Raw genomic sequence first — 115,343 nt, forward strand, 5'->3', positions numbered from 1 at the left:
GATTACGCCGGCCTCTGCGGAGACCCGCAAAATACCGTTCTCGTCAAGCGTGTAGGCGTCGGCATGCCCGACCGGTGCGACGTTGTTGGAGTTCGGCGCTGTCCCGAACGCGGCCTTGTAGGCAGCGGCTTCGGCGGCATTCTGGGGATTGGAGCCGTCGCTGATCTTGCTCGGCATCTCGTTGTTGTCGTCCCAGTAGCTCTGGTAGAGCACGTTGTGGCTCTGGAACCACTCGGCGGCCTTGGTGATGTAGGGGGCGGCATTGTCGGCCTTGATGCCCCATTCGGCGTAGGCCGTAGGCTTGCCGTGCTGAGCCGCAAAGCTCTCCAGCCACTGCAGCCCGTAGTCCCGCTTGACCATGTAGTCCCAGGCCGCGAGCGGGTCCTTCGGGTCCCAGGCTGTGTTGAGGTAGAAGTCCATGCCGATGACGTCGACATAGGCGTCACCAGGGTAGGCCTTGGCCGGGTCCATGCCCTGGTGGCCGACATTCACGTTCCACTCGAAGACGAACTTGTCCGAGACGGAGCGGAAGGCATCGACCATGTTGCGGTAGGTCTGGATGAAGTCGCCTTCCTTGCCCTTGGCAGCCCAGGGCATCCAGCCGCCGTTGAACTCCTCGCCGAAGCGAACAAAGATCTTTTCGTCGACGCTGCGGGTCTTCAGGATGCTCTGGGCGGCCTTAACGTAGTGGTCGTCATAGGCGCCGCTTGCAGCTTCGGCGAGGTTGCCGCCGAAGGCGAACATCGGAATGGTCCAGTTGATGGGCTTGTTCAGGGCCTGTAGCTGAGAGCCGACCCAGCCGATGCTCGAGTCATAGTCCCACCAGCTGCCGCGTCCGGTGTGCGCACGAACAAAGTCAACCGGCCGATCAAGCCAGCTCTCAAACTTCAAAACGTCCTTGGCGGAATTGCCGACGTAGGCTCCCAGCAGCGTCATCACACATGCCCCAAACAGATGGCGATGTTTCGCCAGTGCGTGGATCGTAGGCTGAGCAGTTCTAAACCCGATTTTATAAAATCGGTAAAATGCACCGATAGTATGTACGTGAATATCAAGAATGACTAAATAACAAGTAACACACTAAATAGTTTTTACTGATACATTTATTGTAACTGCAATAAACATTATCTTAATGGCATCTCTAATGTAATATGAAAAAAATTCCATAGGACTGAGTCTGTATCCCACTCTATGCAGTAGTGTAAGTGTATTTACGCTCTAAGATCTCGTTTTATAATGCTTGGGTTCTTCTATCTGGTAAACATCATGGCTCTAGCGAGAACCAAGAAGGCGGATCCAGAAGACAGGCGGCCTCGTGGTCATGCGTGATCCAGCCGAAGATCTGATCGATGACCCAACCCGGGCTGTACCGCGGAGCCGTTCTGGCTCTTCCTGGGTTCGACGAACTTGACGGTGATGGTAGTGGCTGTTGAGGAGACCCTGATCCCGACCTTGAAGCAGGGTGACATGGTCGTGCTGGACAAGCTGCCGGCCCACAAAGTCAGCGGCATCCGAGAGCGCATCGAGGCAGCCGAAGCCCGGCTGCTCTACCTGCCCGCCTACTCACCCGACTTCAACCTCTGTATGGATGGCTCCTGCGGGTCAAGGATGTCGGATCGGTATGGGTGAACTGGCCGGTTGCGGCCATGTATACGGCGTCTCATTTGCAGCGGGATCGCTGCGTTCCCTGATGAAGTCCACTTGGGGAATAAATCTCACTCAATCGAGCGCGCTCGAAGCGCTTCGGATTGATCGGGGCGTCCTGGTTCTTCCTCTCCGTTTGTTCGCCATCACCTCACGTCGCCCTGACCGTTCGTCTAGCCCTTCAGCGGTGGTCGCCTGCGGCTGGTAGCGTGATCCGTCCTCGAGGACAGCAAAGATCGTTCTTGCCATGCGATGTGCCAACGCGATGGCGGCAACTTTTGTCTTCTTTCGGGTCAGCATGTCGGACAGCCAGTCCTGTCTCAGGCCGCACCTGGCTCTCACCATGATCTGCGACATGGCGCCCAGATAGCGCAGCCGCCGAATATACCGGCTGCCCATCTTCGAGATTCGCCCGGCTTTCTGTTTGCCGCCCGTGGAATGGGGTTTGGGAGTCAGGCCGAGCCAGGCAGCGTAGTCTCTCGCGCACTCGAAGTTGCCGACGTCCGGCGTCGTCGCTGCGAAGGTCGTCGCCGAGAGCTTGCCGACGCCCGGGATCGTCACCAGACGCTGGCTCGTCTCACTTTGAGCGTGAGTCGCTTCGATCTTACGCGTCAACTGCTCGATCCGCGTGTCGGTGTCGGCCAACTGCTCGAAGAGGAGGCTGACAGGCAATCGAGCCGCTTCCGGCAACTGATGCATTTGCGTTCGCAGCCGGTCGACGTACTGCGCCCGTCGCTGCGATGACGCCGAACTCCGTCATGTGGGCGCGGATCGCGTTGCAGAGCTGCGTGCGCTGGCGGACCAGAAGATCCCGCGTGCGGTGGAGAACCAAGACCGAAGAGCAAGCTTCGCTCGTCACGGCAACGAACCGCATGGAGGGACGCGTGACCGCTTCACAGATGGCGGCCGCGTTGGCTGCGTCCGTCTTCCCGCGCTTCACATAGGGTTTCACGTAAGACGGCGGCATCAGCCGGACTGGGATTGCCCCATACCCTGAAGTCTGCGCCCCCAGTCATGAGCGCCTCCACAAGCCTCCATGCCGATTAGACAGCGCGGCTGCTTCCCGAAAAACGCGAGCAGCTGGCTTCGACGGAGTTGGCGACGAACGAGAACCCGACCGCTTACATCGACACTGTGCATTTAAAAAAACGCTCTTCGCGAGGTCGATACCGACCGTAACAAGCTCGGACATGGGTGTCTCCTCTGCTTGAGGCGACAACATCTCAACTATGCCCCTGGGATTGCCCCGGTTTGGTGGACACCGAGAACGCTTTCGAGTGAGGTGTTTGTCCGATGCCCAAGACCCGTCCGGCATACCCCGCCGAGTTCCGCCGGCAGATGGTCGATCTGGTCCGCGCCGGCCGTGATCCCACCGATCTGGCTCGCGAGTTCGAACCCTCGGGCCAGACTATTCGGAACTGGGTCGCCGAGGTCGACCGTAGCGAGGAACGCCGGGAGGAGAAGCTCCCAGGTGCCGATCCCGGCCTGACGACGGCCGAGCGCGACGAACTCATCCGGCTACGGCGTGAGAATCGTCAGTTGAAGCTGGAGCGCGATATCCTCTCTCCCGCGACAGCCTGGTTTGCGCGGGAGACCGGAGTTCTGCCGTCGGGGTCTTCCGGTTCATGAGCGCCAACCAGGCCGACTTCCCGATCACGGTGATGGCGCGCACCCTCGGCGTGTCGAAGGCCGGGTACTATGCCTGGGCCGGCCGGCAGCCCTCGGCGCGACGCGTGGCGGACGCTGCCCTGCTGAAGCGGATCCGCACCGTCCATCTCGGCTCGCGCGAGACCTATGGCGCGCCGCGCGTCCACGCCGACCTGCGCGAGCAGGGCGAGCGGCATTCCCGCAAACGCATTGCCCGGCTGATGCGCGAGGCCGGCCTCGTCGGGGCCAGCCATCGGCGCGGTGGCCCTGTTACGACGCGGCGGGACCGGGAGGCGCGTCCGGCTCCCGACCTCGTCGACCGTAACTTCGCCGCCGCCGCCCCGAACCAGCTCTGGGTGGCGGATATCACCTACGTGCCGACTGCTGCCGGCTTCCTCTACCTCGCCGTCGTGCTCGACGCCTTCAGCCGCCGGATCGTCGGTTGGGCGATGGCCAACCACCTCCGGTCGGAGCTCGTCTTGGACGCCCTGGAGATGGCCGTCACCCAGCGCAGGCCCCGCAACGTGATCCATCATTTGGACCAGGGGTCACAATACACGTCGCTAGCCTTCTGCAGCCGCTGTCAGGAGGCGGGCGTGCGACCCTCAATGGGCTCGGTCGGCGATGCCTACGACAACGCCATGGATGAAAGCTTCTTCTCGACCCTAGAATGCGAACTGCTCGCCCGCCGTCGCTTCCGCTCACAGGCCGAGGCACGGATGGCCTGATTCAGCTACATCGAGGGCTTCTACAATCCGCTGCGCCGGCACTCGGCGCTCGGATACCGCTCGCCCGTCGTCTACGAGCAGGAAACCCAGCCGGACCCGTTACCCAATGACCGACGAGATGATGACCCTGCGCGGCCTCATGGAGAAGAGCGCCGATGCGGATTTGCTGCGCGAGATGATCGGCTTTGCGGCCGAGCGCCTGATGGAGCTGGAGGTGGGCGGCCTGACCGGGGCGGCCCAGGGCGAGAAGAGCGCCGAACGTCTGGTCCAGCGCAACGGCTATCGCGACCGGACTGGCAGACGCGCGCCGGCACGGTCGAGTTGCGCATCCCGAAGCTCAGGAAGGGCTCGTACTTCCCCGGCTTCCTGGAGCCACGACGCATGGCCGAGAAGGCGCTCACGGCGGTGATCCAGGAAGCCTACATCCAGGGCATCTCGACCCGCTCGGTGGATGATCTGGTCCAGACAGGGCACCCATCGCGGCAAACCGCGATAGGGACCCTCCATGGGCGGCACGGGCGTGTCGAAGAGCCAGGTCTCGCGCCTGTGCCAGGAGATCGACGAACGGGTTGGCGCATTCCTCGACCGCCCCATCGAGGGCGAGTGGCCGTATCTCTGGATCGACGCCACCTACGTGAAGGTTCGCCAGGACGGGCGCATCGTCTCGGTCGCCGTCATCGTGGCGGTCGGCGTGAACACCGACGGCCGCCGCGAAGTCCTCGGCATGGACGTCGGCCCATCGGAAGCCGAGACGTTCTGGACGGACTTCCTGCGCAAGCTCGCCCGGCGCGGCCTGCGCGGCGTCAAGCTCGTCATCTCAGACGCGCACGAGGGCATCAAGGCCTCGGTGGCCAAGGTGATGAACGCCACCTGGCAACGCTGCCGCGTCCACTTCATGAGGAACGTGCTCGCCCATGCCGGCCGCAGCGGGCGGCGCGTCGTCTCCGCCTTCATCGCCACCGCCTTCGCCCAGGACGATGCGGAGGCAGCCTGCCTGCAGTGGCGCAAGATCGCCGATCAGCTCCGGCCCAAGGTGCCCAAGCTCGCGACCCTGATGGACACGGCCGAGCCTGACGTGCTGGCCTACATGGGCTTCCCGGCCGCCCATCGGGTCAAGCTCCACTCCACGAACCCTCTCGAACGCCTGAACGGCGAGATCAAACGCCGGACCGAGGTCGTGGGCATCTTCCCCAACGAGGCTGCCATCACACGTCTCGTCGGCGCGATCCTGCTCGAACAAAACGACGAATGGGCCGTGCAGCGGTCCCGTTACATGACGCTGGAAAGCATCGCCCTGATCGGCGATGATCCTCTCGTCAGCCTGCCGACCCTGGAAGCCTGATCCCCCCGGCCCAAGCCGGTGATCGTGGTGGCACTCACCGAGCTACACCACGCCCAGGGACACGACCTGTGATCGGAGCTCGACGGGGTTTGCTGCCGTTGCCAAAGATGGGCCCCACCGCCCAGAGCCGGTTCGCCTCACATGAGGTATCTTGGTGAGGAACACCTTGTTCCGCCGGATACGAGTGGATCAGTTAGCCCAGAGCTCGCGCGACAAACCCGGCCCCCCGCTCGTTCGAAACAGCGATTGCCGCCCATCTTGCGGAAGCGCCCCATACGAGTCGAGCTCAGGCTACTCACACGTTCGCAGTCCCCTGCGAAACGCTCAAGCAAGCCTTCGAGCGCTTCACACCAAATGAGTGCCGCAACTACCTTGTGGCCGCAGGCTACGATACTTTCGACCCACCCTGATCGGATGCGGCTCTAGCATTGTGTCAAGCCTATAAGCCTCGGAACTACTGACTCTTATTCGTAAATACTCGAAGCATCAAGCTTGAGACAACGTTTATAATTTGTTGTTCAGGACCCTCCCGCTTGCCCATTGCAAGCCATAACAAAGATGTTATTGCGCAGTAAGCAGCAGAACCGCAAGCAACCTGAATAAAGATTTTAACAAATAGCTCTAGGGTCCCACTACAATTCGACAGATATTTACCAGTTATACTCACAATAAAAGCCATGATCAAAGCACTAGCTAAAGGCCGAAAGTTGGATTTCAGTTGGTCAAAAATTGACAAATCTATAATCCTACGAACAATAAGCATATTCAATAAAATTGACGCGGTGCCAAAAAGAGCGCGGGCATAGACGACTCCCGGTAGCCCCCCAAGATACATCCCGATTACAATAGTTGGTATTCTGCCGATAAATGATTGCAGATCACGTACGAACAGGAGCCTTGTTTGACCAGAAGCCATAGCAAGTGGCTGAGCTAAACTCCCCATAGTCTGTATGGCAAAAACGGATGAGAGCACTTGAATCAGCAACACTGACGGCAACCACTTTTCACCCATAGTCAGGATGACTAAAGGCTCAGCTATCAGTGCCACGCCGACACCAACAGGAAGAGCAACTGCCATTACCATACCTTGGGCTTTTTGGTAGGCAATAGCTAGGCGCTTAGGTTCATCAATGAGGTTCGAAAAGGCCGGATATAGCGTAGACGTAAGCGGCGCTACTGCCTCACGTGACGGAATAATAGCTAAATTGTTGCCCACTGTGTAATAACCAAGCGCCCCTTTACCAAGGAAGGTTCCAACAAGAAGATTGTCAAAATTCCAATTTAGGACATTAATTGCTTGGCTAAGATTTAGCCAACCTGCGAACATGAGTACTTCGGCAAAATGTTTTAAACTTAATTTTGGAATATAGGGTGCTATAATGTACGAAACGAATATTCCACAAATCTGACCCGAAATCGTTCCTATGATAAGGGCCCAATAGCTTTCATAATAATATGCAATCGAAGCCGACAACAGGAAAGAGACGATGCGCTGCGATATCTGAATCGCAACCTGCTGCCAGAAGACGAGCTCTTTGGTCATTCTCACAACTTTGGGATTTTCCAAGCCCATTATGATTGTGCCGATACTCAAAGCTGCTATTGTGTACATCAGCCGAATGTCTTGATAGTAGCGCGCTAAGGGCCAAGATATAGCAATAGAAACAAACGCAACGAATAATGCTTTTAGTGCATTTAATGTCCAAATGGTGTGATAGTGTTCGTTATCAGGCGCCTTATAATAAACAATGGCATCTGAAAAACTTCCGCCAGACAACGCAGTTATGATTGCAAGCATCGTACCTGCGAGTGCCACAAGCCCAAAATCCGCTGGCAACAGGAGACGCGCTAAGATTAGAGTGCTGATAAGAGACACAATATTACTGAATATACGAGCTCCAGATAACAGGATGGTGCCTAAAAAGATTCGCTTCTGTATCGTACTCATCTGTTATCCTGATGTAATATTGCTAGAAGATCGAGTGTTTATCAAAAGGCTAAGCGTTCCAAATACACTGTTTCTGACAGGAATAGGTTCAATTTGACCCATAGTCGTGAGGATTAGACGAGCGTTTAGGGTCAATCTCGCATTGTCCGATCTCGCTGGTCCGATGATGCTCTAAATTAAAATATCGTACTCCTCTCGTCTTCTCAGCCTGGTCCCAAGGCCGCCCTGCCTCCCAAAACTCCGATGCACCTATCGGAATTATGTTCGTGTTGCACTCTGGACTTTCTTGGAAAATGAGGCGCCAACCGGGCATGTTTTGAGGGCGGTGGATGAGTGATCGGGAAAAGGTTGGCATCCGGTCTTACCTGTTTCAGGTGCTGCTGAGGAGGCTTCAAGCTGCCGGTCAGATTGATTGGATCCAGCCCAGTAGAGACAGAGCGTTGATCTAGGCTAAAATTCACATTTCTCCCGACCAAATCCAATAAGTTGCAGCAACTCCGGCACCAAGCGCCACCCTGTTGTCAATGCCCGCGGGACGACCCCCATGGGCGCTAACTTCTTCGACAGCAAGGTCATCAGTTAGCTCAACTTTGGCCAATGGGATGGGTCGTCGAGGGTGTGGGTTGACAAAAGGGCATGACAGGTAAGCTGGGCGCATCGCCGCTCAGACCCCGTTTCATAATGGGCAGAACAGCTTAGCTGTTGGGTGAGCGGCGGGCATTGTGGGTGTTGGGAGAGTGTCTGACGCTCACCCAGGATCCCCGATGTGGACGCCCGCCGCCCGCGCCGAGCTTGCGCGCGAGAGCCTGCCCTACGCAACCAGCCTCAGAGCCCGTCCGATAATGTCCGGCCGGGGTTGAGTGGCCGGGATGGCGGTGATTCCAGAAGGGTGCTGAAGCCTGATCTGGACGTGCCATGTGGACCCCGACCACTCGCCGGCAGCATAACCGTGCGCGCTTGCGATACGAAACCGACCTGACGGATACGGAATGGGCGGTGATCGCGCCCTTGATGCCAGAGCCCGCCTCGCGTGGTCGCCCGCCCGTCTGGACAATGCGGGAGGTCCTGAACGCAATCTTCTACGTGCTGCGCGGCGGCATCGCATGGCGGTTGATCCCAAAGGATCTCCCTCCGCGCAGCACGACGTTCGGCTACTTCAGCCGTTGGCGGGACGAGGAATTGTTCGGGCGGATCAACCACACCCTGGTCATGGCTGACCGGGAGCGGGCCGGTCGCGAGGCCTCGCCGACGGCGGCCGTGCTCGACTGCCAGAGCGTGAAGACTACCGAGAGCGGCGGCCCGCGCGGCTACGACGCTGGAAAGAAGGTCAAAGGCCGCAAGCGTCAGGCCATGGTCGACACAGACGGGCGGGCCCTCGTGCTCGATCCGCAGGCCGCCGACATTCAGGATCGCGATGGGGCCGGACCGGTGCTGCGCCTGTCGCGGCGGACCTTCCCGTTCATCGTCAGAGCGTTCGCCGATGCCGGCTATGCCGGCGACAGACCCGCGACCGCCGCGGTCATCACCATCGACATCGTGCGCAAACCGAAAGATCAGGTCGGCTTCGCCGTGCATCCACGACGATGGGTGGTGGAACGCTTCTTCGGAGGGATCAGCCGCAACCGACGCCTCTGGAAGGACCCGGAGGCGACCCTCGCCTCGGCCCAGGCCTTCCTCTACGCCGCCGCCGTCATGATCCTTGTCCGAAGGCTCGGGCGAGCATCATGACTTATCGGACAGGACCCGGAGGCGACCCTCGCCTCGGCCCAGGCCTTCCTCTACGCCGCCGCCGTCATGATCCTTGTCCGAAGGCTCGGGCGAGCATCATGACTTATCGGACAGATGGGGTGATTGGGGTCCTGCCGCGGATCCTCTGAAGGCGGCTGCTCCTATCGAGATGTGAGATCGTGGTCGACGTCGGATCGCCACAGCATCAGGAAAGGAGCAGCCATGACCTACTTTGCCGGACTCGACGTGTCCCTGGAAGAGACCGCGATCTGGGTGGTCGATGAGACGGGTCGGATCATCAAGGAGCTGCGGGCAGCAAGCGAGCCTTCCGATCTCATCGCTGCCCTGACGGGGCTCGGCCTGCCCCTGGAGCGTGTCGGCCTGGAAGCGTGTTCGCTGACGGCCTGGCTGCACGACGAACTGCGCGCTGCGGGTCTACCGGCGATCTGCATCGAGACACGGTCTGCCAACGCGGCCATGAAGACGATGCCCAACAAGACCGACCGCAACGATGCCCGTGCGCTCGCCCAGATCATGCGGACAGGCTGGTTCCGGCAGGTTCACGTCAAGTCGCGTCAGTCCCGGCTCTGGCGTTCGCTGCTGGTGGCGCGGCGCACCGTGCTCAACGAGATGCGCGCCATCGAGAACGTGGTGCGGGCGATCCTGCGCGAGGGCGGGATCAAGCTCGGCACCCCGGCCCGCGCCGCCTTTGCCGGGCGCGTGCGAGAGTTGGCCGGCGACGATCCCCTGATCCTGCCGCTCGTCACGCCCCTGCTGGCGATCCTAGCCACGATGCTGGAGCAGCTCGACCGGCTGACCCGGCAGGTTCTCGTCATCGTGCGCGGCGAAGCGGTCTGCCGGCGGCTGATGAGTGTGCCGGGCGTCGGCCCGATCACTGCACTCGCTTTCCGAGCCACCATCGACCGGCCGGAGCAGTTCCGGCACTCTCGGGACGTCTGCGCTCATCTCGGCCTGACGCCGTCTCGTTACCAGTCGGGCGAGACCGACATCCAGGGCAAGGTCAGCCGCTGCGGCGACGAACTGGCCCGCACCGCGCTCTACGAGGCCGCGCACTCTCTGCTGACGCGCTCGCGCAAATGGTCGAGCCTGCGCGCCTGGGGGATGCAGGTTGCCAAGCATCGTGGCATGGCGCGGGCTCGCGTGGCCGTCGCACGCAAGCTCGCCGTCGTTCTGCACCGGATGTGGAGCGACGGGACCGAGTTCCGCTTTGGCAAGGCGCCGGCACCGGCGATCGCGGCCGCCGCTTGACCCAGACACACCTGCCCCGTCGAACGGAACGACGGCAGGCCAAACTTCACCCGCAAGGGTGACCCGGATCGTTCCCGTGGGGACGATGGGCGAGGCGATCTCGTTGAGAGTCTCGAACCGGCCTGCGCCAGCAGTCCAGGTCGTGAAACAGATTGAGACGCCTCGCTCTCCTGACCCCATCATGCGGCGGCCTCGCGCCGACCGCGAAGAGAAGCGCGTGACCCGCGGGAGCGACACACCGGGACCAGGAAACATCGATGGGCAGATCGCTTGCCTCACGAACCCCAATCAGAGAGGACTCTCAGCTCGACTTTGGCCATTTCGACATGTCGCGGAACGCGCTGGGTGACGAAGCGGGCGTGATGGATAGGCTGATGGTGTCCCTCGCCAGAGACGCCTCATGCCGCACCTGCCTGCCTGCTTCGCCGGGATCATCCTGTCCTTCGCTCCGCTGTTCGTCCACCGTTCGTGGCGACACGCTCAGGAGCTGCTGATCGGTGCGATCCTCTGTCCGGGCCGGCGCACGGTAGCGAGCGTGCTGCGGATCACGGGCCGGGCACGCGACCGCCATTTCGTGAACACCCACCGGGTGCTCAGCCGCGCCGCATGGTCTCCCCATGCTGGAGCCCACATGCTGCTTCGGCTGCTCGTCGAGGCCTTCGTCCCACACGGCCCCGTAGTGCTGGCGCTCGACGACACGATCGAGCGGCGCTGCGACCGCCGCATCCAAGCCCGCGGGATCTACCGTGATCCGGTGCGCTCGTCCGGTGCCCATTTCGTCAAGACGATCGGCCTGCGCTGGATGAGCCTGATGCTGCTCGCACCCATCCCCTGGGCCGGTCGGGTCTGGGCGTTGCCGTTCCTGACTGCCCTCGTTCCGTCCGAGCGCGCCTGCCGGGAACAAGGCCGTCGGCACAAGACCCTGCTCGATGTCGGACGGCAGATGGCCTTGCAGGTAAGGCGCTGGCTGCCGGGGCGCGATCTCGTGCTGGTCGGCGATAGCGCCTTCTCGGCCTTGCTGTTTCTCGATGCTCTGCGCCGCGGCGGTATCACCGCCATCACCCGCCTGCGCCTGGATGCGGCTCTCTACGATCCAGCGCCTCCAAGGCTTCCTGGTACAATCGGGCGCCCGCGCAAGAAGGGTGTGCGGCGGCCAACCCTGTCCAAGATCCTGACCGACTCGGGTACCATCTGGCAGCAGGTGAGCGTGCCGGGCTGGTACGGCACAGGTGAACGCAGGATCGAGATCGCCTCGGCCACCGCCGTCTGGCATCATTCCGGTCTACCAGCAGTGCCGATCCGCTGGGTTCTGATCCGCGATCCCGAGAACCGCTTCGAGCCGCAAGGGCTGCTCTGCACCGACACCGCACGAGACCCGACCCAGATCGTGACGTGGTTCGTGCGCCGCTGGCAGGTCGAGGTTACCTTCCAAGAGGCACGGACCCATCTCGGCGTCGAGACGAGAGCGCCAGTGGTCCGACAAGGCCATTGCCCGCACGACGCCCTGCCTGCTCGCCCTGTTCTCCATCGTCACCCTGCTCGCCACCCGGCTGACAGCACGTGAGAGGCGGCAGGTCGCGGCGACAGCGTGGTACCCCAAACCGCAGCCGACCTTCTCCGATGCTCTCGCTGCCGTCCGTCGCACGATCTGGCGCGAGGAAGCTTCTTCGATGTCAGGCTGCAGGCGCGACCGTAGGAAACTTCGGTTCCGTCTTCCACCAGCCTGGGCCTACGCCCTGTGCCAGGCGGCCTGAATGGCCAAAGTCGAGCTGAGAGTTCGTCCGATAAGTCGTAAAGCGCGTCCCAGCCGTCGAACGAGGATCATGACGGCCGCGGCGTAGAGGAAGGCTTGAGCCAACGCGAGGGTCGCCTCCGGGTCCTTCAAGAGGCGGCGGTTGCGGCTGATCCAGCCGAAGAAGCGCTCGAGGACCCACCGGCGCGGATGTACGGCGAAGCCGACCTGCTCCGGAGGCTTGCGCACGATGTGAACAGTGATGATCGAGGCGGTCTCGGGCCTGTCGCCCGCATAGCCTGCGTCGGCGAAGGTTTTGACGATGAATGGAAATTCCGACGCGACAGACGCAACACTGGCCCGGCTCCATCCCGTTCCTGGACGTTGGCCGGCTGCGGGTCGAGTACGAGGGCACGTCCGTCCGTATCGACGAGCGCCTGACGCTTGCTGCCCTTGACTTTCTTGCCAGCGTCGTAGCCGCGCGGCCCGCCGCTCTCTTTGGTCCAGTTCGCCCACGTGGCGGTGGACGGCACCAAGGTGAAGGCCAACGCCTCCTGCCACAAGGCGATGAGCTACGGACGCATGAAGACAAGCGAACGATCGCTGGCCCCATCCTTGACACCGCGCGCGATCAAAGCCTGCTCAAGGCGCGGGGCTGTCAGCGCACCGCCAGCACGCACGTGCTGGCGGTCGTGCGCGACCTTAACCGGGTCGAGCTCCTGGCCGAGACATCACGTGCGGCCCTTAATGCCATCGCGACAGCCGCCCCGGCTTGGCTGCGTGCTCTCGCCCCGCCCGAGTGGCAAAAGCCCGAGACCAAGGTCTCTGAGCTCTGCGCTGAGCTCGGCGTCACCCGGCAGACCCTCTACCGCCACGTCGATCCAAAAGGCGAGTTCAGGCCCGATGCCCTGAAGATCCTCGGGATCGCGCCGAAATAAGAGATTATTGGAACATCCATCGCATCTGGAGCATCAGGCGACATGGTGCGTTCAAAGCAGTCTCGTACGCGACCGCTCCGGTTTCGACGTAGCGTCATACGGAATCTGCGCAATCATATCCGGTTTGCTCTGGTCGAATTGCTGATCCTGATAGGATCGCACATGGTCTCGATCTTTTTTGAGAAATATTGATTTGATAAAGCGATCAGATTGACATCAATTAACATCACGACTAAAGGTTACGGCGAATGCTCCGCCAAAACCATCGCCGGTCGCGCCGCCACGCTCACGCCGATCTACCTGTTGGGTGTTTTCCTAATGCTTTGAAGATTATAGATTATTAACATCGTTAAAGTAAATCGATTATTTGTGTATATCCACCTGGGCTTGGGAGATTATTTGACGTGTGTGAAGTGATTGCTTCAATCCATCCCGTCATTTTATGCGGTGGATCGGGCACCCGGCTGTGGCCGGCCTCGCGCGAGAGCATGCCCAAGCAGTTCACCCGGCTCGTCAGCCTCGAATCCTCGACCTTCCAGGACACCGCACGGCGCCTCGCGGATGCCGACGTGTTCGAGCGGCCCTGCGTGCTCACGAGCAGCGATGCCCGCTTCATCGTCGCCGAGCAACTCGCGGAGATCGGCATCGACGCCGACATCATCCTGGAGCCGGAGCGGCGCGACTCGGCGGCCGCCGTGGCCGTGGCGACCCTCCACGCGGCGCGACGCGACCCGCGGGCGGTGGTGCTGATCCTCGCCGCCGACCACGTCATCGGGGACACGCCCGCCTTCGTGGAGGCCGCGCGCCATGCCGCCGCCGGCGCGCGGGCCGGACAGATCATGACGCTCGGCATCACCCCGACCGCGCCGGCCACCGGCTACGGCTACATCCGCGTGGGTACTGCCCTCGAAGGCGCCTCGGGCAATCACCGGGTCGAGCGCTTCGTGGAGAAGCCGGACCGGGCCGGGGCCGAGCGCCTGATCGCCGAGGGCGCCCTGTGGAATTCCGGCTACTTCCTGTTCCGCGCCGACGTGATGCTGGCCGAACTGGAAGCCCACGTTCCCGAGATCCTCGCCGCGACGCGGGCGGCGCTCGACGGCGCGGTGCGCGACCTCGACTTCGTTCGCCTCGATGCCGCCGCCTTCGGGCGGGCGCCGAAGACCTCCATCGACTACGCGGTGATAGAGCGCACCGAGCGGGCGGGGGTGCGTCCCGTCGCGTTCCCCTGGTCCGATGTCGGCACCTGGGACGCGGTCTGGGCCGTGCTGCCCCACGACGCGGAGGGCAACGCCCTGCGCGGCCGGGTGGAAGCGCTCGATACGCGGGGCAGCCTGATCCACAGCGAGGGCGAGCACCTGACCACCGTGGTCGGCCTCGACGACGTCGTGGTGGTGACCACCGCCGACGCGGTGCTGGTGACCTCGAAGGCGCGGGCGACCCAGGTCAAGGACCTCGTCACGCGCCTGCGCGAGAAGGCCCATCCGGAGGCGGACGCGCATCGGCGCATGTACCGCCCCTGGGGCTGGTACCAGCGCATCGACATCGGCGAACGCTTCCAGGTGAAGCGCATCCTGGTGACGCCGGGCGGACGGCTCTCGCTTCAGAAGCACTACCACCGCGCCGAGCACTGGGTGGTGGTCAAGGGCACGGCGGAGGTCACGCTCAACGACGCGGTGGTGCTGGTCCACGAGAACGAGGCGATCTACCTGCCCATCGGCTCGATGCACCGCCTCACCAACCCGGGCAAGATTCCCCTCGAACTCATCGAGGTGCAGGTGGGCTCCTATACCGGCGAGGACGACATCATCCGCGTCGAGGACATCTACGGGCGCTAGAAGATAGGCAAGATGATCCGATCCTAATATGTCTGGTATTTTGGACTAGGGTGTGAACCGAACCAAGACGTTGCGAGAGTTCTGGTTTTGTGATTCAGAGCCGCCGTTTGCAGCACGGAGGCGGCGATGGCGGACCTGTTCTGGCCCTCGGATGAGCAGTGGGCGGTGATGGAACCGTTCATGCCCAAGAACCAGCCTGGGCCGGAACGGAACGACGATCGGCAGGTCATTTCCGGCATCCTGCACGTGCTGACCTCGGGCTGCCGCTGGCGCGACTGCCCGGCAGCGTATGGTCCGCGCACGACCGTCTACAACCGCTTCAATCGCTGGTCCCGCCGTGACTTTTGGCGGGCGATGCTGACCGCGCTGGCCAAGGGCGGATGGGGTGGCGAGGCGGCCGCCATCGACAGTACCTACGTCAAGTCGCACCGCTCGGCGCATGGCGGTAACGTATGGCCCGCCCCGTCCGCAAGTGGCTGATGATCCGCTGGTCTGAGCAGTCTGCATAAACGTATCCGGCCTTTCGGCGATGCCGTTGGCCAAGATGGAGATCCGCGCGTCCTGGTCCTCATAAAGGGGGCGGCGTCGAGCGCCATTTTACGCCAGAGGCTTCCAGAACACCGATCGACTGTCAGGCCATCTTCCTCTCGCCGCTCGCAGACATGGTGAGGCCGACGAAGGCTTCGCCGACCAAGCTCGGTTCAGGCAGCCACCGCCGCCGGCTCATAGACGCGTTTGTGGCGCAGCAGCGCCCAGACGGTCCGAGCCATCTTGGCTGCTAGCGCAACGACGGCGGTGTTGGCGTGCGCCCGCGCCAGCAGGCCCCGGAGCCATTGGCCGATCCGCGTATCGCTTTTGCGAAGGGTCGGCATCGCCGCCCGTGCACCCTGGATCAGCATCTTGCGCAGGTACTTGCTGCCGCGCTTGGTGATGCCGACGAGTTTGGGTCGTCCGCCAGTCGTGACTTGCCGCGGCACGAGGCCGAGCCAGGCCGCCAGATCACGCCCGCGGGCGAAGGTGGCCACGTCACCGATCGCCGCAATCAGCGCTGTGGCGTTGAGTGCACCGATGCCCGGGATGGTGGTGAGCCGGCGAGCACTCTCGTCGGTCCGGGCCTGTTCGGCGAACTCGCCATCGAGCGTTGCGATGCGTTCGTCGAGGGACTGCCAACGTTCCCGCACGTCGGCCACGAGGCTGCGCATTCGTGGCGTGATGTCCGCGGCGGTGTCGGGATCGAGCAGGGTGTTCAGCCTGGCGGCAAGCTTGGCACGTTCTTGCGGGACGATGTGGCCACGCTCCAGCAGGATGGCCCGGATCTGGTTCATCAAGGCCGTGCGTTCGCCCACGAGCTGGTCGCGCACCCGGTGCAGAGTCTGCATGTCGAGCTGCGCTTCCGACTTCAGCGCGACGAACCGCATAGTCGGACGCGTCGCAGCCTCTGCGATCGCCTCGGCGTCACGGTCGTCGTTCTTCTGGGCCTTGACGTAGGGGCGCACGTATTCCGGCGACATCAGCCGGATGGTGTGGCCTTGAGCGGCGAGCGCCCGGCCCATGTGATGCGCGCCACAGCACGCCTCCATGGCGATGATGCAAGGTGGAAGCGTCGCGCCAAAGGTCATCACCGTCTCGCGTCGCATCCGGCGTCGCAGGACGACCCGACCGGTCGCATCCTGCCCGACCACACTGCAGCTGTTCTTGCCCAGATCGATCCCGAGTATCGCAATGGCCATCGGTCCGCTCCATCCCTCGTGTGAGCCACACTGCAAACCTAGGAGCCCGTCCGAGTGATCCTCTCGACGGTGAGGCGGGAGGGTGATTCACTTGGCTCATGGCCAAGGTGTTTCGCGCGTGGGATGTTGATCAGGGTTGGCTTTTGCCGCCCTCGCTGCACGAGTTCGTGCCGCCCGGGCACATGGCACACTTCGTACGCGACACAGTGCGGGAAGCGCTCGACCTCTCGGCCATCCTCGGCACCTATAGTGAGGAGCGCGGCTACCCGCCCTACCATCCGGGTATGATGGTGGCGCTCCTTCTCTACGGCTACAGCCGCGGCCTGTACTCGTCGCGTCAACTCGCCAGGGCCTGCGAGGAGCGGGTCGACGTCATGGCGGTGACGGGCCTGAACCGGCCGGACTTCCGCACCATCGCCGACTTCCGCAAGCGCCACCTCGTGGCCTTGTCCGACCTGTTCGTGCAGGTTCTGCGCCTGTGTCGGGCCGCCGGTCTGGTGCAGTTCGCCCATGTGGCGGTGGACGGCACCAAGGTGAAGGCCAACGCCTCCCGTCATAAGGCGATGAGCTACGGACGCATGAAGACGGCCGAGCCCGCGCTGGCTGCCGAGGTCGACGCGTGGTTGGAGCGGGCGCGTGAGGCCGATGCGGCCGAGGATGAGGCTCAGGGCCCGGACCGGCGCGGGGACGAGACGCCGGACTGGATGGCCGACAAGCAGCGACGCCTGGAGACGATCCGCGCCGCTAAAGCCGCCCTGGAAGTGGAAGCGATCGACCCGCCCGACCCCGAGGACGAGAGCGGGCCGGGTGCATCCTCGGGCATGCGCTGGCAGGGGCGGCCCTTGCGCGGGGAGGACGGCGGTCCGCCCGACCGGGCGCAGCGCAACTTCACCGACCCAGACAGCCGCATCCTGCCGACCCGCGACGGGTTCGTGCAGGGCTACAACGGTCAGATCGCCGTCGATGCCGCGCATCAGATCATTGTGGCCCATCGCCTCGTGACGAACGCCTCCGATGCCCGCGCCCTCGTGCCCCTCATCGACGACGCCCGCGCTCATCTCGGGCGCAAGCCGTACGAGGTCTCGGGGGATTCCGGTTTTGCCAACGAGGCGAACCTGACCGCCCTGAAGCAGCGCCGGATCGCCGCTTATCTTGCTCCCGGTCGGGCCCGCCATAGCCAAGCGGATGCGGCCGGTCGTCGGACGCTGACGAAGACGCCCCTGATGCAGGCGATGGCCGCGCGCCTGAAACGGGCTGGCCGCCGCAGCCGCTATCGCCTCAGGAAGCAGGTCGTCGAGCCGGTGTTCGGGCAGATCAAGCAGGCCCGAGGCTTCCGCCAGTTCTTACTCCGGGGCCTCGATCAGGTCCGGGGCGAATGGGCGATGGTCTGCACCGCCCACAACCTTCTCAAGCTGGCAAAGGCAGGGCGATGAGCTCAAAGCCGACACACACCTCTGACCAGATCTCGACGCTCAAACCATCCCATAAACTCGTTACTCGGACGGGCTCCTAGCAGTGAAGCCCAGTGAGGGGCGGGCCATCCATAAAGGGGGGCCTGGAGCCAGGCCATCGGCCGCTCGCGCGGCGGCCAGACGACCAAGATCCACGCGCTCACCGATGTCCTCGGCCGCCCCGGCGTCCTTCTGCTGACGCCTGGCAACGCCAGCGACGTCACCACCGCCCCAGCCGTAGTCGCCGAGGCTCCCGGTCGGGTCCGTCGCCTAGCTGCCGACAAGGGCTACGACGCCGACTGGCTCCGGACCGACCTGCGGGAAAAAGGCATCACGCCGATCAACCCAGGCAAGCGCGGCCGCAAGCGGAAGATCCGCCACGACAAGCGCCGCTACCGCGAACGCTGGCGCATCGAGGCGACCCTAATCGCTCCAGGGACTTCCGTCGCATCGCCACCCGCTACGACAAGCTGGCCCGCAACTACGCCTCCGCCGTTGCGCTCGCCGCCGTCATCGCCTTCCGGTGCTGATCGAGTCCAGACCCTTGGGCGGACGACGGTCTCGTTCGCCGTGGGTGCAGCCGAAAACTCTTCTATCGCCGCGATCACCGGCTTGACTGGGGACGAGCTTCTATCGTGCATCGCGTTAAACGATGGTCGGGTAGCTTTGTCCATGGATCGAAGGTCGCTTCTCGTCAGGCTAACTGCTTCAGCGGTTGGGACCGTGGCCTACACCTTGACGACGAGCACCAACCGCACGTTCTCGATTGCAGTGCCCGCGAACAATGGAGGGATCGGCGGCGTCGCGATCAACGCAGCCGGCGCGGCTGGGACCGCATACGAGGGGTACAGCCTCTCGGACGGCATGACCTTCGCCTCGATGCCGTCGTTCGTCTCGTCTGCGGCCCCCAAGGGCGACCTGTTCGATACGCGTGGTTACCTGCTTCCGGCCGCTGTACAGACGCCGCGCTCGGCTGGCGCCGGCGGTCTCACGCTCAAGGGCTACGACGTCGGCCCGACCCATCAAGGCTATCTCGATGCCAACCGGGGCCAGCCGGTCGCCTCTTGGCAGGACCTCATCGCCACCGAAGGTAGCGCTCTCGTCCTCAAGTCTCGCGCGGCTTCGGTCCAGGAGAAGGCGCTGACGGATGGCAAGGACATCTTGTCGGCCATGATCCATACGGGCGGGCGCCTCGTCTGCCGGCCCCCGTGCATCCTCGAGGCACGCATCCGCCTTGAAGCCGGTGCCGTGATGAACAAAGCATGGCACCCGACGCTGTGGCTGCAGCTCATGGGCGCGGCCAACTCGCAGTCCAACATCGAAATCGATTGGGAGGCCAACGACGCCTTCCCGCAGACGCTTGCTCCCAACGGCCAGAATTGGACGGGCGGTCTGTCGACCTCGATCGGGTCCAACGGCGCCAATGACAAGCCCGGCCTCATGGATGGCGGCTGGTACAACGTCGGCTTCCGCCTGCGCGAAGACGGGTTCGACTACCTCATCGACGGGGCAATCATCACGTCGAAGGTGTTCAACATGCGGTCCAAGGGCGACCGCGCCGCCTACCTCATGCTGACGAACCACGTCGCCGACTTCGTTGGGCAGTATTCGCTTCCAGCTTGGACTGCCGCCGGCGCGACGGGCGCCCGCTCCTCGATCGAGTGGCTGCGCATGTGGCGTCAGGCCGGCACCACCCACCGCAAGCCGCTCGTCGAGACCGCTGACCTCAAGATGGCGTTCGGCACCACCGCCTCGCGCACTATGCCGTCCCTCGCGGATCAGTTCGGCGACGCCACCGTCGCGGAGACCTTCGAGGCCCTGGTGCACGACGTTCTCGCCCCCGGCGGCAACACGGATGGCGGTTGGACCGGCCTGCCTTCGTTCGTCACCCGCGTCGGCGACACTGTCACCATCGCCAATCCCGACAAGCCGGGCCGGCTCTACTTTGCCCGCGTCGGTGCCAAGGCTGGCGAGACCTGCCGACCGGCGCGCTGGGTATGCGACGTCGGCCCGAACCTGCGCGGTGGGCCCGAGCTGAACTTCACGACCGGGGTCACACAGATCGACCTCTACCCGATGGCAGACGTCGGCGACCTCCTGCCGAAGCGCGTTGCGGTATCCAACCTCCCGGCCGGCGTGACCTACAACCCGGCGACCTTCCTCCTCACGTGGAACGGAGTCACGGCCATCACGCCGACTGCGGCCTTGATCACGGTGACCAACGCGGTGAGCCAAGTGGTCTCAGGCACCAAAACGCTCAAGCTTGTCTCCAACATCGCACTGCCTGTGGTGGACGGTCTGGTTTACTCGATTGACCCCGGGGACGCCGCCAAGCGCTAGTGCACTGACTCAGACGGATGGTTCAGGGGATCGGCTGACTGCGGCGAGGATGTGGGTGGCTGGCTTGGTCCAGACGAAGGGTTTGGCGTTCCGGTTGTGCTCGGCGATGTAGCGTTTGATCGCTGCCTACAGGTCGACGACGCCGGTGAAGGAGCCGCGTCGCAGCCGACGACGGGTCAGCGCTGAGAAGAAGCCCTCGACGGCGTTGAGCCACGAGGCCGAGGTCGGAGTGAAGTGGAAGGTGAAGCCGCGGGTGCCGGGCGAGCCAGGCGCGTACCTTCGGATGCTCGTGGGTGGCGACGTTGTCGAGGATCGCGTGGATCGCCTTGCCGGGCGGGACGGCACCCTCGACGGCGTCCCGGCAACCGGATGAACTCACCGTTCCGGTGGCGCTGCATGCAGCGGCCGAGCACGGTGCCCGCCAGGACGTCGAGGGCGGCAAACAGCGTCGTGGTGCCGTGACGGGTATAGTCGTGGGTCTGGGCGGCGGGATGGCCTGTGGCGAGCGGACGGTCAGGGCGGGTCCGCTCCAGTGCCTGGATCTGGCTCTTCTCATCGAGGGACAGCACCACCGCGTGGGCGGGTGGAGCCATGTAGAGGCCGACGACATCCTCGACCTTGGCGGCGAAGGCCGGGTCGCGCGAGCGCTTGAACGTGCGCAGTCGATGCGGCTGGAGGCGGTGAGCGTCCCAGATCCGTTGCACGGCGCGCAACGAGTTCCCGACAGCGCGGGCCACGGCACGGCCGGTCCAGTGCGTGACCTCGCCCGGCGGCTCCGAGCAGGTCAGCGCCAGCACCTCGGCCACCGTCTCGGTCGAATGGGGTGGTGTCCCGGGCGGACGCGTCTTGTCGCGCAGCAGACCTTCGACGCCCGCCTCGGCGTAGCGCCGCTGCCAGCGCCATACGGCCGGGCGGCTGACGCCCGCCCGCCGAGCGACGTCTTGGACACTCAAGCGCTCGGCCGAGCGCAGGACGATGCGGGCGCGCTGGGTGTGTTTGAGCGGGCGGGAGCGGTCGCTGGCAATCGCAGCCAGCCGTACCGCGCCGGTCGCATCGAGGAGCACGCATACCGTCTGAGCCATTGCCCAGACTCACACGTCTCATCGTCCGCGTGAATCCTCCGTCCGCGTCACTGCACTAGGTGGCGGGCTCCGATGTGGACACCATGGGCGGCTCTGATGGATCTTCGGCGGTGGCTCTTGCTACGGCTCTGAACCGGCCTACGCTGGTGGCTTGGAATGACCGTCAGACGCTCCGCTTCACCTCCGCGAACTCCCAGCGGATGGACATGCCGGGCAACCCCGCATTTGACACCTCGTTCACCCGTGTGCTCATCGTGGAGCTTGCCACCACCACGGCGACGCAGTGCCTCATGAGTACCGCAGACCCCGCCAGCTCGACCACCATGAACCGCGCGGAGCAGCTCTTCGTCTTGGCCGATACGACGCTACGAGCCCGTCGCTCTGCGGCTGGCAGTCCGGAGGACGCCAGCGTCCTCCATGTCGCCGGTCGGCACATCATCATCGAGGACGTGATCGCCGGAACCAGCCGCGCCACGGTTTGGGTGGATAGGGCCAACGCCGTTACCTCGGGGACGACATCGCCCCCCCCTGTGGGCACGACTAAACAACCCTCGGTGCTCGACGCGCTGCCGGAGCCTACGATGCCCACGCGGATGCCTATCTCTCCCGAGGTCTCGTCTACAACCGTCTGCTCACGCTGACCGAAAAGCGGGAACTCGCTGCCTGGGCTTGCACCTACTATGGGACACTGTGATCATGACGGAAGCTGAACTCCTCGACGGCCTCGAAGCCCTGAACCAGACTCGTCGTCAGGCCCTTGGGACCCTCGCTGGCGCCGCCGTCGCGGTAACCTCGCCTGTCGCAGCGGCCCCCACACTGCCGGCCCGACTGAGAGGTCTCGGCGTATTCTCACCCATGTACGCGGGCGCAGAGAAGCTCTCCGACTATCTACATTGGCTTGGTCGCCAGACGCTGCCGTTTGTGTCCGACAACGCCGAGGAGACAAAAGGTTGGTCGGAGGCCGTTAGCTCTACCAAATGGCTCTGCGGGGTTTATGCCAAGTTGCCCACAACGTTGATCCTCGGTGTGCCGATCCTGCCTCGATATGATGCCGGCAAGTTCGCGGACGGCAATGCCGGTAAATTCGACGCCAGCATTTGGGCGATGGCGAGCTCTGCTAAGCCACTCCTCGACCGTAGCGTGAGCGGTAAGCCGTTCACCATCATCATCCGGCCGGGCTGGGAGGGTAACGGCAACTGGATGCCATGGTTCGCTGGCACCGACCCTGTGGCGTCAGGCTACGTTGCTTACGTTCGCCGCTGCATCGGCATCTTCCGGCAGGTCGATCCCCGCTTCACTTTCTCCTGGTGCAACACGCTCGGTTGGATGCACGTCGATGCGTTCAAGACCTATTGGGGCGACGACGTCACGGACTTCATCGATACCGACGTCTACGATGAGGCCTGGGAGCCACGCTGGCGCACGGACTTGGCCCTGCGCTGGAAGGAGCGGTTTTGGTACGGCGACAACGGCCTCGACGCCTACGCCAAATTCGCTGCCAAGAAGGGCAAGAAGCGAAGCTTCTCCGAGTGGGGGTGTCGCAATTTCTTCCCCCCGAACAACGCCGCGTCGGGCGGAGACAACCCCTATTTCATTGAGCAGATGGCCGCACACTTCGACGCGCTCGGAGACAAGCTTGCATTTCATTGCTACTTTGAGCGGGCCGATCAGCTCTCCTCTCTGTCTGCCGGCAAAGGCGTGAAGGACGCGGCCGGGATCTGGCAGCCCACGCCGACGCTCTTTCCTAAAGCTGCCGCGCGCTACAAGGTACTCTTCGGCGCCTGAGCTCCCCTGGCACAACGGAGCCGACGATCTTGACCCAGCGACGCTTATTTTAAGGCCTTACTCACCGCACGGCAATATCAGTGCGCTGCACTCGCGCGGCTTAGTTGTCTCGCAGTTGCAGCAACGATTTGAGTTGCATTGTACGTAGTACTACGCAACCCTGCGGTTAAGGGGAATGAGGAAGGGTATCGGGATGAGCTTCACGTTTAGCGCGGCTGTTGTCGCTGCTACCATCTGCCTTGCCGGCGTCGTCGAGTTCGCGGTCTGGTGCCAGCAAGCGCCCGTAGCGCCCGACGTCGTCTCCTCAGACGATTAGCCCGATCAGCTTCGCCATGCTCCACCATGCCGCATATCCCCAAATGGCAACGGTTACGATGAAGAAGACCATCAATGCTGCGAACGTGAGCCAGCTTGATATGCGGTTTCGGATACTTTGGATCGGAGTAGCCTGATCCGCTTGTGGGAGTTCGCCGTTACCGGGCTCCATCGGCTTCCTTATCCTTGGCTTGCTAGCAGTTGCAGAGTCAGCCCGACCTGCGGATTGCAACGAACTCATGGATGAAAAGGCCGCAAATTTTTTACCAGTGAAATCACGCCCGTCCGCGCACGGCCATGCGACGCACACCGGTTGGAGGGTCCTGCGCCGTCATGCCTTAGTGTCGCGAAATGCGAGCGTGACGCCCGTTCGTACGACGCGAAAAAGCGTCACGAAGCCTGCGTAAGTAAAATCGTATACGACGAAGACAGCCAGCAGCATAAGGGCAAAGAGCCCAAGAGGCTCTTCGGGCTCCTCGCGGTCATACCAGAGCGGATCATCACCAGCAGCCATTGGTCTTAACCTCCGCCGGCTCGGATGCCCGCGCCCGCCATCAAGCATCTAACCGCTCGATTGTCACCATCTTGGTTAGCGCATCCTTAACGACGGCGATCGTCAGGACGGTAGGAGGTCCATGGCTAGGAGCCCGTCCGAGTAACGAGTTTATGGGATGGTTTGAGCGTCGAGATCTGGTCAGAGGTGTGTGTCGGCTTTGAGCTCATCGCCCTGCCTTTGCCAGCTTGAGAAGGTTGTGGGCGGTGCAGACCATCGCCCATTCGCCCCGGACCTGATCGAGGCCCCGGAGTAAGAACTGGCGGAAGCCTCGGGCCTGCTTGATCTGCCCGAACACCGGCTCGACGACCTGCTTCCTGAGGCGATAGCGGCTGCGGCGGCCAGCCCGTTTCAGGCGCGCGGCCATCGCCTGCATCAGGGGCGTCTTCGTCAGCGTCCGACGACCGGCCGCATCCGCTTGGCTATGGCGGGCCCGACCGGGAGCAAGATAAGCGGCGATCCGGCGCTGCTTCAGGGCGGTCAGGTTCGCCTCGTTGGCAAAACCGGAATCCCCCGAGACCTCGTACGGCTTGCGCCCGAGATGAGCGCGGGCGTCGTCGATGAGGGGCACGAGGGCGCGGGCATCGGAGGCGTTCGTCACGAGGCGATGGGCCACAATGATCTGATGCGCGGCATCGACGGCGATCTGACCGTTGTAGCCCTGCACGAACCCGTCGCGGGTCGGCAGGATGCGGCTGTCTGGGTCGGTGAAGTTGCGCTGCGCCCGGTCGGGCGGACCGCCGTCCTCCCCGCGCAAGGGCCGCCCCTGCCAGCGCATGCCCGAGGATGCACCCGGCCCGCTCTCGTCCTCGGGGTCGGGCGGGTCGATCGCTTCCACTTCCAGGGCGGCTTTAGCGGCGCGGATCGTCTCCAGGCGTCGCTGCTTGTCGGCCATCCAGTCCGGCGTCTCGTCCCCGCGCCGGTCCGGGCCCTGAGCCTCATCCTCGGCCGCATCGGCCTCACGCGCCCGCTCCAACCACGCGTCGACCTCGGCAGCCAGCGCGGGCTCGGCCGTCTTCATGCGTCCGTAGCTCATCGCCTTATGACGGGAGGCGTTGGCCTTCACCTTGGTGCCGTCCACCGCCACATGGGCGAACTGCACCAGACCGGCGGCCCGACACAGGCGCAGAACCTGCACGAACAGGTCGGACAAGGCCACGAGGTGGCGCTTGCGGAAGTCGGCGATGGTGCGGAAGTCCGGCCGGTTCAGGCCCGTCACCGCCATGACGTCGACCCGCTCCTCGCAGGCCCTGGCGAGTTGACGCGACGAGTACAGGCCGCGGCTGTAGCCGTAGAGAAGGAGCGCCACCATCATACCCGGATGGTAGGGCGGGTAGCCGCGCTCCTCACTATAGGTGCCGAGGATGGCCGAGAGGTCGAGCGCTTCCCGCACTGTGTCGCGTACGAAGTGTGCCATGTGCCCGGGCGGCACGAACTCGTGCAGCGAGGGCGGCAAAAGCCAACCCTGATCAACATCCCACGCGCGAAACACCTTGGCCATGAGCCAAGTGAATCACCCTCCCGCCTCGCCGTCGAGAGAATTACTCGGACGGGCTCCTAGTACTACTGTGTCATAAAGTTTGGGTGTAGAGTTGGTGACTCGATCTCGTGATGGAGCGAGGCATGGATCGCTTGAACTCCCCGCTGGCTGCTGACCAGCTTCGTTTTGCAAGATATCTGGAGGCTTTGTCAGGCGTCCTCGGCCATGCCGATCGGATTGCGCCGCTGAAGGCCTACTGCACGGGCCTCCTCCTGCCGGGTGCTCGCAAGAGCATCGAGCCGATGGCGGCCCGGATCGCGCCGGCGCGTGTCCAAGCCACCCATCAGGCGCTGCATCACTTCGTGGCCAAGGGCGAATGGTCGGACAGCGCTTTGCTGGCCCGAGTCCGCAGCGAGGTTCTTCCTACGATCGAAAGCCAGGGCCCGATCCAGGCCTGGATCGTCGATGATACGGGCTTTCCCAAGAAGGGCCGCCATTCAGTTGGAGTGGGACGGCAATACTGCGGCCAGATCGGCAAACAGGACAACTGCCAGATCGCCGTGACGCTCTCTGTGGCCAACGCCCAGGCCAGCCTGCCGGTGGCCTATCGCCTCTACCTGCCGGAAGCCTGGGCCTTGGATGCCGAGCGGCGCGGCAAGGCCGCCGTGCCCGAGGAGATCGGCTTCCGGACCAAGCCAGAGATTGCGCTGGATCAGATCCGGGCGGCCTTGGCCGATGGGGTGCCGGCCGGCCTGGTTCTGGCTGATGCCGGATACGGGATCGACACGGCCTTCCGTACGGCGCTGACGGCTTTGGGCTTGCGCTACAGTCTGGGCGTTCAGTCCTCGACGAGCCTGTGGGCCCCAGGATCCGCACCGCTGCCGCCTAAACCCTGGAGCGGACGCGGGCGCCCACCCACCCGGGTACGACGGAGCCTCGAGCACAAGCCACTCTCGGCGGAGACGCTGGCCCGGTCTCTGCCGGAGACTGCCTGGCAGCGGATCACGTGGCGCGTTGGCACGAACGGTCTACTGACCTCGCGCTTTGCGGCCGTGCGGGCGCGCCCGGCACATCGGGATGAACTGCGACACGAGCCGCGTCCCGAGGAGTGGTTCCTGATCGAGTGGCCGGAGGGCGAGGATGCGCCGACCAAGTACTGGCTCTCGACCCTGCCGCCAGAGACGCCCCTGGCCGAGTTGGTCAGCCGGACGAAACTGCGCTGGCGCATCGAGCGGGACTACCAGGAACTCAAACAGGAAATCGGGCTCGGCCACTACGAGGGGCGAAGCTGGCGCGGCTTCCATCATCACGCCAGCTTGTGCATCGCGGACTACGGGTTCCCGGTCTCCGAGCGAGGCCGTTTTCCCCCCTCAGGACCAGAGATCATCGAGCGGCAAGCGCTTGCCATACCCGCCGGTTACAAACCCCGTGGTGCTCCCGATCCGGCCCGAGCGACACGTGCCTGACTCCATCGCGACCCTGCGCCTACGGCTGGCACGGGCACTCACGCAAACCCTGCAACGATGTCCTTGCTGCCAACAAAATTTGTGACACAGTAGTACTAGGAGCCCGTCCGAGTGATCCTCTCGACGGCGAGGCGGGAGGGTGATTCACTTGGCTCATGGCCAAGGTGTTTCGCGCGTGGGATGTTGATCAGGGTTGGCTTTTGCCGCCCTCGCTGCACGAGTTCGTGCCGCCCGGGCACATGGCACACTTCGTACGCGACACAGTGCGGGAAGCGCTCGACCTCTCGGCCATCCTCGGCACCTATAGTGAGGAGCGCGGCTACCCGCCCTACCATCCGGGTATGATGGTGGCGCTCCTTCTCTACGGCTACAGCCGCGGCCTGTACTCGTCGCGTCAACTCGCCAGGGCCTGCGAGGAGCGGGTCGACGTCATGGCGGTGACGGGCCTGAACCGGCCGGACTTCCGCACCATCGCCGACTTCCGCAAGCGCCACCTCGTGGCCTTGTCCGACCTGTTCGTGCAGGTTCTGCGCCTGTGTCGGGCCGCCGGTCTGGTGCAGTTCGCCCATGTGGCGGTGGACGGCACCAAGGTGAAGGCCAACGCCTCCCGTCATAAGGCGATGAGCTACGGACGCATGAAGACGGCCGAGCCCGCGCTGGCTGCCGAGGTCGACGCGTGGTTGGAGCGGGCGCGTGAGGCCGATGCGGCCGAGGATGAGGCTCAGGGCCCGGACCGGCGCGGGGACGAGACGCCGGACTGGATGGCCGACAAGCAGCGACGCCTGGAGACGATCCGCGCCGCTAAAGCCGCCCTGGAAGTGGAAGCGATCGACCCGCCCGACCCCGAGGACGAGAGCGGGCCGGGTGCATCCTCGGGCATGCGCTGGCAGGGGCGGCCCTTGCGCGGGGAGGACGGCGGTCCGCCCGACCGGGCGCAGCGCAACTTCACCGACCCAGACAGCCGCATCCTGCCGACCCGCGACGGGTTCGTGCAGGGCTACAACGGTCAGATCGCCGTCGATGCCGCGCATCAGATCATTGTGGCCCATCGCCTCGTGACGAACGCCTCCGATGCCCGCGCCCTCGTGCCCCTCATCGACGACGCCCGCGCTCATCTCGGGCGCAAGCCGTACGAGGTCTCGGGGGATTCCGGTTTTGCCAACGAGGCGAACCTGACCGCCCTGAAGCAGCGCCGGATCGCCGCTTATCTTGCTCCCGGTCGGGCCCGCCATAGCCAAGCGGATGCGGCCGGTCGTCGGACGCTGACGAAGACGCCCCTGATGCAGGCGATGGCCGCGCGCCTGAAACGGGCTGGCCGCCGCAGCCGCTATCGCCTCAGGAAGCAGGTCGTCGAGCCGGTGTTCGGGCAGATCAAGCAGGCCCGAGGCTTCCGCCAGTTCTTACTCCGGGGCCTCGATCAGGTCCGGGGCGAATGGGCGATGGTCTGCACCGCCCACAACCTTCTCAAGCTGGCAAAGGCAGGGCGATGAGCTCAAAGCCGACACACACCTCTGACCAGATCTCGACGCTCAAACCATCCCATAAACTCGTTACTCGGACGGGCTCCTAGCGATCTCGGCGCGCACGGCTGGGGTGGTATGGGCGTTCGGGTGGATGGCGAGCATCAGCGGCTCCTCCCGACGGTCGCAGCGCGGCGCGATCCCTCAAAACGCCAAGCGTGTTCCTCGATTGCCCAACGAGCAGCATCCCAACAACGTTCCGCAACCAAACAGCTACAGCTCTGGTTCATATTCGTGCATTCACTGTCTGACGTGTCATTCATTCGGCTATCTCAGCCTGCGGCACCAAACACTAGAACTTGAACCAACACATGCAGCTATCCTGTAAGGCCGGCTCCCCACAATCTAACCTGAGACCTGCATGCCCAACTCGACAGCGCCCGCTAACAGCACCTTGTAATCCTCATTCATCGACCTTGCACAAAATTACAATTAATAACTGCAAGGGCGCGTTGTGCCAGACTGTAAAAGAGATAAGCGTCGATAGACTGAGCGGATCGATGTGGCTGGACCGTCACCGGTTTCATAAAGTGTCAACTCCCTCGAGACTTACCTGATCGCACTGTTGCATGGCCAAACCAGCTCCGCTACAGCAGCATCTCTGCTTGGCATGCGGACGAAACAGTAGGGATGCTGTTTGTACTATTCTCTATCAAGCCACACTTGTTCTTGACTTTTGGATAGGAATCGTGCAAGTGGTCACATAGAAACTGCCAATCGTAGGTCCGCATTCAACGCTCTCAATCAGGCTCTTAAGACATGAATAACATTGTTACTCGCATGCGTCAAAGCATCGATAAAGAGTTATCCTCGCTTATTCCGACGTCGAATAAATTTAGCCTGCTTGACTTTCCTGATCATGACAACATTGGTGATAGCGCGATATACTTAGGAGAGACAGCTTATTTTGCGCGGTCCGCTCTACGGCCGTCTTTTACATCAACGTGCCATGTTGTTGACTGGAAGGAAATTACCGAACGAGTTGCCGATGGTCCAATCTTTCTTCACGGCGGCGGAAACTTTGGAGATTTATGGCCGGCATTTCAAGAATTTCGTGAAAATGTCTTGCTCAGATTCCAAGATAGACAAGTAATCCAACTTCCGCAAACTATTCACTTTAGGAATACTAAGAACATTGAGAGAACGGCTCGGGCCATCGAGAGGCATCCTGCATTTACTTTATTTGTCAGAGATAATTCGAGTCTTGAATTGGCGACTCGGAATTTTGAATGCGATGTTCGTTTATGCCCGGACATGGCGTTCTTTCTCAACATTAAAAAGGAGGGAAATCCGAAACACGAACTCCTGCTTCATTTGCGCAATGACAAGGAATCGGCACAAATGCACGACTCCTCTAAATATGCCAACTGCATGATGGTAGTTCGAGCAGACTGGCCTTCTGAAAAAAGGAATTTTGCCTTCAACTCGAAGTTGGAAACAGTACTCCAGTCCTTAACAAATCTAGAAATAACAAATAAGCCTTTGATGCGAGAGAAATATTACCGTCTGCTTGCGGGAAGGAGGTTAAAAAGAGGTTTATCACTGCTTTCCTCGGCGCGTCTTGTGATCACTGATAGGCTTCACGGGCACATACTTTGTGTCCTTCTTGGCATTCCTCACTGTGTAATCGATAATAGCTATGGAAAGCTTGGCTCATTCATGAATACCTGGGGCACAATGGGTGATCAGGTTTACACGGCGACATCTTTGGACGATGCAGTGAATGTACTCACGCGAGCCGAAGGACTGAAACTCAAAGATTGACTTAGTTTGTTGACTAGTATATCTATTAGATTCTGTTTCATATCGTTCGAGCCAGCCGTCTGACGAGGATCATGGCGGCGACCAGGACGAAGAAAGCAGTGCGGAGGATGGCGTTGCTTCGTGATCGTGGGCCCGCCTACGGCAGCGGCTCATCCAACCGAAGGTGCGTTCGATGAGCCAGCGCCGGGGCGGAACGGCGAACCCTTTCCGCCTCCACTCGAGCACAATGATCTCGATGGTGATGGCGAACGCCGTACCGACGCGCTCGCCTCGATAGGGGCATTTCGCGACAGTTAGGCACGATGGCACAGGCCCCTCAACTCGGGTGCTTCGCATGGCCATGGGCGGACTTGCGTAATAGCTCTGCAGGTAGCCGCTGCTCAGCTCGACTTTGGCCATTCAGGCCGCCTGGCACAGGGCGTAGGCCCAGGCTGGTGGAAGACGGAACCGAAGTTTCCTACGGTCGCGCCTGCAGCCTGACATCGAAGAAGCTTCCTCGCGCCAGATCGTGCGACGGACGGCAGCGAGAGCATCGGAGAAGGTCGGCTGCGGTTTGGGGTACCACGCTGTCGCCGCGACCTGCCGCCTCTCACGTGCTGTCAGCCGGGTGGCGAGCAGGGTGACGATGGAGAACAGGGCGAGCAGGCAGGGCGTCGTGCGGGCAATGGCCTTGTCGGACCACTGGCGCTCTCGTCTCGACGCCGAGATGGGTCCGTGCCTCTTGGAAGGTAACCTCGACCTGCCAGCGGCGCACGAACCACGTCACGATCTGGGTCGGGTCTCGTGCGGTGTCGGTGCAGAGCAGCCCTTGCGGCTCGAAGCGGTTCTCGGGATCGCGGATCAGAACCCAGCGGATCGGCACTGCTGGTAGACCGGAATGATGCCAGACGGCGGTGGCCGAGGCGATCTCGATCCTGCGTTCACCTGTGCCGTACCAGCCCGGCACGCTCACCTGCTGCCAGATGGTACCCGAGTCGGTCAGGATCTTGGACAGGGTTGGCCGCCGCACACCCTTCTTGCGCGGGCGCCCGATTGTACCAGGAAGCCTTGGAGGCGCTGGATCGTAGAGAGCCGCATCCAGGCGCAGGCGGGTGATGGCGGTGATACCGCCGCGGCGCAGAGCATCGAGAAACAGCAAGGCCGAGAAGGCGCTATCGCCGACCAGCACGAGATCGCGCCCCGGCAGCCAGCGCCTTACCTGCAAGGCCATCTGCCGTCCGACATCGAGCAGGGTCTTGTGCCGACGGCCTTGTTCCCGGCAGGCGCGCTCGGACGGAACGAGGGCAGTCAGGAACGGCAACGCCCAGACCCGACCGGCCCAGGGGATGGGTGCGAGCAGCATCAGGCTCATCCAGCGCAGGCCGATCGTCTTGACGAAATGGGCACCGGACGAGCGCACCGGATCACGGTAGATCCCGCGGGCTTGGATGCGGCGGTCGCAGCGCCGCTCGATCGTGTCGTCGAGCGCCAGCACTACGGGGCCGTGTGGGACGAAGGCCTCGACGAGCAGCCGAAGCAGCATGTGGGCTCCAGCATGGGGAGACCATGCGGCGCGGCTGAGCACCCGGTGGGTGTTCACGAAATGGCGGTCGCGTGCCCGGCCCGTGATCCGCAGCACGCTCGCTACCGTGCGCCGGCCCGGACAGAGGATCGCACCGATCAGCAGCTCCTGAGCGTGTCGCCACGAACGGTGGACGAACAGCGGAGCGAAGGACAGGATGATCCCGGCGAAGCAGGCAGGCAGGTGCGGCATGAGGCGTCTCTGGCGAGGGACACCATCAGCCTATCCATCACGCCCGCTTCGTCACCCAGCGCGTTCCGCGACATGTCGAAATGGCCAAAGTCGAGCTAATACCAATCGGCGCTGATCATAACCGATATGCCCAGTCGCGCAGTCCGAGGGACATGATCTTCCAAGGCTGGGCAGTCAGCCTGTTCCAGGCGTCGCAGCATCGGTCGACGATGTCCTCGTAGGACGTGAAGATCCGATCGCCGAGCCAGTTGTCGCGTAGGAACTGCCAGACATTCTCGACAGGGTTGAGTTCGGGCGCGCAGGGCGGCAGTGGCAGCAGCGTGATGTTGCCGGGCACGGCGAGATCGTGAGCGCTGTGCCAGCCGGCTCCGTCGAGGATGAGCACGGCGTGGGCGGCGGGATCGACGCTGCGGCTGATCTCGGCCAGATGTGCGTTCATCGCCGAGGCGTCGCAGCGGGGCATGACGAGACCAGCCCCCTTGCCCTTCTCCGGGCAGATCGCCCCGAAGATGTAGGCGTAGCCCGTGCGCTGGTCCTTAGGGGCGGAGGGCCGGCTGCCCCGGCGGGCCCAGCGTCGCGGGAGCGTGTTCTTCTGACCGACCCGCGCCTCGTCCTGCCACCATAGCTCGATGGCCGTGCCGGGCGGCAAGCCGGCCCGGATCACAGTCACGGCGGCGGGCAGGTTTTTTTGAATGCCACCAGCGCGGCTGGGTCCTGCTCGTGGTGGCGCGGGCGCACCGACAGCTTGCGGAAGCCGAGGGTCTTGATCGTGCGGCCGAGCGTGCTCTCGTCCAGGCTGATCCCGAAGCTCGTGTAGATCCAGGCCGCCAAGTCCTTCAGCCGCCAGCGCACCACACCGTGCCGATCCAGGTCGGGGCCTTCCTCGATCACCCGCGCCAGCGCCTGCCGCTGCGCTGCATCCAGCTTGGGTGGATTGCCGGGAGCTTTGCGGTCGATCAGTCCGGCAGGTCCGTCCACGTTGAAGGCCAACACCCAATCGCGCACCGTCTGCAGGCTCACGGCCCCGATCCGGGCCGCAGCCGTGCGGCTGCCGCCATCGTAGATCACCGCCAGCGCAAGCAGCCGACGGCTCTGGCCCGCGTCGCGGCTCGTCCGGGCCAACCGGCGCAGATCATCCGCATCGAAGTCCTCCCGCAGTGGCACGGCAACGGACATGGCAAACCCTCCCGGTTCGCCTCATCGAATCACAACCGACAAGGCAACGTAACCCCGTGAGTCTCCATCACAACCGGTTGGTATAAGACCCGATCCTACACGCCAAAGACCAATGGTATGGTCGAGCGCTTTAACGGTCTGAACCGCGCCGGGTTTCCCGGAGGCCATTTGGTTTGATTCAGGCTGCCAAGGTTTGCACCTCGGCCTGGGCATAGTAGCGCGCTTCAGCCTCGGCGGGAGGGATATTCCCGATCGGTTCGAGCAGACGACGGGTGTTGAACCAGTCGACCCATTCGAGGGTGGCGAACTCGACGGCCTCGAACGACCGCCATGGTCCACGCCGATGGATCAGTTCGGCTTTGAACAGCCCGTTGATCGTCTCGGCGAGGGCATTGTCGTAGCTGTCGCCGACGCTGCCGACGGAAGGCTCGACACCGGCCTGGGCGAGCCGCTCGGTGTAGCGGATCGACAGGTATTGCGAGCCCCTATCGCTATGGTGCACGAGCCCACCACCCTGGTGGGGACGGCGCTCGTGCAGGGCCTGCTCCAAAGCGTCGAGCACGAAGGCGGCATGGGCGGTTCGGGAGACCCGCCAGCCGACGATGCGGCGGGCGAAGACGTCGATGACGAAGGCCACATAGACGAAGCCAGACCAGGTCGCGACGTAGGTGAAATCGCTGACCCACAGGGCGTTGGGCCGCGGTGCCTTGAACTGTCGGTTGACCCGGTCGAGCGGGTACACCGCGGCCGGATCGGGGATCGTCGTCCGGACTGTCTTGCCCCGCACGACACCCTTCAGTCCCATCGCCCGCATCAGCCGCGCCACGGTGCACCGAGCCACCACGATCCCGTCCCGGCCGAGCTGCCGCCAGACCTTGCGCACGCCGTAGACGCGGAAGTTCGCCTCGAACACGCGCCGGATCTCGACCATCAGCGCCGCATCGCTCCTGGCCCGTGCAGGCAGCTTGCCGGGATCGGCACGCCGCGCGGCATGGGCATGGTACGTCGACGGGGCGATCGGCAGCACCCTGCAGATCGGCTCGACCCCATAGACGGCCCGATGGTCGTCGATGAACGCGATCATGTCCGCGACCGGCGGTCGAGCTCCGCCATGGCAAAATACGCCGACGCCTTCCTCAGGATCTCGTTGGCTTGGCGCAGTTCACGGTTCTCGCGCTCCAGCGCTTTGATCCGCTCGCGCTCGTCCGTGCTCGGGCCGCCCCGCTGTCCCGTGTCCCGCTCGGACTGCCGGATCCAGTTCCGGAGCGTCTCGCCCGAACAGCCGATCTTGGCCGCGATCGAATTGATCGCCGCCCATTGCGAGGCATGCTCGCCCTGATGATCAAGGACCATCCGCACCGCGCGGGCACGGACCTCGGGGGAATAGGGTGGGGTTCGCTTCGTCATGGCTCCATCCTCTCAAGAGTTGGAGCCTCCGGGAAACCCGGCGCGGTTCAGTCGGGTGCAGCGGGAGGTGTTGGGCATTACGATCTACAGCCACGGCGACCTGGAGACCGTCCTGCGCGGCTTCAACGCGGCCTACAATGGTCGCCGCCAGCGCGTGCTGAAGGGGCTGTCACCCGAGATGGTCCTGCGCCAGCGCATTGAAGCCGATCCCGCGCTGGCCACTCCATCTTACAGACCGCTCAAGCCCGGCATCCTCCGGAAAGCCCTTCGCATCGTCGTGGACGCCAAGGAGGTTTCACAACCAGACAGCTAGCCTGTGGGTCCTGAGCGTTATGGCGTGGCTGGGCGGAGAGCTTGGCGATGCCCATGCTCCGAGGACTCGGCTCAACGTTTGCGCAGAGACCGACACGCCGTAATCCTACGGCAACATTCGTGCCAGATTGATTAGCTGCCAGTGCACAACCCCGTGGACTGCAAGCAGCGGACCCTTCTTGACCAACCTACTCAGCGTCTCGCAGTGCCGGACGTTCGGGCGCAGAGGGACAACAGGAGCCTTGCCGTCAATCAGCCGGTCGGGACCCTGCGCGTTGAACGCGAGCACCCAGTCGCGGACCGTCTACAGACCGACTCCGTCGAGCGCGGCGGCCTTGAAGCGTAAGCTATCCGCATAGGTCGCCGACAGCGCCAGTAGGCGGCGGGTTTAGTTCGGATCTTGCGAACTCTCCGCCAGAGCGCGCCGGCCCTCGGCGTCGAAGTCCGGCTGGAGCGGCAAGGCAGCAGCCATCTCACCCTCCTCAGGCGCCAAACCCGCGGACTGATTCACCCTAAAGCTTTTTATACTACCCGCGTTAGTCTACCTCAACGAGGGGTCGCATGAGATCTTCGGGTCGGTAGGCTTCGAACCCCTGCACAGCAATTGGATCACGCGGGCTGTCCTTCGGGGCAGCCTATCTGAGCTGGAGGCCCCCTCCCGTCGTGTCGCTCGAGCTCGATCAGGCGCAATGGGGCTTCCGCCTTCAGCAGCCGATGCAGATGCCCGGGTTCCATGGCTTGTCCATCGCTGAGGCACGCGAGATGCGGCGCAATGCGGGTGCTGCGACTGCGATCTCTGGTAGGGTGGCCACGGCCCTTAGATTAGCGGGTCCACTTGGGTGCGTATATACAAACTCGCGCGAGGATGAGGCCGGCAAACTCCCGGTTTCATCAACCTCGGCAGCGAGCGACAGTCCACAAGACAAGCTGACTAAAAGGCAGATTTCTAGGAAACGCAGAATCACTACCCGATGAACCTCCAGCCGCCCTTCAGCAATGGGTATAGTAGAAGGGTGACCCTTTCCGGACAGTTACAGCGCGTCACCGTTCGCGTGATCCGGGCTTAACCCGACGACCCTTACCCGAGGGCCTTACCAACAGCGCGGTAACTGAACGGGAAAGTTCGACGCGACAGGCACAGCACCGGTTCCGGCTCCATCGCGATCCTGCACATCGGCGGGTTGCAGGTCGAGGACGAGGACGTGCCCGTTTGTGTCGACCAGGACTTGCCGCTGGCGGACCTTGATCTTCTTGCCCGCATCGTAACCGCGCGGGCCGCCACTCTCGATGGTCTTAACGCTCTGGCTATCAAGCACTGCAGCGGTAGGTGAAGCGCTTCGATTATCCCGTTGCGGTTGGCCATGGCGAGAGTGTGGCCGATCCGGCCGAACAGACCGTCGTCGCGCTCCGCGCGAAGTAGCCGAACGTCAAGCTGCGTGGAGGCAAGTCCTTAGGGATTATCCGCCATGCGATGCCACGGCGCAGCACGTAGAAGATCGCGTTCCAGGTCTCGCGCATCGTCTAGGAGCCCGTCCGAGTAATTCTCTCGACGGCGAGGCGGGAGGGTGATTCACTTGGCTCATGGCCAAGGTGTTTCGCGCGTGGGATGTTGATCAGGGTTGGCTTTTGCCGCCCTCGCTGCACGAGTTCGTGCCGCCCGGGCACATGGCACACTTCGTACGCGACACAGTGCGGGAAGCGCTCGACCTCTCGGCCATCCTCGGCACCTATAGTGAGGAGCGCGGCTACCCGCCCTACCATCCGGGTATGATGGTGGCGCTCCTTCTCTACGGCTACAGCCGCGGCCTGTACTCGTCGCGTCAACTCGCCAGGGCCTGCGAGGAGCGGGTCGACGTCATGGCGGTGACGGGCCTGAACCGGCCGGACTTCCGCACCATCGCCGACTTCCGCAAGCGCCACCTCGTGGCCTTGTCCGACCTGTTCGTGCAGGTTCTGCGCCTGTGTCGGGCCGCCGGTCTGGTGCAGTTCGCCCATGTGGCGGTGGACGGCACCAAGGTGAAGGCCAACGCCTCCCGTCATAAGGCGATGAGCTACGGACGCATGAAGACGGCCGAGCCCGCGCTGGCTGCCGAGGTCGACGCGTGGTTGGAGCGGGCGCGTGAGGCCGATGCGGCCGAGGATGAGGCTCAGGGCCCGGACCGGCGCGGGGACGAGACGCCGGACTGGATGGCCGACAAGCAGCGACGCCTGGAGACGATCCGCGCCGCTAAAGCCGCCCTGGAAGTGGAAGCGATCGACCCGCCCGACCCCGAGGACGAGAGCGGGCCGGGTGCATCCTCGGGCATGCGCTGGCAGGGGCGGCCCTTGCGCGGGGAGGACGGCGGTCCGCCCGACCGGGCGCAGCGCAACTTCACCGACCCAGACAGCCGCATCCTGCCGACCCGCGACGGGTTCGTGCAGGGCTACAACGGTCAGATCGCCGTCGATGCCGCGCATCAGATCATTGTGGCCCATCGCCTCGTGACGAACGCCTCCGATGCCCGCGCCCTCGTGCCCCTCATCGACGACGCCCGCGCTCATCTCGGGCGCAAGCCGTACGAGGTCTCGGGGGATTCCGGTTTTGCCAACGAGGCGAACCTGACCGCCCTGAAGCAGCGCCGGATCGCCGCTTATCTTGCTCCCGGTCGGGCCCGCCATAGCCAAGCGGATGCGGCCGGTCGTCGGACGCTGACGAAGACGCCCCTGATGCAGGCGATGGCCGCGCGCCTGAAACGGGCTGGCCGCCGCAGCCGCTATCGCCTCAGGAAGCAGGTCGTCGAGCCGGTGTTCGGGCAGATCAAGCAGGCCCGAGGCTTCCGCCAGTTCTTACTCCGGGGCCTCGATCAGGTCCGGGGCGAATGGGCGATGGTCTGCACCGCCCACAACCTTCTCAAGCTGGCAAAGGCAGGGCGATGAGCTCAAAGCCGACACACACCTCTGACCAGATCTCGACGCTCAAACCATCCCATAAACTCGTTACTCGGACGGGCTCCTAGTGCACTGACTCAGACGGATGGTTCAGGGGTTCGGTTGAGAGCGTCGAAGATGGCAGCGGCGGGTTTGGTCCAGACGAAGGGTCTGGGCCTTTGGTTGTGCTCGACGATGTAGCGTTTGATGGCCGCCTGCAGGTCGACGAGTCCGGTGAAGGTCCCGCGTCGCAACCGGCGGCGTGTGAGGGCGGAGAAGAAGCCCTCGACGGCGTTGAGCCATGAGGCCGATGTCGGGGTGAAGTGGAAAGTCCATCGCGGATGGCGGGCGAGCCAGGCGCGGACCTTCGGGTGCTTGTGGCTGCCGTAGTTGTCGAGCACCGCGTGGATCACCTTGCCCGCCGGCACGGCGGCCTCGACCGCGTTCAGGAAGCGGATGAACTCGCCATGGCGATGGCGCTGCATGCAGCGGCCGAGCACGGTGCCCTCCAAGACGTTCAAGGCGGCGAACAGGGTTGTGGTGCCGTGACGGCTGTAGTCATGGGTCTGGGCGGCGGGATGCTCTGGTCCGAGCGGCTGGTCGGGACGGGTGCGCTCCAGGGCCTGGATCTGGCTCTTCTCGTCGATGGAGAGCACGACCGCATGGGCGGGCGGATCCATGTAGAGGCCGACCACATCCTCGACCTTCTCGGCAAAGGCCGGATCGTGGGATCGTTTGAAGGTGCGAACCCGATGCGGTTGCAGGCGATGCGCCTGCCAGATCCGCTGCACGGAGCGCAACGAGATCCCGGTCTGCTGGGCGACGGCGCGCCCGGTCCAGTGGGTCACCTCGCCGGGGGGCTCCGAGCAGGTCAGCGCCAGCACCTTGGCCACCGTTCGGGTCGGATGGGGTGGGATGCCTGGCGGGCGGGTCCTGTCGCGCAGCAAGCCTTCGACGCCCTCCTCAGCAAAGCGCTGCTGCCAGCGCCAGACGGCGGGCCGACTGACACCGGCCTGCCGGGCCACGTCCTGTACGTTGAGACGCTCGGCCGAGAGCAGAACGATACGGGCCCGCAGGATGTGTTTGAGGGGCCGTGATCGATCCCCGGCGATCTCGGTCAGCTGTGACTGGGCGGTGTCATTGAGGAGCACGCAAACGGTCTGAGCCATCGCACAGACTCGCACACGTCACCCACCACGTGAATCCTCTGATCGCGTCAGTGCACTAGGTAACCGGTTTGAAGCGAGTGCCCAGGTCCGCAATAAGGAATACGGTCTTGCGAATCGCTTTCGGCAATTCGAATTCAGCTGTAAAAAGACACTCCAACGTCAGGTGTATCTAGGTGATCTACCACGTTCAGCCGCCATGCTATCCGTGATAACCCCCGAGCGCATGAGGCATAAACAATGTGATACATTCCTGATATAATTCCCAAGTAAGAGAAGGGCCGTCGAGTTTTTTTCGGCTCGCGCACACTATCATGGCAGAGGATACGAGATGGCGGTTTTGGTCACCGGCGGTGCAGGATATATCGGCAGCCACATGGTGCTCGCGCTCATTGATAGCGGGCATGATGATGTGGTGGTAATTGACAACCTATCGACCGGGTTTGACTGGGTACTACCGCCCGAGGTCACTCTCGTAGTCGGCGATATCAGCGACCAGACATTAGTCGCGGATGTAATCCGCCGCCACAAGGTCGACGCCCTGGCACATTTCGCCGCCCGCATCGTGGTTCCCGATTCAATGGCCGATCCGCTCGGTTACTACCTTGCCAACACGGTCAAGACCCGCGCCCTTATCGAGACGGCGATTAAGGAGGGCGTGAAACACTTCATCTTTTCCTCAACGGCGGCGGTCTACGGCGAGCCCGCGGTGGCGCCGGTACCAGAGGATCTCGTTACCGCACCGATAAACCCATACGGCCGCTCGAAGCTTATGAGCGAGTGGATGATCGTTGACGCCGCCAAGTCTCACGGCTTCAGCTACGTCATCCTGCGTTATTTCAATGTCGCCGGTGCCGATCCGCGGGGCAGGAGCGGGCAATCGACGCCGAACGCCACCCACCTCATCAAGGTCGCGACCCAGGCGGCGCTCGGACAACGCCAGCTACTCGAGGTCTTCGGCACCGACTACCCGACGCCGGACGGCTCATGCCTGCGCGACTACATCCAGGTTACGGACCTCGCCGATGCTCACCGACTCGCTCTCGACCACCTGCGGGCTGGCGGAGAGAATTTAATCCTAAACTGCGGCTACGGTCAAGGTTACTCGGTCCTGGAAGTGATCGAGGTCGTCAAACGCGTCTCAGGTGTTGACTTCCCGGTCAGACTCTCGCCCCGCCGTGCCGGTGATCCCGCTCGAATTGTCGCTAAGGCGGATCGTATCCGTAATCTCCTAGGTTGGCGTCCCAATTACGACGATCTCGACGGCATCGTCAAACAAGCCCTAGATTGGGAAGACGCGCTTTCAAAGCGGAATCTGCGTTAGCATACCTGGGGGCATCTGTTGAAGCATGGGCTCTCGGCTCGTCTCTTAGAGGCTGACTCAGAAGTTCATGATGGATAGCAGTACCTTGCGAGCCGTCGCGACATCATCCTGATGCTGGCGATCAGGGCCCAGGCGGTGGAGCTCGCGCTGGTTTTCTCCCAGTCCTTGGCAAGACGCCGGCAGCGGCCGAGCCAAGCGAAGGTTCGTTCAACCACCCACCGGCGCGGGAGAACTTCGAAGCCCTGAGCGGTGTCGGATCGCTTGATGATCTCAAGGGTCCAGACGCCTTGGCCGTGAAGTGCTGCGCGCAGCTTTTCGCCTGCGTACCCACCATCGGCGAAGATGTGGCGCAGCCACGGAAAGCGGTGAGGGATCGCCTTCAGCAGAGCTGGAGCTCCGTCGCGATCCTGCACGTCCGCCTCGTGAACGAGAACGAAGAGCATCAGCCCGAGCGTGTCAGTCACGATGTGACGCTTGCGGCCTTTGATCTTCTTGCCCGCGTCGTAGCCAGCAAGCCCTCCGCTCTCGGTCGTCTTCACACTCTGGCTGTCGATGACGCCGGCGGTGGGGCTGGCCTCACGTCCTTCGAGGTCTCGCGTGCTCAAGACCAGGATGTGGTTGATCGTGTCCCAGAGACGGCTGTCCCGCCACCGGTAGAAGTAGCCCTGCACCGTCGAACGTGGGGGAAAATCCTTGGGCAGCATGCGCCATTGGCAGCCGCCGGAGGCGATGTAGAGGATGGCGTCCATCACCGCTCGCAGGTCCGTCCTGCGTGGCCGTCCACCAGGCTTGGGTGGTGGCAGGAGCGGCGCGATCACACCCCATTCCAGATCCGTCATGTCGCTCGGATATCGGGCCGACTCACGTCTATGTTGGTGACGACTACGCGCGTCCCACGCCATCTCATCCTCCAGCTGCTTGTCGGCTGGAAGAAGCACAACCCGTTGAAACCACTCAAACCCTTTTGGGCCTGCCTCTCAGCACCGAACAGGGCAAGCTGCAGTTGTTCGTGGCCACCGACTGCACGAGCAAGTTTGCCTTCGTTCAACTGCACGGACGAGCAACGCAACGGATTGCGACAGCCTTTCTACACGATCTGGTCGCCGCCGTACCGTACACGATCTACACGGTGCTGAAGGATAATGGCATCCAGGTCGCCGACAATCATCCGGTTGACGAGGAGGTCGAGGCGAATGCGGCTGCCTATTGGGCAGCGCGCGAAGAGCCGCGCACTTACCGCTGGCACTCGTTCGATTGGGCGTGCGAGCAGACCATGATCGAGCATCGCCTGACCAAGCCGCGCGGCCCGTGGACGAACGGTCAAGTCGAGCGGATGAACCGCACCATCAAGGACGCCACGGTCAAGCGCTATCATTACGCCAGCCACGACGAGCTGAGCTACCACTTGCAGCTGTACGTGAATGCCTACAACTACGGCCGCCGGCTCAAGACCCTGCGCGGTCTCACGCCCTACGAGTTCGTCTGCCACACCTGGACGAAAGAGCCAGAACGCTTCAGGCTCGATCCGTCACACCACATGCTGGGACCAAACATCAGGCTCACTTCACGCAAAAGGAATTTATACTTACTGATGCAACTGTAACTCGATTGCAACGACCGCTGGCTTTGTTGCGCCGCAACGCTGTAGGGTCTGGTTTTCTCTGGACTGACAATTAATCTTCGTTTAGCGATCTCAGAGAACGATTTGCATTCTGCCGAAAATAGAGATTGAATACAGAACGAGAAATTCGCAAGTCAATCATAAAATATATGCTTTTTTCAGTATGGTTTTTAACTTTACGCTTGAACTCCGCGCTGTCAGTAGTCCGCCTTCGATAATTACCATTCCATCTCGATGTTGTGTGAAGGTGTTACGATGGCAGTGGTAAAGAAACGCGCAGTGAAATTTGGGATTTGGTATGACTCAACTTGGAGCTTATGTGGGAAATTCTCCGAAGGCTGTTCTTGCTTTCGAGGAGTGGCTTGATCGGCCGGTTGACTTTGTTCGTGCGCACACCGGACGCGGCAGCTGGTGGGACTATGACTCGAGCATCGGCTGGGTCGGCTCTCAGCTACAGGCCCTGAACAAGCCCATCAACTGGACCATTCCGATGTTCGCCTTCGGCGGCAACCTCGCCGAAGCTGCAAGCGGCGCCTATGACGACCACTACGTTAAGGCCGCCCAGAGCATCCTGAAGACCCGCAGCGTCGACGAAAAGATCTTTGTTCGCTTCGGCGAGGAGTTCAACGGCGGCTGGATGCCCTGGGCTGCCAAGGGCAAGGAAGGCGACTTCATCCAGACCTACCGCAACATGGTCGATGCCTTCCGCTCCGTCTCGGACAAGTTCGTCTTCGAGTGGAACGTGAATGTCGGCCACCAGGGCATGGACCCGGCCAAGGCCTACCCTGGTGACGCCTATGTCGACGTCATCGGCATGGACTTCTACCTCAACACAGCCTGGGACCCGAAGGACCCGCTCGCGGCCTGGGACTACATGGTCAAGCGGGACTACGGGCTGCAGTGGCTGGAGAGCTTTGCGGCTCAGCACGGCAAGCCTACGGCCTACGCCGAATGGGGCATCAAGGCCGACAATGCCGCCCCCTACATCACCAAGGCCGCCGAGTGGTTCCAGAGCCACAACGTGCTCTACCAGAGCTACTGGGACGACAACAACGAGATGCCGAGCAAGATCAGCGACGGCTCCAATCCCCAGAACGCTGCCGAAGCCGCTGCCTACAAGGCCGCGTTCGGAAAGGCTCCGGCCGAGACCGGCCCCAACACCGCGCCGGTGGCCACGTCCGACACCTACATCCTGGACGAGAACACCACGCTGAAGATCACGGCAGGGGGCGTCCTCGCCAACGACCGTGACGCCGATGGCGATGCGCTCTCGGCCATGCTCGTGACCCAGCCCACCAACGGTAAGCTGACGCTGAACCCGAATGGCTCCTTCAGCTACACGCCGGACCCGAACTTCAGCGGCACCGACAGCTTCACCTACGTGGCCCGCGACGCCAAGGTCGGCAGCACCCCGACCAAGGTGACGCTGAACGTGCTGGAAACAGACGACGCGGCGGTCTCGGGCACGCCCTTGACCTGGGCGGTCGGTACGGCCGGCAACGATGTCATGACCGGCAACACCAGCAACAACAGCCTCGATGGCTCCACCGGAACCGACACCTTGACGGGCAAGGGCGGCGACGACACCTACGTGGTTGACCGGGCTGAAGACCGGGTCATTGAGGCCTCTGGCGAGGGCATCGACACCGTCAAGAGCTACGCCATCACCGGCTACGCACTCTCGGCCAACGTCGAGAACCTCATGCTCATGAACGGCAACCAGTTTGGAACCGGTAATGCCTTGAGCAACGGCATCGCGGGCTCGGCTGGCAACAACGTGCTCAACGGCAAGGCGGGCAACGACTGGCTCACGGGTGGCGCGGGCTCCGACACCTTCGTGTTCGAGCGTGGTACCGGTCACGACACCATCCGCGACTTCGTCACTAGTGGCACGGGGCAGGATGTGGTCAAGCTTGTCGGCTTCGACTACGCCTCCTTCGCTCAACTTCGGAGCGCGATGAGCCAGGATGGCGCCGATACGTTGCTCAAGCTCTCCGATGGCAGCAGCGTCACCTTCCTCAACCACAAGGTCAGCGACTTCACTGCCGGAGATCTTGGTTTTACAGCGTCCGCACCTACTTCGCCGACCTTGCCGGAACAGCCCTCAACGCCGAACCAGCCCGAAGTTCCAGCCTCTCCGACACAACCTAGCGAGCCGGCATCGCCAGAACTACCGGTTTTCCGCCCTGAGAGGCCAGCGGAGTCAGATCGTCCTGTGACCTGGAGGATGGGAACAAACAGCAACGAAACGATGATCGGCACCTCGGCTAACAACGTACTTAAAGGTGGTGGCGGCGAGGATGCGCTGAAAGGTGGTAAGGGTGACGATACCTACGACGTCGACAACGCCGGCGATATCGTGGTGGAGAAGGGAGGTGAAGGTATCGATACGGTCGAGGCTTGGATCTCGCATACGCTCTCGGCTAACGTTGAGAACCTCATGCTTCTGGGACAAGACCTGACTGGCACGGGCAACGGACTTGCCAATCTGATCGTCGGCGGCGAGGGAAATGACGTGCTCAATGGCAAGGCCGGTAACGACTGGCTCACCGGCAGCAGGGGTGCCGACACCTTTGTGTTCGAAAAGGGTACGGATCACGATGTAATCACTGATTTCGTCATCGACGGCTTCACGCACGATGTGGTCGACCTTACCAGCTTTGGCTATTCTGATTTCAGCCAGGTGCAGGCGTTGCTGTCTCAGTCGGGCTCTGACACGCTGCTGAGCCTCCCGGACGGAAGTCACGTCACTTACCTCAACCACTTCGTTAGCCAGTTTACGGCAGGCAACTTCGTACTGTGACGAACCGCTCCTTACCAGACGTCGCAGCCAGCCCCTGCCCTACACCCCAGCGTCACTGCTGGGGGACTTGCTGCGCAGAAAAAAGACGGGACGTAACTGAAGCGATTACTGATTTTAACCCTGTAATTCTGGATTTATCAGTATGCACAACTTGAAATTTCATACATCTGACATATCAGTCAAGATAAACCGATCTATATCAAATCTTAGGTAACGCCAATGTATGACTAAAGTTTGTTAATACTTATTAGGTCTGCAAACAAGATAGCTATATCTTTCTCGTGCGCCAGCTGTAAAATTCTAAATAATATCGTTTCGCGCATTCATTGCATTCTATATAAGGCTAAATATATTCATGCCGAGCGGGTCCGATGGTCGATATAATAAAACTCAAATATAATTCGTTGTGTGAAATGCCCTTAGCTTTTATCGTGCTTGCGCACGATGATTGGAATCATCTAAAAAAGCTCGTACAAGTACTGTCGGCAAATGAATCCGATACCGTTATAGTTCATATTGATAAGCGCGCGCGTCAAATCGATTGTGAAAGAATTAATGACTTGCTCTCGAATAAAAACGTGTTTCTTTGTAAGCGGCAAAGCTGTCACTGGGGGGACTTCAGTCTAGTCTCCGCCACGTTGAATGGAATACAGACTCTCATTCACACCGGCCGCGAATTCCAATACACAAGTCTTGTTAGCGGGCATGATTATCCAACGCAAAGCATCGACAATCTCAAACAATATCTCCTCCAAAATCAGGGAAAAGAGTTCATTGAGAGCTATGAAATGAGCAAAGAAAACTGGACCGTCGATGGGTTGTATGAAAATCGCTATAGGTACTACTTTACGAAATTTTCAATCGTAAAAAGCAAACATAAACTAACCATGATTGCCGCTAAATTAAATAGCTTGTTTAAGATAAATCGTAGTATTCCTTACGGGTTGAAAGCTTATAGTGGTTCTCAGTGGTGGACTATTACAAAAAAAGCGGTGTATTTGCTAAATAGGCGCGCTAACGAAAAATCAATAACGCGCTTCTTTGAAACTACACTAATTCCAGATGAGATGTTTTTTCAAACTTTGATCAATAATTCCGAACTTGCCGACAAAGTTGTAAGAAACAATTTGCGTTATATATCTTGGAACAAGATGGGTCGGCCACGATGGTTGACAAATGAAAGCTTCGATGATCTCAGAAATCCGATGCATTTTTTTGCGAGGAAAATAGCAAGTGATAATAACAAAGGACTTGTGAAGCGCTTAGATGACATAATGGGATATCGATGAATTAGAGTTTGCTGAAGAGAAAATCATATTATAATTTATTAGTTGCTTGTTTGATCTCTTGTTCTATGAGCGTTCTCAAAGCTGGGCCGTGTAATTGCTTGAGCCAGGCGATGGCAGCGGCAAGAGATACGACGCTCATGAAGCTGACGGCGGTCCTCTCCCGTCGGGCAGTAATTACGCGCCATTCCTTGGAGGGTTTTAGGGCCGCATAGATGACCTACCTTCTGGACCCTTGGGGTCTGTCAGGAGGTCGACCATGGGGCTGCGGTGCAAGCGGTGCGGGAGCGAGGGCCAGGTCAAGAACGGGCTGATGCGCTCCAAGCAGCGGTATCGGTGCAAAGCCTGCGGCCTGAACTTCACCGACACGCCCGCCCGCGGCAAGCCGCTGGTCATGAAAGCCACTGCGGTTCTGCTCTATGTCAGCGGCTTGTCGATGAACCGCACCGCCAAGTTGCTTGGTGTTTCGACACCCACGATCCAAGCCTGGCTGGAGCAGTTCGCGGCCGCCTACGCGCAGAAGCCCGAGCCGGAAGGCCGGGCGGTGGTGATCGAGCTTGATGAGATGTGGCACTATCTCAAAAAAAGTCCGAACCGCTCTGGATTTGGAAAGTTTGGGATCGTGCTTCAGGGCAGCTCGTAGACTGGGAGTGTGGCGGTCGTGACAAGGCCACCTGCGAACGCCTGATCGAGCCGCTCACGCGCTGGCGCACCCGGCTCTACTGCACAGACGATTACGCCGTCTATGACGTGCTCCTGCCCGTCGGGCAGCGCTATGCCGGCAAGGACGAAACTCACGGCGTCGAGCGGGACAACGCGCGTCCCGCGGCACTGGCTGGCCCGCTTCCGACGTCGCTCCATCGTGGTCTCGAAAACTAAGCGGATGGTGGACGTCAGCCTCGCACTATTCGCCCGCTTCGCCGGGAACAGCAGGATCAGCGACCTCCTATCTATGCTCGCCTAAGACCCTCGAGATCCGGACGGGCGTTATCGTGGGCTTTAGGCTCAGCGCCCGGCCTTGGCCAGCTTCAGGAGGTTGTGGGCGGTGCAGATCATCGCCCATTCGCCGCGGACCTGATCGAGCGCGCGGAGCAGGAACTGTCGGAAGCCCCGGGCCTGCTTGATCTGTCCGAACACTGGCTCGACGACCTGCTTTCTGAGGCGGTAGCGGCTCCGGCGGCCAGCCCGCTTCAGCCGCTCGGCCATCGCACGCATCAGGAGCGTCTTCGTCAGCGTACGACGACCGGCCGCATCCGCCTCGCCGTGACGCTCCCGCCCCGGGGCAAGATAGGCGGTGATCCCCCGCTGCTTCAGCGCAGCCAGGTTCGGCTCGTTGGCAAAGCCTGCATCGCCTGAGACCTCGCACGGTTTGCACCCGAGATGAACGCGGACGTTATCGATGAGCTTCACGAGGGCGCGGGCGTCAGCTGCGTTCGTCACCAGGCGGTGCGCCACGATGATCTGATGCGCGGCATCGACCGCGATCGGGCCGTTGTAGCCCTGCACGAACCCGTCGCGGGTCGGCAGGATGCGGCTGTCTGGGTCGGTGAAGTTGCGCTGCGCCCGGTCGGGCGGACCGCCGTCCTCCCCGCGCAAGGGCCGCCCCTGCCAGCGCATGCCCGAGGATGCACCCGGCCCGCTCTCGTCCTCGGGGTCGGGCGGGTCGATCGCTTCCACTTCCAGGGCGGCTTTAGCGGCGCGGATCGTCTCCAGGCGTCGCTGCTTGTCGGCCATCCAGTCCGGCGTCTCGTCCCCGCGCCGGTCCGGGCCCTGAGCCTCATCCTCGGCCGCATCGGCCTCACGCGCCCGCTCCAACCACGCGTCGACCTCGGCAGCCAGCGCGGGCTCGGCCGTCTTCATGCGTCCGTAGCTCATCGCCTTATGACGGGAGGCGTTGGCCTTCACCTTGGTGCCGTCCACCGCCACATGGGCGAACTGCACCAGACCGGCGGCCCGACACAGGCGCAGAACCTGCACGAACAGGTCGGACAAGGCCACGAGGTGGCGCTTGCGGAAGTCGGCGATGGTGCGGAAGTCCGGCCGGTTCAGGCCCGTCACCGCCATGACGTCGACCCGCTCCTCGCAGGCCCTGGCGAGTTGACGCGACGAGTACAGGCCGCGGCTGTAGCCGTAGAGAAGGAGCGCCACCATCATACCCGGATGGTAGGGCGGGTAGCCGCGCTCCTCACTATAGGTGCCGAGGATGGCCGAGAGGTCGAGCGCTTCCCGCACTGTGTCGCGTACGAAGTGTGCCATGTGCCCGGGCGGCACGAACTCGTGCAGCGAGGGCGGCAAAAGCCAACCCTGATCAACATCCCACGCGCGAAACACCTTGGCCATGAGCCAAGTGAATCACCCTCCCGCCTCGCCGTCGAGAGGATCACTCGGACGGGCTCCTAGCGAGGCTACGGTTCCGGCGGGCAAGATCGTTCACGCGTTCCTGGACAACTACGCCGCCCACAAGCATACAAAGGTCCGCGATTGGGTCGATCGCCACCCGCGATGAACCGTGCACATCACCCCGACCTTAGCCTCTTGGCTCAATGCCGTCGCTGGTGTCTTAGCCAAGTTGGCAAAAAGCGGGCCAACGGGGAATAAACAGATCGAGGATCGAGGTGAAGGCTGCCAGTGAGCGCTTCATCGCTGAGAGCTACCGCGACCCAAAACCCTTCCTCTGGACCGCCGACCTCCATCGCATGACCAAATCTACCAAGCCCGGGCTCCAGGTGTTTTGTTTGCGACACCAGCTCGGGGTTAGGCGGAAACCACTCGTAAAGAAACGAACGCCCTGTACACTGCCCCCATCAAATGTTGTGAACGTACCCTACAGACAAAATCCTAGATCTATGCATCTCATTGCGATAGCGTGTATTTGGCACGTGGCAGGATGATTTTTTGTGGGTACCTCAGATCGCTAAGCCCGAAGTTTTCTCCGCTTGAACAGGAGCGCACCATCTTCGATTCATCAAATCAACCTAATGGAAAGACTCAAAGCCGATCAACTAGTGGGGGGCAGGGTTACACCCTATGTGTCCTATTAATTCTGGCTGCGACTTTGCTGCAGAAAGTTGCGGTACCGGGCACAGGGGGAGCTTTATCAATAACCACAGTTATTTTGCCGTTGCTCGCCTTTATAGCTTGGTGCCGAAGCGTTCTCATCATCGATATTTACGCATTTTTTGGCTTAGTCGCCTTTCTAACCTCATCCAGCATATCACTTTATCTTAACGGCAGCGTCAACAAAATTTCCCTATCCAGTGTCGCACTTTTTACATTTGTACAGTCATCATTAATATTTCGTCGGTTGCCTTATGACACAGGTTTTATCAAAGCAACGTCGTTTTATCGCGACTGGATGTTTATTCTTTCAATGGGCGGCATATTGCAGTATACTATTCAGTATGTAGTTCCGTCAAGTATAGCCTTTCCGATTGATCATTATCTCCCAGATGAACTAAAAGTCACTGTTTATAATAACCTGAATCCTCTATTTTATGGTTCAGAAATAATCAAAACTAACGGAATATTCTTCGCGGAACCATCGTTTTTTAGCCAATTTGTTGGAATTGCATTGATATATGAGTTAGCTACTACTCAAAGAATGATCAGAATTTTCGTCTTCTTAACGGCGCTTCTATGCAGCTTCTCTGGGACCGGCATCATCCTAGTCGCGTTTTTTGGGACCTACCAAGTTCTGAAAAGGCTAAAATTCGAGGTTGTCGTTGCCGGCGTAGCATTAGCATTGATAGTAGGCGTGCTTGGTAGCATGCTACAGATTAATGCTCTCACTGAGCGGGTCAATGAATTCAGTACACCGAACTCGAGTGGTCACGCTCGATTTATTTCAATCTTTGGACTACTCGACGCCGTTACATTTACAAATCTCACGCTAGCGTTTTTTGGAACCGGACCAGGAACAATCAGCTCATATTTTCTTTATCTACCATACCTCGTGTTCGATCCGACCTGGGGTAAGATTTTGTTTGAATACGGGATTATTGGATTGCTATGCTACTTGTATTACTTTTTTGTTGGGATTAGAGGTAGAGAGAATGCAGTCAGGGGACCACTTGTAATGTCATTCTTTTTACTGGGCGGATACTTTCTGGATGGGACAATATTGACGTTGGTGGCCGTATTACTTGTGTTTCAGAATCCGCCAAAGGTTTATCTAGTTACAAAATCTAGGGCAGACCGTGCTATGTAGACGGGGATTTTGCGCTGGCATACGTTGCGTGGCATTAATCCGGGAATTCTTTGTAAAGCAGGTAAATATCGCAATCTGGAGCATCATCCGAGCGGACACCTCGAAGCACCCCCTTCTGTGTTGGGCGGTGTAGTGATTCCCTGATGTTGTCGGCGTTGGGGAGGCTCGGATGGGTCAGCCAGCGTTCTTCGATCTGGATGAGCACTATCAGCGCTTGTCGGATAACGGCGATCCGTTGGTGAAGTTCGCGGCGCTGATCGACATCGAGGCTTTCCGACTGAAGTTGGCGACCGCACTGAAGCGGTCCGATGGGTCGAAGGGTGCCCGCCCGCCCTACGATCCGGTGCTAGAGCGTTTTCGGGCTGCGCTGAATCGGGCAGGTGGGGTTCACGCGAAGCTGTTGGGCTGATTCACTGATCGCTTTTGAGAAGGAGCGAAGCATGGGTCGACCCTACAGCCAGGACCTGCGCGAGCGCATGGTTAAGGCCGCGGCAACGACTTCGCGCCGCCAGGCGGCCGCGCGCTTTGGGGTCGGCATCGCGACCTCGATCCGCTGGATGGCCGCGCTCACGACGACCGGGACGGTGGCCGCTCGTCCGCAAGGACGGGCGCGCCGCTCGAAGCTCGATCCGCACGAGGCGTTCTTGCGTGGCCTGATCGACGCGAAGGACGACATCACCCTTGAGGAGATGCGCGCCCGGCTCTGGGACGAGCACGATCTCACGGTCGGTCTGGGCACCCTATGGAGCTTCCTCGACGCACGCGATCTCACCTACAAAAGAAGACAGCTCACGCCGCCGAGCAGGAACGCCCGGAGGTGAAAACGGCGCGCGAGACCTGATTCGAGGGCCAACCCGATCTCGACCCTGCGCGCCTGGTTTTCCTCGACGAGACCTGGACCTCCACCAACATGGCCCGCACCCGTGGGCGTTCCCCGCGCGGCGAGCGGCTGCGCTCGCCCATCCCCGCACGGTCATGTGTGGACGCCCCTTCGGGTGCAAGCAAAATCTCTGGACGGGTGCGGTGCGTGATCGGGTGCTGCCATGTGTCGGGCCTCTGATGCGGCGGGTTACATGCCGCGGGCCCGTATGGGAGTACGAGAGTCGGGACCACATCACTACAGCGCGCTCGAAGCGCTCCCCGTGCGCCTGGTTCTCCCAACTCCGTCTCACCGACGTTGCGCCATACCTGTCCGTCGACCTCCTCACGCCCTCCGACAGCCTCGCGTCCGCCCCGCCTACGCGGTGACGGCCGGAGCTCGGTAGATCCCACCCTTCGTCAGAAGGGCCCACGCGATGCGCGCGTTCTTGTTCGCCACAGCTACGATGACCAGCATCGGCGGCTTGCGAGCGAGCATTTGGCCGAGCCATGAGTCGGCCGGCACGCCCTTGCGCTTGGCCCAGCGTACCACCGCGCTGGCCGCGATGATGAGCAGGCGTCTCAGCGTCCGCTCGCCCATGCGCGAGGTGCGACCCAGGCGCTCTTTGCCGCCGGTCGAGCGCTGCACCGGTGTCAGCCCGACCCAGGCGGCGAAGTCGCGGCCCGAACGGAACGTCTCAACGGGCGGGGCCAGGGCCTCGATGGCAGTGGCGATCAGCGGACCGATGCCCGGCACGCTCATCAGCCGCCGTGCCGTATCGTCGGCCTTCGCGCGCGTGGCGATCTCAGCATCCAGGGTTGCGGTCTGCTCCTGCAGATGGCGGAGCGCACAGACGAGAACGGCGAGGCTGGCGCGGGCGGCTGGAGGAATGTCCGAAGCGGGATCCTCGATCTGCGCGATCAACCGCTCGATATGGGCGGGCCCCTGCGCCGCGATCAGGCCGTACTCGGCAAGATGGCCGCGGATCGCGTTGATGAGCTGGGTGCGCTGGCCGACCAGCACGTCGCGGGTCCGGAAGATCACCGCGGAGGCCTGCTTGGCTTCGCTCTTCACGGCAACGAAGCGCATGGTCGGACGCTGCGCGGCCTCGCAGATCGCCTCGGCATCGGCCGCGTCGTTCTTCTGCCGCTTGACGAAGGGCTTCACGTAGGCAGGCGCGATCAGCTTGACCGTGTGACCGAGCTTGCCGATCTCGCGGCCCCAGTGATGCGCACCGGGGCAGGCCTCCATCGCCACGAGGCAGGGCGGTTGAGCAGCAAAGAAGGCCAGCACCTGCTCCCGCCGCAGCTTCTTGCGGAAGATCGGCGCACCGGCAGCGTTCGCGCCGTGCGCCTGGAAGACTTTCTTGGCCAGATCCAGGCCGATGATGCTAACCTCTGTCACGGACGCCTCCCTCGGGTGGTTGACAACACCACCAATCTGGCACGTCGATGCCGTCGGGGGGCGTCCACCCCATCACTGGAAGACCACGACCCTGGTAGCTGGCCTGCGCCTGTCCGGGATCGCCGCCCCGTTCGTGCTCGATGGGCCGATCAACCTCGACGCCTTTCAGGCCTATGTCGATCAGGTTCTGGTGCCCGAACTCGCCCCCGGCGACATCGTCGTCATGGACAACCTCGGAAGCCACAAGGGGCCCGCCGTGCGTGCCGCCATCGCGGCAGCCGGCGCGCGGCTCTTGTTCCTCACGCCCTACTCGCCCGACTTCAACCCCATCGAGATGGCGTTCTCGAAGCTGAAGGCGCTCCTGCGCAAAGCGGCCGAGCGAACCGTCGAGGGATTGTGGTCGGCCATCGGACGCCTCGTCGACACCGTCACGCCAGGCGAGTGCGCAAACTTCTTCGCCGCAGCAGGATACTAACCAGATCAAACCGAAAATGCTCTAATGTTCAAAATCCTGATCCTGCAGACGCTCTACACGCTGTCGGACGACGCCACCGAGTTCCAGATCCGGGACAGGCTCTCGTTCATGCGCTTCCTCGGCCTCGGCTTCGAGGATGCGGTGCCGGACTCAAAGACAGTGTGGCTATTCCAGGAACAGCTGACCCGGGCCTGCGCGATCGACGCGCTGTTTGCTGCCTTCGACGCCTGGCTGAAGGGCAATGGTAATCTCGCGATGTCGGGGCAGATCATCGACGCTTCGATCATCGCGGCTCCACGTCAGCGCAACACCGATGCGGAGAAGGCGGCTCTCAGGGAGGGCAAGATCCCTGACGCGTGGGCGGCCAAACCGAAGAAGCTCGCGCAGAAGGACCGCGATGCCCGCTGGACCCTAAAGCGGGCCAAGGCGCGGCCCGCAAAGGCGGACGGCACCAAGGCCAAGGTTGAGATCGCGATCCCGGTGTTCGGGTACAAGACGCATGTCTCGATCGACCGCAAGCACGGGTTTGTCCGCCGCTTCACCGTCACCAGCGCGGCCGCTCACGACGGGACGCAACTGGCCAACGTCCTCGACGCGGCCAGCACGGCGAGCGAGGTCTCTCGCCGATACCGCCTACCGCTCGAAGACCAACGAGGCTCAGCTGGCCAAGCATGGCCGGCGCTCGAAGATCCACTTCCGGCGACAGCCCGGCCACGACCTGACGCCGGCGCAGCGCGAGGCCAACCGCGCCCGCTCCAAGGTCCGCTCGGCGGTCGAGACGGTATTTGCCGGCCACAAGCACCGCTTTGGCCTGTTCGTGCGCACCATCGGCCTGGCTCGAGCCCGGACCAAGATTGGGCTCACCAACCTCGCCTACAACCTCAAGCGCTTCCTCTGGCTCGAAGCCCGGCCGGTGGCGGCCCGAGGGATGGTCGGGGCGGACCCTATGCCCCCTCACCACCACTGCCAGACTGCCAGAACGCCAGTCCGAGGACGCCGAAGCTCCGGGCGGGGTCAATCAGACGGTCAAACCCCGCCATTGCACGGTTCTTCGAGGTGTTCGCTTGCCAGAGCAACGCAAATGCTTGCGTGCGTCCTAGACAACGTTAAACCATCCCGGGACGCTGGGTGGGCAGCTTTTGGTGATATGGAACGTCACCATCAAGGGGCAAAACTCGGTCAACACCTGCCGGTCTGGTTCGCAATACCGTAGGATTGAACCCAGGAGAAACTTAGCGCCGATATTGACAATGTTTGCTATACAATAAACGTTGGATTTTCAAAGTATAAATATATGCATCAACAAAACCGCCAACTGTATCAATCGTGGAATGATGTAGTTAGTAAATATCCATCGAGATTGCATTTAAACCAGGACCTATCGCAGCCTCATCACGAACGCCCTCAATAGTTCTTTTACTAAGTTCCGACATACGAATCCTACGCTTAAAATTTGAGCTGACTTGGTGATGCCGCTCTTTGCGAATCCTGGCCACATGTTGCTGAGTATGATGCCGACGGAGTGAGGCGTAGCGGACGTCAGGCCTCACAGCATATACCGTGGGTTGAGAAATTTTGTATACAATCGCAGTAGAAGGTGGACGTGGCACAGCCGCAAGAACGGCTATGGGGTCCGTCAGTACGGATCGTGAAGCCGCTTTTTCGGACCCGCAGCCAGAACAGACTGATCCGCTCAGGCGGTTCCACGATGCCTTATCGGCCGCCCGCAACTCCTGAAAGCCTCGGGCCGACGGTGGGAGAGCTCCCGTCAGTGAGGTCACAATGCCCGTGAGGAACGCAGCAGTTATTGCGATATTGAACTTCATTCCGTCTCTGCTCCGGCCTGCTCACACCTGGCTGTTATGGCGGCTTAACGGTGATTGCGCCAGCACTTTTAAACGCTAATCGCCGGGCAGCCAACAACTACGCTGGAGGCGTAATGAGCTGCAAACCAAATTAAGCCCCAGGGGCTGACGCTCGGTAAGACTGCAGTTCCACACGAAAATAACCATTTTCATACACACAAGGGACGGCACTGCACAGAAAAAAACTTGTAAGTTTGACGCACGAATTTGTTAGAAGAGTCGTTAGGTCAATTCTACCGAACGCACATCCTAAACTCGATTGTTGTCCCATAGCCGGCGGTCGAGCTTACCTAACTGGTCCTTGGCGAACAAAACTGTATGCGGGCTTTGCGAAGAGCCACTCACTTCGTCTAATTCGATTTCCTCTACACGGCACGTGAGCACAGCACGGAAACGGCTGACCTGCTGCTCGCAGATAGAGATCTCGGATATAGTGAACATGGAATTTGTGCGAACCGGGCACATATCCTAGAACTAGTTCCAGTTGTCTTCGAAGGGGTCGTAAGACTCGATAATTTCTACTTGAATCCCGATCTTCTGAGCCCTGAGCTTGAGCCGCGCTGCTTCCAGGTGAGGCAAAAAGACGCCGCCGCGTTACGAGCCTTAGAGCGCCTAACAGAACGGCATGGAGTTGGAAGTTCTGCGTTGGTTTGGCATGGCCAGACCGCTTCTCCCCGATGATCTCTGGGATGAGATCGCTCCGCTCCTCCCGCCGCCTCGGCCCCGTCCGAAGGGCGGGCTTCGTCCCATTGAGAACCGGGCCGCACTGACGGGCATCCTGTTCGTGCTGCGCTCGGGCCTGCCGTGGGAGATGCTGCCGGTCGAGATGGGCTGCGGCTCCGGCATGAGTTGCTGGCGGCGGCTGCGGGATTGGCAAGCGGCGGGCGTGTGGAGCCGTCTGCATCACGTGTTGCTGGAGCGTCTGTACGCGGCCGGGCAGATCGACTGGAGCCAGGCTTGCCTGGACAGCGCATCTGTCCCAGCCAAAACGTATGGCCCGCCCCGTCCGCAAGTGGCTGATGATCCGCTGGTCTGAGCAGTCTGCATAAACGTATCCGGCCTTTCGGCGATGCCGTTGGCCAAGATGGAGATCCGCGCGTCCTGGTCCTCATAAAGGGGGCGGCGTCGAGCGCCATTTTACGCCAGAGGCTTCCAGAACACCGATCGACTGTCAGGCCATCTTCCTCTCGCCGCTCGCAGACATGGTGAGGCCGACGAAGGCTTCGCCGACCAAGCTCGGTTCAGGCAGCCACCGCCGCCGGCTCATAGACGCGTTTGTGGCGCAGCAGCGCCCAGACGGTCCGAGCCATCTTGGCTGCTAGCGCAACGACGGCGGTGTTGGCGTGCGCCCGCGCCAGCAGGCCCCGGAGCCATTGGCCGATCCGCGTATCGCTTTTGCGAAGGGTCGGCATCGCCGCCCGTGCACCCTGGATCAGCATCTTGCGCAGGTACTTGCTGCCGCGCTTGGTGATGCCGACGAGTTTGGGTCGTCCGCCAGTCGTGACTTGCCGCGGCACGAGGCCGAGCCAGGCCGCCAGATCACGCCCGCGGGCGAAGGTGGCCACGTCACCGATCGCCGCAATCAGCGCTGTGGCGTTGAGTGCACCGATGCCCGGGATGGTGGTGAGCCGGCGAGCACTCTCGTCGGTCCGGGCCTGTTCGGCGAACTCGCCATCGAGCGTTGCGATGCGTTCGTCGAGGGACTGCCAACGTTCCCGCACGTCGGCCACGAGGCTGCGCATTCGTGGCGTGATGTCCGCGGCGGTGTCGGGATCGAGCAGGGTGTTCAGCCTGGCGGCAAGCTTGGCACGTTCTTGCGGGACGATGTGGCCACGCTCCAGCAGGATGGCCCGGATCTGGTTCATCAAGGCCGTGCGTTCGCCCACGAGCTGGTCGCGCACCCGGTGCAGAGTCTGCATGTCGAGCTGCGCTTCCGACTTCAGCGCGACGAACCGCATAGTCGGACGCGTCGCAGCCTCTGCGATCGCCTCGGCGTCACGGTCGTCGTTCTTCTGGGCCTTGACGTAGGGGCGCACGTATTCCGGCGACATCAGCCGGATGGTGTGGCCTTGAGCGGCGAGCGCCCGGCCCATGTGATGCGCGCCACAGCACGCCTCCATGGCGATGATGCAAGGTGGAAGCGTCGCGCCAAAGGTCATCACCGTCTCGCGTCGCATCCGGCGTCGCAGGACGACCCGACCGGTCGCATCCTGCCCGACCACACTGCAGCTGTTCTTGCCCAGATCGATCCCGAGTATCGCAATGGCCATCGGTCCGCTCCATCCCTCGTGTGAGCCACACTGCAAACCTAGGAGCCCGTCCGAGTAACGAGTTTATGGGATGGTTTGAGCGTCGAGATCTGGTCAGAGGTGTGTGTCGGCTTTGAGCTCATCGCCCTGCCTTTGCCAGCTTGAGAAGGTTGTGGGCGGTGCAGACCATCGCCCATTCGCCCCGGACCTGATCGAGGCCCCGGAGTAAGAACTGGCGGAAGCCTCGGGCCTGCTTGATCTGCCCGAACACCGGCTCGACGACCTGCTTCCTGAGGCGATAGCGGCTGCGGCGGCCAGCCCGTTTCAGGCGCGCGGCCATCGCCTGCATCAGGGGCGTCTTCGTCAGCGTCCGACGACCGGCCGCATCCGCTTGGCTATGGCGGGCCCGACCGGGAGCAAGATAAGCGGCGATCCGGCGCTGCTTCAGGGCGGTCAGGTTCGCCTCGTTGGCAAAACCGGAATCCCCCGAGACCTCGTACGGCTTGCGCCCGAGATGAGCGCGGGCGTCGTCGATGAGGGGCACGAGGGCGCGGGCATCGGAGGCGTTCGTCACGAGGCGATGGGCCACAATGATCTGATGCGCGGCATCGACGGCGATCTGACCGTTGTAGCCCTGCACGAACCCGTCGCGGGTCGGCAGGATGCGGCTGTCTGGGTCGGTGAAGTTGCGCTGCGCCCGGTCGGGCGGACCGCCGTCCTCCCCGCGCAAGGGCCGCCCCTGCCAGCGCATGCCCGAGGATGCACCCGGCCCGCTCTCGTCCTCGGGGTCGGGCGGGTCGATCGCTTCCACTTCCAGGGCGGCTTTAGCGGCGCGGATCGTCTCCAGGCGTCGCTGCTTGTCGGCCATCCAGTCCGGCGTCTCGTCCCCGCGCCGGTCCGGGCCCTGAGCCTCATCCTCGGCCGCATCGGCCTCACGCGCCCGCTCCAACCACGCGTCGACCTCGGCAGCCAGCGCGGGCTCGGCCGTCTTCATGCGTCCGTAGCTCATCGCCTTATGACGGGAGGCGTTGGCCTTCACCTTGGTGCCGTCCACCGCCACATGGGCGAACTGCACCAGACCGGCGGCCCGACACAGGCGCAGAACCTGCACGAACAGGTCGGACAAGGCCACGAGGTGGCGCTTGCGGAAGTCGGCGATGGTGCGGAAGTCCGGCCGGTTCAGGCCCGTCACCGCCATGACGTCGACCCGCTCCTCGCAGGCCCTGGCGAGTTGACGCGACGAGTACAGGCCGCGGCTGTAGCCGTAGAGAAGGAGCGCCACCATCATACCCGGATGGTAGGGCGGGTAGCCGCGCTCCTCACTATAGGTGCCGAGGATGGCCGAGAGGTCGAGCGCTTCCCGCACTGTGTCGCGTACGAAGTGTGCCATGTGCCCGGGCGGCACGAACTCGTGCAGCGAGGGCGGCAAAAGCCAACCCTGATCAACATCCCACGCGCGAAACACCTTGGCCATGAGCCAAGTGAATCACCCTCCCGCCTCGCCGTCGAGAGGATCACTCGGACGGGCTCCTAGTACTACTGTGTCACAAATTTTGTTGGCAGCAAGGACATCGTTGCAGGGTTTGCGTGAGTGCCCGTGCCAGCCGTAGGCGCAGGGTCGCGATGGAGTCAGGCACGTGTCGCTCGGGCCGGATCGGGAGCACCACGGGGTTTGTAACCGGCGGGTATGGCAAGCGCTTGCCGCTCGATGATCTCTGGTCCTGAGGGGGGAAAACGGCCTCGCTCGGAGACCGGGAACCCGTAGTCCGCGATGCACAAGCTGGCGTGATGATGGAAGCCGCGCCAGCTTCGCCCCTCGTAGTGGCCGAGCCCGATTTCCTGTTTGAGTTCCTGGTAGTCCCGCTCGATGCGCCAGCGCAGTTTCGTCCGGCTGACCAACTCGGCCAGGGGCGTCTCTGGCGGCAGGGTCGAGAGCCAGTACTTGGTCGGCGCATCCTCGCCCTCCGGCCACTCGATCAGGAACCACTCCTCGGGACGCGGCTCGTGTCGCAGTTCATCCCGATGTGCCGGGCGCGCCCGCACGGCCGCAAAGCGCGAGGTCAGTAGACCGTTCGTGCCAACGCGCCACGTGATCCGCTGCCAGGCAGTCTCCGGCAGAGACCGGGCCAGCGTCTCCGCCGAGAGTGGCTTGTGCTCGAGGCTCCGTCGTACCCGGGTGGGTGGGCGCCCGCGTCCGCTCCAGGGTTTAGGCGGCAGCGGTGCGGATCCTGGGGCCCACAGGCTCGTCGAGGACTGAACGCCCAGACTGTAGCGCAAGCCCAAAGCCGTCAGCGCCGTACGGAAGGCCGTGTCGATCCCGTATCCGGCATCAGCCAGAACCAGGCCGGCCGGCACCCCATCGGCCAAGGCCGCCCGGATCTGATCCAGCGCAATCTCTGGCTTGGTCCGGAAGCCGATCTCCTCGGGCACGGCGGCCTTGCCGCGCCGCTCGGCATCCAAGGCCCAGGCTTCCGGCAGGTAGAGGCGATAGGCCACCGGCAGGCTGGCCTGGGCGTTGGCCACAGAGAGCGTCACGGCGATCTGGCAGTTGTCCTGTTTGCCGATCTGGCCGCAGTATTGCCGTCCCACTCCAACTGAATGGCGGCCCTTCTTGGGAAAGCCCGTATCATCGACGATCCAGGCCTGGATCGGGCCCTGGCTTTCGATCGTAGGAAGAACCTCGCTGCGGACTCGGGCCAGCAAAGCGCTGTCCGACCATTCGCCCTTGGCCACGAAGTGATGCAGCGCCTGATGGGTGGCTTGGACACGCGCCGGCGCGATCCGGGCCGCCATCGGCTCGATGCTCTTGCGAGCACCCGGCAGGAGGAGGCCCGTGCAGTAGGCCTTCAGCGGCGCAATCCGATCGGCATGGCCGAGGACGCCTGACAAAGCCTCCAGATATCTTGCAAAACGAAGCTGGTCAGCAGCCAGCGGGGAGTTCAAGCGATCCATGCCTCGCTCCATCACGAGATCGAGTCACCAACTCTACACCCAAACTTTATGACACAGTAGTACTAGGCACCGAGTTGAAGAAAATCAGCCTGCGTGAGAGCTTAGGGTTAGCGTGGCGCGCCCTACGGGAATCGAACCCGTGTTTTCGCCGTGAAAGGGCGACGTCCTGGACCGCTAGACGAAGGGCGCTGCTGCGGCGAGGGGTTCTATATGCGGCTTCGGGCGCTGGGGCAACGGGGATTCGCCGTTGAGTTTGCCGCTTGACGAATTCGGCGGCACTGGGTTTGTCGGAGGCTTCATCGGTGGGCCCGTGCAATCGCCGGCCGCCGGACAGCGGACCTGTGATCCATGACGACGCGACGCGACGGCCCTCCGAGCCCGAGGACGACGAAGCCCGGCTTTTCACGGGGGTCCTTCCGGCGCGGACCGCCGCAGAAGCAGCGTGGGGCGGCGAGCGTGGCAGCGGCCTCGGGCGATCATGTGGTGCTGTACGGCTGGCACCCCGTGGCGCAGGCGCTGGCCAACGAGGGGCGCAAGCTTCACAGGCTGCTCGCAACTGAGAATGCGATGGCACGGCTCGCCGAGGAGATCGGCCCCCTTCGCATCGATCCCGAAATGGTGCGTCCCAGTGCCATCAATGCGCTGCTCGGGCCGGACGCGGTCCACCAGGGTCTGTACCTCGAGGCCGATCCATTGCCGGGCCCGGATCTCGACGACCTTTCCGACGACGTGCTGCTGCTCGCCCTGGATCAGATCACCGATCCGCACAACGTCGGCGCCATCGTGCGCACCGCGGCCGCCTTCGGGGTCGCGGGTATCATCACCACCGCTCGCCACTCGCCCGTCGCCACCGGCGTGCTTGCGAAATCCGCCTCGGGCGGCTTGGAGCACGTGCCCCTGATCGTGGTGCGCAATCTCTCGGACGCCCTGGTCGATCTCGGCAAGCGCGGCTTCACCCGGATCGGCCTGGATTCCGATGCGGAGACGGACCTCGACAGCATCGGCCCGAAGCGCCCGGCGGTGATCGTGCTGGGCGCCGAGGGCAAGGGCTTGCGCCAGCGCACCCGCGACAATTGCGATGTGCTGGCCCGCATCCCCTTCAGCGGTGAGATCCGCAGCATCAACGTCTCGAACGCCGCGGCCATCACCCTCTACGCCCTCAGCCCCCGGGGCTGAGGCGCCTCAGCGCCAGAACGGCTCGACGTCGAGGAGGCCGCTGTGGGCCTCGGCGGCCGCCTTGAGCAGCTTGCGCGAATTCGCCTCGTTGTCGCCGGCGGCCAGTCCGGCGGCGAACAGGGTCTCGCCGGGCACCGGGGGCCGGTCCGGCGCGATCATCAGGCTGGCCAGCACCGAATGGGCGGTCGCCTGGTCGTTCAGCGCACCGAGGTGGTCCTGGAGGTCCGAGAGCGCGGACACGAAGGCCTTGTGGCGCTTGTGGGACTTCTTGTCCGCATAGAGGCTCGCGAAGAACTCGGCGCCGTAGCGCAGCTTCTTCGCCTCGATCCGCACCCGGTGGCGGGCCTCCGGGTCGAGGCGGTCGAGGTGACGGCCGCGCTTGCGGATGCGCTTGCGTGCCCGGTCGAGCACATCCTCGGCGAAATCCCGGGCGGCACGGTCACGCTCCGGTGCCCCCGACGCCTTGCGCCAGTCCCCCGTTTCCAGCCAACTCGCGAGGTCGAGGACGAGGCTCCGCCACTCCTGCGATTCCAGGGTCGCGAGCGCGGCGTCGTAGGCACGGGCCCGTTCCGCCTCCAGGCGCGCGCTGAGATCGTCGATACCGGGCTCGTCCGGACGCATGGCGATCTCGGCCGGCAGCGTTTCCGAGAGGAAGACGTCGAGGTTGCGTGCGTGTCCGAAGGGTTCGGTGACGCGCTTGATCTCCTCGCGCAGATGCGCGGCGGCCGGGTCCGCCGCCAGCACTGGTTTGAAGAGGGTCAGGGCCGAGCGCAGGCGGCGTAGGGCCACCCGCAACTGGTGCAAGCCCTCCGGATCGCGGGTGTGGAGGAACACGTCCTCGTTGAGCCGCAGGTGCCCGAGGCAGGCCTGCGCGATGGTGCGAAAAGCCGTGCCGGCGCTGTCGTCCTGCCCGAGGCGGACCGCGCCCGCCTTGCTCGGGCGCCGCAGCGTGCCGTCGATCAGGCGGAACCCGCGCGCGCTCTTGCTCATGGCTCCGAGGCGCAGGGGCACCGTCTCGCCGAGGGCCTGCGCCAGGGTGAAGAGATCCTCCGGTGATCCTTCCCGCAGCTCGAGTTCCAGTTCCCAGAGCGGGGTATCGCCGTTCGGCGTCTCGATCCGGCCCTGGTCGAGGGCGACCTCGATGCGGGAAGCGCCGTAACCGATGTGGCGGGTCCGGCGCTCGACGACCGTCGCGAAGACCGGGCGCAGGGTCGGATCGGACACTGCTTCGAGGATCGCTGGCACCGGGGTTCCGGACAGTTGCGCGAGATCGGGCTGCTCGCCCGTGACCGGGCCTTCCCATTCGGAGCGGTCGAACAGACCCACACCCGCGGCCGACGCCTTGACCGTCTGCACGTAGGCCTCACCGTCCCGGCGTACACGCAGGGTCAGTCCCTTCGCCCGGAGGTCACCTTCGGGGGTGTCGTAGTAGGTCGAGGTCAGGAGAGCCGTCTGCTCGGGCGTCGCGGTCTGCAGGAACGGGTGCCGGGCGAGTTCGGCGAGGTCGCCGCCCCCGCATTGCAGCTTCAGTTCGATTTCCCGTGGCGCGTCCATGGATCGTCCTATCTTCGGCCTCGCTCCATCGCCGTCGATGGAGCGCTCCGCCCCTGCATCCGAGCACAAGCCGGACGGGGCGCAACCGTTCCGTACGGAATCGGCCGCATTTCCCTATCATATGCGGCGATCTCAAGCGGCGGCGCGACCGAAATCGAAGCGAATGTCGTTCGCCGGCGGCCCGATGTGGTGTAGCGGAAGGTTCCGGCCACGGCCGGTCGGGTGGCGTGTCGTTGGACGTTGTGATGAATCGGGACCGGCTCAGGGCCGATCGGCTGCTGGTCGAGCAGGGCCATTTCGAGAGCCGCGCGCGGGCTCAGGCCGCCATCGCCGCCGGGCTGGTGCAGGCCGACGACCGCCCCGTGACGCGTGCCTCCGACCTGCTCGACCGCGATGCGCGCATCACCGCGCGCGCGCCGCATCCCTTCGTTTCGCGGGGAGGCCTCAAGCTGACCGCCGCCCTGGAGGCCTTCGGGTTCGATCCCGACGCCCAGACCTGTCTCGATGTCGGAGCCTCGACAGGGGGCTTCACCGATGCGCTCCTGAAGCGCGGCGCGGCGCATGTCTACGCCGTCGATGTCGGGCGCGACCAGCTTCACGCGGCGCTGCGGAGCGACCCGCGCGTCACGAGCCTGGAGGGTCGGGACATCCGGTCCCTCGACCGGGCGGAGATTCCGATCCCGCCCACGCTCTGCGCCATCGACGTGAGCTTCATCTCGCTGCGCCTCGTCCTGCCGGCGGTCCTGGCTTTGCTGGCACCGGGGGCCGCACTGGCTGCGCTCATCAAGCCGCAATTCGAGGCGGGCCGCGAGGGTGTCGGACGTGGCGGGATCGTTCGCGATCCGGAGATCCACGCGGCGGTGTGCGACGGGCTGCGGGACTTCATCGAAGCGTCGGGGATGCGTGTCCTCGGCCTGATCCCATCCCCCGTGACGGGGGGCGACGGCAATCGCGAGTTCCTGATCGGGGCGCGCCTGGATTCGACATCATGACCGAGACGACCACCGAAACCCTGGAGATCGTTCGCCTGGGCGCCCGCGGCGATGGCATGGCGGAGGACGGAACCCCCGTCGCCTTCGCGCTGCCGGGGGAACGCGTGACGATCCGGCGTGAGGGCGGGCGCGGACACCTGCAGACGGTCGAGCGGACCTCGCCGGATCGCATCACACCGTTCTGTCCGTATTTCGGGACCTGCGGCGGCTGCGCCGTGCAGCACCTCGCGGCGGGACCCTACGCCGCGTGGAAGCACGGCCAGCTCGTCCAGGCCCTGTCCCAGGCCCGGCTCGAGGTGCAGCCCGAGGCGATGATCGATGCGCGGGGAGAGGGACGCCGCCGCCTCACCCTGCACGTGCGCGCCGGGGAGGGCGGAGCCCGCGTCGGGTTGATGGCCGCGCGCAGCCACGACCTCGTCGCGATCGACCATTGCCCCATCACCGTGCCGATGCTGCACCGGGCCCCCGAGATCGCGGGCGCCCTGAGCGCGCCCCTCGGGCACGGACGGAAACCCCTCGACGTCGCGTTCACGGCGACGGAGGCGGGCCTCGACGTGGACATCCGGGGGCACGGTCCGATCGCCGAAGGGGTTCGGGCGGTGCTGGTGCGCCTCGCGGCCGAACTCGATCTCGCGCGCCTGTCGCTGCACGGGGAGGTGCTGGTGGAGCGCCGTGCACCCGCCGTGACGAGCGCAGGGCTGCGGCTGGTCCCGCCGGCGGGCGGCTTCCTGCAGGCCACGGAGGCCGGCGAGGCCGTCCTGGCCGGCGCGGTCGTGGCTGCCCTCGACCGGAAGACGAAGCGCGTGGTCGACCTGTTCTCCGGCGCCGGTCCCTTCACCCTCGCCATGGCGCAGACCCGCGACGTGCACGCGGTGGAGGGGGAGGCCGCCGCCCTGGCGAGCCTCGACCGGGCGGTTCGGGCGGTGCCGGGTCTGCGTCGCGTCACGACGGAACGCCGCGACCTGTTCCGAAGGCCCCTCCTGCCCCTCGAACTGGAGGCCTACGACGCCGTGGTCTTCGATCCCCCGCGGGCGGGGGCGGGGGCCCAGGCGGTCCGGATCGCCGAATCGAAGGTGCCGCTGGTGATCGGCGTGGCCTGCGATGTCGGCACGTTCTCCCGCGATGCCGCCGCCCTCGTCGCCGGAGGCTACACATTGGAGCAGGTCACCCCCATCGATCAGTTCGCGTATTCCGGCCATGTCGAGGTGGTCGGCGTGTTCCGACGTCCCCGCCCGGCGCGCAGGCGCCTGTAGCGCGGAAGCTCGACAAAGCCGCGCCGGCCCCTAGCTCTCATCGCATGCGTACGCTGATCCTCGCCCTCGGACTCGTGGCCCTGACCGCCCCCGCCAGGGCGGATGCCTGCGGCGACCTCATCGAGCGCGTGGTCGCGAGCACCGAGGCGCGCGTCGTGAAGCGCACGGCGGATTTCGCCGAGTTCACGGCGGCCGAAGGCATCGGTCTGACGCTCGCCTGCGGCGAGCTCTCGTCGGTGGGCGTCCAGTTCCGGGGGCCGAGCCTGCCCGCCGGGTATTTTCCGTTGTTCGGCCGCGCCGGACACGCGACCACGGGCATCTCCGCCAGCGAGATCGAGGCAGCGGCGGTCAAGGCGCGTGAGAACGCCGTCACCACCCGGCACAGTCACGTGGATGCCGGGACGGCCCTCGTCACCTGTTCGGTCTCGAACTACGGCGCCGGTCTGGTGACCGCCTGCGCTGTGATCGACAAGGCCGACCGATCCTGAGCCCGGGTCATGAGCGCATCGCGAGCACCATGTAACCCGAAAAGGCGAGGGCGGCGGCCATCAGAAGGTAGACATTGGGTTCCATCGGGCCCTGTTAGGTGCGGCGCACAACGCGGTCGAGGGGACCCTCTGCCGCTGCGGCATCCCGTGCGCTTCAGACCCTGTTAACCCTGTTGGCCTGAACGTTCCGGTGCGCCGACGATCCCACCGAGGAGCCGATGCCCCCCTCCATCCGCCTCGTAAGCGCGTCCTTTCTGGTGATCGCCGGTAGCCTGACCGGGTTCATGCCTGCTATCTCCGAGTTCGTGGTCACGCCGGCTCGGGCGCAGGAGCCGCTGTTCCTGCGCATTCGCCCGGCCGGGGAAACCTCCGTCGGCTCCGGCGGCGCTGGTCCGTCGGACGAGGAGATCGCCCGGGCGGCCCGCGCACGCAGCGAGGCGGTCTGGCAGCGGGCCGAGCAGCGGTCCCGCATCGCCATCGCGTCGGTCTGCACGGGGTGCCTCACCGCCCCGCGTCCGGCCGAACCCGGCCCCGCTCCGCGATCCCCGGTTCGCCCGGAGGCGGCCGAAATCATTCCCGCCGCGGCCGAAGATCCGGTCGCCACCCCCGTTCCCTCTTCACAGGCAGACGCACCATGACGCAGTCTCACCCGACCAGCGGCGCCGTTCCGGATCCGGATTGCCCGGTCTCCCTCGAACTCCTGGGCCAGGTCTACCGGGCCGATGCGGACGACCTGCCGGAGATCCTGGCGGCCATGTCCACCACCACCCGGGCGCGCCTCGCGGTCTATCTCTACGGCAAGAGCCACATGCACCAGCTCGGCCTGCGGGTCGCGCGCGAGTGCGAGCGTGAGGATCTCGTGCGCGTCGCCGACGAGATCGGCTCGGTGGTCTATGGCCAGTCACGGCTGAAGCCCGCCCGCCCGGCAACGCCGAGCCCGGCCGCCGCGCCGCCGAAGAAGATCAGCCTCGGTGGCTCGGGCACGAAGAAGATCAGCCTCGGCGGCTCGGGCGCCAAGAAGCACCTCTTCGACTGATGGATTCCTGGTCTCGGCGACGCGGTATCGCGCCGGGATCCGCAAGCGTGACAGGGGCCTGAAGACCGCCCCGGGAGAGATGCGGCATGTTCGGTTCGTGGTGGAAGCTCGGCATGGACGCGACCCTGCTCGCCATGGAATCGCAGCAGGTCATCGGCCTGCGCTTGGCCATGCTGGCGGTGGGCGATGCCGCCGCCCAGGCTGAGGCGCAGCGCATGGTCAGTGAGAAGATCATAGCGGCCAACGAGGCCGCCCTGCTCATTGCGATGGGCGGGTCCACGGCCCGTGTCGTCGCGGGCTATCGGCGGAAGGTCCGGTCGAACGTCCGACGCCTGTCGAAGCGTTCGCTGTAATGCGCCAGGGCCGGTTAACCCTGCCTTAACCACGCGCTCCCATCCTCGCCCCGAACGTCGGACCGTGGGACCAGGGAGCTTGTGATGACCCACTTCGAACATCAGGTGCGGGAACGCGCCTACTACATCTGGGAAGACGAGGGCCGGGTCCTCGGTCGCGCCGAGGACCACTGGCTGCGGGCCGAGACGGAGCTGCAGGCCCGCGCGTCGGCCGAGCCCGTCCTGATCCAGGCCGTTCCGCCCGCCCTGACCCTCTCCGCCAGTCCCGCCGAGGTGCTGAAGGCCAAGCCGAGCCGGGCCCGGTCGGCGGCCGCCAAGGTCGACGCCAAGGCCGAAGCCGCCACGAAGGCGGTCGCCGTGCCGGTCGCGAAGCCCGCGAAAGCAGCGGCCAAGGCACCCGCTAAGACACCCGCCAAGGTTGCTGCGAAGCCGGCGGGCAAGTCCGCCGCTCCGAAGTCCGTAGCGCCGAAGGCTGCTGCCCGTCCGCGCGCGGCCGAGTCGGCAGCGACGGTCCACTGAGCAGCCGGGGCGCTCTGGCGGAATCCGCCCGACGCGTCCCCAATCTGCGAGCATCGAGACCATTGAGCCCGCGCTCCGCCACCGGAGTGCGGGCTCTCGCGTTTCCCGCCCCGCACGAACCCGGATCGGAACGAAACCGAACCTTTGCGGTTGTCCGCGCAACAGCGATCGCCTGCGGCCTGGCTCGGCGGCGGCGCATTCCGTTCCGCGAGGCTTCCATGAAGACGACGTTGTCTACCCTGCTCGCGCTCAGCATCGCCGGGCTGCCCCTCGGCGCGGTGGCCGGAAACCTCGACCCGCAGGGTGCGCCGTTCATTCACGAGGTGGACGCGTCCGGCAACATCGGCGGACGGGCCCCGTGGAGCCGCGGTTGGGAATACGACTCGGGCAGCGACAACGATCGCCGCCCCGAGCTGCCCTACTATCAGCAGGGGCGCGGCCAGCAGACGGGCGGTCCGGCCCGCAATCTGCTGCCGGATGACGGCTTCCACATCTTCCCGCGCTGAGGCCGGCGCCACCGCGAGCGGCGGAGTCTTCCGCCGGTTCGCCCGCCTGGCCCGGGACGCAGCTTTCCGGGTCGAATCCATCACGGAAGACGTCATGCCCAAGACCGTTCAGGCGGTGATCTTCGATATCGACGGTACGCTGCTCGACAGCGTGGACCTCCACGCGCAGGCCTGGGTCGACGCCTTCGCGCATTTCGGAGTGACCGTCTCGCATGGCGACGCCCGGAGTCAGATCGGAAAGGGCGGTGATCAGCTCCTGCCGGTCTTCCTGGACGACGCCCGCGTGGACCGCGAGGGCGAGGAGATCGAGGCTTATCGGTCGGACCTGTTCAAGCGGAATTACCTTCCGCAGGTGAAGTCGTTTCCCGGCGTCCCGGACCTGTTCCGTCACCTGCGTTCCGAGGGTCTGACCATCGCGCTCGCCTCGTCCGGCAAGGCGGAGGAGGTGGAGCATTATCAGACGCTCCTGGGGATCGAGGGGATGGCGGATGTCGTGGTGACCTCCGACGACGTCGAGCGTTCGAAACCCTTCCCCGATATCTTTGCGGCCGCTCTCGACAAGCTCGCCCCGATCCGCGCGGAGGCCGCGCTGGTGATCGGCGATACCCCCTACGATGCCCAGGCCGCGACCAAGGCCGGGATCCGCACGATCGGTGTGCTCTGCGGCGGCTTCCCGGAGGCCAGCCTGAACGAGTCGGGATGCATCGCGATCTACCGTGATCCTCAGGACATCCTCGACGGCTATCGTGATTCACCGATTGCCAGCTAGGGCAGGGCGACTTGGCAGGCGACCACGCGAACACCAGATCATCCCCACTTTTCGAGACGAAACACGTTTTGTTCCCGTCCGCAGGGCTGGATTGCGTGCCGGCTATGGATAGATGGCAAATAACCCTGGCGCGGGCGCCGGGGATGGCGTAGCGAGCCGGCCGTGATCGCGACGGATCACGCCATGGATTCGCGGATCATGCCTCAGCCGGCCCCTTCGAACCTGAAAACTGAACTCTCGAGCGAGGCGACGCCGCTCCAGGTCCAGATCCGCTCGGCGGTCGAGGACCGTACGACGCCGATCAGTCGCCTGCTGCGGCTGATGTCCGCCCTCGATGCGGACGCCACCGCGAACGAGAACCTGCGGCACGTCCTCCGCGCACGGATCGGCGCACCCCTCAGCGTCTGAAGCGACCGAGTCTGATCACCGCCGGGTCCCGTCCCGGCTGTTGCGTTCTACGGCCAGATCCACGCGCAGGCGCTTTCGCCGGTGACGGACAGGCACTCGTAGGGCGCCCCGCCCACCATCGCCCGGTGCTCGGCCGCAGCGATCCGCCCGCGCGGGACCAGGCGGCACCCTGGATGACTGGGAAGGGCGGTTTCCGCCACCGCCCGCTCACCGGTACTCATCAGCACCCGCAGGTTGACCAGAGTGTCGCAGGCGAGGACCTGAGCGAGTGGCTCCGACCGTAGGGGTGAACCGACCCCTACCAGTGCTGCGACGATCCAGATGCGCAAAGGGGCCGTCATCGGCGGGGCTTTTCCGCTGCCCGGGACTTCTCGCCAGCGCGCGCCTTCGTGGGCGGCTGGCTGAGGTTCACTGCGCCGGCCACGACCCAATGGCAGACACTGGTGCTGCGCAGGGACAGGCAATCGTAGTCGCTGCCGTTCAGGCTCAGGCGCTCCTGCAGGGCGGTGATCGCGTCCCGCGCCAGCACCGCGCAACCGAGATGATCCGCCTTGTCGTCACCGAGGATCGCCGCCGCGACCGTCGTATCCGCCTTGGTCTGCCGCATCAGGAGGCGCAGATTCACCAGGGAGGGGCAGCCGATGACGGGAGCCGGTCCCGCCGCCTCGGCGGTTGGGGAAGCTCCTGCGGCCAGCAACAGGGCGATGCCGATCAGGCGAAGGGGGGACATCTCGGACCTCTGTCGACGCGCCGGGTGTGCGTTCTCGGCCCACCATACGGCGGATCGCCGACCCTGCTGCAGCAGCAATTAGGGCGGATATGGGTCCGAAACACGGGTGTCCTCGCTGAGTCAGCCGGCCACGCGGCGCAGCTTTGCGAACCGCTTGAGTGCCCTGTCGCGACGCAGGCGTGAGAGCCGGTCGATCCAGAAGATGCCGTCGAGCTGATCGACCTCGTGTTGCAGGCAGGCTGCGCGAAATCCCTCCGCTTCCTCCTCGTGCTCGACCCCGGACAGGTCGCTGAAGCGGACACGTACCCGCACGGCCCGATCGACCGTTTCCACGATCCCCGGCATCGAGACGCTGCCCTCCGTCTGCGGGCCGCGCTCGTCGGATGTCCAGACGATCTGGGGATTGACGTAGATCGTCGTCGGCGCGCCGGGCTCCATGCGCAGGACCACGACCCGCTGCAGCAACCCGATATGCGGCAGGGTCAGGCCGAGGGCGGAGACCGCCTGCATCACCGCTTCGAGGTCGGCGACGGATTGCCGAAGGCTCGCATCGAAGGCGGTCACCGGCTCCGCGACGTGGCGCAGGCGGGGGTCGGGATAGAGGAGGAGGGATGCGGCTGACACCGTTATGGTCCGAGGGTTGGAGTGTTCACGCCTGCGCGAGCGCACGTGGGGCTGGCTCGGGAAACGGCCTCGTGGCGCACTCCTTGCGGCCGGAGAGGCTCGCGCCGCTGGAAACGCCTCCGGGAGACACAATGATCGATCATCGTCCCGAATCCCGATCCGAGGGCGCCGAGGGCCGACGCGCCGGCATCGGCGACGCCGGCGGGATCCTCCTGCTGATGTTGACGACCCTGCTCGGACTCCTCTGGGCGATCGTGCTGGTCACCCATTTCCACGCCCCCTTGAGCAGCGTCGGCCAGTCGCTTTGGCTGACGCGTTGAGGATCAGTACTCCCACTCGGCCCCGACGCCCACGGCGGTGCGGCCGTCGCTGCCGGCTTCGCCCTGGATCTTGATCCGCCGCGTCACGTCGTAATCCACCGTCGCGGCGGTGTCGGCGGGCTTGGCCCCTGCCTTGACGCCGACGCTGAGGCGGTCGCTGAGGTAGCGCGAGGCGCCCAGAGCCGGCCCGCCGCTGGCACCCGTCGAGACGTCGAGGCTGTCGAGCCCGAGACCCTTGCGTGCCTGCTCGAACACATCGACGCCGCCGGCCCCGCCGGAGAACTGCGCCACGGCCTGTGCGAGTTGGAGGGCCTGGAACGGCGACAGGCCGCCCGACGCCTTCTTGAAGAGCAGCCGCGACAGGACCTCGTCCTGGGGCAGGCTCGGGTCGGAGGTCAGCAGGAAGCTCGGTTGATTGGCCGGTCCGGTGACGGCGATGCGCGCGGTGACCTCGGCCGCCTTGGTCTCGGCGACGAAATCGAGGTCCGGAGCTGCGATCTCGCCGCCGAACGTGAGGCGTCCCCGGGTAAAGTCCAACCGCTGGCCGACCACGCTGAGGCGGCCGCGCCGCATCTCGAAGGCGCCGTTCGCCACGGGATCCCGCGACGAACCGGTGAGGCGCAGCGATCCGCCGAGCTCGGCGTCGATGCCGCGCCCGCGCACGAAGATCCGGTTCGGCGCATTCACCGCGATGTCGAGGGTGGCGTCGAAGGGCGGTGCCGGCTTCCTCCCCTTGCGGCCGAGGGCGGCGACCTGAGCCCGGCGATCCGCCCGCGCGGCGAGGCGCGCGCGGACCTCCGGCGGCGTGTTGACCCGTCGGATCTCGGGCAGGGGCTGCACGGTGGCGGGCAGGCGGTCCGGCACGGAGACATCGACGGAGGCGAGATCGATCCGCCCGGCGACCTTCGGGGTCCGGGCGAGGGGGCCGGTCAGAGCGAGGTTCAGGCTCGCGACAGCCGTCATCAGCGGGCTGGACACGAGTTCGGCCCGCTCGGCCGAGACTCGCAGGGAGCCCGGAAAGCCGGCCGCCGGGTCGAGCGCCACGCGTCCGTCGCCCCGCAGGGTGCCGCCGTTGCGGGTCAGCGCGGTCAGGCGCTCCACCACCAGGGTATCGCCACGCCCTGTGACGCGCCCCTCGATGTTGGTCAGCCGGATGCCCTGGAGCGGATCGGTGAACGAACCGCCCGTCAGGGTTGCGACGCCCTCGGCGCGGGGTGCCGCGAGGTTGCCGGAAACGCCGGCATCGATGGCGATGCGCCCAGCGACGCGCTGGCCTCCGACGCTCAGGAGGCTGTTCGCCAGCGCCAAGTCGAGCGTGCCGCGCAGCTTCAAGGCCAGCGCGCCGCCCGCCGCGATGGGAAGCGAGCCGCCGATGGTCATCTCGGCGCCGCGCCCGGCCGAGACACGGCCGTCGATCCCGGCACGTCCCTCGGAGACCGTTCCGCTGGCTCGGGCCTCGATCGGGGGCAGACCGGCCTTGCGGGTCTCCGGCGTGACGAGGCGGGCGACGGTCAGCGCGTAGCGCCCCTCCGGCCGTTCGGCGGGCCCGCGCAGGTCGGCATCACCGTCGAGAGTGCCCGTCACCGCGAGGCTCGGGGAGGCGATGCGGGCCAGTGCGAGAGGCAGGGCACGGATGCCGACCTTGAGGTCGAGGGTCTGGCCGGCGCGCCCGGAAATGCTGACGCGACCGCCGCCGGCGGCCACCACCAGGTTGTCGATGACGGCCGATCCGCCGTCGAGTGTCACGCTGGCGGGGTTCGCCAGGGCCAGCCGGTCCCCTCCGCGTGCGGCGGAGAACCGGGCGAGTTCGATCCGGGTACGCTCTCCCGGCACGAGGCGTGCGGCGCCGTCGAGGTCGAAGCCCCGCGCCTTGGCCGAGAGCGTGATGTCGCTGGCGTTCGGCGAACCGATGGCGGAGAGGCGTATCGTATCGAGGCTTTCCCCCGCCGCGACGAGGCGGTCGGCATTCACGCGTCCGTCGATCACCGGTCGGCCGCGCAGGTCGCGCCCGGTGAGGTCGGAATCGAGGCGGGACAGGCCGAATTCACCGGCACGCAGCGACGTGCCCTTCGCCCGGAGCGCGGCATCCTGCCGGCCGCCATCGCGGGACAGGGTGATGGCGGCGTCCACGCTGCCGCCCAAGGGCGTCAGGGCGAGAGGGGAGAGGTCGTCGAGGTTGCCGGCCGCCAGGGTAAGCGCCGCTTGCGTCAGGAGGGTGCGGGCGTCGATGGCCGCGCTGCCGTCGAGGGCGACGGAGCCGAGCCGGAAGGCCAGCCGGTCGAGCGACCATGCATCTCCCGCCCCCCGGGCGAGGTGTGCGTCGCCGCGCAAGGGCTTCCCGCCGACATCGCCGGACAGGCGGACGGTGCCATCGAGGGCGCCGGTGAGGTCCGTAAGGGCGGCGTCCAGGCGCAGATCGCGCAGGGGCCGTCCGAGGGCGCGGGCCGCGTCCGCCGTCAGCGTGGCGGCGAGGTCCGGCTTCTCCAGGGTGCCGCTGAGGCGTCCGTCGAGGAGCGCGCGGCCGGCGAGCTTCGGATCGAGGGTCGAGAGATCCTTGAGGTCGACGATCAGCTTGGCGTCCGCCACCCGCGCCGTGGCGCGGCCCTCCAGGCGTCCTACGACCTCCGCGCCCTCGAAGCGTGCGCCGTCGAAGGCGTAGCCGTCATAGACCTGCGAGAGGCGTCCGCTGAAGCGCGGTGCCCGGCCGAGGGTCCGATCCAGGGCGGGGATCGAGAGGGCGAGCCCGCTCGTGCGCAGGTCCACATCCGCCGAGACCGCCTTGCGGGCGGGATCGCCCGTCAGGGCGGCCCGCGCCGTGAGCGCCCCGGCGAGGGGCCTGCCGGCCATTTCCGAGAAGGCCGCGAGATCGGACAGCGCCGCATCGACTGTTCCGGTGAGGGTGTTCTGCCCGATCCGGCCCGCATAGGACGCTCGGGCCGTCGGTCCGTCGAGGTCGAGGCGGGTGACGTCGAGGACGTTGTCCGGCTGGAGCGTGCCGCGGAAGGTGAGGGCCGCCCGCGATCCGATCGCCCGCCGCAGGGCCGGGTCGGCGAGGCGAAGGCCCTCCACCTTGGCGTCGGCCGAGAGCGCGAAGCGGGCCGCGCCGGGCTCCGGTCCGGTGGGCAGCATCGCCAGGATGGCGTCGACCCGCTCCAGAGCGCTGCCGTCCGCCCGCAGGCCGGCGGCCTTGAGGGTGCCGTTCACGGTCGGCCGGGCGATGGGTCCCTTCAGGCTGCCGTCGAAGGCGAGGCTGTCGAGTTCGGCATCGGCCGCCCGGGTAACGCCTCCGTCGGTCGGCAGCGCGCGCGCGGAGACGAGAAAGTCGGCGACGCGGTCGGCGCCGAGCGTGCCGCGCGCGTCGAGGCGCGCCGTGCGGGACGTGAGTTCGAGCCGGTCGATGCCGAAGGCGCCGCTATCGGCGAAGCGCAGGCCCCCTTCGAGCTTGGTGGTGCCGGAGAAGATCGCCGCAGCCGGGCCTGGCAGCAGGGCCTCGATGCGCGAGGCGAGATCCAGGGCGAGCCGGCGCTCGGCCCCGATCCGCGAGATGCGGGCGGTCCCCTTGGCGCCGAGGTCGGGGCCGGCATCGAGATCGAGACGCGCGTTCCAGGCGTCGAGGGTGCCGCGTCCGTCGAGGTCGAGGTTGATCGGGGGGGTGCCGGGGATGTTGGCCGCCTTCGAGAGCAGGCCACCGGCGGGCTCCACAAGGGTGGTCCTGAGTTCCAGGACCTCCCCCTTCGGCACGAACAGCAGCCGGGCGCCGAAGCGTCCCCCGGCATCCAGGCGGCGCACGTCGAGGTCGAGGTCCAGCCCCTCGGAGGGCGCGCCGAGTTTGGCGCGCCCTTCGGCTGCGAGCCGGGCGGATTGGCCCGCCAGCGCTTCGCCCAGGATGAGTTCCGCAAGCTTGAACGCCTTGACCTCGACCTTGACCGGCAGGTCCGGCAGCAGGGAGCCGTCCGGCTCCGGGGTCGCGGAGACCGGGGCGGGGAGGGGGCGCCGAAGGACTTCCAGGCGTCCGACCTCCAGGCTCTCCACCTCGAGGCGGCCCGACAGCAGGGCGAGGCGCCGCCAGACCAGGCGCGCCCGGTCGAGCTTCAGCCAGACGCCGTTCGCGTCGCTGATCGCCACGTCGCGGATCGTGGCGTCCGACGAGAGGGCGCCGTCGACGGCGCCGATGGCGACCCGCGAGCCCGGTGTGGACAGGGCCCGCGACAGCAGGCCGCCGAGCACGGTCTTCTCGCCGTCGTCCGCATGGGTCAGGGTGGCCTGGCTCGCGGCGAATACCGACAGGCACAGGAGCACCGCGACGACGCGCACCCTCCCGAACTTCTTCGCGACCATCCGCGCCGCCCGAGGAGGGCGGGCCGGTGCCCATGCGCTCAGTGCGGTCCGCAAGCCCATCAGAACGACTGCCCCAGGCTGATGTAGAGGGCCACGGGGCGCTCGTGATTGCCCTTGATGCGGTCCATCGGGAAGGCGACATCGACGCGGATCGGACCGATGCCGGTGTAGTAGCGCAGCCCCAGGCCGACGGCGTAGCGGATGCGCTCGTCGAAATCGGGCAGGCTTCCGGCGAACGCCGTGCCGGCATCGATGAACGGCACCACGCCGATCGTGTCCGTGACCTTGATGCGCGCCTCCACCGACGCTTCGAGAAGGCTGCGCCCACCGATCGGCAGGTTGAAGGGGCCGCGCGGCCCGAGCGTCCGATAGGGGAAGCCACGCACCGACCCGCCGCCGCCGGCGAAGAAGCGGATATTGGCGGGGATGTCCTCGAGGTTCGCCCCCGAGATCGAGCCGAAGCCGATGCGCCCGGCCAGGATGTAGCGGCCCTCGTCGTCGAAGGCGTAGTAGGTCGAGCCCTGCGCCTTGGCGACGAAGATCGAGGGGTTCGAGCCCAGGAACCCCGCATAGGGCGTGGCCGAGGCGGTGAGGCGCACGCCTTCGGTCGGGTCGAGCAGGTTGTCCGTCGAATCGTAGGAGACCGACAGCGGAACGCCCACGAGGCGGTAATCGACCTTGCCCAGCGCGTCCTGCGAGCGGCCGGCCTGACCATCGACGCCGATCTGCGCGAAGAAGGTGTCCGAGAACCGGTGGCGCAGGGCGACCGTGCCCCCGGCCGCGTCGCTGACGTAGGATTGCTGCGCCTCGCGACCCGCGAAGACGTTGGCGACGAGGTCGTTGCGCGTGCCCCACAGAGCCGGCTTGACGAAGGTGGCGGAGACCCGCCCGCCCAGTCCGTTCGAATCGATGCCGGCCGCCTTGCGCTGCTTGGCGTAGAGATCGTTGCCGAGATAGTAGATGTCGGCGTCGAGCCGCAAGGTCTCGCCCCCGCCGAACAGGTTGCGGTTGGCGTAGTAGGCCCGGATACCCGGTCCGTCCACGGTGGAGAACCGGGCGGCGACGCCGATCAGGTTCCGCTCGCGCTCGGTGACGTCCACGAAGATCGGCAGGTTGCCGGCGGCGTCCAGGGTCTCGCCCTCGCGCACGCGGATCGAGCCGAGGCCCTCGACCTTGGCCACGAAGCGCCGGATGTCCGACACGGCCTTCGGGGAATAGGGATCGCCCGGCTCGGCATAGATGAACGAGCGGACGACGGCGGGGTCGATGTCCCGGGTGCCGCGGACCGCCACGTCGCCGAGGCCGGCGATCGGCCCCGGCTCGATCGTATAGGTCACGTCCATGACATGGGCGGCATCGTCCACGACCGGATCACGCGACGCCGCCTTGGCGAAGGGGTGACCGAGGGCGCGGAAGCGATCCACGATCTTCGCCTCGCGGGCGAGAACGGTGGCGGAGCGTGCGGGCACGTCTGCGCCGACCCGCGTGAAGCGCTCGGGCAGGATCTCGTCGGGGACGGCATTGCCCCGTGCATCGCGCACCGCGATGGTGCGGAGGGTGTAGAGCGGCCCGGGGTCGACCACGACCTTGACGGGCACCAGGGCCCGCGCCCGCGAGGCTTCCGCCGCCCCCGCCGCCGTCACCACGCTGGCTTCCCCGGCCAGCGCCACGCCGTCGATGCGGATCGCGACTTTGCCCTGATAATAGCCGTAGCCGGAGAGCACGTCGGCCAGCCGGCGCAGGTCGGCCTCGGCGCGGCGCACCAGCCCCTCGCCATCGGGCGGTGCCTCCTGGCGCAGGCGGTAGAGGGTCGACGTGTCCTGGAGCGCCCGCAGCACGTCGTCGTCATCGACGCCCTGGAATTTCACCGTATAGGGCAAGGCGTCGGCACTGGGTGCCGGTGGCTCCGCCTCCGAGCCGAACAGGCCGAACAGGTCGAAGGCCGCCGCCGGCGCGGCCATGAGCGTGGCACCGACCAAGCCACCGGCCAGGCCGGCGGCGAGCGGCCACGCCGCGCGCGCGAATTCCACCGTCGATCCGCCGCGGACACGCCCCCGAATCCGCCTCACGAATCGACATTCCGGCAAAGCGATCGCAGCGTCGGCACCGGCCCGAGGCCGTTCTGCCACCGCATTCCGCACACCCTCATCCCATCCCCGTCCTTGCCCCGGCGCCATGATCCGGCCGGGGCGTGTCAAAGCCGTTAAGTCGGCGCGGGCGCGGCCATGCCACGCGTCAGGTTATCGGCCGGACACCCGCGCGGCAACCTCGGCGGGAAGTCGCATCCCCGTACAATACACGATCCACCGTCCGCTGGATCACCCCGACGCCGGGTGCTGGCGGTTTCGTGACGATTCCGGGAACTCGGCCCGCGCTGGCGCCTTGTCCAGGCGTCGCAGGATTCCCAAACTATAACCATCGCGCCACGGCCGGTATTGAACCGGGTTCATCACGCATCACCCGTCGCGACTGCTTTGCAGCACGACGGAATGCGCGTGACATCGATCCCATCCCAGTCCGACGACCCTGCGCCACGGGTTACCGCGCGTCCGCGCGCGGGTTCCGGGCAGACGATGGCAGGCAAGGCAACGCTCGAAGGAGACGATCACCATGAGCACGGGTACCGTGAAATGGTTCAACGAAACCAAGGGTTACGGCTTCATTCAGCCGGATGACGGCGGCAAGGACGTCTTCGTCCACATCTCGGCCGTGGAACGCGCGGGCATGCGGAACCTGATCGAGGGTCAGAAGGTCTCGTACGAGATCGAGAACGACCGCCGTACGGGCAAGCAATCGGCTGGCAATCTCCAGTCGGCTTGATCTCGCCTCCGGTGCCGGACTGCTGAGGCACGGATTCAACATCGCGCCGGAAGCCGCTCTCACGTAGGGCGGCTTCTGTTGCGTCGCGGCGGCCCATCATGCATTGGGCTGCTGCGACTTGAATTTCACCTGCTTTCCTGATTTCCCCCACGGCCCGTGCCGCGCGTGCTCAACGCCGGATGCGGAGCGACAGACCACATGAGAAAGGTCAGATGAGCGCCTTCGACTACAGGAATTTTGACGACCGCCGCAAGAACTCCCTCAGCGCCAAGCAGATGCTGCTGGAAAAATTCAAAGCCCGTCCGGCGCCGGACGATCCGGAGATGATCGCCAAGGCACGTGCCCGCGCCGAAGTCTCCCGCGCCCGCGAAGAGCGCGCCCGCGAGCGGGAAGCAGCCCGGATCGCAGCCGAGAAGGCCGCCGCCGAGGAGAAGCGCGCGCGCGAGGAGGCGGAACTCGCTGCCCAGATCGCCCGCGAGGAGGCGGAGGCCCTGGCTGCGGCCGAGCGCAAGGCCGCCGAACTCGCCGAGAAGAAGGCCCAGCGCGACGCGCGCTACGCGGCCCGCAAGGCGAAGGCGCGTCGTTGAGCCGAAAGGTTTGACGGGGTGCGGTCCCCGGGACGGGGATCGCGAAGGCCGTAGGGTCGGCGCTCGGCGCCGGCCCTTTCTTCGTCGCTACGCCGCTCGGTCAGGCCTCGGTCTCGCCCTCGGCGGTCTCAGCGGCCTCGTGACCCTCGGCCTGCGGCTCGGCCTTGTCGCCAGCCTCATCCTCAGGGCGCGGACCCGCCTTGAACGTGCGACGGGGCGTATTGCTGCGCTTGTTCTGGATCGGCTTCTCGATCGCACCGAGGCGCTCGGACAGAAGCTTGGCACGCTCGTTGAAGTCGTTGGTCGAGCGCGATTGGGATGCACCACTCTTGAACGCGTTTGCCACTGGGGCCTCTTGGAGTTGCCCAGGGCACGGGGTCGTGCGGGGTTGCCCCCTCCTAGCACGCCTGCATCCCGGCGTCGGCCTTTATCTTGCGGCCGGGCCGCAGACAGGGGCAGACCGCGCGAACGCCCGCTCCCGCCGCTCAGAATCGCGCCGTCAGGAACAGGCGCACGTTCCGACCCGGCAGCAGGATCTCGTCCTTCTTGAAGGAGGCGGAGTTGCGGATGCGGTCGTCGAGGAGGTTGCGCCCCTGCAGGCCGAGGGTGACCTCGCTCATGCCGTAGAGACCCGGATCGAGGGGCTTGGTGTAGCTCAACTCAGCGCGCAGGTCGTCGAAGCCGGGCGTGACGGTCTCGATCGGCGCGATCTCCGTATGGGCGAAGGCATGGAGCAGGTTCACGCGGGCGTACCAGCCGTCCGCGCGCACGAAGACGCCGCCGCCGAGGCGGTGCGGCGGGATGCGCGGCACGAAGGTTCCGTCATCGAACTGCGCCCGCACGAAATCGTACTGCGCATCGAGGCCGGCAAAGCCGTTGCCCACCGGGATCAGGTCGAGTTGCGCCCCGATCTCGGCCCCGTAGAAGGTGGCGTTGGCCTGCGAGTAGACGATCTGCTGCAGTTCGTCGTCCGACCCGCAGGAGCCGAAATCGTCACCACAGCGGATGCCGGTGTCACGTTTGTAGATGAACCCGGTGTAGCGCGTGTAGTAGCCCGTGGCGTCGAGGCGCAGCGGCCCTTCCGCTCGGCGGATGCTGGCCTCCACGGTGCGTGCGCGTTCCTTCTTCAGGTTGGCGTCACCGATCTCGAAGGTCTCCGTCGCATCGTGCGCGCCGCGCGAGTAGAGTTCGAACGCGGTGGGGGCCCGCTCCACGAACGAACCGTTCAGACTTGCGACGAAACCGTAGGGCAGGTCCTGCAGGACGCCGAAGCTGACACTCTTCGGCGCAAACTTGCGCCGTCGCCCGAAGGAGAGGGGCTCTTCGCCGTCGACGGGGCGGTAATCACCGGGGAAGGCCGTGGCCGTTCCGGTGGCGCGGTCGCCCTCGATCCGCCCCGCCGCCTGCAGGCTTAGACCGCCGCCAAGCGCCAGTTCCTCGAAGAGGTACACGGCGTTGCTGCGGGAATCCGTCGGCGCCAGCAGCCCGCCCGCCTCGCCGGCGGTGCCGAGGGTGCGGCGTCCGGCCTGTAGGCCGAGGGCACCGGTGAGCGTCCCGAAGGGCAGGGCGACGGGCACGTGCTGGAACTCGACGCGCCCCTCCGCCTCGCGGTTCTTGAAGGTGGCGCGGATGCCGTCGATGCCCTGATCGTCGAGGCCGGTCTCGTCGTGGCGATAGACCGAGCCGCCGAGCCAGAACCGAACCGCCGCGATGGGCCCGTCGAGGGGCCGGTACTCGCCACGGGCCAGCAGTCGGTCCTGGCGCGGATCGAGGCGGGTGCGACTCTCGGCGGCCTCGCCTCCGGGGATCTGATAGAGCGCGTCATAGTGGCTGTAGGACAGGCCGACGAAGCCACGGTCGCCGATGAACGACATGCCGACCGCGCCGCCCTGGCTCTCGTTGGCGGAGTTCCGCTGGATGCCGGCCGGCGTCGCGTAGCTGTCCGCGGCGGTCCGGAAGCCGTCCGCGTGAACCGCGACGTTGCCGGAACCCCCATCCACCGTGACCGCGCCGAGGCGGCCGTTATCGACCGAGGAATAGCCGGTGGTCGCGGAGCCGGAGACGCCGTTCGCCGGAATGAAGGTCGGGACGCGGTTGTTCTCGGCGCTGACGACCCCGCCGATCGCCTGCGAGCCGAAGCGGAGCGAGGCCGGTCCCCGGATCACCTCGATCCGGTTGGCGACCAGCGGATTGATCGGCACTCCGTGATCCTCTCCGAGTTCGGAGACGTCCTGGATGCCGACCCCGTTCTCCTGGATGCGCACCCGGTTGTTGTCGAGGCCCCGGATGATCGGCCGGCTGGCAGCGCCCGGCGCGTAGGTCGAGGCGGAGATGCCGGGCCGATCGCCGAGCGCGTCTCCGAGGGTACGCGGTTGGTCACGGGCGATCTGCTCGGCCGTCACCACCGTGACCGGGGAGAACGTGTTCGTGACGACGGGCAGGATGCCGATCGGGGGCCCCGCCGATGGGACACCGGTCGGGCTCGGCACGATCGGGCTCGGCGACGTGACGCTGAGTTCCTCCAAGGTGGCCTGCGCCTGCTGTGCAACGGCGGGCCCCGCCACGATGCCGGCTCCAACCGCGACCGCGCCCGCCCAGAACCCCCTCGACCGCCGAACCTGCATCGCACCCTACCATTCATGTTATAATGTTACGTTGCGCAGACGTTATAGTATTGCAATGCCTAGCGTATGTGCCAGGGCGTTTCGGTGGTTGCTGTTGCTCCGGCGCACCAACGTGGGGCGACGGGTTTTCCGCTCGCGCATTGCCGAGTGATCGATGGTTCCTGCTCGTGACCCTGCTTCCCTGGTGCAGCGCACGATGTGACGTTGCGCGCGCGGAACTGGATGAGGATGCCGGGGATTGCGCAGGCATGTCTGAAACGTCCCATCCACCCGCGCCGGATACCGGCAACTCACACTCCGGAAGGGCCCTGCGGGTCACCGTCGACCTCAATCTCTGTCAGGCCTACGCCCAGTGCTGCTACGCGGCGCCGGACCATTTCGTCCTGAAGGGACGCGAAGCCCTGCACTACGATCCCGCCCCATCCATCCGTTCGCGGATGGATATCGAGCGCGCGCGGATCGCCTGCCCGGTCCAGGCGATCCAGGTGGAGGATATCGGGACCGCGCGGGAATGACCGGTTCCGAGATGCGGATCGTCGTGGTGGGCGCCTCGCTCGCCGGCTTGCGCGGCGCCGAGAGCCTGCGCCTGTCGGGCTTCGCCGGACCTCTGACCATCGTCGGGGCCGAGCCGCACCGCCCCTACGACCGGCCGCCCCTCTCGAAATCGGTGCTCATCGGCGAGATCGCCGCCGATGGCACGACCCTGCCGAACCTCGTCGATCTCGATGCGCAGTGGCGGCTCGGAGCACCGGCGATCCGGCTCGATCGCGCGCGCCGCACGCTCACCCTCGCGGGCGGCGAGTCGGTGCCCTATGATCGCCTGCTCATCGCCACCGGTGCCGCGGCGTGTCCCTGGCCGGACCCGGCGCAGGCGCGGCTGGCAGGCGTGCACACCTTGCGCGGCCGCGACGATGCCGAGGCGCTGCGGCGTGACCTCGCCGCCGAACCCCGCCACGTCCTCGTCATCGGCGGCGGCTTCATCGGATGCGAGGTGGCGGCCTCCTGCCGGACCCTCGGCCTGCCCGTGACCCTGGTGGAGACCGGGCCGACCCTGCTGGCGGGCATCCTCGGCCAGCACCTCGGCAGCGTGGTGGAAGCCCTCCACGCCGCCCGTGGCGTCGCGATCCGGACCTGTGCCAAGGTTTCTGCACTGGAGGATGACGGCGAAGGTCGCGTGGCGGGTGCGCGGCTCGATGACGGTACGGTGATCCCGGCCGATGTGGTGGTGGTGGCGCTCGGAGCGAAGCGGAACACCGCCTGGCTCGAATGCTCCGGCCTCGCCTTCGACGCGGGCGGCCTCGATTGCGATACGGAGGGTTACGCGCTTGATGCGCAAGGCCAGCCCGATCGACGCATCGCGGCGGCCGGTGACGTCGCCCGCTTCCCCCACCCGCTCTATCCCGGCGGCCGGGTCGCCCTCGAGCATTGGGGGCACGCGGTGGCACAGGGCGCGCGCGCCGGTCGCCTCTTGGCCGGGCTCGAGCCAGAACCCTACGCCGATGTGCCGGCCTTCTGGTCGAGCCAGGGCGGGATCACGATCAAGTCGGTGGGTCTCACGGCGGGGGCCGACGGTTTCGTCATCGCGCGGGGCGACCCGAAGGAGGGCCGTTTCCTCGCGGTCTACGGACGCGAGGGGCGCTCGATCGCGGCCGTCGCCTTCGATTGCGCGCGCTGGCTCCCGGCCTATGCCGAGCAGATTGCGGCGGGGGCGGCGTTTCCGCCCGAGATGGGCGGCGTCGATGCGGGGCCGATGACGGTCCTGCCGCCCGCCTTCCCCGAAGCCGCCAGCAAGGACGAGCCATGAGCGACGACACCCTGTTCGCGCGGATCAAGGAGGAGGCGAACCGGCCGGATCCATACCCGCTCTTCGCCGCTTTGCGCGCGTGCCCGGTCTCGCGCCAGGACGACGGCACCTACGTGGCCGCGACGCACGCGGCGATCGCCAGCCTGCTGCACGACCCCCGCGTGAGTTCGGAGACCCTGCCGCCCGCCGACAGGCCGAGGACCGGCAATCCCTTCCAGGACTGGCTGGTGAAGCCGGTCCGGGACCACATCACGGATACGCACCGGCCCTTCATCTTCCGCGACCCGCCGGACCACGACACCCTGCGCGCCGCCGTGATGCATCAGTTCACGCATCAGCGCGTCCAGGCGATGCGGGCGCGCTCTCACGTGCTCGTGGACGAGATCCTGACCAAGCTCGGCGACGCCCGCACCATCGATATCGTCGACGATCTCGCCTATCCACTTCCCGTGACGGTGATCTGCGAGCTCCTCGGCGTGCCGCCGGAGGACGAGTCGCGGTTCCACGGCTGGGCCACGCAACTCGCCACGGCGCTGGAGCCCGACACTCTGAACGACGCGGAATTGCGCGCCGAGAACAGCCGCACCTTCGAGACCATCTCGGACTACATGCAAGGGCTCATCAAGGAGAAGCGCGCGAACCCGAAGGACGACATGCTCTCCGGTCTGGCGACGGAAAGCGGCGAGGGCGCGCCGCGCATGGGCGACTTCGACCTGATCGCCACCGCGATCCTCATGCTGGTTGCCGGGCACGAAACCACGGTGAATCTCATCACCAACGGCATGCTCACCCTGCTGCGCCATCCGGAGGAACTGCAGCGCCTGCGCGCGGATCCGACCCGCGCCCCCCGTGTGGTCGAAGAGTTGTTGCGCTTCGAGCCGCCGGTGCAATTCCGCACGCGAAAAACCCTGTGCCCGATCACGCGGGACGGCGTCACGATCCCGGAGGGTGCCCCCCTGGTTCTCCTGCTGGCCGCGGGCAACCGCGACCCGGAGGTCTATGCCGAACCCGACCGCTTCGACCCCGACCGCACCGACAACCGCCATCTCGGCTTCGGGGGCAGCCTGCATTACTGTGTCGGCGCGCCTTTGGCCCGGTTCGAGGTCGAGGCCGCCCTGGTGGCTTTGTCCCGGCGCCTGAGGAACCCGCGCCTCCTCGCCGACCCGCCGCCCTACCGGCCCGGCTCGGCCCTGCGCGGTCCGAAGCACTTGCGCCTGGCCATCGACGGCATCGATCCCTGATGCGTCCCGGGGCGCCGCCCTGAGGCACGCGCGCCACACCGTTCGGCAAATGTGACGCCCTCCCGGCAAAACCCGCGCACGTTGCAGAGCATGCCTTGCGGGCAGCGCAATTGCCGGTGACGCAGGCCCGAACCGGGGCGGCCTGCCCCGTTCCTGCCCCTTCGGGAATTGCCATCGATGCCGCGCTCGCCCCTGTCGACAGTCGCCATCCTCGCGCTCACCGCCGGTCTCGGTGCCTGCGCCTCGCAGCGCTTCGACGGTCCCGTGCGCGGCCGCGCCGCTCCCGGGCCCCAGGCTGCCCTGGAGCCGGTCGTTCCGGCGCTCCCCTCCGGCCCCGTCACCTCGTCGCCGCTCGCGCCCCCGCCGGGTGCGACCGCCGCGCCGGCCGACCTGCCGCCGGTCGGCGCGAATGTCGCCGTCGCCCCTTCGACGCCGGTGATCGCGCCCGAGCCGGCGCCGAGCATCGCCCCGGTGGCGCCGCCGCCGGTCATCGCCAGCGGCCGCTCCTCGGTGGTCGGCAGCTGGAACGCCAAGGACGCCACCGGCGCGAGTTGCAAGGTCTCGCTGTCGAGCGCCCCGGCCCTCGACCTCTACAAGGCCAGCGCCTCGGGCTGCCCGAACAAGGACCTCGCCAAGGTCACCGCCTGGGATTACCGGGATGGCGAGGTCTACCTCTACCAGCCCGGCGGCACCGTCACGGCCCGCCTGCGGCAGGGCGGCGGCGCGCTCGACGGTGCGCTCTCGAAGTCCGGCGCGTCCCTGGCGATGGTGCGCTGAGCCGCGCCGCTCACGGGTTGATCCGCACCCCGAGCAGGAAGGTGTTGGCGGAGAAGCTCGATCCCGCCACCGAACTGTCGAGGCGCTGGTAGATGTAGCTGCCGCGCATCGCCAGCCAGCGGTTGAAGCGGTAGTCGAGGCGCGCGGTGGCCGAGAAGCCACGCTCCGTGATGTTGGCGCCGTCGTAGTCGTTCGAGAGCAGGCTGATCCCCCCGATCAGCGAGAGGTTGCGCAGGAGGTCGTGCTGGACCTCCAGCGTCGCCGTCTGGGTCAGCACGCCGCTCGAATTCGGCACCGAAGTCTCGGTGACGCCAGTGGCGGCGTTGAAGCGGACCGTGGTCAGGGGGCTCGCCGTCCAGATCAGGCCGGCCAGGACGACCGGCGCCGTCAGGTCGCGCAGGCGCGGGTCGACGTAGCTCCGGTGCTGCAGGCCGGCGGAGATCTCTCCGGTCACGAAACGGGTGAGGGCGAAGCTCGCGCCCCCTGATACGGTGAGACCGTCCGAATCACGGCTGAGGCCGCTCGAATCCCTCCGGAGGTCGTAGACCCGGCTATCGGCGAGCACACCGACGAAGGGGGTGATGACCGGCGAGATCTCGTAGCCCGCCCGCAACTGGAGGCCGTACTGCGTCAGGTTGCGCTCGCTCTGGCGCAGGAGCGTGCCGTCTGCGAGCTGCGCGTCCTCGAATTCGGACCGGTCGACGAGCCCGCGCAGCGACACCTGCATCCGGTTGAAGCGCTCCGTGACGCCGAAGGTGGAGCCGTAGCTCGCCACCAGCGGCCGTGAGGCGACGGCGGCCGCGAGGTCCGGTGTGCCGGCCCGCTGCGTGTCGAGGACGAAGCGACCCTCCACGTCGAAGCGCGTGTCGCGATTGGCGTCGATGCGCAGGCGGGTCACGCCCGAGCCGTTCGGTCGGCTTGCCCCCGGGTTGTCCGGGTAGTCGCTGTAGCCGCCGCGCAGGTCGCCGCTGAGTTCGCTCGAGGACCAGTCGCTGCGGAAGGCGAGCTCGCCGTCCGTGCGCAGGGCGATCGAGGGTTTGGCGAGGCGATTGACGATCTGGTCTGGGTTGGTGTCGTAGCCGACGCTCTGCTGAACGGCCGGGAGGATCGTGAAGGTGCCGACCCTGATGCCCAGCGGGGCATAGGCCTCGTCGATGGTGATCGGCCGGCGCAGGGCTGTGCCGAGTAGGAACCCCGAGGTCTGGACTCCGGCGAGCGGCAGCAGGGTCGGCAGCGGCACACCGACGACGGCACTTCGCACCACCGGCGTCAGGCGCAGGTCATAGGATTGAGTCTGGGTCACCGCCCGGGTCGGCCGCATCGTCGCCGAGCCGAAGCGGCGCGGCGGTGCTGCGCGCAGGCGCAGAAGGTTCGTCGGCGCCCGGTTGTTGGCGCCGCTGGTGCCGCCGGAGACGAGGGCGCTGCCCGAGCGCGCGCCGGCGAGCGCCCTGGTGCTGGAGCGCGCACCGCCCCCGGCCTCACCCGTCGTGGAACTGCCCGCATTGCCGCTGGGCGTCGCGTCGGACGTCGTCGCGGACCCTCCCGAGGCGTTGCTTCCACGCAGGGCGCCCGAAGACAGGTCGCTGGCGGAACTCGTCCCGCCAGGCCGGTCGGTGCCGCTCGCCGTGATTGCCTGGGCGCCGGCTTCGGCCGGGAGGAGGGCGAGGGCAGCCAGGACCGCGAGCCCCAGGGACTTCCGGTTCGGCCCTCCTGCGCTCGGCGCTGCACGCGTCACGGATCGTGATCTTTCCGCTGTGCTCCGCGCCGGTGGGCGCGTCGGGAGAGGGCCATCGCCGGATCGGCGGGCGCTTCGATCCCCCGGGAGAGCCGCTGCGCCATGGTTAACAGGGCTACAACCGGCAGGGTTAACGGCCCGTCAATGAGAGGACGCGCGGCGCGGGTTTGCCGGTCGTTCTCGCAACGGGCGACGCGCGATCCGGGCCCGTTCCTCACGCCGCTCAAGAACCCGTTTCCGCGCTGGCACCGGGGCCTGTCTGGCGGGGACACTCACGACCGATGCCCGTGAACCCGGAATCCGCGCCGGTCACCGCCTCGACCGCTGTGGAGAACGCGTACGCTTTCGGCCTTTCGCGGCCGAGCCTTTCGGGCGTGAGGGGCTGCGCCTATACTGCACGGCCTCATGACAACGCCACCCCGTCCCGTCCGCCGCCTCGACCCGATCCTCGTTGACCGCATCGCGGCGGGCGAGGTCGTCGAGCGCCCCGCCTCCGCTGTGAAGGAGCTGGTGGAGAACGCCATCGATGCAGGCGCGCGCAGCATCGAGGTGACCATCGAGGGGGGCGGCCGTCGTCTCATCCGGGTGGTCGATGACGGGGCCGGCATGAGCGCCGACGACCTGGCCCTCGCGGTGGAGCGCCACGCCACCTCGAAGCTCCCCGGCGGCGATCTCACCCGCATCGATACCCTGGGGTTCCGAGGTGAAGCGCTGCCCTCGATCGGCGCCGTGGCGCGTCTGACGCTGACGAGCCGTACGGCGGAGGCCGGGACCGGCTCCACCCTCACGGTGGATGCGGGCGTGAAAGGGGAGGTTCGCCCCGCTCCGAGCGCGCGCGGCACCCGCATCGAGGTCACCGACCTGTTCTCCGCCACGCCGGCGCGACTCAAGTTCCTGAAGTCCGACCGGGCCGAGACGGCCGCCATCGGCGACATCCTGCGCCGCCTCGCCGTGGCGCAGCCGGGCATCCGGCTGGTGCTGCGCCCCGAGAGCGGGGCGCCGCAGGTGTTCCCCGCCGAGACCGAGGTGGGACCGGCGGCGACCCTGCGCCGGCTGACGGCGGTGTTCGGCCCGGATTTCGGCGCCAACGCCCTCGCCCTAGAGATGGCACGCGAGGGCTTCGCGCTGACGGGCCATATCGGCCTGCCGAGTTACCACCGGGGGGCTGCCAACCAGATCCACTTCACGGTGAACGGGCGTCCTGTGCGCGACCGGCTGCTGCTCGGGGCCGTGCGGGGTGCCTATGCCGACACGATGAGTTCGGACCGCCACCCCGTCCTCGGCCTCGCGATCCTTTGCGATCCGTCCCTCGTGGACGTCAACGTCCATCCGGCCAAGACCGAGGTGCGCTTCCGCGATCCCGGCCTCATCCGTGGCCTGATCGTCAGTGCGATCCACGAGACCCTGCGGCAGGCGGGGCTGCGCGGCGCGACGACGGGCGCCAGCCGGACCTTGGAAGCATTGCGGCCGGCGGGCCTGCAGGTGAATGGCGCCGCCAGTGCGTATCCGGGGCCCGCCCCTGGTCCGCCCCGGGGACTTCCCTCCTGCGCGGCACCTGCCGGCTATCGGCCGTCACCGTCTGCGGCCCCAGCCTTCGCCGGTCTCGCCGAGGGCCCCCAGGCCCGCTTCGACCATGGCTTCGCACCGCCCTCGGCGGACCTTCGTGTGGAGGCGGAGCCCGTCCTGGCCGAAGCGGAGGCGCACCCCCTCGGGGCAGCACGGGCGCAGCTGCACGAAACCTATATCGTCGCCCAGACCGCCGATGGCCTCGTTCTCGTGGACCAGCACGCGGCTCATGAACGCCTCGTCTACGAACGGCTGAAGCGCGAGCGGGCGCGGGGCGGCATCGCGCGCCAGGGCCTTCTGATCCCGGATGTCGTCGAGCTGCCCCCCGACGATGCGGAACGCCTCGTGGCGGCGGCGCCGGATCTCGACCGCCTCGGCCTGACCCTCGAGGCCTTCGGAACCGGGGCGGTGCTGGTGCGCGAGGTGCCGGCGGCCCTGGCGAATGCCTCGATCCGGAACCTCGTCACCGACATCCTCGACGCCCTCGCCGAGAGCGGGCTCGAAGACGAGAGCCCCGACGGCACCGACGCGGGCGGCGGCCCCCTCGGCCGTCGCCTCGACGCGATCCTCTCGCGCATGAGCTGCCACGGCTCGATCCGGGCCGGACGGCGCCTGCGTCCCGAGGAGATGAACGCGCTCCTGCGCGAGATGGAGGCGACGCCGCTCGCCGGCACGTGCAACCACGGCCGTCCGACCTTCGTGGAACTGAAGCTCCACGATATCGAACGGCTGTTCGGTCGCCGTTAGCGAGCCGCTCCGCGTCCTGCGCCATTCCATCCCGAGCGCTGGGACGAGCGGATCCGCATCGCCCCGCCCCGCTCGATGTCGCGGCCGGCTCCGAACCTCACCGGCCGTTCGAGCCTTCGGCCTCTCGGGTCTTGCGGACCCATTCGGCGAGGGAGGTCAGTCCATCCCGCAGACTCGTGCGCGGCGTCCAGTTCAGGATCGTCTCCGCCGCCCGGATGTCGGCGACGGCGTGACGAACGTCGCCCGCGCGAAACTGTCCGGTGACCCGTATCTCGGTCTCCGGCGCGCCGAGCACGGCTGCGAGTTCGCGCGCGGTTTCGAGGATCGTGGATGGCGTCCCGCTGCCGATGTTGATCGGTTGCTCCGGCCGCGTCGCCGCCGTCAGCCCTCGGAGGATCGCGTCGACGACGTCTTCGACATAGACGAAGTCGCGAACGATCTGCCCATCCTCGTAGATGTTGAGCGACTGACCCTGCAGGATCTGACTCGAGAAGATCGACAGCACGCCCGTGTAGGGATTGTTCAGGCTCTGGCCGGGGCCGTAGACGTTCTGGAATCGTAGCACGACCGGCTCGGTCGCCGTGCCGAGCAGCGCCTGCATCACCACGAATTCCTGCATCAGCTTCGTCGATGCGTAGATCGAAGCCGGGGCTGTCGGAGCGTTCTCCGGCGTGGGCACGGCGCGCAGGGCCAGACCGTCCACCATCGGATCGAACAGGCCTCGGGTCATGTCCCGGGGTTGCCGGGCCGGGGGCACGACGAGGCTTCCCGCGCCGTCGCGGTACGCGCCTTCGCCATAGACGGCACGGGAGGAGGCCAGCACGAGGCGACGTCCCACGCGCTCCGGCAGGCTGCGGACGGCCTCGACGAGCGCGGCCGTGCCACCGACATTGACGTCACAGTAGCGGTGGACCTCGTCCCACGATTGCCCCGTCCCGGTTTCCGCCGCGAGGTGGATGATGTGGTCCGGCTTGGTCTGCGCGACCACGCGGGCGATCGCGTCCCGATCGCGGATGTCGGCCTGAACGAAGTCCGTGCCCTCCGGAAGTGCCCCGCAGACGGCGTCTGGCCCGTGGATTTGCGGGTGCAGGTTGTCGAAGACGCTGAGATCGTACCCCATCTCCGCCAGGCGAGGCAGGAGATGCGATCCGATGAAACCAGCACCGCCGGTCACGAGGATGCGTTCACGCATGGCTCAACTCCAATTGGTGCTGCGCGGAGGTCTCAGGTACGGGCCTGCACGGCCAAGTCGTAGAGTTGGCGGTACGAGCCCGGAAGGTCCTGTCCGCCGAACAGAGATGCCAGGTATTGTCGTTGCGCCGCCATGAACGGCGCCGGGTCCTTCGTTGCCGCTTCGGCGAAGGTGAGCCAGTCGTCAAGGCTCGAAACGACCTGCAATCCCTCGTAGATGCCGATATCGATGTTGCCGTCGGCGCTCGCCCATACCGCGGTGGGGATCCCCGCCCAGACCATGTCGAGGAGCACACTGGACGGTGCCGAGATGCCGAAGGTGAACTTCTCGAGCGCCTGCTTGTAGAGCGGCGCCCGATTGAAGCGCACATTCTTCGGCAGAGCGACTTTGTTCTTTTCCGAGTATCGGCCCGCGGGATGCGGCCTCAGCTCAGCCGTCCCGCCCGTGGCGGCGATCGCGTCCGCGAACCGGCCGAGCACCTCGACGAACTCGATCTTTGCCCCCGCGCCGAAGCGGACCGAATGCAGGTTCTCGCAGATCAGACCGTGCAAAGGGGCAGCGTGGGCCGGCCACGGCCACGGGCGCTCGATCACGGGCGGATGCGACAGGGCGACGAGGGGGCCGACCGTCAGGATCTTCGCCCTCTGGTCGGACCTGACCGAATGAAGCCGCTCGATGGGAAACCAACTCGCGGCGATGTCGCAGGCCATCCCGATCCGATGGCCGAAGGCGGTATCGTGGGCGTCGTTATGGTTGAAGCCGATGCATTCGAGGCCGTGCTGGAGCGTGACCCGGGTGAACCCGGCGGGCGCGGCCAGAAACACCTGATGGCAGAAGGCATGGGCTCCGAGCTCGGATTCGCTTGCCGATATCAGAAGGCCGCATCGGCGGTTGAGCGCCGCCACCACGTCGAAGACCGTGTCGACATCGACCAGAACCGCCCCGAGCTGCTGGGCAATGTCCTGGAGTTCCGCGAACCAGACGCCGTCGGAATCGCGCTTCCGAAACTGCGTGCTGACGAGGAAGTGGAGTTCGAGTCCCCCCAGGTCTCGGAAGTGCTTGGCCAATGGCCTGATGGCAGCGACGTCCTGCTTCAGATCGAACAGAAAGGCGGCAACGTTCATGGGTCAGGAGGCTCCGGCGCCCTGCGCCTTCCCGATGGCGGGGTATGAAGACAGGCCGGCCACGTGGATCTCCAGCGAGGGGAAGGCTCGTCGGAAGACATGCATGAGGTTCGAGAGGGCGCTGTAGTAAGCCTCGGTCTCGTACAGGATCTGATGCGGTTCGGATGGCAGGACCGGCAGCGCCGCATCGAGCAGCAACATGTCGTGGGCCGCGAGCCTCACCATGCGAACCTTCTTGAAATCCTCGGGCTCCGACAGACCTGACTGGAGCGGCTCCGCCAGATACGGAACCAGTCCCGGCTTGACCCAGACGGCCAGGACGCGTCCACCCACGTGATCGAGACGAACATCGAACGCTTGTTCGCCGCGCGTATAGGGCGACCGGATCGACAAGATCCCCGCCGCGCGAGTCGCAGGGACAGTCGCGCGCTCCGGATCGAGCGCATACAGCACGGCCTGCGTGCGCGGGCGCAGGCCTCTCGAATCCTGGGTGCCACCGCCCACCCGATGCTGCCGGGTGAGGAACAGGAAGAGCGACACGAGCACGTTCTCGAGGTCCGAGATGCGCTCCACCACCTGCGTGATCTCGCCGAGCGTGTCTGAGCTGATCCGGCAGGCCCCGCGCTCGATATCGGCGAGGAGCTCGCTCGCCTGCGTGTAAACGGCCGTATCGAGATCGAGATAGAGGGGGAACCCTGGCGAAAGAACCTGGGCCCCGCCGGAGATGGCGGTCAGGGCGCGGTTCGGAGACTTGGCGCGGCTGAACGACTGCCCATTCACCGGCAGGAAGGCGACAAGTGCCTGATCGAGGGCGATCGCCTCGCGCTCTTCCGTCCAGGCCTCGATCGTATAGGGCACCGGAAGCCGGCTGATCCGGGCGAGATTCGCCGGATTCAAGGAGTTCGTATCGGTGAGAATCGTCAGATGGACGTCGAACCGACCGGCCGCGAGCTCGGCCAGGGACCAGGAATAGGCGCAGAGATCCTGGATCCCCACGGGAAAGAACGGATTTGCGCCAATCCCGAACCAGAGGACCTCGATCACCCCGGTTTCCCGGGTCCGTTCCAGCGACCCGGCGAGGGACGCCGAGACGGTTTGCGCGTCGATCTTCGGGTACGGGTCCGGCAAGATATGCACCGGCAGGCCCGGCACCTGCTCCCTGACGACGCGCTGCATCGTTGCCGTCGAGCAGAGCGCGAACTGGAACACGGGTCCGAAACGCCGCAGCCAGGTGCGAAACCGCGTCAGGCGCGGATCGTCGTCCTGACTGAAGTAATCGTCGAACAGGTCGACGCCGACCACGATACCGCGTGCGCGAAGGATCTTGGCGATGCTGATGGCACCGACCGAATAGGTTTTCGAGAACACGCAGACGGAGCACGCCGCGAAGTCGGCCTCCGTGACCTCGTCCATGGATTGAATCGCCACATCGAAGTAGGCGGACTTGGTCTTCAACCGGTCATACCGGATGCGACTGCCAGCCGTGACCTTGTGCTGCTTGGTCGCTACGAGGAAGAGGATGCGCATGTGCGGCTGAGACTCGCCCTGGTGGAAACTCGGCCGCGTCAGAAGGACCTGACCAGCGTGCTCGCCCGGACGGCGGGCAGCAGTCGCGCGGCACTGAGCCGTGTCGCCTCGAAGACCTTGACGCCGCGGGGCGAGCGCGGAAAGTCTCGGGCGGTGACGGACAACAGCGAGGTGCAGAGGTTCGTGTACCCCGCTTCCACCGCTCGGGTCGATAGGGTCACACCCGCTTGAGCGGATAAAGCAGTGGCGTCCTTCAGCCCTCCCACCTCTCGCCACACATACATGGAGATCGCCATGCAGGTCAGAAGGTTGGCCGCGACGGGGTAGATTGCCATCGGCAGAAGGGCAATGCTGTCCAGCTCTTTCAGGGACAGGGCCGGCGGCCCCGCGAAATCGACCCGGCCGGGGAACAGGCCCGCGCTCTTGAGGACGTAGTTGTTTTCGGCAGGCGTCCGCGCCCTGATCTGCAGGCAGCCCACCGTTCCGGTGCCGTCCAGCGTGGCGAGGCGCGCCAGCGTATCCAGGGTCCTCGGATCGTGCAGGATCATGCTCTGGTCGAGCAGCACGAGAACGTCCCCGGTCGCCCGCGAAGCCAGAACGTTCAGCGCAGAGTTGATCTGCGAGGTGTCGAGGTCGGAAACGACCTGGCCCAGTCCGGGGAGGATGTCCGCCACCAGTTGGCGAAGGGAATCGAGTTTCGAGTCATGCGCCGCTGCTCCGACGATGATTTCCTGGACATTCGGCGCAGCCTGTGCGGCGAGCGAGGCCAGGAGCGGCTGGAGATTGTGCTCGGGCTGCTCGACCAGCACGAGGACCGAGATGCTTGGCGCGGAAGGACCGATCTGCGGCAGGATCGTCGGCTGATCGCGCGGGACCGGGGAGATGAGATCCGCCTGCGTCGGCGCGCCGAGGTCACGGAACAGAATGGCGAGCGGCAGCAAGCGATCCGCGTGCGGATCGGGCTGCGGGTCATCCCCACGCCCCTCGAGCGCAGGGAAGCTCTGGCGCGCGATCCGGCCGAGCTCGGTCACGGCGGCGAGGGGTCCGCCCTCGGGTAGAGCGATGAACCAGCGCTTCGTTGGTGCCGCGGGGTCGGTGACGATGTGGGGCGCGAAGGCCGACGCGGAAGGAAGGGGTTCCCGCGAAACCAAGCCGGCGATCGTCGGGACAGCGGCGTTGCCCAGCGACAAGCGCAGCCGACCCGGACGGGACGCGGCTCCATCGGGCCGCTTCAACTGTGCGACGGCATGATCGGCGAAGCCGCGGTCACCGAGGTCGCGGTCGACGCGCGCCTCGATATTCGTGGCGCCGACCGGGATCCGGGGCACTGCCGCAAGCCATTCACGCAGGCTCGGATCGAAGATCGGTTCCGTCCCGATGACCGTCGATAGATCGATGTCGAGACCCGCGAGCGCGAACTCGGCGGGGTGGTTCTCGCCACCGATGCAGTCCGTGAGGTAGGTGTCCGACAATCGGCGCAGGTCCGACAGGCTTCCCGATTCGTCACCGAGTGCCGAGACCTCGGCCTCGTGCGGACCCCCGCGCAGCAGGGATGGGAACGGCACGAGATCGATGAACGCGATCTCGCCCGCCGCAGTGCAGCCGACCACAAGGAGCGGCATGTAGGCCGAGCGCATGCCGACCGGGTAGATCGCCGCATGGGGCGACAGCTCCTGCTCGTCGACCTGGATCAGACCGAGGGTGCCGGTCGGGGCACGTTGCAGCTGATAGACGCGCAGGACGGTGGGCGTGATCCCGGAGGTGACGGCCGGGGCGTCGAGGCTTCGGACCTTCAGGAGGCGGCTGTTCGCCCACCAGAGATCCGCAACGTGGAGCCGGTCGCGGCCATCGGCGGTCCGAAGGGTTCGGAAGGACGCGAGATCGTTCCGGTGAGCCCGAAAGCTCGGCGGCGCATAGCTCCGCCCGTCGAGGCGGACCGACGGGAGCAGGCCGGGCGCGTCGTCCAGGAGGTGGAAGAGGGCGTGCAGGCCGCCGATCGGTAGTTCGAACCCCTTGCTGTGGCTCGAATCGCCGACATGGGCATCCACGTCGGACCGCCGCATACGCCGCGCGTTCCAGCCGAGCCTGACATCGCCGCACCAGATCTCGAGGGGCAGACCCTCTGCGCGACCCCGCTCCTGCGGGGACCAGGCCCAACCCACCACCTTGTCGTCGATGAAGGCGTCGACGTGGAATCCGTCGACGTCGCGTTCATCCGCCGGCGGAGCGTCGGCCTCCGTTCCCGCACTCGACGCGTGAGTGGTGGGAGCCACTGCGGAGGCCGCGAGCTCCTGTGCCCGCGCGAAGACGGAGAGAACTTGCTCCGCGAGGCGCTCCGGACTGTAGTCGCGCCGCAGCTTCTCCTGAGCGCGCTCGACCTGGGCGCGGTGCGCACCACCGTCCTCGAGCAGGCGCTCGAAGGCCGCGAACCATTCCGCCTCACCGTCGACGAGGAGGCCGCAGCCGTCGGCGCAGCAGGCATCGTAGACGGTGCCGCGCGAAGCCACCACGGCAAAGCCGCAGGCGGTGTACTCCACCCACTTCGTGTCGGCCTTGACCGCGTTGAAGGGGGTCTGGGCCAGCGCGCAGATGCCGATCGTCCAGCCAAGCCCTTCGAGCGTGTCCATGAACGCGCCGTAATCGCCCACCGGTGGGATCGTCCGTACCCGGTCGCCGAACAGCTTGAGTGCGTCAGGCATCGGCGTCGAGCCGAAGATCTCGAAGGTCACCTCCGGCCGGCCCGTGAGCAGGCGGACGAGCGCCGGGACGACGGGCGCGAGGTCGTGGCTGTGGTCGGTGCCCATGTAGCCAATGACAGATCGGATGGGTTCGACCGGGGCACGCCGAACGCGATGGGCACAGTAGAGGGAGCCGGCGACCACGCGCGAACTCTCCCCATCGCCGAACAGGCGCTGCCGCAGGGCCGGTGTCGAGCAATATGCGAGGGTGGTTTCCGCCAGCAGGTACCGGATCGTCGCCAGACGGTCGGGATGCATGTGCAGAGCCTGCTTGGCAGCCCCAAGTTCGATCGGGATATCGAGCAGGTCGTCATCGATGTGGAAGATGGTCGGGACACCGCGCTCGCGGGCCCAGTTCACGATGGTCTCGGGTTGCGGACCGCTGTAACGGCAAAGAATGATTAGCTTCGGTGCAAGTTCATTCAGACGCGCTCTTATCCAGGACGCCGCAGGATCACCGCGCATTTCAGGACCGAACCGCTCTTTCAGAGCAGATTCAGTTATAAGCTCTTCGTCGATTAAATTATTCGATTGATCAATCGATCCTAATTGAAGGAACGGATCAAGAAAACTAATAACAAGGCTAGCTACCTTAGAATTAGCGACATATGCAATCTTATCGAGGGGATAAGTTGTGGCAAGCCCGGTGCCAACAAGCATTTCTTTGTCTCATACATCATGCCGAGTGCTGTCTGTACGGTTCTTAGGGCAATGTGCTATCGTAGGCAACATCGGTCGGGCTGAAGCGATATCGCGGCTTGTGTGCATGCGACTGAGACGCTAGCAGGTGTTACCGATAACGGGCCAAAATCCCTTTTACAATCAGAACCGAGCTTAGCTCAAAAGCGACGATTGGAAGCTGTAAATGAGCCTTTGGCAAGACAATCTCAACAATAAAGGCAAAATAATTCATAAATGGGCGCATTATTTCCCTGTTTATGAAAAGCATTTCGAGCGTTGGCGCAATAGGTCAATGGTTTTCTGGGAGGTGGGCGTCTACGAAGGCGGGTCACTTCAGATGTGGCAGAAGTATTTTGGCCCATCTGCCATCATCATCGGCCTTGATATAAACCCCGCGTGCACGAAGCATGCTGCCGAGGGTATCAATATACGTATCGGCGATCAGAGCGATACAGCTTTCTTGCAACGTGTCATCGATGAGTTCGGTCCGCCCGACGTCGTTCTTGATGACGGAAGTCATCACATGAAACAAACGTGGGCAACGTTCTCTCATGTATATCCGCAAGTTCCGAAAAACGGAGTTTACATGGTTGAGGACATGCACACAAGCTACTGGGAAAACTGGGGCGGAGGACTCGATGTTCAAGACTCTTTTATTAATAAATCGAAAAAACTAATTGACGAGCTAAACGCTGATCATACAAAGGGAGCTCTTCTCCCAACAGAATTCACGAGAACTACAGACAGCATAAGTTTCTATGACAGCATCGTCGTATTTGAGAAAGGAAATATTTGGTGGAAGCGCGGCTTCCGCACTGGTGGCAATAAAGAAACTTGAAAGCCAATCTAACGTGCCTAAATCAAGCCAGATTGACTTGACTATCAAAACAGAGAGGGGGTTGACCGTTCATCCCCTCCTGTTGGGCAGTGCAAAATCAAGACTTCTGCTTCCGAACGCGCCGTCCTCATCTCATTTTGAACATCTCCGAACGAAAAAAGGTAAGATTGTCAATCTGTTCGAGATAATAGCCGAGGAAGCAACATCTCAGGCCCAGCAAGCTTTTGATGAAAGGGTTATCTATGGTGGGCCGCTTTTTGATCATTTCGGTCATTTGATAGCTGAGAGCGTGCATCGAATTTGGCCGCGCCTAGTCTATCCTGAACTGTCTAAACTGAAGATAGCATTTCACCCAACGCCAACGAGATCAGGCTACTCTCAGGTTAAGCATGCATGGATGATTTCTGTGCTTTCGTACATGGGTGTTAGCAGAAGCGATATAATTTTAATCGATCAACCTACGTATTTTCGAGAATTGCTCATCCCTCAGCAGGCACGCGGTCAAATATTTTCGACTGCAGATCCTAAATACAACGAATTATTCCCGTTAATCGAAAAATCGACTGGATCTGCGTTTCAGAGAACTGAAAAGTTCATCTACGTATCGAGGCGGCGATATCTACACTCCGGGTCCTACTTGGGTGAAGTCCTTGTCGAAGATGTTCTGCAGAGCGTCGGTTTTACGATCGTTTATCCTGAAGATTGGGATGTAAAAGATCTTGTTGACTTATTTTGTGGCGCTGAAGCAATAGTCTTCAGTGAGGGAAGCGCTATTCATGTGCTGGAGTTGTGCGGAAAGATCTCCGCATCTGTTTTTGTAATTTGCCGAAGAAGCACGAGTTTTGTTAAGACCGTTTTTGGGCAAATCCTTTCGGAATTTGCGGCGCGTCATGTACTAATTGAAAATACGGAAGTCGTTACACCTTTGGACTGGGACCGCAGTAAAAACTTGCCAACCGTCGGTAATGCAAGCGCTATCGTTGATATCAAAAGTCTGCTGGAAACGTTGTCGAATGATATCTCTATCAGTATTCCTGTTCCATCAGATGAAGCAATAAGGCATGCTCAGCAACGCGATCTCCTTCGCATGATCCTTGATAAGAGATCTACAAAGGCTGGAACTGACGTTTGTAAACTCGGAGAACTTTTAATCATTTTAAGAAAGCAGTTCGAAGATCACTATTTACTCGAGGATCGATAGGACTACTCGACTTTGCCGGTGATGCAAAAACTGATCTTGGCACCGCCTGAGGTATTTATGAACTTTGCAAAAGCAGATCCTACGATTCTCGTGATCGGGCAAAGCCACGTAGAAGCCGTGCTTTCTGCCAACCCGCCTGAGAATAAATTAAAGATTATCAATCTTAATTCGGTTGACCGATCAATCTCAATTGCCGACAAAATCAATCTGGGCGGGTATTTGCCAGAGCCAGCCGAGAATTCAATCGTATTTTCGATGATTGGTGGTAACTTTCACAACACATTCGGATTAATTGAAAGTTCGCTCCCATTCGATTTCGTTGAGCCGGAGAGCCATAACTACTCCTTTGGGTCGAAGCGATACCTAATTACATATGAATTAATCTTCCGGTATTTTACCGATGCAATGAGAGGGGGCTTTCTTAGATCAATTTTGAAACTGAAAAACTACTACGGAACTCCGTTCGTTCATATCATCTCGCCGCCGCCGATCGGCGATGACGAGCATATCAAACAGAATCCCGGTGGTTACTTCAAAGATAAAGTTCATCTTGGAGTAACGCCTGCTGAATTACGCGGGAAGCTTTATCGACTCCATACGCGTGTAATTGTCGAGTTCTGCCAGGAACACGGCATCCCAACGCTCCCCCCGCCGGCCGAGGCCGTTACCGAGGACGGGTTCCTGGCGCGTCCATTCTGGAAGAACGATCCCACGCACGCCAATGCCGCCTACGGGCGTTTGGTGCTCGAACAGCTTCGCGGATACACGGCATGAGCGCCAACCCGTATCAGGGCCGACCGGACTACCAGTTCTGGAAGCGCGGCGGCGGTTTCGATCGCGCCGAGGACTTCGATCCGGTCACCGGCCCGTCCTTCGCCATCACCCCGGGGGATTCGGTGGTGACGGCGGGAAGCTGCTTCGCGCAGCACGTCTCGCGTCATCTCATGAAGGCCGGGTTCAACGTGCTCGTCACCGAGCATGCGCATCCGCTCATCCCCGACAAGTATGCCGCGCAGTTCCACTACGGATTGTTCGCGGCCCGCTACGGCAACGTCTATACCGCCCGCCAATTGCGCCAACTGCTGGAGCGGGCCTACGGCCTGTTCATCCCGCGGGAGAGCGCCTGGCCGCTGGGCGCGGACCGCTGGGTCGACCCGTTCCGGCCACAGATCCAGCCGGGCGGCTATGTCTGTGTCGCGGAGCTGGAGGAGGACCGCCGCATCCACCTCGACGCCGTCCGCCGCGCGATCGACGGAATGTCGGTCTTCGTCTTCACGCTCGGGCTGACGGAGGCATGGGTCGATCGCGCCGACGGCGCCGTCTATCCGCTCGCGCCCGGGGTCGCCGGCGGGGTCTATGATCCCGATCGCATCGCCTTCCAGAACTTCACCGCCGCGCAGACCCGTGAGGATCTGGAGTGGTCGTTGAACTTCATCCGCCGCCGCAATCCCGGCGTGCGCGTGATCCTAACGGTCTCGCCTGTTCCGCTGAACGCCACGGCCGTCGACCGGCATGTGATGGTTTCGACGGCCTACTCGAAGGCGGCCTTGCGGGTTGCGGCCGAGGAGGTCTCGGGTTCCCTGAGGGACGTCGACTACTTTCCATCCTTCGAGATCGTCACCAGCCCCCACGCCGGGTCGACCTACTTCGCCGACGACCGGCGATCCGTCACCGAGGCCGGCGTCGCCCACGTGATGCGGACGTTCCTGCGGCACTACGGTGCGTCTCAGGATGCAGCGGCGGTGATCCCATCCGTATCCGAAGAACCCGACGGAGTAACCGTCACGGCAGCCCCTCCGGCCGCGGTACCGCAGCGCGATATCGACACCGCCCGCGAGAACGTCCGACGCGAAGTCGCGGCCATGAGTACCCTGGTCGAGACCCTTTGCGACGAGGAAGCCATCGACAACACCTGACCGCGCGCGTGAAGCAACCGTGTTGCAGCGCTGCCCTTGTTCGGCGGGGTGCGTTGCGGCAGGATCGATGGGTATCCCGCCTGGACCGTCACGGCTGACGTCCGGCGTTCTGAAGCGGGAGCGGCCCGCGCCGTTCGATCCCCAGACAGAGCGAGACCACCGCATGAGCACACGGCTGAAAGTCTATGTCGGCTACGATAGCCGAGAGGACATCGCTTGGCAGGTCTGTCGGCTCTCCCTGAACCGGCACGCCAGCATTCCGGTCGAGGTCTATCCGCTGCGCCAGGACACGGTGCGCGAACTCGGCCTCTACACGCGGCCGCAGGACAAGGGTGCGGCGACCGAGTTCTCGCTGACCCGCTTCCTCGTTCCCTACATCGCCGCCCACGAGGGTTGGACGGTGTTCGTCGATTGCGACTTCCTGTTCACAACGGACATCGCCCGGCTGCTGGACAGCCTCGACCCCGCCAAGGCCGCCTACGTCGTGCAGCACGATTACGTGCCGCGTTCGGCCAGCAAGATGGACGGACAGGTACAGACGACCTACCCGCGCAAGAACTGGTCGTCCTTCATGGTGTTCAACGGGGCGCACCCGGCGATCAAGGCGCTCACCCCGGACGTGGTGAACACCCAGAGCCCCGCCTACCTGCACCGCCTGTCCTGGGTCGAGGACAAGGATCTCGGCGCGCTGGACCTCGGCTGGAACTTCCTCGAAGGCGAGTACGACAAGCCTGAGCAGGTTCCGCCCGCGATCCATTACACCAATGGCGGTCCCTGGTTCCCGAACTGCCAGGACGTCGACTTCGCCGACCTCTGGATCGCGGAGAAGGCACGGTTCGAGAAGACGCTCGAGACCGCTTGACGCTGCGGCTGCCACAACGCCGCCATATCGCTGGGTGCAAGATCACCAAATGATGAACGACCTGGCAATCCTGCACCGGCCCGTCCCCCCGAACGATGACGATCCCGGATCCGACGCCGCCGTTCGCTCGACCGGCATCGGCAGTCTCGAGATCGGCATGCAGGCCATGCAGGAACTCGTCGAGGCGCTGCACGGCGACCTCGGCGTTCCCTTCGAGAAGGCCGTCGGCACGATCCTGAGAACCCGCGGGCGTCTCATCGTGTCCGGGATCGGCAAGAGCGGGCATATCGGGCGCAAGCTCGCCGCGACGCTCGCGTCGACGGGGACACTCGCGTTCTTCGTGCATCCCGGCGAAGCGAGCCACGGCGATCTCGGGATGATCGCGCGGGACGATACCGTGCTGGCGCTGTCGTGGTCCGGCGAAACGAGCGAATTGGGCGACCTCATCGCCTTCACCCGCCGCTTCTCGATCCCGCTCATCGCGATGACGTGGAACCCGGCGAGCACGCTCGGACGGGCCGCCGACGTCCTGCTTGCCTTGCCGCGCGTGCGCGAGAGCTGCCCGCACGACCTCGCGCCGACCTCCTCAAGCCTGATCCAGCTCGCGATGGGTGATGCCCTGGCCGTCGCCCTGTTGGCGCGACGCGGCTTCACGAGCTCCAACTTCCGAACCTTCCATCCGGGCGGCAACCTTGCGGCTCGGCTCAAGACCGTGGGGCAGCTTATGCACACGGGCGACGAGATCCCGCTCGTGGGATCCGGGACACTCATGCGCGACGTGCTGCTGGCGATCGCGGGGCGGCGCTTCGGCTGCGTGGGTGTGGTGGACGAAAGCGGGATGCTCGTGGGTGTCGTGACCGACGGCGATCTGCGCCGCCATATCGGCTCCGAACTCCTGGCGATGCCGGTCGAGGACGTGATGACCGAGAATCCGCTCGTGGTCGATCCGTCCCTGCTTGCGAGCGCCGCCCTCGAAACCATGAATCGTTGCCGTGTCACGGCGCTCTTCGCGGTGGAGAATGGCCGGCCCGCCGGCATCCTGCACGTCCACGATCTGCTGCGCGCCGGCATCGTCTAGGCCGCGCTGCGCCTCATTGGATCCCTGAGAACCTCGGGTCTCGGACAGATCTCTCGGCCGGGGGTTCACGGAACCTCGCCGAGCATGCCTTTCGGTAGATTGAAGCAGGCCCGTGGGCGTCCGAGCATCACGGCTCCGTCGCCTGGGCCCGAGGAGGTTGTGGGCGATGACCTACGCCGCCCACAACCTCTTCAAGATAACGAAATTTCGGCACTGAGCTTAGACGCCGTCGTATGGCTGCTTGGACCTTCATACGGCTCCCGGCGCTCGAATCCGGTTCTCGGATTCCCTCAAACGGCAGGCAGGCTGGACACGGCCGCAAGGGCTCCGGCGAGGGCCTTCTCCCGGAATTCCGGGCCGATGGCGATGCCCTCGGCCACGATGACCTCCGGATTCGTGATGCCGATGAAGGTGAGGATGGTGCGCAGGTAGGTCTCGGCGTGCTCGGAGGCCGCGGCCGGCGTACCCGCCCCGTAGAAGCCCCCCCGTGCCACGGCGACGATGACCCGCTTTTCGGATACGAGGCCGACCGAGCCGCTTTCCGTGTACTTAAAGGTCTTACCGGCGACGAGGATGCGGTCGATCCAGGCTTTCAGCTGGGAGGAGACCGTGAAGTTGTAGAGCGGTGCGCCGATCACCACGATGTCGGCGTCCAGGAATTCATCCAGCACCGTCCGGCCGAGCGCCACATCGTTCTGAATGTCGGAGGTGTTGGTGGCGTTGGGCTGGTGGCCGGCGAGGTAGGCGCCCGAGAGGTGCGGGATCGGCTCGGCGGCGAGATCGCGATAGGTCACGGCGAGATCCGGCGCCGCGGCCTTGAGGTGCGCGACGATCGCGGCGGAGACGGTGCGGCTGACGGAATGATCCCCCAGGATGCTGCCGTCGACGTGCAGGAGCTTCATGTTCGGTCCCTGGTATCAGAAGTGTACCGGGGCGCTATAGAGAACCACGATCGCCGCAGCGCAAGGAGGCACATGCGTGGAACTCGGTCACACGGAAGGAACCGAGGTGCCCGTATCGCATCATCCCGGTGATTGTCGGGTCGTCGGCACCGTGCTGGCACGGATCGGCGACAAGTGGAGCATCCTGGTGGTGATGACGCTGACGGATGGCCCGCGTCGTTTCAACGAACTGAAGCGGATGATCGGCGGCATTTCGCAGCGAATGCTGACCTTCACCTTGCGCGGCCTGGAACGGGACGGCCTCGTTTCTCGCACGGTGTATCCCACGATTCCGCCGCGGGTGGATTATGCACTGACCCCGCTCGGCCGCTCCCTGCAGGAGCCGGTCCAGGCCCTGGGCGCCTGGGCCTTCGCGAACCTTCCGGCGATCCAGGATGCGCGAACGCGCTTCGACGCCAGTGGCGACCCGGGGGATCGCTGACGGTCAGGTCCAGTAGAGGATCCGCGCCTGCGGCAGGGTCGTCCGGACCGTCTCGGTGATGGTCTGACGCATCGCCTGCATGAGCTCACGGGGGAAGACGTACTTCACGGAGCCGAACTTCGTGAGCTTGCGGCTGCGCTCCGCCTCCGCCATCGGCAGGTCCGAACCGGGATACCAGCCCTGGAGCACGTCCTTCGAGCCCGGCGTGAAGCGGTGGGTGATGAGCTCGACCGTGAGATCGAGGTTGGGCACGCCGGCGAGCGCTTCGGCGACGTCGCGCGCCAAGGCTGCGTAGGCGTCGGCCCAGTCCGGCACGGGCAGGATCGGCGCGATGGTGAGACCGACCGGGTAGCCCGCCTGCGCGACGGCGCGCAGCGCGGCCAGGCGCGCATCGAGGCTCGCGGTCCCGCCTTCGTAGCGGGCGGCGTTGCGGGCGTTCACCGAGAAGCGGATACGGGTCCGGCCGCGATGGGGCAGGGTGAGCAGCGGCGCGACGCCGGCGAACTTGGTGGTGAAGCGGAGCTGCACCGGGGCATCCCAGGCTCCGAAATGCGTGATCGCGGCCGAGAGGGAGCCGGTCAGGTGCTCGATGCCGAGCGGGTCCGTATAGCAGGAGGCCTCGAAGGTGGTGCCTTCCCCGGATCGCTCGGCCTGCGCCGAGGTGACGCCGCCCTGGCCGAGATAGCCGCCGAGATTGGCCAGGATGGCGTCGAGATTGGCATAGGCCCGCGTCACCGGCGGGCCGGACAGCGAACCGGCGAGGTAGCAGTACTGGCAATGGGCGGGGCAACCCTCGGCGAGGTCGACACGCCAATCGGCGCTCGGGGGGATCGGCTGCAGCTTCAGCTTGGTCGGGGGCGCAACCACGATGGCGAGGGTGGCCTTCGCGTCGCGATAGGCCTTACGCGGGTCCGCGTCGCGCAGGCCCATCAGGCGATTGCTCTTCAGGCGCTCGACGGGAAGCCCCAGGGCCTCGACGCGGGCCAGGATCGCTCGGCCGTGCTCATGCTCCAGCGCCGCCGGAGTCACCAGCACGCGGCGCGGGCGCCAGAGGCGCGCGGGGCGGGACACGTCCCGCTGTGCGTCGCCGGGCGGTTCGATCGTGATGGAGTCCGGCGCAGTGTCTTCGAGGACCATGTGGGGGCAACGCAGGGTCGCGGCCCGCAGGTTCCCTCCGCGCGCAGCGGTCGCGGGGTCAGTCCCGGTAGCGCGCGTAGGCGAGGGCGGTGTCGCCGTAGGTCCGGCGTTCCAGCTCGGTGAATCCGGCGGGTAGCGCGACTTGGACGCTCGCCGCCTCCTCCACCACGACCAGGGCGCCGGGGGCGAGCCAGCCGCCCTCGGCCGCGCTGGCGAGTGCCGCCGGCGCGAGGTCGCGGCTATAGGGCGGATCGCAGAAGACCAGGGTGAAGGTGCCGCTGGTGCCGACCGGACCCAGCCGCGTGGCATCCCGCCGGAACAGGCGCGTCGCGCCCTCGGCGCCGAACGCCTCGATGTTCTCGCGGATCAGCGCCCGCGCTTCCGCCCCCTCGTCAACGAGGAGCGCGTAAGCCGCCCCCCGCGACAGGGCTTCGAAGCTCAGGGCGCCGGTGCCGGCGAAGAGGTCGAGAACACGGGCGCCCACCGCCGCGTCGTCATAGGCGTGGGCCAGGACGTTGAAGATCGCCTCGCGCAGGCGGTCCGAGGTCGGGCGGATGGCATCGGTCTTCGGTGTGGCGAGGCGGCGACCGCGATGATCGCCGCCGACGATCCTCACCGGCCCCCGCCGCGCGGCGGACGACCCGAGCCGCCGGGTTTGCCCGAGCCACCGGCGGGCCGAGAGGAGCCTCCGGCGGGCCGCGCAGAGCCACCCGGTTTGCCGCCGCCGGATCCGCCCCGCCCGAAGCCGCCGCTCGGCTTTCCACCGGGCTTCGAGAAGCCGCCGGGTTTGCCGCCGGCCTTGAAGCCACCGGGCTTTCCGCCGGGCTTGGCACCACCCTTGAACCCGCCCCGGTCACCGCCGGAACGCTCGCCATCGCGGAAGCCGCCGGGCTTCTCGTTGCGGAAGCCATCGGGACGGTCACCGCGCGGCGCCGATGCGCGTGCGCCTCGCTCCGCACCGTCACCGGCCTGGCGGTTGGCATTGGAGCGGAACGGGCCGCGCGGGCGATCCTCGCTGCCCGGCGGCGGGCCACGGCGCTCGGCGCCGTCCTGCCGAAAGTTTCCGCGCGGGCGCTCGTCGTCGCGACGCTGCGGGCGGCCCTCGCCGAAGGTCCGGGCGGGCCGGGCCGCGTCGTCACCGCGACGGGGAGGACGCGCGTCGGATTGGCGGAACGGACGGTTCTGGGATTCGGACCGCGCCCCGTAGGAATCCGTCTGAGGCGGACGCGCGGACCGAGGCGCGCTCGTCTCGTCGCGGCGGCGCGCGCCGCTGTCGCGACGGTGCGGCTCGGCCGCCGGCTCTTGTGGGCTGGACTTCAGGCGCTCCACGAGAACGCGGCGCTCGCCGGTGCTGATCGCGCCGACGCGCTCGCGGCCCCGCGCGGCGGCGGCTTCGCGCTCTACCTTCGGATCGGCGCCCCGGCGCGGGATCTTCACCCGGCGCGGCCCATCCTCCGGACGTGCCTCGTCCTCGGCGCGCCAGACGGAACGGCGCGGGCCCGCACTGTTGCCGCCGGTCGGGACGCGGGCTGGCTTCGCCGGTGCCGCCGGACGCTCGCCGCCTCGGAACGAACCGCGGTCGGCGCGGGGGGCTTCGTCGTCATAGGCCCGCGGCTCGCGACGCTGCGCCGCCGAGGCGCTGCGGGCGGGCTGTTTGGCCTGCTGCTTCGGCGATCCGAACGCCGCGATCGGCTCGCGGACGGGGCTCTCGAAATCGACGCCGGCCTGTTCGGACAGGGCCGGGCCGAGCTGTTCCTTCAGCACCTTGGTGCGGATCTCCTCGGCCAGACCCGCCTCGAGGTCGCCGAGCTGGAACGGTCCGAAGGAGAGCCGGATCAGGCGGTTCACCGCCAGGCCGAGATGCTCCAGGATGCGCTTGACCTCGCGGTTCTTGCCTTCGCGCAGGCCGAGCGTCAGCCAGAGGTTGTCGCCGGACGCCCGGTCCAGGGTCGCTTCGACGGGGCCGTAATCCATCCCGTCGATGGTGACGCCCCGGCGCAGCTTGTCGAGTTCGGCCTGGGTGGTGTCGCCGTGGGCGCGCACGCGGTAGCGGCGCAGCCAACCGGTATCGGGATGGGCGATGACCTTGGCGAGCCCGCCGTCATTGGTGAGGAGGAGCAGGCCCTCGGTGTTGATGTCGAGGCGTCCGATGGCGACGACGCGGGGCAGGTCCTCGGGCAGGGCCTCAAAGACCGTCTGCCGGCCCTCGGGATCGCGGGCCGTGGTCACGAGGCCGCGCGGCTTGTGATAGATCCACAGGCGGGTGCGCTCGCGGGCGGGCAGCGGCTCGCCGTCGACGGTGATCGCATCCTCCGGCGTCACGTTGATGGCCGGCGAAGTCAGCGTCCGGCCGTTCAGGGTGACGCGGCCCTGCTCGATCATCGCTTCGGCGTCGCGGCGGGAGGCAATGCCGGCCCTGGCAATGGCCTTGGCGATGCGGTCGCCCTCCGGCGTCCCGGCTTCGCCTTCAGCGGTCTCCGCCTCGGGCCTGGCGACTGGCACGACCTTCGCCGCAGCGGGCTTGCGCCGCAGGGGGGCGTCGCCGCCACGGGCCGGGGCGACGACGCGGCGGACCTTCGGCTTCTCCTCGGCGGAATCGCCCGGAATGCCGGCATCGGTCGCGGGTGCCCACGCGGTCGCGGGTGATGATTCGGTGGCGACCTCGGCCGTCTTCTCAGCGCGCTTCGTACGCGCCGGCTTCGGCTCGGAGGCTTGGGTTTCGGACGATTCGGCCTTCGCAGATCCGGATTCGGAGGGATCCGTCTTCGCAGGCTTCGATTCCGAAGTCTCGCCGCCAGGGACCTCGGGAGCCGCCGTCTCGGCGATCGGTGCCGCGCCCTGCGAAGCTGCCGTCTTCGGAGCCGTTTTCTTGGTGGCTCTCGGCTTCGCGACTTTCGCCTTCGGACTTTCGACTTCCGGATTTGCGGCTTCGCGGCCGCCGGTCTCCGGCGTGCTCTCCAAAGCCGTCTCGGTCGCAGCGCTCTCGGATGCAGCCGTCTTCGACGACGCCGTCTTCAACGAGGCCGGCTTGGCTTTCGAACGGGATTTCTTCGCAGGCGCGTCCTCGGACTCGCCATTCGTATCGTCAGTCTTGTCGCTCATGCCAGCCCCATAACAGAGCGGACGCGCTGTTGCGAGTGATCCCGGCTCACCGCGACCCGGCATCCGCAGGAACTGGTCGATCGAGGGTCGAAATCCGTGCCCGACCGGGCCTCGGGCACGCGAAAGGGCGACCTTGCGGCCGCCCTTCACGCTCATCGTGGTGCGGAAGCGAGGCTCCCGCGGCGCGCGATCAGAGCTTGCTCTTGACCGTATCGGCGGCGTTCTTCACGCCGTCCTTGGCATCGCCGACGGTCTTCTGGGCTTCGCCCTTCAGTTCCTGCGCCTTGCCCTCGGCCTTCAGCTTGTCGTTGTCCGTGGCATTGCCGATGCCCTGCTTGACGTTGCCGACGGCTTCGTTGGCAAGGCCCTTGATCTTGTCGGTGGTGCTGCTCATGGTGCGCTCCTCAACTTTCAGTGGCGGTCGAACCGCGTCGGCTTGTCCAACGGCCACGTCCCGGTGATGTTCCCGTTCGTCATGCGCTTCGCGTGATGCGTTGCCTCCGCGTCGCGCGGCGGGCAGGAACTTCAGAGATGGCCACGCACCCTTCCGCACTTCCGGACCACGACGCGAATACCGACCCGCTGAGCCTCGCCTTCGCGGCGGCACGCCGTGCGGCGGCGGAGGGCGAAGTGCCGGTCGGGGCAGCGGTGGTGAAGGACGGCGTGGTGATCGCCGTGGCGCATAACAGGCCGCGAATCCTGCGCGATCCGACCGCGCATGCGGAGATCCTGGCGATCCGCGCCGCGTGCCTCGCCCTCGACGACGAGCGGCTCAGCGGCTGCGACCTCTACGTCACCCTCGAACCCTGTCCCATGTGCGCGGGCGCGATCTCCTTCGCGCGCATCAGGCGACTGTACTTCGCGGCCTCGGACCCCAAGGGCGGAGCGGTCGAGCACGGGCCGCGCGTCTTCAACCAGCCGACCTGCCACCATGCGCCGGAGGTCTATGGCGGCTTCCGGGAGGCGGAGGCCGCCGCCCTGCTGCGCGGCTTCTTCGCCGAACGCCGCTCCTGAGCCCGTGACCGCCTCGACCGGCGGCTCAGGCCGCCGCCAGGGGTTTCGACACGTCCTCCAGCGACTTGCCCTCTGCGGCCGTGCCGAAGAGTCCGCCCACCACGGCCGCCACCGCCATCAGCCCGGCGCCGATGAGGTAGCCGATCAGTACGTTGTCGCGGGAGCCCGATTCCACCAGGGCCCCGAACAGGAGGGGCCCGGAGACACCGCCGATGCCGGTCCCGAGGGCGTAGAACACCGCGATGGCGAGCGCGCGGATTTCGAGGGGGAAGGTCTCGGCCACCGTGAGATAGGCGGCGCTCGCGGCGGCGGAGGCGAAGAAGAACACCACCATCCAGGCCGCCGTTTGGCCCACGGGGCCGAACACCTCGATCTTGAACAGATAGCCGGTGACGGTGAGCAGGACCGCGGAGATGCCGTAGGTGAACGCGATCATAGGGCGGCGGCCCACCGTGTCGAACAGACGCCCGAGGAGGAGCGGGCCGAGGAAGGAGCCCAGCGCGAAGGGCAGCAGGTACCAGCCGACATGGTCCCCCGGCACGCCGTAGAAGCGCTGCAGAACCAGGGCATAGGTGAAGAACAGGGCGTTGTAGAAGAAGGCCTGCGCGATCATCAGGGCCAGGCCCACCAGGGTCTGGCGCCGATGGCCGACCAGCATGGTGCCGAACACCTCCTTGAGCGGCGTATGGCTGCGGGTCCGGAGCTTCATGCGCTTGGCGTCGTCGATGGGCGGCAGGGTGTGCCCCTCGTCGATGAAGCGCTTCTCGATGCCCGAGACCACGCGGTCGGCTTCCGCCACGTAGCCATGGGTGGCGAGCCAGCGCGGGCTCTCGGGGATCCAGGTGCGCAGGAGCAGGATCACGAGGCCGATGCCGCCGCCCACGAAGAAGGCGATCCGCCAGCCCCAGGCCGGGTCGATCATGCCCGGGCGCAGCACCACGATGGAGAGGAAGGACCCCATCGCAGCTCCGATCCAGAACGAGCCGTTGATGACCAGATCCGTCCATCCGCGCACGCGGGCGGGGACCAGTTCCTGGATCGTCGAGTTGATGGCGGTGTATTCGCCACCGATTCCCGCGCCGGTGAGGAAGCGGAACAGGCAGAAGCTGTAGATGTCCCAGGACAGTCCCGTGGCGGCGGTGGCCGCGAGGTAGAGCGCCAGGGTGATGAAGAAGAGTTTCTTGCGCCCGATCCGGTCGGTGAGCCAGCCGAACCCGAGGGCCCCGGTGACCGCGCCGACGAGGTAGGAGCTTGCCGCGAGCCCGATATCGAACTCGGTGAAGCTCATCGGCTCGGCGCGCAGGGCCCCGACCAGGGAACCGGCCAGGGTGACCTCGAGCCCGTCGAGCACCCAGGTGATGCCGAGCGCCACGATGACGAGGACATGGAAGCGTCCCCAGGGCAGGCGGTCGAGACGGGCCGAGATGTCGGTGTCGATCACCGTCCCCATCGGCACCCGTTCGGGCGTCGTCGCGCCCGCCGCACCCTTCGCGTCGCCCAAGGCCCTGGTTGTCATCGAATCCTCGTTAACCGTGCGCCACGCAAGCTGTTGGCAATCTCGCCGGACGGTCGCTTGTTCCGCCAAGCTTGGTGCGATGGTAAAATGCTTCGCGTTCGAGTGGGTGCGCCCTTCCGGACGCCGCCCCGATGCCACGCCTGCTCGACACGATCTTCCTTTTCACCGCGATTCTCGCCTCCTCCTGGCTCCTCGCCTTCGCGGTACTGGCCGGCATCGATACGAATTCGCGCCGGGACAGGGTCGCCGGATCCGTGTGGCGCCTGCGCTCGAGTCCCGACGGGCCGCTGCCGACGATCGAGGATCCGGCACTGCGGTTGAGGCTGGCCGAGGAGGTTCCGGAGGAACGCCGCGTCGTCCGGGTGGTGTATCCGGGCCTGACCGGTCCGCGCTGAGCGTCAGCGCGTCTCCGAAAGCCGCGGATCGAGGGCGTCGGCGAGACCGTCGCCCAGGATGTTGAGGGCGACCAGGGTGGTCACGAGGAAGCCGGCCGGCGCGGCGAGCATCCAGGGCGCGGATTCGATGGCGCGGGAGCCCTCGGCGATCAGGGCGCCCCAGCTGGTTGACGGCTCCTGCACCCCGAGGCCCAGGAAGGAGAGGAAGCTTTCCAGCAGAATCACCTTCGGCACCAGCAGGGTCGCGGCGACGGTGACGGGTCCGAGCGTGTTGGGCAGGATGTGCCGGCGCAGGATCGCGCCGGCGGAGAGGCCGAGCGCCTCGGCCGCGCGGACGAAGTCACGCTGGCGCAGCGACAGAGTCTGCGCCCGGACGATACGGGCCATGTCGAGCCACTCCACCGCCCCGATCGCCACGAGAATCAGCCCGATCCCGGCGCGGAAGAACACCAGTAGCAGGATGACGAAGAACACGAAGGGCAGGGCGTAAAGGACATCGACCAGGCGCATCATCACGGCGTCGATGCGCCCGCCGCAATAGCCCGCCACCGCCCCGTAGAGGACGCCGATGAGGAGCGCGACGCCGGTGGCGACGAGCCCGATGAGCAGGGAGACCCGTCCCGCCACGAGGCTGCGGCTGAGGAGGTCGCGCCCCAGCACGTCGGTGCCGAGCGGGAAGGTGAGCCGGCGCACGGGCGCCTCGACGACGAGGCGGCGCCCGTCCGCCTCCCGCGCCACGATGGTGGCTGGACCGAACAGGTCGGAGCGGGGCAGGTAGCTCAAGGCACGCGGATCGATCGGCTGCGGCGCCGAGAGGGTGAGGTGCAGGATCGATCCCTCGACCCGGATCGCCTCCGGCGTGGCCCGCATCCGGAAGGCGAGACGCTCCACCGCCGGACCGATGGCGTCGGGGCCGGGATGGGGGCTGAACGAGGGCGCCATGCGGACGAGATCGGGGTAGATCCGGCTCGGATCGTGTCCGGTCAGGCCGGGGCCGACGAGGCAGGCGAGGGCGATGCCGATGAGGACCAGCATCGCCGCCAGCGCCGGCCGGTTGCGCGCGAGGCGCGCGAGCGCGCGCTTCACCGGGCCATCCGCAGGCGCGGATCGAGGAGACCGGAGAGCAGGTCCGAGAGGATGTTGAGGGCGATCACGAACACGGCGACCAGGATCACCGTGCCCATCACGAGTGTGTAGTCGCGGTTCAGCGCGCCATCCACGAAGTAGCGGCCGATGCCCGGCAATCCGAAGATGGTCTCGACCACCACCGAGCCCGTGAGCAGGCCGGCGGCGGTGGGGCCGAGGATCGCCAGAACCGGCAGGAGTGCGGCTCGCAGGGCATGTCGGGCGATGCGGTAGGGTGGCAGTCCCATGGCGCGCTGGGTGCGGATGGGCTGGGCGGAGAGCACTTCGGCGAGCGAGGCGCGGGTGAGGCGGGCGAGCGCCCCGACCTGCGGCAGGGCCAGGGTGATCACCGGCAGCACCAGATGGGCCGGCGCGCCGCCTTCCCAACTCCCCACGGGCAACCATCGCAGGCTCAGGCCGAACACGATCTGGAGCAGAGGGGCGACGACGAAGGTCGGCACCGCCAGGGCGACGCCCGCCGTCAGGCCGATGCCGCGGTCGATCGCGCCGCCGCGCCGGAAGGCCGCCAGCGTGCCGAGGCCGATGCCGAGCGCCAGGGCCAGCGCGAGCGCCAGGGCGCCCAGCGTCATCGAGACCGGCAGGCCGCGCGCGAACAGTTCGGCCACGGTGAGATCGCGGAACGAGAAGGACGGACCGAAATCCCCGGTCGCGAGGGCGCCGAGGTAGCGCAGATATTGCACCCCAAGCGGCTGATCGAGGCCGTAGACCCGCGCGAGGTTGGCCATGGCGGCCGGCGGCAGGGGGCGCTCGAGGTCGAAGGGTCCGCCCGGCGCCAGGCGGATGAGGAAGAAGCTCAGCGTCACCACGGCGAACAGGGTTGGGATCGCCTGGAGCAGGCGGCGCAGGACGAAAGCGATCACGGGGCGAGCCTGAGAAAGCGGGTCGGCACGACGTTCCGGAGGTTCGGGTGATAGCCGACGAGGCGCGGGGCGATCAGCGCCTTCGTGCGGGTGTGCATCACGGGGATCCACGGCAGGTCCGTGACGATGATCGTCTCGGCCGCGAACAGCAGGTCGGCGCGCGTCCCGAGTTCGCGCTCGGCGGCGGCCCGGCGCATTAGCGCATCGTAGGCCGGATTGGCGTAGCGGCCGGGGTTCAGCCCGTCGTTGCCGCCCTCCAAAAGGAACAGAAAGTTCTGTGGGTCCGAGTAATCGGCGATCCAGGACATGCGCGCCACGTCGAAGTCGCCGCCGTCGCGCAGGTAGGCGAAGTGGGTCTTGGCATCGGTGTAGACGAAGCGGGTCTCGACGCCGATGCCACGCCACATCTCGGCGATGGCGAGTGCGGTGTTGCGGTTGTTGTCGCTGACGTTGAAGCGGTATTCCACCCGCAGGGGCCGCGGTCCCTCGGTGAAGCCGGCGGCGGCCAGGAGCGCGCGGGCCTCGTCCTCCCGGTCGATGGGCAGGGCGTCGCGCCCGGCGAGTTCCGGCGGGGGCCGGGCGTTGTCGAGGCCGGGCGGACAGAGCGAGTAGGCCGGCATCATGGTCCCGCCCCAGAGCTTGTCCGCCAGGAACTCGCGGTCGATCACCAGGGAGAGGGCGCGGCGCACCCGGACATCGTCGAACGGCGCCTTGCTGGTGTTGAGCGACAACGCATAGAGGCCGAGTGCCGGCCCCAGCGCCACCTGACCGGGAAAGCGCGCCTTCAGGGAGGCGATCTGGTCGCCCGGCAGGTCGGCCAGGGAATCGATCTCGCCCGCCGCGTAGCGCCGCACCGCGCTCGACAGGTCGGGCGTGGGCAGGAAGGCCACCCGCGGGATCGCGACATCGGCGGCCGCATAGAAACCGGGGTTGCGCTCGAGCGTGATGCGGTCGTTCGGCACCACATCCCGCAAGCGATAGGGGCCGTTGGTGACGCTGTTGCCGGGCCGCGTGAAGGCGTCGCCGAACCGCGCCACGGTGGGTGGGTGCACGGGCAGGGAGGTCTGATGCGTCAGCAGTTCGAGCATGTACGGCGTCGGCTGCTCGAGGGTCAGCACGAGGCGCCGGGCCTCGGGCGCCGCGACCCCGAGGGCATCGGGTGGCATCGTGCCCTGGTTCACCGCGCGGGCGTTCTTCAGCGGGAACAGCACCTCGGCGTATTTCGCCGCCGTGACGGGGGAAAGGATGCGCCGGAGGGCGAAGACGAAATCGGCGGCGACGACCGGATCGCCGTTGGACCAGCGGCCGTCCTCGCGCAGGGTGAACTCGTAGGTCAGGCCGTCGTCGGAGATCGTCCAGTGCGTGGCGGCGCCGGGGATCAGGGCGCCGCAATAGTCGTAGGTGAGCAGGCCCTCGTAGAGGTCGCGCAGGATATGCGCCTCGGCCACGGTGGAGGACTTGTGCGGGTCCAGGGTCTCCGGGTCCGCATCGTTGCCGCGCCGGTAGAGGTCGGCGGGGGCTGCGTCCACCGGTCCGGCGAGCGCACTCGTCAGGGCGGCCGCGCCCCCCATCAGGCAATGGCGCCGATGCGGGCGTGCCGTCACCTCAGGCGCCGGTCTGCGCGGTGAGGCCCGCCGCCTCGATGCCGGCGACGGCGCAGCGTTCGTCGTTGTCGGAGGTGTCGCCCGAAACGCCGACCGCGCCGACCACCGCCCCGGCCTCGAGGATCAGCACGCCGCCCGGCACCGGCACGAGGGCGGCCGGGCCGACGAGGTGGCTCACGGCCGCGGCGAAATAGGCCTGCTCCTCCGCGCGCTTGTGGATGGCGCGCCCGCCGAGTCCGAGGGCGAGGCAACCATTCGCCTTGCCCATCGCGACCTCGGCCCGGCGCAGCGAGGTGCCGTCCTCGGCGCCCAGCGCCTTCAGCGCCCCACGCGCATCGTAGACGACCACGGCGAGGGGCTTCAGGTCGTGACCGCGCGCGGTCTCCAGGGCGGTGGCGACGATGGTCTGGGCGGCGGCGAGGGAAAGGTCTGGCATCGGTGCTCCGGGGTTTTCGTGAGCGGGCGTGCCCCTCGACTAACCCGGCGCGGCGCGAGCGACCAGGGGTCAGGGGGTGAGCCCGGCCAGGAACCTGTCGTAGCGCGCGGTCACGTCGGGCAGGCGCTCGAAATGCGGGAAGGCGCCGGTCTCCAGAACGTCGATCGTCCAGTCGGGCGCATCGTGGAATTCCTCCGCGTGCCGGTAATCGACGAAGTCGCCGCGCGTGCCGTGCACCATCCAGACCGGCAGGTCGAGGCGCGGATAGACCCGGCCCGTCTCCGTGGCGAAGAGGTGCCCGGCCAGGAACGAGAACGGCGCATGTTCGGCGCCGGGCTGGTGGGCGGACGCCTGATCGTACTCGAACAGGCCCTCGTCGATCTGGGGTGAGCCCCAGGTCTTCTCCAGGAAGAAGCGCATGCTGGGGCGGCTGACCAGCAGGTCGAACACGGCCCGGCTCCAGAGCGGAAAGCCCACCACCGCGCGGGCGGCGTCGCTGCCCTTCGGGCTGCGGCGCGCATAACGCCGGTCGAAACCCGTGGGGCTGATGAAGCCGAGGCTGC

Annotated in this window: 86 protein-coding genes, 1 tRNA gene, 17 pseudogenes and 1 other annotated feature (2 of these 105 only partly in view); of the genes and pseudogenes, 59 read left to right on the forward strand and 45 right to left on the reverse strand. The window is 65.2% G+C overall.

Annotated elements, in window-relative coordinates; translation table 11 throughout:
- Window positions 1-936, reverse strand: the start of a protein-coding gene (locus OF380_RS14565) for a Calx-beta domain-containing protein (protein ID WP_264045162.1). Its footprint begins 3,741 nt before the window's first position; 936 of the gene's 4,677 nt are visible here — the first part of the coding sequence; it begins with the start codon at window positions 934-936; its stop codon lies off the left edge, out of view.
- A gap of 492 nt (window positions 937-1,428) precedes the next feature.
- Between OF380_RS14565 and OF380_RS14570 the strand changes: the two are divergent.
- A pseudogene (locus tag OF380_RS14570) lies at window positions 1,429-1,578 on the forward strand (transposase); the annotation flags it as partial.
- Between the two features lie 249 nt (window positions 1,579-1,827).
- On the opposite strand, the pseudogene OF380_RS14575 reads toward OF380_RS14570, so the two are convergent.
- Window positions 1,828-2,836 (reverse strand): annotated as a pseudogene (locus tag OF380_RS14575) (IS110 family transposase); the annotation flags it as partial.
- 101 nt (window positions 2,837-2,937) lie between these two features.
- Between OF380_RS14575 and OF380_RS14580 the strand changes: the two are divergent.
- Window positions 2,938-4,100: pseudogene (locus OF380_RS14580) on the forward strand (IS3 family transposase); the annotation flags it as partial.
- A 25-nt stretch (window positions 4,101-4,125) separates the two neighbouring features.
- Window positions 4,126-5,361: pseudogene (locus OF380_RS14585) on the forward strand (IS256 family transposase).
- Between the two features lie 454 nt (window positions 5,362-5,815).
- On the opposite strand, the gene OF380_RS14590 reads toward OF380_RS14585, so the two are convergent.
- Complete coding sequence (locus tag OF380_RS14590; protein WP_264045164.1) at window positions 5,816-7,309, reverse strand: lipopolysaccharide biosynthesis protein; 1,494 nt, start codon at window positions 7,307-7,309, stop codon at window positions 5,816-5,818.
- Window positions 7,310-8,224: 915 nt separating this feature from the next.
- Between OF380_RS14590 and OF380_RS14595 the strand changes: the two genes are divergently transcribed.
- The 3 genes from OF380_RS14595 to OF380_RS14610 all read left to right on the forward strand — a co-directional run bounded on the left by OF380_RS14595 (window position 8,225) and on the right by OF380_RS14610 (window position 11,870).
- A complete protein-coding gene (locus tag OF380_RS14595; RefSeq protein ID WP_264045167.1) occupies window positions 8,225-9,037 on the forward strand; it encodes an IS5 family transposase in 813 nt (270 codons plus the stop codon).
- A gap of 222 nt (window positions 9,038-9,259) precedes the next feature.
- Window positions 9,260-10,306: an IS110 family RNA-guided transposase gene (locus tag OF380_RS14605; protein ID WP_264045168.1), complete on the forward strand. Its 1,047-nt coding sequence runs from the start codon at window positions 9,260-9,262 to the stop codon at window positions 10,304-10,306.
- Window positions 10,307-10,706: 400 nt separating this feature from the next.
- Window positions 10,707-11,870, forward strand: a complete 1,164-nt coding sequence (locus OF380_RS14610) for an IS701 family transposase (RefSeq protein ID WP_264045148.1) — start codon at window positions 10,707-10,709, stop codon at window positions 11,868-11,870.
- A 231-nt stretch (window positions 11,871-12,101) separates the two neighbouring features.
- Here the strand turns inward: OF380_RS14610 and OF380_RS14615 are convergent.
- A pseudogene (locus OF380_RS14615) lies at window positions 12,102-12,541 on the reverse strand (transposase); the annotation flags it as partial.
- A 105-nt stretch (window positions 12,542-12,646) separates the two neighbouring features.
- Here OF380_RS14615 and OF380_RS28805 point away from each other — a divergent pair.
- From OF380_RS28805 to OF380_RS14625, 3 genes and pseudogenes are all read left to right on the forward strand, one after another.
- A pseudogene (locus tag OF380_RS28805) lies at window positions 12,647-12,841 on the forward strand (IS5/IS1182 family transposase); the annotation flags it as partial.
- A 548-nt stretch (window positions 12,842-13,389) separates the two neighbouring features.
- A complete protein-coding gene (locus OF380_RS14620; RefSeq protein WP_264051336.1) occupies window positions 13,390-14,811 on the forward strand; it encodes a mannose-1-phosphate guanylyltransferase/mannose-6-phosphate isomerase in 1,422 nt (473 codons plus the stop codon).
- A gap of 126 nt (window positions 14,812-14,937) precedes the next feature.
- Window positions 14,938-15,258, forward strand: a pseudogene (locus OF380_RS14625) (IS5 family transposase); the annotation flags it as partial.
- 254 nt (window positions 15,259-15,512) lie between these two features.
- Here OF380_RS14625 and OF380_RS14630 read toward each other — a convergent pair.
- The gene (locus OF380_RS14630; RefSeq protein WP_264045170.1) at window positions 15,513-16,541 is read right to left on the reverse strand and encodes an IS110 family RNA-guided transposase; all 1,029 of its coding nucleotides are present in this window, start codon (window positions 16,539-16,541) and stop codon (window positions 15,513-15,515) included.
- Window positions 16,542-16,639: 98 nt separating this feature from the next.
- Here OF380_RS14630 and OF380_RS14635 point away from each other — a divergent pair, with 98 nt between their 5' ends.
- The 3 genes and pseudogenes from OF380_RS14635 to OF380_RS14645 all read left to right on the forward strand — a co-directional run bounded on the left by OF380_RS14635 (window position 16,640) and on the right by OF380_RS14645 (window position 20,332).
- Entirely contained in the window at window positions 16,640-17,974 is a 1,335-nt protein-coding gene (locus tag OF380_RS14635) for an IS1182 family transposase (protein WP_264045172.1), read from the forward strand.
- Between the two features lie 117 nt (window positions 17,975-18,091).
- Window positions 18,092-18,522: pseudogene (locus OF380_RS14640) on the forward strand (IS5 family transposase); the annotation flags it as partial.
- Window positions 18,523-18,562: 40 nt separating this feature from the next.
- Window positions 18,563-20,332: a hypothetical protein gene (locus OF380_RS14645; RefSeq protein ID WP_264045174.1), complete on the forward strand. Its 1,770-nt coding sequence runs from the start codon at window positions 18,563-18,565 to the stop codon at window positions 20,330-20,332.
- Window positions 20,333-20,341: 9 nt separating this feature from the next.
- On the opposite strand, the pseudogene OF380_RS14650 reads toward OF380_RS14645, so the two are convergent.
- Window positions 20,342-21,414: pseudogene (locus OF380_RS14650) on the reverse strand (IS630 family transposase).
- Window positions 21,415-21,620: 206 nt separating this feature from the next.
- On the opposite strand from OF380_RS14650, the gene OF380_RS14655 reads away from it, so the two are divergent.
- Together OF380_RS14655 and OF380_RS14660 are read left to right on the forward strand one after the other, a co-directional pair.
- On the forward strand, window positions 21,621-22,055 hold the full coding sequence (locus tag OF380_RS14655; protein WP_264045176.1) for a hypothetical protein: 435 nt from the start codon (window positions 21,621-21,623) through the stop codon (window positions 22,053-22,055).
- Window positions 22,056-22,110: 55 nt separating this feature from the next.
- On the forward strand, window positions 22,111-23,199 hold the full coding sequence (locus tag OF380_RS14660; protein WP_264045178.1) for a glycoside hydrolase family 26 protein: 1,089 nt from the start codon (window positions 22,111-22,113) through the stop codon (window positions 23,197-23,199).
- 646 nt (window positions 23,200-23,845) lie between these two features.
- Here OF380_RS14660 and OF380_RS14665 read toward each other — a convergent pair.
- Together OF380_RS14665 and OF380_RS14670 are read right to left on the reverse strand one after the other, a co-directional pair.
- Window positions 23,846-24,028 (reverse strand): hypothetical protein, encoded by a 183-nt coding sequence (locus OF380_RS14665; protein WP_264045180.1) that lies wholly within the window; start codon window positions 24,026-24,028, stop codon window positions 23,846-23,848.
- 205 nt (window positions 24,029-24,233) lie between these two features.
- Complete coding sequence (locus tag OF380_RS14670) at window positions 24,234-25,568, reverse strand: IS1182 family transposase (protein WP_264045172.1); 1,335 nt, start codon at window positions 25,566-25,568, stop codon at window positions 24,234-24,236.
- A 122-nt stretch (window positions 25,569-25,690) separates the two neighbouring features.
- Here OF380_RS14670 and OF380_RS14675 point away from each other — a divergent pair, with 122 nt between their 5' ends.
- From OF380_RS14675 to OF380_RS14685, 3 genes are all read left to right on the forward strand, one after another.
- Complete coding sequence (locus OF380_RS14675; protein ID WP_264051337.1) at window positions 25,691-27,013, forward strand: IS701 family transposase; 1,323 nt, start codon at window positions 25,691-25,693, stop codon at window positions 27,011-27,013.
- Between the two features lie 155 nt (window positions 27,014-27,168).
- A complete protein-coding gene (locus OF380_RS14680) occupies window positions 27,169-28,503 on the forward strand; it encodes an IS1182 family transposase (RefSeq protein WP_264045172.1) in 1,335 nt (444 codons plus the stop codon).
- 810 nt (window positions 28,504-29,313) lie between these two features.
- Window positions 29,314-30,297 carry a polysaccharide pyruvyl transferase family protein gene (locus OF380_RS14685; protein WP_264045182.1) on the forward strand — a complete coding sequence of 328 codons (984 nt, stop codon included), beginning with the start codon at window positions 29,314-29,316 and terminating at the stop codon, window positions 30,295-30,297.
- A 37-nt stretch (window positions 30,298-30,334) separates the two neighbouring features.
- Here the strand turns inward: OF380_RS14685 and OF380_RS14690 are convergent.
- From OF380_RS14690 to OF380_RS14705, 4 genes and pseudogenes are all read right to left on the reverse strand, one after another.
- Window positions 30,335-30,573 (reverse strand): annotated as a pseudogene (locus OF380_RS14690) (transposase); the annotation flags it as partial.
- 313 nt (window positions 30,574-30,886) lie between these two features.
- Window positions 30,887-32,050, reverse strand: coding sequence for an IS701 family transposase (locus tag OF380_RS14695; RefSeq protein WP_264045148.1), 1,164 nt, complete (start codon window positions 32,048-32,050; stop codon window positions 30,887-30,889).
- A 115-nt stretch (window positions 32,051-32,165) separates the two neighbouring features.
- Window positions 32,166-33,226, reverse strand: a protein-coding gene (locus OF380_RS14700; protein ID WP_264045184.1) for an IS630 family transposase whose coding sequence is annotated in 2 segments (ribosomal slippage) — window positions 32,166-32,740 and window positions 32,740-33,226 — 1,062 coding nt in all. Because the reading frame shifts where the segments join, the coding sequence is not laid out codon by codon here.
- 178 nt (window positions 33,227-33,404) lie between these two features.
- A protein-coding gene (locus OF380_RS14705; RefSeq protein ID WP_264045157.1) for an IS3 family transposase occupies window positions 33,405-34,633 on the reverse strand; the annotation gives its coding sequence in 2 pieces (ribosomal slippage) (window positions 33,405-34,345 and window positions 34,345-34,633; 1,230 coding nt in all).
- Window positions 34,236-34,352 (reverse strand) — a sequence feature (AL1L pseudoknot). It overlaps the preceding gene by 117 nt.
- A gap of 52 nt (window positions 34,634-34,685) precedes the next feature.
- Between OF380_RS14705 and OF380_RS14710 the strand changes: the two are divergent.
- Window positions 34,686-34,946 (forward strand): annotated as a pseudogene (locus OF380_RS14710) (IS481 family transposase); the annotation flags it as partial.
- Window positions 34,947-36,032: 1,086 nt separating this feature from the next.
- On the opposite strand, the pseudogene OF380_RS14715 reads toward OF380_RS14710, so the two are convergent.
- Window positions 36,033-36,466 (reverse strand): annotated as a pseudogene (locus OF380_RS14715) (transposase); the annotation flags it as partial.
- 60 nt (window positions 36,467-36,526) lie between these two features.
- On the opposite strand from OF380_RS14715, the gene OF380_RS14720 reads away from it, so the two are divergent.
- Window positions 36,527-37,861 (forward strand): IS1182 family transposase, encoded by a 1,335-nt coding sequence (locus OF380_RS14720; RefSeq protein WP_264045172.1) that lies wholly within the window; start codon window positions 36,527-36,529, stop codon window positions 37,859-37,861.
- Between the two features lie 89 nt (window positions 37,862-37,950).
- On the opposite strand, the gene OF380_RS14725 is transcribed toward OF380_RS14720, so the two are convergent.
- A complete protein-coding gene (locus OF380_RS14725; protein WP_264045187.1) occupies window positions 37,951-39,021 on the reverse strand; it encodes an IS630 family transposase in 1,071 nt (356 codons plus the stop codon).
- Window positions 39,022-39,349: 328 nt separating this feature from the next.
- Between OF380_RS14725 and galE the strand changes: the two genes are divergently transcribed.
- A complete protein-coding gene (gene galE / locus OF380_RS14730) occupies window positions 39,350-40,342 on the forward strand; it encodes a UDP-glucose 4-epimerase GalE (RefSeq protein WP_264045189.1) in 993 nt (330 codons plus the stop codon).
- A gap of 65 nt (window positions 40,343-40,407) precedes the next feature.
- On the opposite strand, the gene OF380_RS14735 is transcribed toward galE, so the two are convergent.
- Entirely contained in the window at window positions 40,408-41,244 is an 837-nt protein-coding gene (locus tag OF380_RS14735) for an IS5 family transposase (protein ID WP_264045191.1), read from the reverse strand.
- Between the two features lie 74 nt (window positions 41,245-41,318).
- Between OF380_RS14735 and OF380_RS14740 the strand changes: the two are divergent.
- From OF380_RS14740 to OF380_RS28810, 5 genes and pseudogenes are all read left to right on the forward strand, one after another.
- A pseudogene (locus OF380_RS14740) lies at window positions 41,319-41,945 on the forward strand (integrase core domain-containing protein); the annotation flags it as partial.
- Between the two features lie 316 nt (window positions 41,946-42,261).
- Window positions 42,262-44,766, forward strand: a complete 2,505-nt coding sequence (locus tag OF380_RS14745; RefSeq protein WP_264045192.1) for an Ig-like domain-containing protein — start codon at window positions 42,262-42,264, stop codon at window positions 44,764-44,766.
- Between the two features lie 371 nt (window positions 44,767-45,137).
- A complete protein-coding gene (locus tag OF380_RS14750) occupies window positions 45,138-46,055 on the forward strand; it encodes a beta-1,6-N-acetylglucosaminyltransferase (protein WP_264045193.1) in 918 nt (305 codons plus the stop codon).
- Window positions 46,056-46,311: 256 nt separating this feature from the next.
- On the forward strand, window positions 46,312-46,695 hold the full coding sequence (locus OF380_RS14755; protein ID WP_449817403.1) for an IS1/IS1595 family N-terminal zinc-binding domain-containing protein: 384 nt from the start codon (window positions 46,312-46,314) through the stop codon (window positions 46,693-46,695).
- The gene (locus OF380_RS28810) at window positions 46,620-46,931 is read left to right on the forward strand and encodes an IS1 family transposase (protein WP_404810463.1); all 312 of its coding nucleotides are present in this window, start codon (window positions 46,620-46,622) and stop codon (window positions 46,929-46,931) included. The genes OF380_RS14755 and OF380_RS28810 overlap by 76 nt, the downstream gene beginning before the upstream one ends.
- 126 nt (window positions 46,932-47,057) lie before the next feature.
- On the opposite strand, the gene OF380_RS14760 is transcribed toward OF380_RS28810, so the two are convergent.
- On the reverse strand, window positions 47,058-48,392 hold the full coding sequence (locus tag OF380_RS14760) for an IS1182 family transposase (protein WP_264045196.1): 1,335 nt from the start codon (window positions 48,390-48,392) through the stop codon (window positions 47,058-47,060).
- A 526-nt stretch (window positions 48,393-48,918) separates the two neighbouring features.
- Between OF380_RS14760 and OF380_RS14765 the strand changes: the two genes are divergently transcribed.
- The 3 genes and pseudogenes from OF380_RS14765 to OF380_RS14775 form a co-directional block, all read left to right on the forward strand.
- The gene (locus OF380_RS14765) at window positions 48,919-50,259 is read left to right on the forward strand and encodes a hypothetical protein (RefSeq protein WP_264045198.1); all 1,341 of its coding nucleotides are present in this window, start codon (window positions 48,919-48,921) and stop codon (window positions 50,257-50,259) included.
- 169 nt (window positions 50,260-50,428) lie between these two features.
- Entirely contained in the window at window positions 50,429-50,668 is a 240-nt protein-coding gene (locus OF380_RS14770; protein WP_264045200.1) for a hypothetical protein, read from the forward strand.
- Between the two features lie 31 nt (window positions 50,669-50,699).
- A pseudogene (locus OF380_RS14775) lies at window positions 50,700-51,287 on the forward strand (IS630 family transposase); the annotation flags it as partial.
- Window positions 51,288-51,496: 209 nt separating this feature from the next.
- On the opposite strand, the gene OF380_RS14780 reads toward OF380_RS14775, so the two are convergent.
- On the reverse strand, window positions 51,497-52,522 hold the full coding sequence (locus tag OF380_RS14780; protein ID WP_264045202.1) for an IS110 family RNA-guided transposase: 1,026 nt from the start codon (window positions 52,520-52,522) through the stop codon (window positions 51,497-51,499).
- 61 nt (window positions 52,523-52,583) lie between these two features.
- Here OF380_RS14780 and OF380_RS14785 point away from each other — a divergent pair.
- From OF380_RS14785 to OF380_RS14795, 3 pseudogenes are all read left to right on the forward strand, one after another.
- A pseudogene (locus OF380_RS14785) lies at window positions 52,584-52,997 on the forward strand (transposase); the annotation flags it as partial.
- Window positions 52,998-53,021: 24 nt separating this feature from the next.
- A pseudogene (locus OF380_RS14790) lies at window positions 53,022-53,886 on the forward strand (IS5 family transposase); the annotation flags it as partial.
- A 1,631-nt stretch (window positions 53,887-55,517) separates the two neighbouring features.
- Window positions 55,518-55,859 (forward strand): annotated as a pseudogene (locus OF380_RS14795) (transposase); the annotation flags it as partial.
- 244 nt (window positions 55,860-56,103) lie between these two features.
- Here OF380_RS14795 and OF380_RS14800 read toward each other — a convergent pair.
- From OF380_RS14800 to OF380_RS14815, 4 genes are all read right to left on the reverse strand, one after another.
- Window positions 56,104-57,132: an IS110 family RNA-guided transposase gene (locus OF380_RS14800; RefSeq protein ID WP_264045170.1), complete on the reverse strand. Its 1,029-nt coding sequence runs from the start codon at window positions 57,130-57,132 to the stop codon at window positions 56,104-56,106.
- A 118-nt stretch (window positions 57,133-57,250) separates the two neighbouring features.
- Window positions 57,251-58,585, reverse strand: coding sequence for an IS1182 family transposase (locus tag OF380_RS14805; protein WP_264045172.1), 1,335 nt, complete (start codon window positions 58,583-58,585; stop codon window positions 57,251-57,253).
- A 155-nt stretch (window positions 58,586-58,740) separates the two neighbouring features.
- Window positions 58,741-60,063, reverse strand: a complete 1,323-nt coding sequence (locus OF380_RS14810; protein WP_264051337.1) for an IS701 family transposase — start codon at window positions 60,061-60,063, stop codon at window positions 58,741-58,743.
- A 113-nt stretch (window positions 60,064-60,176) separates the two neighbouring features.
- Window positions 60,177-60,252 (reverse strand) — tRNA-Glu (locus OF380_RS14815).
- Window positions 60,253-60,411: 159 nt separating this feature from the next.
- On the opposite strand from OF380_RS14815, the gene rlmB reads away from it, so the two are divergent.
- Complete coding sequence (gene rlmB / locus OF380_RS14820; protein WP_264045204.1) at window positions 60,412-61,239, forward strand: 23S rRNA (guanosine(2251)-2'-O)-methyltransferase RlmB; 828 nt, start codon at window positions 60,412-60,414, stop codon at window positions 61,237-61,239.
- Window positions 61,240-61,245: 6 nt separating this feature from the next.
- Here the strand turns inward: rlmB and OF380_RS14825 are convergent, their stop codons facing one another.
- On the reverse strand, window positions 61,246-62,793 hold the full coding sequence (locus tag OF380_RS14825) for a CYTH and CHAD domain-containing protein (RefSeq protein ID WP_264045206.1): 1,548 nt from the start codon (window positions 62,791-62,793) through the stop codon (window positions 61,246-61,248).
- A gap of 245 nt (window positions 62,794-63,038) precedes the next feature.
- On the opposite strand from OF380_RS14825, the gene OF380_RS14830 reads away from it, so the two are divergent.
- The 10 genes from OF380_RS14830 to OF380_RS14875 all read left to right on the forward strand — a co-directional run bounded on the left by OF380_RS14830 (window position 63,039) and on the right by OF380_RS14875 (window position 69,117).
- Window positions 63,039-63,785: a TlyA family RNA methyltransferase gene (locus tag OF380_RS14830; RefSeq protein ID WP_264045208.1), complete on the forward strand. Its 747-nt coding sequence runs from the start codon at window positions 63,039-63,041 to the stop codon at window positions 63,783-63,785.
- Window positions 63,782-65,038 (forward strand): class I SAM-dependent RNA methyltransferase, encoded by a 1,257-nt coding sequence (locus OF380_RS14835; protein WP_264045211.1) that lies wholly within the window; start codon window positions 63,782-63,784, stop codon window positions 65,036-65,038. Before OF380_RS14830 ends, OF380_RS14835 begins: the two co-directional genes overlap by 4 nt.
- 44 nt (window positions 65,039-65,082) lie before the next feature.
- A complete protein-coding gene (locus OF380_RS14840) occupies window positions 65,083-65,526 on the forward strand; it encodes a hypothetical protein (protein WP_264045213.1) in 444 nt (147 codons plus the stop codon).
- A 218-nt stretch (window positions 65,527-65,744) separates the two neighbouring features.
- Window positions 65,745-66,164 carry a hypothetical protein gene (locus OF380_RS14845; protein ID WP_264045215.1) on the forward strand — a complete coding sequence of 140 codons (420 nt, stop codon included), beginning with the start codon at window positions 65,745-65,747 and terminating at the stop codon, window positions 66,162-66,164.
- The gene (locus tag OF380_RS14850) at window positions 66,161-66,562 is read left to right on the forward strand and encodes a hypothetical protein (protein ID WP_264045217.1); all 402 of its coding nucleotides are present in this window, start codon (window positions 66,161-66,163) and stop codon (window positions 66,560-66,562) included. Before OF380_RS14845 ends, OF380_RS14850 begins: the two co-directional genes overlap by 4 nt.
- Window positions 66,563-66,648: 86 nt before the next feature.
- The gene (locus OF380_RS14855; protein ID WP_264045219.1) at window positions 66,649-66,915 is read left to right on the forward strand and encodes a hypothetical protein; all 267 of its coding nucleotides are present in this window, start codon (window positions 66,649-66,651) and stop codon (window positions 66,913-66,915) included.
- 84 nt (window positions 66,916-66,999) lie between these two features.
- Window positions 67,000-67,434 (forward strand): DUF2934 domain-containing protein, encoded by a 435-nt coding sequence (locus tag OF380_RS14860; protein ID WP_264045221.1) that lies wholly within the window; start codon window positions 67,000-67,002, stop codon window positions 67,432-67,434.
- A 218-nt stretch (window positions 67,435-67,652) separates the two neighbouring features.
- Window positions 67,653-67,940, forward strand: coding sequence for a hypothetical protein (locus OF380_RS14865; RefSeq protein ID WP_264045223.1), 288 nt, complete (start codon window positions 67,653-67,655; stop codon window positions 67,938-67,940).
- A gap of 94 nt (window positions 67,941-68,034) precedes the next feature.
- Window positions 68,035-68,709: an HAD family hydrolase gene (locus OF380_RS14870; RefSeq protein ID WP_264045224.1), complete on the forward strand. Its 675-nt coding sequence runs from the start codon at window positions 68,035-68,037 to the stop codon at window positions 68,707-68,709.
- Between the two features lie 198 nt (window positions 68,710-68,907).
- A complete protein-coding gene (locus tag OF380_RS14875) occupies window positions 68,908-69,117 on the forward strand; it encodes a hypothetical protein (protein WP_264045226.1) in 210 nt (69 codons plus the stop codon).
- 47 nt (window positions 69,118-69,164) lie between these two features.
- Here the strand turns inward: OF380_RS14875 and OF380_RS14880 are convergent, their stop codons facing one another.
- The 3 genes from OF380_RS14880 to OF380_RS14890 form a co-directional block, all read right to left on the reverse strand.
- Window positions 69,165-69,458: a hypothetical protein gene (locus OF380_RS14880; protein WP_264045228.1), complete on the reverse strand. Its 294-nt coding sequence runs from the start codon at window positions 69,456-69,458 to the stop codon at window positions 69,165-69,167.
- A complete protein-coding gene (locus OF380_RS14885) occupies window positions 69,455-69,847 on the reverse strand; it encodes a hypothetical protein (RefSeq protein ID WP_264045230.1) in 393 nt (130 codons plus the stop codon). The genes OF380_RS14880 and OF380_RS14885 overlap by 4 nt, the downstream gene beginning before the upstream one ends.
- 120 nt (window positions 69,848-69,967) lie before the next feature.
- The gene (locus OF380_RS14890; protein WP_264045232.1) at window positions 69,968-70,471 is read right to left on the reverse strand and encodes a peptide deformylase; all 504 of its coding nucleotides are present in this window, start codon (window positions 70,469-70,471) and stop codon (window positions 69,968-69,970) included.
- 131 nt (window positions 70,472-70,602) lie between these two features.
- Here OF380_RS14890 and OF380_RS14895 point away from each other — a divergent pair, with 131 nt between their 5' ends.
- Entirely contained in the window at window positions 70,603-70,791 is a 189-nt protein-coding gene (locus OF380_RS14895; RefSeq protein ID WP_264045235.1) for a hypothetical protein, read from the forward strand.
- Window positions 70,792-70,794: 3 nt separating this feature from the next.
- Here OF380_RS14895 and OF380_RS14900 read toward each other — a convergent pair whose 3' ends face one another.
- Both OF380_RS14900 and OF380_RS14905 read right to left on the reverse strand, forming a co-directional pair.
- Window positions 70,795-75,129, reverse strand: coding sequence for a translocation/assembly module TamB domain-containing protein (locus OF380_RS14900; protein ID WP_264045237.1), 4,335 nt, complete (start codon window positions 75,127-75,129; stop codon window positions 70,795-70,797).
- Between the two features lie 59 nt (window positions 75,130-75,188).
- Window positions 75,189-77,090 carry an autotransporter assembly complex protein TamA gene (locus tag OF380_RS14905; RefSeq protein ID WP_264051338.1) on the reverse strand — a complete coding sequence of 634 codons (1,902 nt, stop codon included), beginning with the start codon at window positions 77,088-77,090 and terminating at the stop codon, window positions 75,189-75,191.
- A 649-nt stretch (window positions 77,091-77,739) separates the two neighbouring features.
- Between OF380_RS14905 and OF380_RS14910 the strand changes: the two genes are divergently transcribed.
- Entirely contained in the window at window positions 77,740-77,949 is a 210-nt protein-coding gene (locus tag OF380_RS14910; RefSeq protein ID WP_264045239.1) for a cold-shock protein, read from the forward strand.
- A 212-nt stretch (window positions 77,950-78,161) separates the two neighbouring features.
- Complete coding sequence (locus tag OF380_RS14915; protein WP_264045241.1) at window positions 78,162-78,536, forward strand: DUF6481 family protein; 375 nt, start codon at window positions 78,162-78,164, stop codon at window positions 78,534-78,536.
- A gap of 100 nt (window positions 78,537-78,636) precedes the next feature.
- Here OF380_RS14915 and OF380_RS14920 read toward each other — a convergent pair whose 3' ends face one another.
- Window positions 78,637-78,882, reverse strand: coding sequence for a hypothetical protein (locus OF380_RS14920; protein ID WP_264045243.1), 246 nt, complete (start codon window positions 78,880-78,882; stop codon window positions 78,637-78,639).
- 139 nt (window positions 78,883-79,021) lie between these two features.
- Window positions 79,022-81,160 (reverse strand): TonB-dependent receptor, encoded by a 2,139-nt coding sequence (locus OF380_RS14925; RefSeq protein ID WP_264045245.1) that lies wholly within the window; start codon window positions 81,158-81,160, stop codon window positions 79,022-79,024.
- 248 nt (window positions 81,161-81,408) lie between these two features.
- On the opposite strand from OF380_RS14925, the gene OF380_RS14930 reads away from it, so the two are divergent.
- The 4 genes from OF380_RS14930 (at window position 81,409) to OF380_RS14945 (ending at window position 84,982) form a co-directional block, all read left to right on the forward strand.
- Window positions 81,409-81,675, forward strand: coding sequence for a ferredoxin (locus OF380_RS14930; protein WP_264045248.1), 267 nt, complete (start codon window positions 81,409-81,411; stop codon window positions 81,673-81,675).
- Window positions 81,672-82,964, forward strand: coding sequence for an NAD(P)/FAD-dependent oxidoreductase (locus OF380_RS14935; RefSeq protein ID WP_264045250.1), 1,293 nt, complete (start codon window positions 81,672-81,674; stop codon window positions 82,962-82,964). Before OF380_RS14930 ends, OF380_RS14935 begins: the two co-directional genes overlap by 4 nt.
- Window positions 82,961-84,205, forward strand: a complete 1,245-nt coding sequence (locus OF380_RS14940) for a cytochrome P450 (RefSeq protein WP_264045252.1) — start codon at window positions 82,961-82,963, stop codon at window positions 84,203-84,205. Before OF380_RS14935 ends, OF380_RS14940 begins: the two co-directional genes overlap by 4 nt.
- A gap of 177 nt (window positions 84,206-84,382) precedes the next feature.
- Entirely contained in the window at window positions 84,383-84,982 is a 600-nt protein-coding gene (locus tag OF380_RS14945) for a protease inhibitor Inh/omp19 family protein (protein WP_264045253.1), read from the forward strand.
- 10 nt (window positions 84,983-84,992) lie between these two features.
- On the opposite strand, the gene OF380_RS14950 is transcribed toward OF380_RS14945, so the two are convergent.
- Window positions 84,993-86,717 (reverse strand): outer membrane beta-barrel protein, encoded by a 1,725-nt coding sequence (locus tag OF380_RS14950; RefSeq protein ID WP_264045255.1) that lies wholly within the window; start codon window positions 86,715-86,717, stop codon window positions 84,993-84,995.
- Between the two features lie 405 nt (window positions 86,718-87,122).
- On the opposite strand from OF380_RS14950, the gene mutL reads away from it, so the two are divergent.
- Window positions 87,123-89,030 (forward strand): DNA mismatch repair endonuclease MutL, encoded by a 1,908-nt coding sequence (gene mutL, locus OF380_RS14955; RefSeq protein WP_264045257.1) that lies wholly within the window; start codon window positions 87,123-87,125, stop codon window positions 89,028-89,030.
- Window positions 89,031-89,127: 97 nt separating this feature from the next.
- Here the strand turns inward: mutL and OF380_RS14960 are convergent, their stop codons facing one another.
- Genes OF380_RS14960 through OF380_RS14975 form a run of 4 tightly spaced genes read right to left on the reverse strand, consistent with a single transcriptional unit; the run spans window position 89,128 to window position 95,971 of the window.
- A complete protein-coding gene (locus tag OF380_RS14960) occupies window positions 89,128-90,222 on the reverse strand; it encodes an NAD-dependent epimerase/dehydratase family protein (protein ID WP_264045258.1) in 1,095 nt (364 codons plus the stop codon).
- A 32-nt stretch (window positions 90,223-90,254) separates the two neighbouring features.
- On the reverse strand, window positions 90,255-91,346 hold the full coding sequence (locus OF380_RS14965; protein WP_264045260.1) for a hypothetical protein: 1,092 nt from the start codon (window positions 91,344-91,346) through the stop codon (window positions 90,255-90,257).
- Between the two features lie 3 nt (window positions 91,347-91,349).
- Complete coding sequence (locus tag OF380_RS14970) at window positions 91,350-92,873, reverse strand: hypothetical protein (RefSeq protein WP_264045262.1); 1,524 nt, start codon at window positions 92,871-92,873, stop codon at window positions 91,350-91,352.
- Window positions 92,874-92,911: 38 nt separating this feature from the next.
- Window positions 92,912-95,971 carry a glycosyltransferase family protein gene (locus tag OF380_RS14975; RefSeq protein ID WP_264045264.1) on the reverse strand — a complete coding sequence of 1,020 codons (3,060 nt, stop codon included), beginning with the start codon at window positions 95,969-95,971 and terminating at the stop codon, window positions 92,912-92,914.
- A 505-nt stretch (window positions 95,972-96,476) separates the two neighbouring features.
- Here OF380_RS14975 and OF380_RS14980 point away from each other — a divergent pair.
- The 6 genes from OF380_RS14980 to OF380_RS15005 all read left to right on the forward strand — a co-directional run bounded on the left by OF380_RS14980 (window position 96,477) and on the right by OF380_RS15005 (window position 102,187).
- Window positions 96,477-97,130 (forward strand): class I SAM-dependent methyltransferase, encoded by a 654-nt coding sequence (locus OF380_RS14980; protein WP_264045266.1) that lies wholly within the window; start codon window positions 96,477-96,479, stop codon window positions 97,128-97,130.
- Window positions 97,051-98,331, forward strand: a complete 1,281-nt coding sequence (locus tag OF380_RS14985) for a glycosyltransferase 61 family protein (RefSeq protein WP_264045269.1) — start codon at window positions 97,051-97,053, stop codon at window positions 98,329-98,331. Before OF380_RS14980 ends, OF380_RS14985 begins: the two co-directional genes overlap by 80 nt.
- A gap of 21 nt (window positions 98,332-98,352) precedes the next feature.
- Window positions 98,353-99,105, forward strand: coding sequence for a hypothetical protein (locus tag OF380_RS14990; RefSeq protein ID WP_264045272.1), 753 nt, complete (start codon window positions 98,353-98,355; stop codon window positions 99,103-99,105).
- The gene (locus OF380_RS14995; RefSeq protein ID WP_264045273.1) at window positions 99,102-100,247 is read left to right on the forward strand and encodes a GSCFA domain-containing protein; all 1,146 of its coding nucleotides are present in this window, start codon (window positions 99,102-99,104) and stop codon (window positions 100,245-100,247) included. The genes OF380_RS14990 and OF380_RS14995 overlap by 4 nt, the downstream gene beginning before the upstream one ends.
- 163 nt (window positions 100,248-100,410) lie before the next feature.
- Window positions 100,411-101,109, forward strand: coding sequence for a glycosyltransferase (locus OF380_RS15000; RefSeq protein WP_264045275.1), 699 nt, complete (start codon window positions 100,411-100,413; stop codon window positions 101,107-101,109).
- Between the two features lie 52 nt (window positions 101,110-101,161).
- Window positions 101,162-102,187 (forward strand): KpsF/GutQ family sugar-phosphate isomerase, encoded by a 1,026-nt coding sequence (locus OF380_RS15005; RefSeq protein ID WP_404810615.1) that lies wholly within the window; start codon window positions 101,162-101,164, stop codon window positions 102,185-102,187.
- A gap of 290 nt (window positions 102,188-102,477) precedes the next feature.
- Here OF380_RS15005 and OF380_RS15010 read toward each other — a convergent pair whose 3' ends face one another.
- Entirely contained in the window at window positions 102,478-103,089 is a 612-nt protein-coding gene (locus tag OF380_RS15010) for an FMN-dependent NADH-azoreductase (RefSeq protein ID WP_264045277.1), read from the reverse strand.
- 76 nt (window positions 103,090-103,165) lie between these two features.
- Here OF380_RS15010 and OF380_RS15015 point away from each other — a divergent pair, with 76 nt between their 5' ends.
- Entirely contained in the window at window positions 103,166-103,570 is a 405-nt protein-coding gene (locus tag OF380_RS15015; protein ID WP_264045279.1) for a winged helix-turn-helix transcriptional regulator, read from the forward strand.
- Window positions 103,571-103,573: 3 nt separating this feature from the next.
- On the opposite strand, the gene OF380_RS15020 is transcribed toward OF380_RS15015, so the two are convergent.
- The 4 genes from OF380_RS15020 to OF380_RS15035 form a co-directional block, all read right to left on the reverse strand.
- Window positions 103,574-104,707 carry an SPL family radical SAM protein gene (locus OF380_RS15020; protein WP_264045281.1) on the reverse strand — a complete coding sequence of 378 codons (1,134 nt, stop codon included), beginning with the start codon at window positions 104,705-104,707 and terminating at the stop codon, window positions 103,574-103,576.
- A 58-nt stretch (window positions 104,708-104,765) separates the two neighbouring features.
- Window positions 104,766-105,323, reverse strand: coding sequence for a 16S rRNA (guanine(966)-N(2))-methyltransferase RsmD (gene rsmD / locus OF380_RS15025; protein WP_264045283.1), 558 nt, complete (start codon window positions 105,321-105,323; stop codon window positions 104,766-104,768).
- Window positions 105,320-107,209, reverse strand: a complete 1,890-nt coding sequence (locus OF380_RS15030) for a pseudouridine synthase (protein ID WP_264051340.1) — start codon at window positions 107,207-107,209, stop codon at window positions 105,320-105,322. The genes rsmD and OF380_RS15030 overlap by 4 nt, the downstream gene beginning before the upstream one ends.
- Before the next feature lie 790 nt (window positions 107,210-107,999).
- Window positions 108,000-108,203, reverse strand: coding sequence for a CsbD family protein (locus tag OF380_RS15035; protein WP_026175827.1), 204 nt, complete (start codon window positions 108,201-108,203; stop codon window positions 108,000-108,002).
- 137 nt (window positions 108,204-108,340) lie between these two features.
- On the opposite strand from OF380_RS15035, the gene OF380_RS15040 reads away from it, so the two are divergent.
- Window positions 108,341-108,823: a nucleoside deaminase gene (locus OF380_RS15040; protein ID WP_264045294.1), complete on the forward strand. Its 483-nt coding sequence runs from the start codon at window positions 108,341-108,343 to the stop codon at window positions 108,821-108,823.
- A gap of 25 nt (window positions 108,824-108,848) precedes the next feature.
- On the opposite strand, the gene OF380_RS15045 is transcribed toward OF380_RS15040, so the two are convergent.
- Window positions 108,849-110,339, reverse strand: a complete 1,491-nt coding sequence (locus OF380_RS15045; protein ID WP_264045296.1) for an MFS transporter — start codon at window positions 110,337-110,339, stop codon at window positions 108,849-108,851.
- Window positions 110,340-110,470: 131 nt separating this feature from the next.
- Here OF380_RS15045 and OF380_RS15050 point away from each other — a divergent pair, with 131 nt between their 5' ends.
- A complete protein-coding gene (locus tag OF380_RS15050; RefSeq protein WP_264045298.1) occupies window positions 110,471-110,734 on the forward strand; it encodes a hypothetical protein in 264 nt (87 codons plus the stop codon).
- A 3-nt stretch (window positions 110,735-110,737) separates the two neighbouring features.
- On the opposite strand, the gene OF380_RS15055 is transcribed toward OF380_RS15050, so the two are convergent.
- The 5 genes from OF380_RS15055 to OF380_RS15075 all read right to left on the reverse strand — a co-directional run.
- Window positions 110,738-111,769: an ABC transporter permease gene (locus OF380_RS15055; RefSeq protein WP_404810616.1), complete on the reverse strand. Its 1,032-nt coding sequence runs from the start codon at window positions 111,767-111,769 to the stop codon at window positions 110,738-110,740.
- A gap of 47 nt (window positions 111,770-111,816) precedes the next feature.
- Window positions 111,817-112,740, reverse strand: a complete 924-nt coding sequence (locus OF380_RS15060; protein ID WP_264045302.1) for an ABC transporter permease subunit — start codon at window positions 112,738-112,740, stop codon at window positions 111,817-111,819.
- Complete coding sequence (locus OF380_RS15065) at window positions 112,737-114,311, reverse strand: peptide ABC transporter substrate-binding protein (protein WP_264051341.1); 1,575 nt, start codon at window positions 114,309-114,311, stop codon at window positions 112,737-112,739. Before OF380_RS15065 ends, OF380_RS15060 begins: the two co-directional genes overlap by 4 nt.
- A gap of 34 nt (window positions 114,312-114,345) precedes the next feature.
- Window positions 114,346-114,780 carry a GlcG/HbpS family heme-binding protein gene (locus tag OF380_RS15070; RefSeq protein ID WP_264045304.1) on the reverse strand — a complete coding sequence of 145 codons (435 nt, stop codon included), beginning with the start codon at window positions 114,778-114,780 and terminating at the stop codon, window positions 114,346-114,348.
- 69 nt (window positions 114,781-114,849) lie between these two features.
- Window positions 114,850-115,343 carry the 3' portion of an alpha/beta fold hydrolase gene (locus OF380_RS15075; RefSeq protein WP_264045306.1) on the reverse strand. 493 nt of this gene lie beyond the right edge of the window, so 494 of the gene's 987 nt are visible here — the last part of the coding sequence; its start codon lies off the right edge, out of view; its stop codon occupies window positions 114,850-114,852.

Origin of the sequence: Methylobacterium sp. FF17, from assembly GCF_025813715.1 — a bacterium.
Classification (GTDB): domain Bacteria; phylum Pseudomonadota; class Alphaproteobacteria; order Rhizobiales; family Beijerinckiaceae; genus Methylobacterium; species Methylobacterium flocculans.

Bases quoted from the DNA above. Each gene is read 5' to 3' on its own strand.
- OF380_RS14845 (WP_264045215.1), top strand. From the start codon at position 65,745: ATGCCCCCCTCCATCCGCCTCGTAAGCGCGTCCTTTCTGGTGATCGCC.
- OF380_RS15045 (WP_264045296.1), bottom strand. From the start codon at position 110,339: ATGACAACCAGGGCCTTGGGCGACGCGAAGGGTGCGGCGGGCGCGACG.
- OF380_RS14735 (WP_264045191.1), bottom strand. From the start codon at position 41,244: ATGGCGTGGGACGCGCGTAGTCGTCACCAACATAGACGTGAGTCGGCC.
- OF380_RS14750 (WP_264045193.1), top strand. From the start codon at position 45,138: ATGGTCGATATAATAAAACTCAAATATAATTCGTTGTGTGAAATGCCC.
- OF380_RS14840 (WP_264045213.1), top strand. From the start codon at position 65,083: ATGCGTACGCTGATCCTCGCCCTCGGACTCGTGGCCCTGACCGCCCCC.
- OF380_RS14665 (WP_264045180.1), bottom strand. From the start codon at position 24,028: ATGGCTGCTGGTGATGATCCGCTCTGGTATGACCGCGAGGAGCCCGAA.
- OF380_RS14855 (WP_264045219.1), top strand. From the start codon at position 66,649: ATGTTCGGTTCGTGGTGGAAGCTCGGCATGGACGCGACCCTGCTCGCC.
- OF380_RS14905 (WP_264051338.1), bottom strand. From the start codon at position 77,090: ATGGCCGCGCCGGCGGCGGCCTTCGACCTGTTCGGCCTGTTCGGCTCG.
- OF380_RS14770 (WP_264045200.1), top strand. From the start codon at position 50,429: ATGGGTCAGCCAGCGTTCTTCGATCTGGATGAGCACTATCAGCGCTTG.
- OF380_RS14965 (WP_264045260.1), bottom strand. From the start codon at position 91,346: ATGAACGTTGCCGCCTTTCTGTTCGATCTGAAGCAGGACGTCGCTGCC.
- OF380_RS15020 (WP_264045281.1), bottom strand. From the start codon at position 104,707: ATGGTCCTCGAAGACACTGCGCCGGACTCCATCACGATCGAACCGCCC.
- rlmB (WP_264045204.1), top strand. From the start codon at position 60,412: ATGACGACGCGACGCGACGGCCCTCCGAGCCCGAGGACGACGAAGCCC.
- OF380_RS14985 (WP_264045269.1), top strand. From the start codon at position 97,051: ATGACAGCATCGTCGTATTTGAGAAAGGAAATATTTGGTGGAAGCGCG.
- OF380_RS14925 (WP_264045245.1), bottom strand. From the start codon at position 81,160: ATGCAGGTTCGGCGGTCGAGGGGGTTCTGGGCGGGCGCGGTCGCGGTT.
- OF380_RS14630 (WP_264045170.1), bottom strand. From the start codon at position 16,541: ATGGCCATTGCGATACTCGGGATCGATCTGGGCAAGAACAGCTGCAGT.
- OF380_RS14895 (WP_264045235.1), top strand. From the start codon at position 70,603: ATGATCGATCATCGTCCCGAATCCCGATCCGAGGGCGCCGAGGGCCGA.
- OF380_RS14610 (WP_264045148.1), top strand. From the start codon at position 10,707: ATGCCGCACCTGCCTGCCTGCTTCGCCGGGATCATCCTGTCCTTCGCT.
- OF380_RS14660 (WP_264045178.1), top strand. From the start codon at position 22,111: ATGACGGAAGCTGAACTCCTCGACGGCCTCGAAGCCCTGAACCAGACT.
- OF380_RS14990 (WP_264045272.1), top strand. From the start codon at position 98,353: ATGCAAAAACTGATCTTGGCACCGCCTGAGGTATTTATGAACTTTGCA.
- OF380_RS15070 (WP_264045304.1), bottom strand. From the start codon at position 114,780: ATGCCAGACCTTTCCCTCGCCGCCGCCCAGACCATCGTCGCCACCGCC.
- OF380_RS14865 (WP_264045223.1), top strand. From the start codon at position 67,653: ATGAAGACGACGTTGTCTACCCTGCTCGCGCTCAGCATCGCCGGGCTG.
- OF380_RS15040 (WP_264045294.1), top strand. From the start codon at position 108,341: ATGGCCACGCACCCTTCCGCACTTCCGGACCACGACGCGAATACCGAC.
- OF380_RS14980 (WP_264045266.1), top strand. From the start codon at position 96,477: ATGAGCCTTTGGCAAGACAATCTCAACAATAAAGGCAAAATAATTCAT.
- OF380_RS14945 (WP_264045253.1), top strand. From the start codon at position 84,383: ATGCCGCGCTCGCCCCTGTCGACAGTCGCCATCCTCGCGCTCACCGCC.
- mutL (WP_264045257.1), top strand. From the start codon at position 87,123: ATGACAACGCCACCCCGTCCCGTCCGCCGCCTCGACCCGATCCTCGTT.
- OF380_RS14875 (WP_264045226.1), top strand. From the start codon at position 68,908: ATGCCTCAGCCGGCCCCTTCGAACCTGAAAACTGAACTCTCGAGCGAG.
- OF380_RS14915 (WP_264045241.1), top strand. From the start codon at position 78,162: ATGAGCGCCTTCGACTACAGGAATTTTGACGACCGCCGCAAGAACTCC.
- OF380_RS14670 (WP_264045172.1), bottom strand. From the start codon at position 25,568: ATGGCCAAGGTGTTTCGCGCGTGGGATGTTGATCAGGGTTGGCTTTTG.
- OF380_RS14745 (WP_264045192.1), top strand. From the start codon at position 42,262: ATGACTCAACTTGGAGCTTATGTGGGAAATTCTCCGAAGGCTGTTCTT.
- galE (WP_264045189.1), top strand. From the start codon at position 39,350: ATGGCGGTTTTGGTCACCGGCGGTGCAGGATATATCGGCAGCCACATG.
- OF380_RS14930 (WP_264045248.1), top strand. From the start codon at position 81,409: ATGTCTGAAACGTCCCATCCACCCGCGCCGGATACCGGCAACTCACAC.
- OF380_RS14995 (WP_264045273.1), top strand. From the start codon at position 99,102: ATGAGCGCCAACCCGTATCAGGGCCGACCGGACTACCAGTTCTGGAAG.
- OF380_RS14960 (WP_264045258.1), bottom strand. From the start codon at position 90,222: ATGCGTGAACGCATCCTCGTGACCGGCGGTGCTGGTTTCATCGGATCG.
- OF380_RS14810 (WP_264051337.1), bottom strand. From the start codon at position 60,063: ATGGATCGCTTGAACTCCCCGCTGGCTGCTGACCAGCTTCGTTTTGCA.
- OF380_RS14850 (WP_264045217.1), top strand. From the start codon at position 66,161: ATGACGCAGTCTCACCCGACCAGCGGCGCCGTTCCGGATCCGGATTGC.
- OF380_RS14675 (WP_264051337.1), top strand. From the start codon at position 25,691: ATGGATCGCTTGAACTCCCCGCTGGCTGCTGACCAGCTTCGTTTTGCA.
- OF380_RS14655 (WP_264045176.1), top strand. From the start codon at position 21,621: ATGCCGGGCAACCCCGCATTTGACACCTCGTTCACCCGTGTGCTCATC.
- OF380_RS14870 (WP_264045224.1), top strand. From the start codon at position 68,035: ATGCCCAAGACCGTTCAGGCGGTGATCTTCGATATCGACGGTACGCTG.
- OF380_RS14680 (WP_264045172.1), top strand. From the start codon at position 27,169: ATGGCCAAGGTGTTTCGCGCGTGGGATGTTGATCAGGGTTGGCTTTTG.
- OF380_RS14805 (WP_264045172.1), bottom strand. From the start codon at position 58,585: ATGGCCAAGGTGTTTCGCGCGTGGGATGTTGATCAGGGTTGGCTTTTG.
- OF380_RS15065 (WP_264051341.1), bottom strand. From the start codon at position 114,311: ATGGGGGGCGCGGCCGCCCTGACGAGTGCGCTCGCCGGACCGGTGGAC.
- OF380_RS15050 (WP_264045298.1), top strand. From the start codon at position 110,471: ATGCCACGCCTGCTCGACACGATCTTCCTTTTCACCGCGATTCTCGCC.
- OF380_RS14760 (WP_264045196.1), bottom strand. From the start codon at position 48,392: ATGGCCAAGGTGTTTCGCGCGTGGGATGTTGATCAGGGTTGGCTTTTG.
- OF380_RS14860 (WP_264045221.1), top strand. From the start codon at position 67,000: ATGACCCACTTCGAACATCAGGTGCGGGAACGCGCCTACTACATCTGG.
- OF380_RS14910 (WP_264045239.1), top strand. From the start codon at position 77,740: ATGAGCACGGGTACCGTGAAATGGTTCAACGAAACCAAGGGTTACGGC.
- OF380_RS14685 (WP_264045182.1), top strand. From the start codon at position 29,314: ATGCGTCAAAGCATCGATAAAGAGTTATCCTCGCTTATTCCGACGTCG.
- OF380_RS14825 (WP_264045206.1), bottom strand. From the start codon at position 62,793: ATGGACGCGCCACGGGAAATCGAACTGAAGCTGCAATGCGGGGGCGGC.
- OF380_RS15005 (WP_404810615.1), top strand. From the start codon at position 101,162: ATGAACGACCTGGCAATCCTGCACCGGCCCGTCCCCCCGAACGATGAC.
- OF380_RS14800 (WP_264045170.1), bottom strand. From the start codon at position 57,132: ATGGCCATTGCGATACTCGGGATCGATCTGGGCAAGAACAGCTGCAGT.
- OF380_RS14835 (WP_264045211.1), top strand. From the start codon at position 63,782: ATGACCGAGACGACCACCGAAACCCTGGAGATCGTTCGCCTGGGCGCC.
- OF380_RS14935 (WP_264045250.1), top strand. From the start codon at position 81,672: ATGACCGGTTCCGAGATGCGGATCGTCGTGGTGGGCGCCTCGCTCGCC.
- OF380_RS14590 (WP_264045164.1), bottom strand. From the start codon at position 7,309: ATGAGTACGATACAGAAGCGAATCTTTTTAGGCACCATCCTGTTATCT.
- OF380_RS14970 (WP_264045262.1), bottom strand. From the start codon at position 92,873: ATGCGCATCCTCTTCCTCGTAGCGACCAAGCAGCACAAGGTCACGGCT.
- OF380_RS14725 (WP_264045187.1), bottom strand. From the start codon at position 39,021: ATGGCTCAGACCGTTTGCGTGCTCCTCAATGACACCGCCCAGTCACAG.
- OF380_RS14695 (WP_264045148.1), bottom strand. From the start codon at position 32,050: ATGCCGCACCTGCCTGCCTGCTTCGCCGGGATCATCCTGTCCTTCGCT.
- OF380_RS14720 (WP_264045172.1), top strand. From the start codon at position 36,527: ATGGCCAAGGTGTTTCGCGCGTGGGATGTTGATCAGGGTTGGCTTTTG.
- OF380_RS15035 (WP_026175827.1), bottom strand. From the start codon at position 108,203: ATGAGCAGCACCACCGACAAGATCAAGGGCCTTGCCAACGAAGCCGTC.
- OF380_RS14830 (WP_264045208.1), top strand. From the start codon at position 63,039: ATGAATCGGGACCGGCTCAGGGCCGATCGGCTGCTGGTCGAGCAGGGC.
- OF380_RS14880 (WP_264045228.1), bottom strand. From the start codon at position 69,458: ATGACGGCCCCTTTGCGCATCTGGATCGTCGCAGCACTGGTAGGGGTC.
- OF380_RS15055 (WP_404810616.1), bottom strand. From the start codon at position 111,769: ATGCTGGTCCTCATCGGCATCGCCCTCGCCTGCCTCGTCGGCCCCGGC.
- OF380_RS14755 (WP_449817403.1), top strand. From the start codon at position 46,312: ATGGGGCTGCGGTGCAAGCGGTGCGGGAGCGAGGGCCAGGTCAAGAAC.
- OF380_RS15000 (WP_264045275.1), top strand. From the start codon at position 100,411: ATGAGCACACGGCTGAAAGTCTATGTCGGCTACGATAGCCGAGAGGAC.
- OF380_RS14885 (WP_264045230.1), bottom strand. From the start codon at position 69,847: ATGTCCCCCCTTCGCCTGATCGGCATCGCCCTGTTGCTGGCCGCAGGA.
- OF380_RS14940 (WP_264045252.1), top strand. From the start codon at position 82,961: ATGAGCGACGACACCCTGTTCGCGCGGATCAAGGAGGAGGCGAACCGG.
- OF380_RS15010 (WP_264045277.1), bottom strand. From the start codon at position 103,089: ATGAAGCTCCTGCACGTCGACGGCAGCATCCTGGGGGATCATTCCGTC.
- OF380_RS14900 (WP_264045237.1), bottom strand. From the start codon at position 75,129: ATGGTCGCGAAGAAGTTCGGGAGGGTGCGCGTCGTCGCGGTGCTCCTG.
- OF380_RS14635 (WP_264045172.1), top strand. From the start codon at position 16,640: ATGGCCAAGGTGTTTCGCGCGTGGGATGTTGATCAGGGTTGGCTTTTG.
- OF380_RS14595 (WP_264045167.1), top strand. From the start codon at position 8,225: ATGTGGACCCCGACCACTCGCCGGCAGCATAACCGTGCGCGCTTGCGA.
- OF380_RS14605 (WP_264045168.1), top strand. From the start codon at position 9,260: ATGACCTACTTTGCCGGACTCGACGTGTCCCTGGAAGAGACCGCGATC.